The 114,214-nt window shown below is 67.0% G+C and carries 104 protein-coding genes (2 of these 104 only partly in view); 44 read left to right on the plus strand and 60 right to left on the minus strand.

Going from position 1 to position 114,214, the window contains the following annotated elements:
- Together ispF and ispD are read right to left on the minus strand one after the other, a co-directional pair.
- Positions 1–483, minus strand: partial view of a 2-C-methyl-D-erythritol 2,4-cyclodiphosphate synthase gene (gene ispF, locus HWX76_RS15190; protein ID WP_176016009.1) — the 5' portion only. Its footprint begins 3 nt before the window's first position; 483 of the gene's 486 nt are visible here — the first part of the coding sequence; the start codon lies at positions 481–483; its stop codon lies off the left edge, out of view.
- 28 nt (positions 484–511) lie between these two features.
- Positions 512–1,222 (minus strand): 2-C-methyl-D-erythritol 4-phosphate cytidylyltransferase, encoded by a 711-nt coding sequence (gene ispD, locus HWX76_RS15195; protein ID WP_050013299.1) that lies wholly within the window; start codon positions 1,220–1,222, stop codon positions 512–514.
- A gap of 19 nt (positions 1,223–1,241) precedes the next feature.
- On the opposite strand from ispD, the gene mfd reads away from it, so the two are divergent.
- The 4 genes from mfd (at position 1,242) to HWX76_RS15215 (ending at position 7,784) form a co-directional block, all read left to right on the plus strand.
- On the plus strand, positions 1,242–4,799 hold the full coding sequence (gene mfd, locus HWX76_RS15200) for a transcription-repair coupling factor (RefSeq protein WP_089488554.1): 3,558 nt from the start codon (positions 1,242–1,244) through the stop codon (positions 4,797–4,799).
- A 104-nt stretch (positions 4,800–4,903) separates the two neighbouring features.
- Positions 4,904–6,124 (plus strand): acetylornithine deacetylase, encoded by a 1,221-nt coding sequence (gene argE, locus HWX76_RS15205; protein WP_089488555.1) that lies wholly within the window; start codon positions 4,904–4,906, stop codon positions 6,122–6,124.
- A gap of 60 nt (positions 6,125–6,184) precedes the next feature.
- The gene (locus HWX76_RS15210; RefSeq protein WP_050013302.1) at positions 6,185–7,204 is read left to right on the plus strand and encodes a threonine/serine dehydratase; all 1,020 of its coding nucleotides are present in this window, start codon (positions 6,185–6,187) and stop codon (positions 7,202–7,204) included.
- A gap of 145 nt (positions 7,205–7,349) precedes the next feature.
- Positions 7,350–7,784 (plus strand): DUF3574 domain-containing protein, encoded by a 435-nt coding sequence (locus tag HWX76_RS15215; protein ID WP_050013303.1) that lies wholly within the window; start codon positions 7,350–7,352, stop codon positions 7,782–7,784.
- An 83-nt stretch (positions 7,785–7,867) separates the two neighbouring features.
- On the opposite strand, the gene HWX76_RS15220 is transcribed toward HWX76_RS15215, so the two are convergent.
- Complete coding sequence (locus tag HWX76_RS15220; protein ID WP_176016010.1) at positions 7,868–10,390, minus strand: penicillin-binding protein 1A; 2,523 nt, start codon at positions 10,388–10,390, stop codon at positions 7,868–7,870.
- Positions 10,391–10,843: 453 nt separating this feature from the next.
- Here HWX76_RS15220 and HWX76_RS15225 point away from each other — a divergent pair, with 453 nt between their 5' ends.
- From HWX76_RS15225 to HWX76_RS15240, 4 genes are all read left to right on the plus strand, one after another.
- A complete protein-coding gene (locus HWX76_RS15225) occupies positions 10,844–11,524 on the plus strand; it encodes a PspA/IM30 family protein (RefSeq protein WP_050013305.1) in 681 nt (226 codons plus the stop codon).
- Positions 11,525–11,614: 90 nt separating this feature from the next.
- Positions 11,615–12,796, plus strand: coding sequence for a tetratricopeptide repeat protein (locus tag HWX76_RS15230; RefSeq protein WP_050013306.1), 1,182 nt, complete (start codon positions 11,615–11,617; stop codon positions 12,794–12,796).
- Between the two features lie 241 nt (positions 12,797–13,037).
- The gene (gene mscL, locus HWX76_RS15235; RefSeq protein WP_050013307.1) at positions 13,038–13,469 is read left to right on the plus strand and encodes a large conductance mechanosensitive channel protein MscL; all 432 of its coding nucleotides are present in this window, start codon (positions 13,038–13,040) and stop codon (positions 13,467–13,469) included.
- A 333-nt stretch (positions 13,470–13,802) separates the two neighbouring features.
- On the plus strand, positions 13,803–14,249 hold the full coding sequence (locus HWX76_RS15240; protein ID WP_006488003.1) for a hypothetical protein: 447 nt from the start codon (positions 13,803–13,805) through the stop codon (positions 14,247–14,249).
- A gap of 66 nt (positions 14,250–14,315) precedes the next feature.
- Here HWX76_RS15240 and HWX76_RS15245 read toward each other — a convergent pair whose 3' ends face one another.
- Positions 14,316–15,209, minus strand: coding sequence for an NAD(P)-dependent oxidoreductase (locus HWX76_RS15245; protein ID WP_176016011.1), 894 nt, complete (start codon positions 15,207–15,209; stop codon positions 14,316–14,318).
- Between the two features lie 168 nt (positions 15,210–15,377).
- On the opposite strand from HWX76_RS15245, the gene HWX76_RS15250 reads away from it, so the two are divergent.
- Positions 15,378–15,587 carry a dodecin gene (locus tag HWX76_RS15250; protein WP_011549586.1) on the plus strand — a complete coding sequence of 70 codons (210 nt, stop codon included), beginning with the start codon at positions 15,378–15,380 and terminating at the stop codon, positions 15,585–15,587.
- 221 nt (positions 15,588–15,808) lie between these two features.
- Positions 15,809–16,738, plus strand: a complete 930-nt coding sequence (locus HWX76_RS15255; protein ID WP_006478550.1) for a LysR substrate-binding domain-containing protein — start codon at positions 15,809–15,811, stop codon at positions 16,736–16,738.
- A gap of 101 nt (positions 16,739–16,839) precedes the next feature.
- Here HWX76_RS15255 and HWX76_RS15260 read toward each other — a convergent pair whose 3' ends face one another.
- A complete protein-coding gene (locus HWX76_RS15260; protein WP_089488557.1) occupies positions 16,840–18,252 on the minus strand; it encodes an 8-oxoguanine deaminase in 1,413 nt (470 codons plus the stop codon).
- 505 nt (positions 18,253–18,757) lie between these two features.
- On the opposite strand from HWX76_RS15260, the gene uraH reads away from it, so the two are divergent.
- Both uraH and HWX76_RS15270 read left to right on the plus strand, forming a co-directional pair.
- Entirely contained in the window at positions 18,758–19,111 is a 354-nt protein-coding gene (gene uraH / locus HWX76_RS15265) for a hydroxyisourate hydrolase (protein WP_089435183.1), read from the plus strand.
- Positions 19,112–19,164: 53 nt separating this feature from the next.
- Positions 19,165–20,358: a urate hydroxylase PuuD gene (locus HWX76_RS15270; protein ID WP_050013310.1), complete on the plus strand. Its 1,194-nt coding sequence runs from the start codon at positions 19,165–19,167 to the stop codon at positions 20,356–20,358.
- Between the two features lie 108 nt (positions 20,359–20,466).
- On the opposite strand, the gene HWX76_RS15275 is transcribed toward HWX76_RS15270, so the two are convergent.
- Both HWX76_RS15275 and HWX76_RS15280 read right to left on the minus strand, forming a co-directional pair.
- A complete protein-coding gene (locus HWX76_RS15275; RefSeq protein ID WP_050013311.1) occupies positions 20,467–20,877 on the minus strand; it encodes an ACT domain-containing protein in 411 nt (136 codons plus the stop codon).
- 150 nt (positions 20,878–21,027) lie between these two features.
- On the minus strand, positions 21,028–21,432 hold the full coding sequence (locus tag HWX76_RS15280; RefSeq protein WP_050013312.1) for a RidA family protein: 405 nt from the start codon (positions 21,430–21,432) through the stop codon (positions 21,028–21,030).
- Positions 21,433–21,583: 151 nt separating this feature from the next.
- Between HWX76_RS15280 and HWX76_RS15285 the strand changes: the two genes are divergently transcribed.
- A complete protein-coding gene (locus tag HWX76_RS15285; protein WP_050013313.1) occupies positions 21,584–22,549 on the plus strand; it encodes a LysR family transcriptional regulator in 966 nt (321 codons plus the stop codon).
- Positions 22,550–22,628: 79 nt separating this feature from the next.
- Here the strand turns inward: HWX76_RS15285 and HWX76_RS15290 are convergent, their stop codons facing one another.
- From HWX76_RS15290 to HWX76_RS15340, 11 genes are all read right to left on the minus strand, one after another.
- Entirely contained in the window at positions 22,629–23,141 is a 513-nt protein-coding gene (locus HWX76_RS15290; RefSeq protein WP_124630795.1) for an ureidoglycolate lyase, read from the minus strand.
- The gene (gene alc, locus HWX76_RS15295) at positions 23,138–24,151 is read right to left on the minus strand and encodes an allantoicase (RefSeq protein ID WP_089467694.1); all 1,014 of its coding nucleotides are present in this window, start codon (positions 24,149–24,151) and stop codon (positions 23,138–23,140) included. Before alc ends, HWX76_RS15290 begins: the two co-directional genes overlap by 4 nt.
- Positions 24,152–24,226: 75 nt before the next feature.
- Positions 24,227–24,748 (minus strand): 2-oxo-4-hydroxy-4-carboxy-5-ureidoimidazoline decarboxylase, encoded by a 522-nt coding sequence (gene uraD, locus HWX76_RS15300; RefSeq protein WP_050013316.1) that lies wholly within the window; start codon positions 24,746–24,748, stop codon positions 24,227–24,229.
- Positions 24,745–25,698 (minus strand): allantoinase PuuE, encoded by a 954-nt coding sequence (gene puuE, locus HWX76_RS15305; RefSeq protein ID WP_050013317.1) that lies wholly within the window; start codon positions 25,696–25,698, stop codon positions 24,745–24,747. The genes uraD and puuE overlap by 4 nt, the downstream gene beginning before the upstream one ends.
- Positions 25,699–25,845: 147 nt before the next feature.
- Complete coding sequence (locus tag HWX76_RS15310; RefSeq protein WP_176016012.1) at positions 25,846–26,637, minus strand: aspartate/glutamate racemase family protein; 792 nt, start codon at positions 26,635–26,637, stop codon at positions 25,846–25,848.
- A gap of 10 nt (positions 26,638–26,647) precedes the next feature.
- Complete coding sequence (locus HWX76_RS15315) at positions 26,648–28,132, minus strand: NCS1 family nucleobase:cation symporter-1 (protein WP_027809652.1); 1,485 nt, start codon at positions 28,130–28,132, stop codon at positions 26,648–26,650.
- A gap of 149 nt (positions 28,133–28,281) precedes the next feature.
- Positions 28,282–28,986 carry a GntR family transcriptional regulator gene (locus tag HWX76_RS15320; RefSeq protein WP_050013319.1) on the minus strand — a complete coding sequence of 235 codons (705 nt, stop codon included), beginning with the start codon at positions 28,984–28,986 and terminating at the stop codon, positions 28,282–28,284.
- Positions 28,987–29,293: 307 nt separating this feature from the next.
- The gene (ldcA, locus tag HWX76_RS15325) at positions 29,294–30,232 is read right to left on the minus strand and encodes a muramoyltetrapeptide carboxypeptidase (RefSeq protein ID WP_124554628.1); all 939 of its coding nucleotides are present in this window, start codon (positions 30,230–30,232) and stop codon (positions 29,294–29,296) included.
- Between the two features lie 110 nt (positions 30,233–30,342).
- Entirely contained in the window at positions 30,343–30,939 is a 597-nt protein-coding gene (tadA, locus tag HWX76_RS15330) for a tRNA adenosine(34) deaminase TadA (RefSeq protein ID WP_050013321.1), read from the minus strand.
- The gene (locus HWX76_RS15335; RefSeq protein ID WP_027784729.1) at positions 30,936–31,337 is read right to left on the minus strand and encodes a DnaJ family domain-containing protein; all 402 of its coding nucleotides are present in this window, start codon (positions 31,335–31,337) and stop codon (positions 30,936–30,938) included. The genes tadA and HWX76_RS15335 overlap by 4 nt, the downstream gene beginning before the upstream one ends.
- A gap of 279 nt (positions 31,338–31,616) precedes the next feature.
- Positions 31,617–32,840 (minus strand): MFS transporter, encoded by a 1,224-nt coding sequence (locus tag HWX76_RS15340; protein ID WP_050013322.1) that lies wholly within the window; start codon positions 32,838–32,840, stop codon positions 31,617–31,619.
- A 297-nt stretch (positions 32,841–33,137) separates the two neighbouring features.
- On the opposite strand from HWX76_RS15340, the gene HWX76_RS15345 reads away from it, so the two are divergent.
- From HWX76_RS15345 to HWX76_RS15380, 8 genes are all read left to right on the plus strand, one after another.
- Positions 33,138–33,908 (plus strand): GntR family transcriptional regulator, encoded by a 771-nt coding sequence (locus HWX76_RS15345; protein ID WP_124630796.1) that lies wholly within the window; start codon positions 33,138–33,140, stop codon positions 33,906–33,908.
- Entirely contained in the window at positions 33,905–35,644 is a 1,740-nt protein-coding gene (locus HWX76_RS15350; RefSeq protein WP_176016013.1) for a fumarate reductase/succinate dehydrogenase flavoprotein subunit, read from the plus strand. The genes HWX76_RS15345 and HWX76_RS15350 overlap by 4 nt, the downstream gene beginning before the upstream one ends.
- 11 nt (positions 35,645–35,655) lie before the next feature.
- Positions 35,656–35,901, plus strand: a complete 246-nt coding sequence (locus HWX76_RS15355) for a ferredoxin family protein (RefSeq protein ID WP_050013325.1) — start codon at positions 35,656–35,658, stop codon at positions 35,899–35,901.
- Positions 35,902–36,033: 132 nt separating this feature from the next.
- The gene (locus HWX76_RS15360; RefSeq protein ID WP_124630798.1) at positions 36,034–37,038 is read left to right on the plus strand and encodes a HEAT repeat domain-containing protein; all 1,005 of its coding nucleotides are present in this window, start codon (positions 36,034–36,036) and stop codon (positions 37,036–37,038) included.
- Positions 37,035–37,313 (plus strand): gamma-butyrobetaine hydroxylase-like domain-containing protein, encoded by a 279-nt coding sequence (locus tag HWX76_RS15365; protein WP_124630799.1) that lies wholly within the window; start codon positions 37,035–37,037, stop codon positions 37,311–37,313. Before HWX76_RS15360 ends, HWX76_RS15365 begins: the two co-directional genes overlap by 4 nt.
- A 72-nt stretch (positions 37,314–37,385) precedes the next feature.
- Complete coding sequence (locus HWX76_RS15370; protein WP_347880195.1) at positions 37,386–38,303, plus strand: NAD(P)-dependent oxidoreductase; 918 nt, start codon at positions 37,386–37,388, stop codon at positions 38,301–38,303.
- A gap of 49 nt (positions 38,304–38,352) precedes the next feature.
- On the plus strand, positions 38,353–38,826 hold the full coding sequence (locus HWX76_RS15375) for an NUDIX hydrolase (RefSeq protein ID WP_080334221.1): 474 nt from the start codon (positions 38,353–38,355) through the stop codon (positions 38,824–38,826).
- Between the two features lie 92 nt (positions 38,827–38,918).
- Positions 38,919–39,368: an acetyltransferase gene (locus HWX76_RS15380; protein WP_176016015.1), complete on the plus strand. Its 450-nt coding sequence runs from the start codon at positions 38,919–38,921 to the stop codon at positions 39,366–39,368.
- 3 nt (positions 39,369–39,371) lie between these two features.
- Here HWX76_RS15380 and HWX76_RS15385 read toward each other — a convergent pair whose 3' ends face one another.
- Positions 39,372–39,959 (minus strand): 2'-5' RNA ligase family protein, encoded by a 588-nt coding sequence (locus HWX76_RS15385; protein ID WP_244137974.1) that lies wholly within the window; start codon positions 39,957–39,959, stop codon positions 39,372–39,374.
- A 152-nt stretch (positions 39,960–40,111) separates the two neighbouring features.
- On the opposite strand from HWX76_RS15385, the gene HWX76_RS15390 reads away from it, so the two are divergent.
- Entirely contained in the window at positions 40,112–40,729 is a 618-nt protein-coding gene (locus tag HWX76_RS15390; protein WP_124637773.1) for a 3'-5' exonuclease, read from the plus strand.
- Between the two features lie 468 nt (positions 40,730–41,197).
- Here the strand turns inward: HWX76_RS15390 and HWX76_RS15395 are convergent, their stop codons facing one another.
- Together HWX76_RS15395 and HWX76_RS15400 are read right to left on the minus strand one after the other, a co-directional pair.
- On the minus strand, positions 41,198–42,445 hold the full coding sequence (locus tag HWX76_RS15395; protein ID WP_124554634.1) for a type II toxin-antitoxin system HipA family toxin: 1,248 nt from the start codon (positions 42,443–42,445) through the stop codon (positions 41,198–41,200).
- Complete coding sequence (locus HWX76_RS15400; RefSeq protein ID WP_124554635.1) at positions 42,438–42,773, minus strand: helix-turn-helix transcriptional regulator; 336 nt, start codon at positions 42,771–42,773, stop codon at positions 42,438–42,440. The genes HWX76_RS15395 and HWX76_RS15400 overlap by 8 nt, the downstream gene beginning before the upstream one ends.
- 256 nt (positions 42,774–43,029) lie before the next feature.
- Between HWX76_RS15400 and HWX76_RS15405 the strand changes: the two genes are divergently transcribed.
- From HWX76_RS15405 to HWX76_RS15415, 3 genes are all read left to right on the plus strand, one after another.
- Entirely contained in the window at positions 43,030–43,383 is a 354-nt protein-coding gene (locus HWX76_RS15405) for a hypothetical protein (protein ID WP_176016016.1), read from the plus strand.
- 187 nt (positions 43,384–43,570) lie between these two features.
- Positions 43,571–47,686 carry a hypothetical protein gene (locus HWX76_RS15410; protein WP_176016017.1) on the plus strand — a complete coding sequence of 1,372 codons (4,116 nt, stop codon included), beginning with the start codon at positions 43,571–43,573 and terminating at the stop codon, positions 47,684–47,686.
- Entirely contained in the window at positions 47,683–48,774 is a 1,092-nt protein-coding gene (locus HWX76_RS15415) for a Wadjet anti-phage system protein JetD domain-containing protein (RefSeq protein ID WP_176016018.1), read from the plus strand. The genes HWX76_RS15410 and HWX76_RS15415 overlap by 4 nt, the downstream gene beginning before the upstream one ends.
- A gap of 267 nt (positions 48,775–49,041) precedes the next feature.
- Here the strand turns inward: HWX76_RS15415 and guaA are convergent, their stop codons facing one another.
- From guaA to HWX76_RS15440, 5 genes are all read right to left on the minus strand, one after another.
- Positions 49,042–50,661, minus strand: a complete 1,620-nt coding sequence (gene guaA / locus HWX76_RS15420; protein ID WP_050012880.1) for a glutamine-hydrolyzing GMP synthase — start codon at positions 50,659–50,661, stop codon at positions 49,042–49,044.
- Between the two features lie 107 nt (positions 50,662–50,768).
- Positions 50,769–51,368: a hypothetical protein gene (locus tag HWX76_RS15425; protein ID WP_089488562.1), complete on the minus strand. Its 600-nt coding sequence runs from the start codon at positions 51,366–51,368 to the stop codon at positions 50,769–50,771.
- Positions 51,369–51,374: 6 nt separating this feature from the next.
- Positions 51,375–52,835 carry an IMP dehydrogenase gene (guaB, locus tag HWX76_RS15430; protein WP_050012882.1) on the minus strand — a complete coding sequence of 487 codons (1,461 nt, stop codon included), beginning with the start codon at positions 52,833–52,835 and terminating at the stop codon, positions 51,375–51,377.
- Between the two features lie 279 nt (positions 52,836–53,114).
- Positions 53,115–53,936 carry a DUF2182 domain-containing protein gene (locus HWX76_RS15435; protein ID WP_124630803.1) on the minus strand — a complete coding sequence of 274 codons (822 nt, stop codon included), beginning with the start codon at positions 53,934–53,936 and terminating at the stop codon, positions 53,115–53,117.
- Positions 53,937–53,964: 28 nt separating this feature from the next.
- Positions 53,965–54,729 (minus strand): DUF899 domain-containing protein, encoded by a 765-nt coding sequence (locus tag HWX76_RS15440; protein WP_050012884.1) that lies wholly within the window; start codon positions 54,727–54,729, stop codon positions 53,965–53,967.
- A 114-nt stretch (positions 54,730–54,843) separates the two neighbouring features.
- Here HWX76_RS15440 and HWX76_RS15445 point away from each other — a divergent pair, with 114 nt between their 5' ends.
- The 3 genes from HWX76_RS15445 to HWX76_RS15455 all read left to right on the plus strand — a co-directional run bounded on the left by HWX76_RS15445 (position 54,844) and on the right by HWX76_RS15455 (position 57,860).
- On the plus strand, positions 54,844–56,064 hold the full coding sequence (locus HWX76_RS15445; RefSeq protein WP_089488564.1) for an HTH domain-containing protein: 1,221 nt from the start codon (positions 54,844–54,846) through the stop codon (positions 56,062–56,064).
- A gap of 31 nt (positions 56,065–56,095) precedes the next feature.
- Positions 56,096–56,782, plus strand: a complete 687-nt coding sequence (locus HWX76_RS15450; RefSeq protein ID WP_050013032.1) for a glutamine cyclotransferase — start codon at positions 56,096–56,098, stop codon at positions 56,780–56,782.
- Positions 56,783–56,894: 112 nt separating this feature from the next.
- On the plus strand, positions 56,895–57,860 hold the full coding sequence (locus tag HWX76_RS15455) for a DMT family transporter (protein ID WP_050012886.1): 966 nt from the start codon (positions 56,895–56,897) through the stop codon (positions 57,858–57,860).
- A gap of 42 nt (positions 57,861–57,902) precedes the next feature.
- Here the strand turns inward: HWX76_RS15455 and HWX76_RS15460 are convergent, their stop codons facing one another.
- Together HWX76_RS15460 and HWX76_RS15465 are read right to left on the minus strand one after the other, a co-directional pair.
- Positions 57,903–58,226, minus strand: a complete 324-nt coding sequence (locus HWX76_RS15460; RefSeq protein ID WP_050012887.1) for an RnfH family protein — start codon at positions 58,224–58,226, stop codon at positions 57,903–57,905.
- 4 nt (positions 58,227–58,230) lie between these two features.
- Positions 58,231–58,668 (minus strand): type II toxin-antitoxin system RatA family toxin, encoded by a 438-nt coding sequence (locus tag HWX76_RS15465; protein ID WP_176016019.1) that lies wholly within the window; start codon positions 58,666–58,668, stop codon positions 58,231–58,233.
- A gap of 99 nt (positions 58,669–58,767) precedes the next feature.
- Between HWX76_RS15465 and smpB the strand changes: the two genes are divergently transcribed.
- Complete coding sequence (gene smpB, locus HWX76_RS15470; protein ID WP_050012888.1) at positions 58,768–59,214, plus strand: SsrA-binding protein SmpB; 447 nt, start codon at positions 58,768–58,770, stop codon at positions 59,212–59,214.
- A gap of 152 nt (positions 59,215–59,366) precedes the next feature.
- Here smpB and HWX76_RS15475 read toward each other — a convergent pair whose 3' ends face one another.
- The 3 genes from HWX76_RS15475 to ppsA form a co-directional block, all read right to left on the minus strand.
- On the minus strand, positions 59,367–60,302 hold the full coding sequence (locus HWX76_RS15475; RefSeq protein WP_050012889.1) for an SPFH domain-containing protein: 936 nt from the start codon (positions 60,300–60,302) through the stop codon (positions 59,367–59,369).
- A gap of 33 nt (positions 60,303–60,335) precedes the next feature.
- Positions 60,336–60,770: an NfeD family protein gene (locus HWX76_RS15480; protein ID WP_176016020.1), complete on the minus strand. Its 435-nt coding sequence runs from the start codon at positions 60,768–60,770 to the stop codon at positions 60,336–60,338.
- 207 nt (positions 60,771–60,977) lie between these two features.
- The gene (gene ppsA / locus HWX76_RS15485) at positions 60,978–63,377 is read right to left on the minus strand and encodes a phosphoenolpyruvate synthase (RefSeq protein ID WP_050012891.1); all 2,400 of its coding nucleotides are present in this window, start codon (positions 63,375–63,377) and stop codon (positions 60,978–60,980) included.
- Between the two features lie 375 nt (positions 63,378–63,752).
- Here ppsA and HWX76_RS15490 point away from each other — a divergent pair, with 375 nt between their 5' ends.
- A complete protein-coding gene (locus HWX76_RS15490; protein ID WP_006483812.1) occupies positions 63,753–64,568 on the plus strand; it encodes a pyruvate, water dikinase regulatory protein in 816 nt (271 codons plus the stop codon).
- Positions 64,569–64,668: 100 nt separating this feature from the next.
- On the opposite strand, the gene HWX76_RS15495 is transcribed toward HWX76_RS15490, so the two are convergent.
- From HWX76_RS15495 to rpsB, 16 genes are all read right to left on the minus strand, one after another.
- Positions 64,669–65,454 carry an RNA methyltransferase gene (locus tag HWX76_RS15495; protein WP_050012892.1) on the minus strand — a complete coding sequence of 262 codons (786 nt, stop codon included), beginning with the start codon at positions 65,452–65,454 and terminating at the stop codon, positions 64,669–64,671.
- 274 nt (positions 65,455–65,728) lie between these two features.
- Entirely contained in the window at positions 65,729–66,382 is a 654-nt protein-coding gene (gene rnhB, locus HWX76_RS15500; RefSeq protein ID WP_050012893.1) for a ribonuclease HII, read from the minus strand.
- The gene (lpxB, locus tag HWX76_RS15505; RefSeq protein ID WP_050012894.1) at positions 66,379–67,548 is read right to left on the minus strand and encodes a lipid-A-disaccharide synthase; all 1,170 of its coding nucleotides are present in this window, start codon (positions 67,546–67,548) and stop codon (positions 66,379–66,381) included. The genes rnhB and lpxB overlap by 4 nt, the downstream gene beginning before the upstream one ends.
- A gap of 3 nt (positions 67,549–67,551) precedes the next feature.
- Entirely contained in the window at positions 67,552–68,340 is a 789-nt protein-coding gene (lpxA, locus tag HWX76_RS15510; protein WP_050012895.1) for an acyl-ACP--UDP-N-acetylglucosamine O-acyltransferase, read from the minus strand.
- A 67-nt stretch (positions 68,341–68,407) separates the two neighbouring features.
- Complete coding sequence (fabZ, locus tag HWX76_RS15515) at positions 68,408–68,875, minus strand: 3-hydroxyacyl-ACP dehydratase FabZ (protein ID WP_006495559.1); 468 nt, start codon at positions 68,873–68,875, stop codon at positions 68,408–68,410.
- A gap of 129 nt (positions 68,876–69,004) precedes the next feature.
- On the minus strand, positions 69,005–70,084 hold the full coding sequence (lpxD, locus tag HWX76_RS15520) for a UDP-3-O-(3-hydroxymyristoyl)glucosamine N-acyltransferase (RefSeq protein WP_176016021.1): 1,080 nt from the start codon (positions 70,082–70,084) through the stop codon (positions 69,005–69,007).
- A 16-nt stretch (positions 70,085–70,100) separates the two neighbouring features.
- A complete protein-coding gene (locus HWX76_RS15525) occupies positions 70,101–70,598 on the minus strand; it encodes an OmpH family outer membrane protein (protein WP_048248617.1) in 498 nt (165 codons plus the stop codon).
- Between the two features lie 64 nt (positions 70,599–70,662).
- On the minus strand, positions 70,663–72,972 hold the full coding sequence (bamA, locus tag HWX76_RS15530) for an outer membrane protein assembly factor BamA (protein WP_050012897.1): 2,310 nt from the start codon (positions 72,970–72,972) through the stop codon (positions 70,663–70,665).
- 61 nt (positions 72,973–73,033) lie between these two features.
- Positions 73,034–74,422: an RIP metalloprotease RseP gene (gene rseP, locus HWX76_RS15535; RefSeq protein WP_050012898.1), complete on the minus strand. Its 1,389-nt coding sequence runs from the start codon at positions 74,420–74,422 to the stop codon at positions 73,034–73,036.
- 11 nt (positions 74,423–74,433) lie between these two features.
- On the minus strand, positions 74,434–75,630 hold the full coding sequence (locus HWX76_RS15540) for a 1-deoxy-D-xylulose-5-phosphate reductoisomerase (RefSeq protein ID WP_050012899.1): 1,197 nt from the start codon (positions 75,628–75,630) through the stop codon (positions 74,434–74,436).
- A gap of 15 nt (positions 75,631–75,645) precedes the next feature.
- Positions 75,646–76,467 (minus strand): phosphatidate cytidylyltransferase, encoded by an 822-nt coding sequence (locus HWX76_RS15545; RefSeq protein ID WP_050012900.1) that lies wholly within the window; start codon positions 76,465–76,467, stop codon positions 75,646–75,648.
- Entirely contained in the window at positions 76,461–77,243 is a 783-nt protein-coding gene (gene uppS / locus HWX76_RS15550; RefSeq protein ID WP_034188847.1) for a polyprenyl diphosphate synthase, read from the minus strand. Before uppS ends, HWX76_RS15545 begins: the two co-directional genes overlap by 7 nt.
- A 49-nt stretch (positions 77,244–77,292) precedes the next feature.
- The gene (gene frr, locus HWX76_RS15555; protein ID WP_006752152.1) at positions 77,293–77,853 is read right to left on the minus strand and encodes a ribosome recycling factor; all 561 of its coding nucleotides are present in this window, start codon (positions 77,851–77,853) and stop codon (positions 77,293–77,295) included.
- Positions 77,854–77,957: 104 nt separating this feature from the next.
- Positions 77,958–78,671: a UMP kinase gene (gene pyrH / locus HWX76_RS15560; protein WP_006402648.1), complete on the minus strand. Its 714-nt coding sequence runs from the start codon at positions 78,669–78,671 to the stop codon at positions 77,958–77,960.
- Between the two features lie 155 nt (positions 78,672–78,826).
- Positions 78,827–79,708, minus strand: coding sequence for a translation elongation factor Ts (tsf, locus tag HWX76_RS15565; RefSeq protein WP_050012901.1), 882 nt, complete (start codon positions 79,706–79,708; stop codon positions 78,827–78,829).
- 162 nt (positions 79,709–79,870) lie between these two features.
- On the minus strand, positions 79,871–80,611 hold the full coding sequence (gene rpsB / locus HWX76_RS15570; protein ID WP_006758564.1) for a 30S ribosomal protein S2: 741 nt from the start codon (positions 80,609–80,611) through the stop codon (positions 79,871–79,873).
- A 379-nt stretch (positions 80,612–80,990) separates the two neighbouring features.
- Here rpsB and map point away from each other — a divergent pair, with 379 nt between their 5' ends.
- From map to HWX76_RS15585, 3 genes are read left to right on the plus strand one after another with little or no spacing between them, the layout of a single operon-like run.
- Positions 80,991–81,806 carry a type I methionyl aminopeptidase gene (gene map / locus HWX76_RS15575; protein WP_050012902.1) on the plus strand — a complete coding sequence of 272 codons (816 nt, stop codon included), beginning with the start codon at positions 80,991–80,993 and terminating at the stop codon, positions 81,804–81,806.
- A 46-nt stretch (positions 81,807–81,852) separates the two neighbouring features.
- Complete coding sequence (locus HWX76_RS15580; RefSeq protein WP_050012903.1) at positions 81,853–84,429, plus strand: [protein-PII] uridylyltransferase; 2,577 nt, start codon at positions 81,853–81,855, stop codon at positions 84,427–84,429.
- A gap of 16 nt (positions 84,430–84,445) precedes the next feature.
- Positions 84,446–86,311: a pseudouridine synthase gene (locus HWX76_RS15585; protein ID WP_089488568.1), complete on the plus strand. Its 1,866-nt coding sequence runs from the start codon at positions 84,446–84,448 to the stop codon at positions 86,309–86,311.
- Positions 86,312–86,391: 80 nt separating this feature from the next.
- Here HWX76_RS15585 and def read toward each other — a convergent pair whose 3' ends face one another.
- The 5 genes from def to HWX76_RS15610 form a co-directional block, all read right to left on the minus strand.
- Positions 86,392–86,925, minus strand: a complete 534-nt coding sequence (gene def, locus HWX76_RS15590; RefSeq protein WP_050012904.1) for a peptide deformylase — start codon at positions 86,923–86,925, stop codon at positions 86,392–86,394.
- A complete protein-coding gene (gene ligA, locus HWX76_RS15595; RefSeq protein ID WP_050012905.1) occupies positions 86,922–88,997 on the minus strand; it encodes an NAD-dependent DNA ligase LigA in 2,076 nt (691 codons plus the stop codon). The genes def and ligA overlap by 4 nt, the downstream gene beginning before the upstream one ends.
- Positions 88,998–89,163: 166 nt before the next feature.
- Positions 89,164–90,450: a cell division protein ZipA C-terminal FtsZ-binding domain-containing protein gene (locus tag HWX76_RS15600; protein ID WP_050012906.1), complete on the minus strand. Its 1,287-nt coding sequence runs from the start codon at positions 90,448–90,450 to the stop codon at positions 89,164–89,166.
- A gap of 85 nt (positions 90,451–90,535) precedes the next feature.
- Positions 90,536–94,048: a chromosome segregation protein SMC gene (gene smc / locus HWX76_RS15605; RefSeq protein ID WP_176016022.1), complete on the minus strand. Its 3,513-nt coding sequence runs from the start codon at positions 94,046–94,048 to the stop codon at positions 90,536–90,538.
- 139 nt (positions 94,049–94,187) lie between these two features.
- Positions 94,188–95,129: a DMT family transporter gene (locus HWX76_RS15610; protein WP_050012908.1), complete on the minus strand. Its 942-nt coding sequence runs from the start codon at positions 95,127–95,129 to the stop codon at positions 94,188–94,190.
- Between the two features lie 159 nt (positions 95,130–95,288).
- Between HWX76_RS15610 and dapC the strand changes: the two genes are divergently transcribed.
- The 6 genes from dapC (at position 95,289) to cls (ending at position 101,530) form a co-directional block, all read left to right on the plus strand.
- A complete protein-coding gene (gene dapC / locus HWX76_RS15615) occupies positions 95,289–96,536 on the plus strand; it encodes a succinyldiaminopimelate transaminase (protein ID WP_176016057.1) in 1,248 nt (415 codons plus the stop codon).
- 45 nt (positions 96,537–96,581) lie between these two features.
- Positions 96,582–97,409, plus strand: coding sequence for a 2,3,4,5-tetrahydropyridine-2,6-dicarboxylate N-succinyltransferase (gene dapD, locus HWX76_RS15620; RefSeq protein WP_050012910.1), 828 nt, complete (start codon positions 96,582–96,584; stop codon positions 97,407–97,409).
- Complete coding sequence (locus HWX76_RS15625) at positions 97,409–97,777, plus strand: ArsC family reductase (RefSeq protein WP_050012911.1); 369 nt, start codon at positions 97,409–97,411, stop codon at positions 97,775–97,777. The genes dapD and HWX76_RS15625 overlap by 1 nt, the downstream gene beginning before the upstream one ends.
- Positions 97,778–97,900: 123 nt before the next feature.
- The gene (gene dapE, locus HWX76_RS15630; protein ID WP_050012912.1) at positions 97,901–99,040 is read left to right on the plus strand and encodes a succinyl-diaminopimelate desuccinylase; all 1,140 of its coding nucleotides are present in this window, start codon (positions 97,901–97,903) and stop codon (positions 99,038–99,040) included.
- Positions 99,041–99,051: 11 nt separating this feature from the next.
- Positions 99,052–99,960: a 50S ribosomal protein L3 N(5)-glutamine methyltransferase gene (prmB, locus tag HWX76_RS15635; protein ID WP_050012913.1), complete on the plus strand. Its 909-nt coding sequence runs from the start codon at positions 99,052–99,054 to the stop codon at positions 99,958–99,960.
- Between the two features lie 130 nt (positions 99,961–100,090).
- Positions 100,091–101,530, plus strand: coding sequence for a cardiolipin synthase (gene cls, locus HWX76_RS15640; protein ID WP_050012914.1), 1,440 nt, complete (start codon positions 100,091–100,093; stop codon positions 101,528–101,530).
- Between the two features lie 65 nt (positions 101,531–101,595).
- On the opposite strand, the gene HWX76_RS15645 is transcribed toward cls, so the two are convergent.
- Positions 101,596–102,075 carry a glutathione peroxidase gene (locus tag HWX76_RS15645; protein ID WP_050012915.1) on the minus strand — a complete coding sequence of 160 codons (480 nt, stop codon included), beginning with the start codon at positions 102,073–102,075 and terminating at the stop codon, positions 101,596–101,598.
- A gap of 136 nt (positions 102,076–102,211) precedes the next feature.
- Here HWX76_RS15645 and HWX76_RS15650 point away from each other — a divergent pair, with 136 nt between their 5' ends.
- Positions 102,212–104,143 carry an ATP-binding cassette domain-containing protein gene (locus HWX76_RS15650; RefSeq protein WP_124593998.1) on the plus strand — a complete coding sequence of 644 codons (1,932 nt, stop codon included), beginning with the start codon at positions 102,212–102,214 and terminating at the stop codon, positions 104,141–104,143.
- 217 nt (positions 104,144–104,360) lie between these two features.
- On the opposite strand, the gene HWX76_RS15655 is transcribed toward HWX76_RS15650, so the two are convergent.
- The 3 genes from HWX76_RS15655 to alr form a co-directional block, all read right to left on the minus strand.
- Positions 104,361–104,627 carry a DUF2866 domain-containing protein gene (locus HWX76_RS15655; RefSeq protein WP_050012917.1) on the minus strand — a complete coding sequence of 89 codons (267 nt, stop codon included), beginning with the start codon at positions 104,625–104,627 and terminating at the stop codon, positions 104,361–104,363.
- A gap of 148 nt (positions 104,628–104,775) precedes the next feature.
- Positions 104,776–106,152: a DNA repair protein RadA gene (gene radA, locus HWX76_RS15660; RefSeq protein WP_050012918.1), complete on the minus strand. Its 1,377-nt coding sequence runs from the start codon at positions 106,150–106,152 to the stop codon at positions 104,776–104,778.
- A gap of 11 nt (positions 106,153–106,163) precedes the next feature.
- On the minus strand, positions 106,164–107,234 hold the full coding sequence (alr, locus tag HWX76_RS15665; RefSeq protein ID WP_050012919.1) for an alanine racemase: 1,071 nt from the start codon (positions 107,232–107,234) through the stop codon (positions 106,164–106,166).
- 218 nt (positions 107,235–107,452) lie between these two features.
- Between alr and lplT the strand changes: the two genes are divergently transcribed.
- Together lplT and thiD are read left to right on the plus strand one after the other, a co-directional pair.
- Positions 107,453–108,760 (plus strand): lysophospholipid transporter LplT, encoded by a 1,308-nt coding sequence (gene lplT / locus HWX76_RS15670; RefSeq protein WP_050012920.1) that lies wholly within the window; start codon positions 107,453–107,455, stop codon positions 108,758–108,760.
- Between the two features lie 58 nt (positions 108,761–108,818).
- Positions 108,819–109,628, plus strand: coding sequence for a bifunctional hydroxymethylpyrimidine kinase/phosphomethylpyrimidine kinase (gene thiD / locus HWX76_RS15675; protein ID WP_089488574.1), 810 nt, complete (start codon positions 108,819–108,821; stop codon positions 109,626–109,628).
- An 18-nt stretch (positions 109,629–109,646) separates the two neighbouring features.
- Here thiD and HWX76_RS15680 read toward each other — a convergent pair whose 3' ends face one another.
- The 4 genes from HWX76_RS15680 to tsaB are packed head-to-tail and all read right to left on the minus strand — an operon-like array spanning position 109,647 to position 112,891.
- Positions 109,647–110,612 (minus strand): DUF1853 family protein, encoded by a 966-nt coding sequence (locus tag HWX76_RS15680; RefSeq protein ID WP_050012922.1) that lies wholly within the window; start codon positions 110,610–110,612, stop codon positions 109,647–109,649.
- Positions 110,609–111,640, minus strand: a complete 1,032-nt coding sequence (locus HWX76_RS15685) for a uracil-DNA glycosylase (RefSeq protein ID WP_050012923.1) — start codon at positions 111,638–111,640, stop codon at positions 110,609–110,611. Before HWX76_RS15685 ends, HWX76_RS15680 begins: the two co-directional genes overlap by 4 nt.
- On the minus strand, positions 111,627–112,127 hold the full coding sequence (rimI, locus tag HWX76_RS15690) for a ribosomal protein S18-alanine N-acetyltransferase (RefSeq protein WP_050012924.1): 501 nt from the start codon (positions 112,125–112,127) through the stop codon (positions 111,627–111,629). Before rimI ends, HWX76_RS15685 begins: the two co-directional genes overlap by 14 nt.
- Complete coding sequence (tsaB, locus tag HWX76_RS15695; protein ID WP_050012925.1) at positions 112,124–112,891, minus strand: tRNA (adenosine(37)-N6)-threonylcarbamoyltransferase complex dimerization subunit type 1 TsaB; 768 nt, start codon at positions 112,889–112,891, stop codon at positions 112,124–112,126. Before tsaB ends, rimI begins: the two co-directional genes overlap by 4 nt.
- 147 nt (positions 112,892–113,038) lie before the next feature.
- On the opposite strand from tsaB, the gene HWX76_RS15700 reads away from it, so the two are divergent.
- Both HWX76_RS15700 and HWX76_RS15705 read left to right on the plus strand, forming a co-directional pair.
- The gene (locus HWX76_RS15700; protein WP_050012926.1) at positions 113,039–113,308 is read left to right on the plus strand and encodes an acyl-CoA-binding protein; all 270 of its coding nucleotides are present in this window, start codon (positions 113,039–113,041) and stop codon (positions 113,306–113,308) included.
- A gap of 356 nt (positions 113,309–113,664) precedes the next feature.
- A protein-coding gene (locus HWX76_RS15705) for a DEAD/DEAH box helicase (RefSeq protein WP_050012927.1) crosses the window boundary here: on the plus strand, positions 113,665–114,214 show its 5' portion. The gene runs 1,007 nt beyond the window's last position; 550 of the gene's 1,557 nt are visible here — the first part of the coding sequence; its start codon is at positions 113,665–113,667; its stop codon lies off the right edge, out of view.

Consider the following 114,214-nt stretch of genomic DNA (forward strand, 5'->3'; position numbering starts at 1 on the left):
GCCGCCCTGCTTCACCAGCAACGTGGCAGCCTGCGCCTCGATCCCCTCGCCGCGGCCGAGATAGCCGAGCTTCTCGTTGGTCTTCGCCTTCACGTTCACGCGATCGAGCGGCAGCCCGAGATCGGCCGCGATGTTCGCGCGCATCCCTTCGATATGCGGTGCCAGCTTCGGCGCCTGGGCGATCACGGTGGTGTCCACGTTCTGGATCATGAAGCCGGCCGCCTTGATGCGTGCGGCGCACTCGCGCAGCAGCACGCGGCTGTCGGCGCCCTTGAATGCCGCGTCCGTGTCGGAAAAATGGCGGCCGATGTCGCCGAGCGCCGCCGCGCCGAACAGCGCGTCGGTGATCGCGTGCAGCAGCACGTCCGCGTCCGAGTGGCCGAGCAGGCCGCGTTCGTACGGAATCGTCACGCCGCCGATGATGAGGGGGCGCCCCTCGACGAGCTGGTGCACGTCGTAGCCTTGTCCGATTCTGAAATCCATGCGTGTTCCGATTGAGAGGGGGTGAATGTCAGGAAGCGTTCGCGGGGCGCGCGAGGATCGCTTCCGCGAGCGCGAAGTCTTCCGGATACGTGACCTTGAAATTGCGCAGGCTGCCCTGCACGACGCGCGGCGTATGACCAGCCCATTCGATCGCGCTGGCCTCGTCGGTCAGGTCGTGCCCTTCACGCTGCGCCTGCAGGATCGCGTCGCGCAGCATGCCGATGCGGAACATCTGCGGCGTCTGCGCCTGCCACAGCGCGTCGCGCGACTCGGTGCGCGCGATCGCGTCGCCGCCGGCCGGCACGCGCTTGAGCGTATCGGCCACCGGCAGCGCGACGATCCCGCCGACCGGGTCGTCCTTCAGCGTCGCGACCAGCGTGCGGATCAGCGCCGGCGTGATGCCCGGGCGCGCGGCGTCGTGCACGAGCACCCAGTCGTGGTCGGTCGCGCCGAATTCGGCCAGCTCCAGCAGCCCGTTCAGCACCGACGCCTGCCGCGAGCCGCCGCCGCAGCGGCGCACCGCGAAGCGCAGGCCCGCGAAGCGGCGCGCGTCGAAATGGGAATCGTCGGGCGCGAGCACGACGAGCGTCTGCGCGAACTCGCTGCATGCGTCGAACGCAGCGAGCGTGTAGTGCAGCAGCGCGCGGCCGGCCAGCGTGCGGTATTGCTTCGGCACGGCCGAACCGGAACGGCTGCCCGTGCCGGCGCAAGGAATCAGGGCGAAAAGTCGGGGAGTCACGAAGGGAAACGCCGGAAAGGTGAAATCGAGAAGCGGATTTTATAATAGGTCTTTCGTCTCGACCGGCGCACGCGATGCGCCCGTGCACGCCACCCCTGTCGTCCCTATGCCAGATAACGCTTCCACCCCGTCCGCTTCACCCGTTGCCCGCGTCAAGCCCGGCCAGCGTTTTGCCTTCGACGGCGCGCACGGCTCCGCCGACGCGCTCGCCATCGCCCGTTATCTCGCCGACAACCGCCAGGACGTGCCGCTCCTCGCGGTGATCTGCGCGAACGCGGTCGACGCGCAGCGGCTGTCGCAGGAAATCCGCTACTTTTCGCCCGATGCGCGCGTGCGCCTGCTGCCCGACTGGGAAACGCTGCCGTACGACACCTTCTCGCCGCACCAGGACCTCGTGTCCGAGCGCCTCGCCACGCTGCACGACCTCGGCGAGGGCCGCTGCGACATCCTGCTCGTGCCCGCGACCACCGCACTGTACCGGATGCCGCCCGCGTCGTTCATGGCCGCGTACACGTTCGCGTTCGCGCAGGGCGAGCGGCTCGACGAGGCGAAGCTGAAGGCGCAGCTCACGCTGGCCGGCTACGAGCACGTGAGCCAGGTCGTGCGGCCCGGCGAATACTGCGTGCGCGGCTCGCTGATCGACCTGTACCCGATGGGTTCGCCGCTGCCGTACCGGATCGACCTGTTCGACGACCAGGTCGATTCGATTCGCGCGTTCGATCCCGACACGCAGCGCAGCCTCTATCCGGTGCGCGACGTGCGCCTGCTGCCCGGCCGCGAGTTCCCGTTCGACGAAGCGGCGCGCACGGCCTTCCGCAGCCGCTGGCGCGAAACCTTCGAAGGCGATCCGAGTCGCGCGCCGATCTACAAGGACATCGGCAACGGCGTGCCGTCGGCCGGCATCGAGTACTACCTGCCGCTGTTCTTCGACGAGACGGCCACGCTGTTCCACTACCTGCCGCAGGACGCGCACCTCGTGTTCACCGGCGATCTCGACGCGTCGATCCGCCGCTTCACGGCCGATACGAAGCAGCGTCACGCGTTCCTCGCACACGATCGCGAGCGGCCGATCCTCGAGCCGCAGCGGCTGTTCCTGTCCGACGAGGATTTCTTCGCGTTCGCGAAGCCGTTCGCGCGCGTCGTGCTGCCCGCGCAGCCGGCCGGCGGCTGGGCGACCGCGCTGCCCGAACTGACCGTCGACCGCCATGCGGACGATCCGCTCGCGTCGCTGCGCACGTTCGTCGAATCGTCGGGCAAGCGCGTGCTGCTGACGGTCGAATCGGCCGGCCGCCGCGAGACGATCCTGCAACTGCTGGCCGAACACCACCTGCGCCCCGCGTCGAACGACGACTTCGCGGGCTGGCTCGCGAGCGACGAACGCTTCGCGCTCGGCGTCGCGCCGCTCGCGAACGGCTTCGCGGTGCCGGGCGAAGGCTATGCGATCGTCACCGAAACCGAGCTGTACGGCGCGCTCGGCCGCCGCGCGGGCCGCCGCCGGCAGGAACAGGCGAGCAACGTCGACGCGATGGTGCGCGACCTGTCGGAGCTGAAGGTCGGCGATCCGGTCGTCCACGCGCAGCACGGCATCGGCCGCTACATGGGCCTCGTGTCGATGGATCTCGGCGAGGGCGAAACCGAATTCCTGCATCTCGAATACTCGGGCGACAGCAAGCTCTACGTGCCCGTCGCGCAACTGCACGTGATCTCGCGCTACAGCGGCGCCGACCCCGACAGCGCGCCGCTGCACGCGCTCGGCTCCGGCCAGTGGGAGCGCGCGAAGCGCAAGGCCGCGCAGCAGATCCGCGATACGGCCGCCGAGTTGCTGAACCTGTACGCACGCCGCGCGGCCCGCGAAGGCCATGCGTTCTCGCTCGACCCGCGCGACTACGTGAAATTCGCGGAAAGCTTCGGCTTCGAGGAAACGCCCGACCAGGCCGCGGCGATCGCGGCCGTGATCGGCGACATGACGAGCGGCAAGCCGATGGACCGCCTCGTGTGCGGCGACGTCGGCTTCGGCAAGACCGAGGTCGCGCTGCGCGCGGCATTCATCGCGGTGCTCGGCGGCAAGCAAGTCGCGCTGCTGTCGCCGACCACGCTGCTCGCCGAGCAGCACACGCAGACCTTCGCCGACCGCTTCGCGGACTGGCCGGTGCGGATCGTCGAGCTGTCGCGCTTCAAGACCGCGAAGGAAGTGAACGCGGCGATCGCGCAGATCAACGAAGGCAGCGTCGACATCGTGATCGGCACGCACAAGCTGCTGTCGTCGGACGTGCAGTTCAAGCGCCTCGGCCTCGTGATCATCGACGAGGAACACCGCTTCGGCGTGCGCCAGAAGGAAGCGCTGAAGGCGCTGCGCGCGGAAGTCGACGTGCTGACGCTCACCGCGACGCCGATCCCGCGGACGCTCGGGATGGCGCTCGAAGGGCTGCGCGATTTCTCGGTGATCGCGACCGCGCCGCAGAAGCGGCTCGCGATCAAGACCTTCGTGCGCCGCGAGGAGGAAAGCGTGATCCGCGAGGCGATGCTGCGCGAGCTGAAGCGCGGCGGCCAGGTGTACTTCCTGCACAACGAGGTCGAGACGATCGAGAACCGCAAGGCGATGCTCGAGGCGCTCGTGCCCGAAGCGCGCATCGTGATCGCGCACGGCCAGATGCACGAGCGCGAACTCGAACGCGTGATGCGCGATTTCGTCGCGCAGCGCGCGAACGTGCTGCTGTGCACGACCATCATCGAGACCGGCATCGACGTGCCGAGCGCGAACACGATCATCATGCACCGCGCGGACAAGTTCGGCCTCGCGCAGCTTCACCAGTTGCGCGGCCGCGTTGGCCGCTCGCACCACCAGGCGTACGCGTACCTGCTGGTGCACGATCCGCAGTCGCTGACCAAGCAGGCGCAGCGCCGGCTGGAAGCGATCCAGCAAATGGAGGAACTGGGCTCGGGCTTCTATCTCGCGATGCACGACCTCGAGATCCGCGGCACCGGCGAGGTGCTCGGCGACAAGCAGTCGGGCGAAATCCACGAGATCGGCTTCCAGCTCTATACGGACATGCTGAACGACGCGGTGAAGGCGCTGAAGAACGGCAAGGAGCCCGACCTCACCGCCCCGCTCGCCGCGACGACCGAAATCAACCTGCATGCGCCCGCGATCCTGCCGGCCGACTACTGCGCGGACGTGCAGGAGCGGCTGTCGCTGTACAAGCGGCTCGCGAACTGCGAGCACGGCGACGCGATCGACGGCATCCAGGAGGAATTGATCGACCGCTTCGGCAAGCTGCCGCCGCAGGCGCACGCGCTCGTCGAGACGCACCGGCTGCGGATCGCCGCGAAGCCGCTCGGCATCGTGAAGATCGATGCGAGCGAAGTCGCGATCGGCCTGCAGTTCGAGCCGAATCCGCCGATCGACCCGATGCGGATCATCGAGATGGTGCAGAAGCATCGCCACATCAAGCTCGCGGGCCAGGACAAGCTGCGCATCGAGACGCGCTCGCCCGATCTCGCGATCCGCGTATCGACGATCAAGGAAACGCTGCGCGCGCTCGGCCCGAAACAGGGGGCGGCCGTCGCGGCCCGCTGATGCCATCCTGACGGGCGCGACGTTGCTGCACCGCATCGCGCCCGACGAAGGCGGGCCGGCGCGTTTTTGAGTATGATTTCCCATTCATCAGACGGAGTTTTGCCATGTCCACTCTCGACGCGACGGCGCCGTCCGCCGCCACCGAAGGCGACGCATCGCTCGTCAGCCTGCCCTGGGTCAAGCAACTCGTGTCGATGGACACGACGAGCCGCGTGCCGAACCTCGGCCTGATCGAAACGGTGCGCGACGCGCTCGCCGCGAAAGGCATCGCATCGACGATCACGCACGATCCGCGCGAGGGCTGGGCGAACCTGTTTGCCACCGTGCCCGCGCACGACGGTTCGACGAACGGCGGCATCGTGCTGTCGGGCCACACCGACGTCGTGCCGGTCGACGGCCAGCAATGGGACAGCAACCCGTTCGCGCCGGAAATCCGCGACGGCCGCCTGTACGGCCGCGGCACCTGCGACATGAAGGGCTTCATCGGCGCGGCGCTCGCGCTGCTGCCCGAGATGCAGGCAACCAAGCTCGCGAAGCCGATCCATTTCGCGCTGTCCTACGACGAGGAAATCGGCTGCGCCGGCGCGCCGCTGATGATCGCCGATCTCGTGAAGCGCGGCGTGCAGCCGTCGGGCTGCATCGTCGGCGAGCCGACCAGCATGCGGCCGATCATCGCGCACAAGGGCATCAACGCGTACCGCTGCTGCGTGCGCGGCCACGCCGCGCATTCGTCGCTGACCCCGAAGGGGCTCAACGCGATCGAGTATGCGGCGCGCCTCATCTGCCACATCCGCGACATCGCCGACCGTTTCCGCGCCGAAGGCCCGTTCGACGAGCTGTACGACGTGCCGTTCACGACCGCGCAGACGAGTACGATCCAGGGCGGCAACGCGATCAACACGGTGCCGGCCGAGTGCCGCTTCGACTTCGAATTCCGCAACCTGCCGACGCTCGATCCCGAGCAGATCTTTACGCGCATCGAAGCGTATGCGCAGCAAACGCTGCTGCCGCAGATGCGGCGCGAGCATCCGAACGCCGCGATCGAGTTCTCGAAGATCGCCGCGGCGCCCGGCCTCGACGCAACCGAACAGGCGGCGATCACGCAGCTCGTGCGCGCGCTGACGGCCGACCAGGACAAGCGCAAGGTCGCGTACGGCACCGAGGCCGGGCTGTTCGAACGCGCGGGCATCCCGAGCGTCGTGTGCGGGCCCGGCAACATCGAGCAGGCGCACAAGCCGAACGAATATGTCGAGCTCGCGCAGCTCGCCGGCTGCGAGCAGTTCCTGCGCAAGTTCATCCGCAGCATGTCGGTCGACGCGCACTGACTGCCTCCCGCCACGCCGGCCCGCGTGTGCGGGCCGGCCCACTCCGCTACCCGCCACGTCATGTCGACTGAACAACAGGGCACTGCCCATACGACGATCGACGGCGAGCCGATTCCGACGCTCGACGAAATCGCCGCACAGCATTTCGCGTTGTCGCCGTGGGTCGCGCGCACGCCCGTGTTCGAACGCGCCGACCTGCCCTCCCTCGAAGGCACGCACGTCAACTTCAAGTTCGAGCTGCTGCAGGCAAGCGGCAGCTTCAAGGCGCGCGGCGCGTTCACGCATCTGCTCGCGCTCGACGAAGCCCGCAAGAACGCCGGCGTCACCTGCGTGTCGGCCGGCAATCATGCGGCGGCCGTCGCGTATGCGGCGATGCGGCTCGGCAGCAGCGCGAAGGTCGTGATGTTCCATACCGCGAGTCCGACGCGCATCGCGCAGTGCAAGCAGTACCGCGCGGAAGTCGTGCTGGCCGGCAGCGCGTCGCAGGCGTTCGATCTCGTGCGGCGCATCGAGGCCGAGGAAGGCCGCTTCTTCATTCATCCGTTCAACGGCTATCACACGATCCTCGGCACCGCGACGCTCGGCTACGAATGGGCGACGCAGACGCCGGACCTCGACGCGGTGATCGTGCCGATCGGCGGCGGCGGGCTCGCGGCCGGCATGGCGACCGCGCTGCGGCTCGCGAACCCGCGCGTGCACGTGTACGGCGTCGAGCCGGAAGGCGCCGACGCGATGAGCCGCAGCTTCGCGGCCAATCACACGATCAAGATGAGCGCGATGCAGACCATCGCCGATTCGCTGATGGCGCCGCACACCGAGGAATACAGCTACCAGCTGTGCCGGCGCCACCTCGACCGCATCGTCACCGTCTCCGACGACGCGCTGCGCGCCGCGATGCTGTTCCTGTTCTCGCACCTGAAACTGTCGGTCGAGCCGGCCTGCGCGGCCGCGCTCGCCGCGCTGCTCGGCCCGCTGCGCGAAACGCTGCAGGGCAAGCGCGTCGGCGTGCTGCTGTCGGGCACGAATACCGACCCCGCCACACTCGGCATGCATCTCGCGCACGCGCAACTGCGGCACTGACGCCGCATCCCGCGTGCGCCGGCCATCCTAGGGTTATCCCCAGATTATGTTGACAGCCCTGTTGATAACCCGCCGGACCCGCTCGCAAGTGATTGAGCGCGCAGCGTTTTGCGCGCGCGAAGGTCGATCGTCACGAAATGGGCAGATGCGGCGGCTGGCCGCATGCTCGATTGCATTCGCGCTGCTCGCCGGTTGCGCGGCACCGCCCTCGCCCACCTCCCACGCGCAACCTGCGGCCTGCACGCAACCGGGCGAAAGCCGCATGCTGCAGGCCGACCTGCTGTTCGGGCGCGACGTCGCCGGCCGCGGCCCCGTCACCGATGCCGAACGCGCGGCCTTCCTCGCCGACACGGTCACGCCGCGCTTCCCCGACGGCCTCACCTACTGGGACACGCACGGCCAGTGGCGCGACCGCTCGAGCGGCGCGATCACGCGCGAAGACAGCTTCGTGCTCCGTATCATCGCCGACGATACGCGCGACACGCGCACGCGGCTCGCCGCGATCCGGCAAGCGTACGTCGAGCGATTTCACCAGCAATCGGTCGGCATGACCGTCGTGCCGGCCTGCGCGTCGTTCTGATTCACCGTCTTCCGCTGGCGGCCGCGCGCAAAAAAACGGGCACCCGAAGGCGCCCGTCGCATGGCTGAAGCCCAGCGTCCCGCTTATTTGCTCTCGAACATGTCCATGATCTGCTGCTTCTCCTGCGGCGTGACGGGCGGCGGCGCCAGCCCGGCCGCGCCGGCCGAACCGAGTGCGTCGTTCGCGCTGATCGCGTTCTCGGCCGGGTTGATGTCGACGTTCGCGACGAAGCCGTTGTCCGGCGTGCGATCGGCGTAGTACAGCTCGCCGTCGATCGTCGTCAGGCCGTCCGGCATCGGCATCTGCTGCTCGGGCACGCCGTTCAGCGCGGTGCGCATGTAGTTCACCCAGATCGGCAACGCGAGCTGTGCGCCGAATTCGCGGCTGCCGAGGCTCTTCGGCTGGTCGAAGCCCATCCACGCGACCGCGACGAGCGATTGCTGATAGCCGGCGAACCAGCCGTCCTTCGCGTCGTTCGTGGTACCCGTCTTGCCCTGCAGGTCGTTGCGGCCCAGCGCGTTGGTGCCCGCGCCCGTGCCGCCCGTCGCGACCGAGTGCAGCAGGCTGTTCATCACGTATGCGTTGCGGCCTTCGATCGTGCGCGGCGCCGTGCCGCCCGCGACCACCGGCTGCGACTTCTGCAGCGGCTGGCCGCGCGCGTCGTCGACTTCGGCGATCAGGTACGGATCGACCTTGTAACCGCCGTTCGCGAACACCGCGTAGCCGGTCGCGAGCTGCAGCGGCGTCACGAGGCCCGCGCCGAGCGCCATCGGCAGGTACGGCGGCGTCTTCGCCGGATCGAAGCCGAAGCGCTGCGTCACGTACTGCTGCGCATACTGCGTGCCGATCGACGCGAGGATCCGGATCGACACCAGGTTCTTCGACCGCTGCAGGCCGGTGCGCATCGTCATCGGGCCGTCCGGCTGGTCGTCGTCCTTCGGCTCCCACGCGGTGCCGCCCGGCACGCTCGGCGGGAAGTACAGCGGCGCGTCGTTGATCATCGTCGCCGGTCCGAGCCCCTTGTCGAGCGACGCCGAGTAGATGAACGGCTTGAACGACGAGCCCGGCTGCCGCCACGCCTGCGTCACGTGGTTGAACTTGCTCTTGTTGAAGTCGAAGCCGCCGACGAGCGAGCGGATCGCACCGTCCTGCGGCGCGATCGCGACGAGCGCGCCCTCGACCTGCGGCAGTTGCACGACCTGCCAGCCCGTCTTGCCGTCCTTCAGCACGCGCACGACCGAGCCCGGCTTGATCCGCAGCGCGTTGTTCGCGCGCGGGCTCAGCGCGGCCGACACGAAGCGCAGCCCGGCCGGGCCGATCGTCGTGGTCGCGCCGCCGACGAACTGCACCTCGACCGCGTTCGGCGATGCCGACAGCACGACCGCCGATTGCAGGTCGCCGTTGTCCGGGTGGTCGGCGAGCGCGTCGTCGATCGCCTCGTCGCGCTCGTCGCCGGCCGCGGGCAAGTTGATCGACGCTTCGGGGCCGCGATAGCCGTGACGGCGCTCGTAGTCGAGAATGCCGCGACGCACGGCCTGATACGCGGCTTCCTGGTCGGCCGAATTGATCGTCGTCGTAACGGTCAGCCCGCGCGTATAGGTTTCGTCCTTGTATTGCTCGTACATCATCTGCCGCACCATCTCGGCGACGTACTCGCCGTGCACCGCGTACTGGTTGCCCGGCGTGCGCACGTGAATCTCTTCCTTGATCGCCTGGTCGTACTGCGGCTGCGTGATGTAGCCGATGTCGAGCATGCGCTTCAGGATGTATTCCTGACGCACCTTCGCGCGCTTCGGATTGACGACCGGGTTGTACGCGGACGGCGCCTTCGGCAGCCCCGCGAGCATCGCCGCTTCGGCGACCGTGATGTCCTTCAGGTCCTTGCCGAAGTACACGCGCGCCGCGGCCGCGAAGCCGTACGAGCGCTGGCCGAGATAGATCTGGTTCATGTACAGCTCGAGGATCTGGTCCTTCGTCAGGGCCTTCTCGATCTTGTACGCGAGCAGCATCTCGTAGATCTTGCGCGTGTAGGTCTTCTCGCTCGACAGGAAGAAGTTGCGCGCGACCTGCATCGTGATCGTGCTCGCACCCTGGCGCGCGCCGCCGTGCATCAGGTCGGCCACGCCCGCGCGCAGAATGCCGAGGAAATCGACGCCGCCGTGCTCGTAGAAGCGGTAGTCCTCGATCGCGAGCACGGCCTTCTTCATCACGTCGGGAATGTCCTGGAAGCGCACGAGGCTGCGGCGCTCCTCGCCGAACTCGCCGATCAGCACGTGATCGGCGGTGAAGACGCGCAGCGGCACCTTCGGCTGGTAATGGGTCAGCGCATCGAGCGACGGCAGTTGCGGCGCCATCACGACCAGCGCGTAGCCGACGATCAGCGCGCCGACGACGGCCAGCGTCGCGAACAAGCCGACGAACCACAGCGCGACGCGCGAGCCGAACGTGCGGCGGCGCCCTCCGCCACCGCCACCGCGCTGCTGCGCGCGGCGGCCGTCGTCGCGATCGTCGTCATCGGGGTAATAGGCCCCGGACGGCGAACGGCGCAGCGTGTAGTGGGGTTCGTTCCTGTCGGAAGAAGAAGGCGGTCGTTTGATAATTGGCATGTCGGAATGGCGGGCGTACGTGGCGCCCTCGGACGCATGCGGAAATGCAAGCGGATGAATCAGAGTGGGTGCATCGAGATGCGGCTGTCACGTCGACAGACCCCGCCGCGCGGCGATCCGTTCCCGCGACGTGACAGCGCATTTTAATGAAATCGACCGGGTGCCTTCGCGATTTTTTGTAAAAATTCCCGCAATGCCGTGATTTGCGGCACGTATTGTCGGCATCCTCGGCCTATGATGGACACGCAATACGGCGCACGCAGGCGATTTTCTTTCAGTCGCGAAAGGTTGGCGTCCCGATGCGCGAGCCGCTTGAACTCGCGCGTTTAAGCCGTATTTAAGTGAACCGGTGGTGTAATATCCGCCGGCTCACGCGGGCCGGAACCGAAGCGGGACCGGCTCGCGACGGGCATTGCCGCGGTCACGCGGCGCCTTTCAACCACGGAGGATTTCATGTCGCTTTTCGACTCTATTTCGCGCACGATCAAAGGCCTGCTGAACGATGCGGCCGATTCGGTACAGGATCCGTCGCGCGACGCACGGCAGATCGTGCGGGAGCTCGACGACAGCATCGGCCGTGCCGAGAATTCGCTGATCGAGATCGAGGCACAGGTCGCAACCCAGCGCAGCAAGCGCGATGCGGCCGACGACAAGGTGAAGAAGTACGAGGACGGCGCGAAGCGCGCGCTGCAAGGCGGCGACGAAGCGCTCGCCCGCGAGGCGCTCGCGGCCCAGTCGAACGCGGAAGCCGAGCGCGATGCGCTCGCGGCCGAGCTGGCGACGCTCGAGCCGTCGGTCGACAAGCTGAAGGGGCAGATCGCCGACATGCGTCAGCGCCGCAACGACCTGAATGCGCGCTCGAACATCCTGCAGGCGAAGCAGGAAATCGCGCAGGCGAAGGACGTGGCCGCCAGCGCGCTGGGCGGCATCGGCGGCAAGAACCTGTCCGAGGATTTCCAGAAGCTCGAGGACAAGGTCGCGCTGCAGAACGCCCGCTCGGACGCGCGTCTCAATTCGGCCGACACGTCGAGCGGCAAGGCGCTCGACGACAAGCTCGCCGCGCTGAACAAGGGCCCGTCGGTGGAAGATCGCCTCGCCGCGCTGAAGAAGCAGCTCGATACGCCCGCGCAGTAACCGCCGCCGCGGGCCACCGCGCCGCGCCCCGGCCCGGGCGCGCGGCGCGAACCGATCGTCAGGAGACGGGCGCATGCGCCCGGTTCGACCATGAAGAAATCTCTCGCCGCACTCGGCCTGTCGCTGATGTTGCTGTCGTCCGCCGCGTTTGCGGTCCCGTCGCTTCAGCAGGTCGAGCAGTCGATCGCGCAGCGCAACTGGCAGCAAGCCGACACGCAGCTGTCGCAAGTCATCGACGCCCATCCGAACAACGCGCATGCGCGCTATCTGTACGCGCAGGTGCTGGACCGCGAAGGCCGCGCGTCCGACGCGCTCGCGCAACTGCAGCGCGCGAAATCGCTCGATCCGCAATTGAAGTTCACCGACGCGTCGCGCTTCGCGCAGACGGAGTCGCGCATTCGCGCCGACGCCGCGCGCGTGAGCGGCAACACGCCGTCGGCCACGCAGGCCGGCACGCTGCAGCCGGGGCTCGCCCCCGCCGTCGCGCCGGCCGAAAAACACGGCCCGTCGACCGGCATGTGGATCGGCCTCGGGCTGATCGTCGCCGTGATCGCGCTGGTGCTGCGCTGGACGCTGCGGCGCGCGCGCACGGCCGACAACGGCCGTGCCGACGACGAACGCCGCACGCAGCTCAAGCGCGCGACCGACGTGCTGAACGACATCCGGCCGCTGAAGCTCGATGCGAAACTGTCGACGGCGCCCGGCGCCGCGGCGCTGACCGGCGAACTCGAAGCGATCGAGAACGACGCGCGCACGCTCGTCGAGACGCTGTCGAACGGCAAGAATCCGGTGCCGCCGTATCGCGTCGATGAACTCGAACAGCGCCACGCGAGCGTGAAGGCGCGCGTCGAAGGCCGCCCCGACCCGGCCGCGCAGCCCACGGCGCCAGCGAACGGCAGCGGCTCGGTGTACGCGCAGGAAGCCGACCGCATGACGGGCGCCCAGGGTCAGCCGTATCAGCAGCAGCCCTACCCGCCGCAACCACCGTATCCGCAACAGCAGCCGCCCGTCGTGATCCAGCAAGGTGGCGGTTTCGGCGGCGGAATGGGCGGGCTCCTGACCGGCGTGCTGCTCGGCGAAGCGATGTCCGGTGGCCGCGAGCGCGTGGTCGAACGCGACGTGATCGTCGACGGCGAAAACCGTCGGCAGGACACCGATCCGGGCTTCGACCTCGGCCGCGGCGACGATTCGAGCTGGAGCGACGGCAACAGCGGCGGCAGCGGGATGGATCTCGGCAGCAACGACGACGGCTGGACCGACGACAACACCTGAGTGAGTACGGGTGCACCGGGTGTCGACCTGCATGTCGACGCTCGGCCACGCACGCCACGCGCTGCGGCATGACCGGCCGCGCCGACGCGCGGATTTGTCAATCATTTCAAGATGGGCTACCGGCAATAGGGCACGTTCGCTATCATGCGGCCATCGGCGTGCCACCGACCTTCATTCGACGCAAAGCAATCCTGCGCGTCGCGGCACGCCTCCCCCCGCCCCAACCAGGAGAAAGCCGCTCATGAGCATCATCAAGGAATTCAAGGAGTTCGCCGTCAAGGGCAACGTGATGGATCTCGCCGTCGGCGTGATCATCGGTGGCGCGTTCTCGAAGATCGTCGACTCGGTCGTGAAGGACCTCATCATGCCGGTCATCGGCGTGCTGACCGGCGGCCTGGATTTCTCGAACAAGTTCGTTCTGCTCGGCACCATCCCGCCGTCGTTCAAGGGTAATCCCGATTCGTTCAAGGACCTGCAGGCCGCGGGCGTCGCCGCATTCGGCTACGGCTCGTTCATCACCGTGGCGATCAATTTCGTGATCCTTGCGTTCATCATTTTCCTGATGGTGAAATTCATCAACAAGCTGCGCAAGCCGGACGAAGCCGCGCCGGCCGCGACGCCGGAAGACATCGTGCTGCTGCGCGAGATCCGCGATTCGCTCAAGCAGCGCTGACCGCGACACGCTCCGCCAGCCAGGCCCGCCCCGCGCGGGCCTTTTTATTGCGCATGCGATGCACCGCCGCATGCGGCGTATCTCACTTTTTTGTGACGAGCGAATGCACGCGCGGGAAAAGCAGGTCTATGATGGAGACTAAACGACAGTACGGGCGCCAAGACGCTGGCTGTGTCGATCATGGCGAGCAGGTCGACGGGAGACATTGATCGTCGTACTGCACGAATGCAGCATTTTCGTGTGCTATAAAGGATCGACATGCGGCGTACATAGCCGGGAGTGGGTCGCATGAAAGTGCCGCATTTCTTGCAATTGTTTTTGAGGCGAGTGTTTATGTCCTTCCCGAAAAAACGTCGGCGTGCGCCGCAGGATGGCCAGGAGTCGTTCCTCGCGGTCTTGCGCCACTCGAAGCCGTTTGCCCAGCTCGACACCAAGATTGCCCGCGCTCGCGCGCAGGACGAACCCGTCCTCTATGCGCACGTGCTGCCGGGCCTCGACGTGCTTCTGTGCAGCGTGCGCGGCGCGCAGCCGCCCTATCCGGCCATCGCCGAGCTGCGCAAGCGCTGCATCGAATCGATCGCGAATGCGCTCGAGCAGCCGCTCGACGGCCTCGAGAACGGCGGATACTGGTACGAAGCGAACGGCTTCGGCTTCCTCGTGTTCGCCAGCCGGGCGCGGGCGCGCATCCTGCCCGAGTTTGGTGCAGGCACGAAGGCGAGCCTGCGCGGCGGCCTCGGCCGTCAGAACGCGGGCGACACGACACCCCGCTCGCTCGGCTGATCCGCCAGTCATTCGATGGGCCGCCTCCGGGCGGCCCATCTGCCATTCACACGCCCCGCTTGCCCGTCACGACGCCTGCTGGCGGCCGTTGCCCGGCCGCACGATGTCGATGAACGCGGCGAAATCTGCGCCGGCGAGTCCCTGCGCGGCGCCGAGCCTGAGCACCTGCTGCACGGTGGCCGACACGGGCATCACCGCGCCGGTGTCGCGCGCGGCGTCGGCGATGGCATCGACATCCTTCTGGAACGTACTGAGCGCGCCGATCGGCGGATGACCGCCCGACGTCATGCGCGGCACGAACGTCTGCAGCAGCACCGAATCGGCCCAGCCGCCGGCCAGCGCCTCGGCCAGACGCGCGGCGTCGATGCCGCTCGCCTGCGCGAGGCCGACCGCCTCGGCGATCGCGGTGACCGTCGCGGTGACGATCGCCTGGTTGCACAGCTTCGCCGTCTGGCCCGCGCCGGCATCGCCCATGTGCGTGATGCGCGACGCGTACGTGTCGATCAGCGCGCGCACCGCGTCGAGATCGGCCGCGCGGCCGCCGGCCATCACCGCGAGCGTGCCGGCCTGCGCGCCCGGCACGCCGCCGGACACCGGCGCATCGACCCAGCCGACCCCGAGCGCGGCCGCGCGCGCCGCGTAGTCGCGCGTGGCGGCGGGCGGAATGCTCGAATGATCGACGATGCGTCGCAGGCGGCGCGCGTTCGCGTCGCCGGAAAGCAGCCCGTGCTCGCCGAACACGACGTCGCCGACCGCCCGGCCGTCGAGCACGCACACGAACACCGTCTCGACGCGCTCGGCCAGCTCGTGCGGCATGCCCGCCACCTGCGCGCCGTCCTTCACCAGCGCGTCGGCCTTGTCGCGCGAGCGATTCCATACGCTCACGCGATGCCCGGCCGCCAGCAAATGCCGAATCATCGGCGCGCCCATCAATCCTGGTCCGCAAAATCCGACCTCCACGATGCGCCTCATCTCCGATATGGGTTGCAGTTGCCGCCCATCATACCTATCACTCAAGAAGCCGGGCATGCACGGGACCGTAGCGGGACCGTAGCGGAACCGTAGCGGAACCGCTTCGGGACCGCGCGTTGCCCCGGCAATACAGACCGATATCCCAGGGAGCGCATCATGAGCGACCACGTGTACAAGCTGATCGAACTGACCGGTTCGTCGCAGCAATCGAGCGACGACGCGATCCGCAACGCGATCTCGAAAGCCGGCAAGACGCTGCACAACCTGCACTGGTTCCAGGTGACCGAAACGCGCGGCCACATCGAAGGCGACCAGGTCGTGCACTGGCAGGTCACGCTGAAGGTCGGCATGCGTATCGACGACTGACGCGCCGCACGCGCCACGCGACGCCCCACCACCGGATGCGTGCAATGCGCATCCGTGCGGCGCTGCGCTCGCCTGCATTTCGCCCCGTTCCGGCCCCTTGTCGAGGCCCGGCCGGCGGGTAGCCGCGGGTATCCATCTCTTGACGCTGATTTTCGTTCATATTAAAAACGATATACCCACCCCATTCCTCGATCAGCCCAGCCATATAAACCGGAGATAACATGAGTCAGCAACGCGAGGCGATCGACACGTACCTCTTGCGCGTCTTGCACACCTTGTTGATGGAGCGCAGCGTCACGCGCGCGGCCGTCAAACTGAACCAATCGCAACCGGCGATCAGCGCCGCGCTGCGCCGCCTGCGCGACATCACCGGCGATCCGCTGCTGGTGCGCGGCAAATCCGGCATGGTGCCGACCGAATACGGGCTGCGCCTGCTCGAGCCCGTGCAGAACGCGCTGCGCGAAATCGAGCGCATCAAGTTTCAGCAGCACAACTTCGACCCGGCCACGTCGATCCGCTGCTACCGGATCGGCTGCCCCGATTACCTGAACGTGCTGTTCGTACCGACCGTCGTCGAACGCTTCCGCCTGGCCGCGCCGAATGCGACGCTCGAGTTCCATTCGCTCGGCCCCGCGTTCGACTACGAGCTCGCGCTGGAAGACGGCAAGCTCGACATCGTCGTCGGCAACTGGCCCGAACCGCCCGAGCAGCTGCACCTGTCGAACCTGTTCGTCGACGAAATCGTCTGCCTGATGAGCAACACGCATCCGTTCGCGAAGCGCGGCGGGCTCACGCTCGACCAGTACCTGAACGCGCCGCATCTCGCGCCGACGCCGTACTCGGTCGGCCAGCGCGGCGCGATCGATGTGCATCTCGCGCGCGAACGGCTCAAGCGCCACGTGGTCGTCACGCTGCCGTACTTCAACCTCGCGCCTTACGTGCTCGTGAAGTCGGACCTGATCTTCACGACCACGCGGCTGTTCGCCGATCACTACGCGAAGTTCCTGCCGCTGTCCGTCGTGCCGGCGCCGCTCGACTTCCCGCCGATGCAGTACTACCAGCTGTGGCACGAGCGCTGCCATTACTCCGACGAAGTGCGCTGGCTGCGCAGCCTCGTCGCCGAGGCCACCCGCACGCTGATCGAGGCGTAATCGCATACGGCGCGCGCCACGCGCCCGCCGGGCACGCCGTTGCGCGGCGGGTGTGACGGCAACGGCCGCGCGACGTGCGGCGCGACCTCCCCGCCGACGCGTCAGCGCGACGCTTCCACGAGTGCTTGCGCCAGCGCGTTGTGACGCTCGATCACCGGCGGCAGATCGAGCGTCGCAAGGCGCCCTTCCCGCACCACCAGCTTCCCGTTCACCACCGTGTACGCCGTCTGCGACGGCGCGCAGAACACGAGCGCCGCGACCGGATCGTGCAGCGCGCCCGCGAACAGCGGCTGACGCAGGTCGAACGCGGCGAAATCCGCGGCCATGCCCGGCTTCAACGCGCCGATGTCGTCGCGGTTCAGCACCTTCGCACCGCCGAGCGTCGCGATCTCGAGCGCTTCGCGCGCGGTCATCGCGTCGGGCCCGAAACCGACCCGTTGCAGCAGCAGCGCCTGACGTACCTCGGCCACCATCTGCGCGCCGTCGTTCGACGCGGAACCGTCCACGCCAAGCCCGACCGGCACGCCCGCGAGCCGCATCTTCTTCACCGGCGCGATGCCGGACGCCAATCGCATGTTCGAGCACGGGCAATGCGCGACCCCCGTGCCGGTGCGCGCGAACAGGCCGATGCCCGCATCGTCGAGCTGCACGCAGTGCGCATGCCACACGTCGTGGCCGACCCAGCCGAGATCTTCCGCATATTCGGCGGGCGTCATCCCGAACTTCTCGCGGCTGTACGCGATGTCGTTGACGTTCTCCGCGAGGTGCGTGTGCAGCGACACGCCGTATTCGCGCGCGAGCACGGCCGCGTCGCGCATCAGCTCGCGGCTCACCGAGAACGGCGAGCACGGCGCGACCACCACACGCAGCATCGCGTAGCGGCCGTCGTCGTGATAGGTCTCGATCAGGCGCTGCGCGTCGCGCAGGATGTCGGGCTCGCGCTCGACGACCGAATCGGGCGGCAGCCCGCCGTCGCGCTGGCCGACGCTCATCGCGCCGCGGCTCGCATGAAAGCGCATGCCGATCCGCTGCGCGGCGCCGATGCTGTCGTCGAGCCGGCTGCCGTTCGGGTAGATGTACAGATGGTCGCTCGACGTCGTGCAGCCCGACTGCAGCAGCTCGGCCATCGCGGTGAGCGTCGACACCTCGATCATCTCGGGCGTCAGGTGCGCCCAGATCCGGTACAGGTTCGTCAGCCAGCCGAACAGTTCGGCGTTCTGCGCGGCCGGCACCGCGCGCGTGAGGCTCTGGTACATGTGATGGTGCGTGTTCACGAGCCCCGGGATCACGAGGTGGCCGCGCAGGTCGAGCACTTCGTCGGCCGTGTCGGGCAGCTCGGCGCTCGGGCCGACCGCGACGATCCGGTTGTCTTCGATGTAGAGCCCCGCGTCGCGCAGTTCGCGGCGCGTGTCGTCCATGGTCACGAGCACGTCGGCGTGCTTGACCAGCAGGGTCCTCGGGCGGGATGAGGAAGGGGTCGGCGCGCGTGCGCCGGCGTGCTGCTCGAGATTCATGCGTTCTCCGCGTCGGTCTGGCTCCAGGGGCTGTCCTGGAAGCGGTCACACAGCCGTTCGAACGCTGAATCGCGGCACGCCCCGGTGCCTGCGTCCGTTCGAACGCCCTGGCCCGGTTACCCGGCGTGCTCGCCGTCTTCGGGGTACGCGCGGCCACCGGCCGACGCGCACGGCGGGAGGATCGCCCAAGCGCGCGCCGCACACAATACACGATCGCGAATACCGTGCTTCAGGGATTCGGTATGGTACGCCGCCCGACGCCCCGCGCGTGCCCGGCATCGGTGCGCTCGGCCCTGTCCGGCGGGCCGTCGACAGCCGCTCATGCGCGGCGCATTATCTTCGATATCGCGCACGTATTTGCACGGGGAACCTTTTTACAATGCCTGCACGGCGCTCGCTTCACGCTCGCCGACGGGTATGTAGCCACGTGACGTGGAGCCTCGATCCGCCGCACAGTCATGGATCGAGTCGCCGCCGAACCTCGCATTCACACAAGGAACAACGAATGGGAAAGCTCACTACCCACGTACTCGATACGGCGCACGGTCGCCCCGGCGCCGCCATCAAGGTGGACCTCTACGCGCTGGACGGCGAATCGCGCCGCGCGATCAAGACCGTGCTGACCAATAGCGACGGCCGCTGCGACGAACCGCTGCTCGAAGGCGCGGCACTCGCCGCCGGCGAATACGAACTCGTGTTCCATGCCGGCGACTACTTCGCGGCGCTCGGCGTGAAGGTGCCCGAACCCCGCTTCGTCGACCGCGTCGTGCTGCGCTTCGGCATCGCCGACGTCGGCTCGCACTACCACGTGCCGCTGCTCGTGTCGCCGTGGTCGTACAGCACTTATCGCGGCAGCTGACATTCGAATCAGCACCTGCATCAAGACAAACGATCTGAGTCTGGAGGAGTTTCATGGAAGGCTTCATCACCGACTGGCTGAACCTCGCACTGCGATGGCTGCACGTCATCGTCGCCATTGCGTGGATCGGCGAGTCGTTCTATTTCGTCGCGCTCGACAACAGCCTGAAACCGCCGACCGACCCGAACCAGCGCAAGCGCGGGGTGTTCGGCGAGCTGTGGCACGTCCACGGCGGCGGTTTCTACAACATGCAGAAATACACGGTCGCGCCACCGGAAATGCCCGATGACCTGCACTGGTCGAAGTGGCCGTCGTACACGACGTGGCTGTCGGGCTTCACGCTGTTCTTCGTGCTGTACCTGCTTGCGCCGAACACGTACCTGATCGACAAGAACGTGCTCGACATGGGCCCGGTCGTCGCCGTCGCGTCCGCACTCGGCTTCCTCGCGGCCGGCTGGATCGTGTACGACTCGTTGTGTCGCCTGCTCGGCACCAACGACCGCGTGCTCGGCATCTGCGTCGGCCTGTACGTCGTCGCCGCCGCGTACCTCGCGTGCCACATCTTCTCGGGCCGAGCCGCCTACCTGATCGTCGGCGCGATGCTCGCGACGATCATGTCGGCGAACGTGTTCTTCGTGATCATCCCGGGCCAGCGCAAGATGGTCGACAAGATGCTCAAGGGCGAAGAACCGAACCCGATCTACGGCAAGCGCGGCAAGCAGCGTTCGGTGCACAACACGTACTTCACGCTGCCGGTCGTGTTCGCGATGCTGTCGAACCACTATGCGATGACGTACACGAACAAGTTCAACTGGGTCGTGCTCGTGCTGATCATGCTGGCCGGCGCGCTGATTCGCCAGTTCTTCGTGATGCGTCACCGCGGCAAGCAGCTGTGGTACCTGCCGATCGGCGGCGTCGCGCTGCTGTCGGGCGCGCTGGTGTGGACGATGCCAAAACCGGTCGCGCCGGAAGCGCAAGCGGCCAACGCACCGAAGATCGCGATCAACGACATCATGCCGATCCTGCAGCAGCGCTGCGTCGAGTGTCACTCGGCCAAGCCGACGCTGATGGGCAGCGCACCGGCGGGCGTGATGTTCGATACGCCGGACGAAGTGTCGAAGAACGCGCAGCGCATCTACGACCAGGCCGTGCGCCTGAAGGCGATGCCGATCGGCAACGTCACGCACATGACCGACGACGAGCGGACGAAGCTCGCCGCCTGGTTCGAGGGCGGCGCGGTCAAGTAAGCCGCCCGCCGGGCGCCGGAAGTCATTCGCCGGCGCCATTCTCTCCGTTCGCGGGCCCGGTCACACGGGCCCGTTTTTTTGCCCACGCGGAGGAATGCCTTTCGCGTGTCAGCCGCGCATCGCGTCGCGCTGCAGTGCGACGAGTACATCGCGTGCACGCGGGCCGTCGACGAACGGCACGAAGATGTGATCGTGGTAAGCGGCGGCCATCACGTTGCAGCTGATGCCGGCCGCGCCGAGCGCCCGCGCGAACGCGGCCGTGAGGCCGACGGCCGCGAGGTCGGAATGCACGGTCAGCGTGATCCACGCGGCGCGGAACAGCACCGGCCAGCCGCGGCGCGCGGCCGTCTCCTCGTCGACCACGACCGTCACCCCCTCCGCTTCGCGGAACGTCGCAATCACTTCGGATAACGATACGTCTGCGGCGTGCGGTAGCGCGATGAATGCGAATGCACCCGGATGCAGTTCGGGCTGCATCGTGCGCAGCAGGACCGCGAGGTCGTTTTCAGGCTGGCTCATCGGAAGATCGCGCCGGGAACCGGACGTCATGTGGTGGCGATGCGGGCACGATAGCACGCGCTACACGTGCACCATCGCGACTTCGTCCGCGGGCGCGGGCGCGGGCGCCACGTCGACGCTCACGTCGAACGGTCGCACGAGGCGCCCCGCTCACCCGTCGACCGTCTCCGGCAACCGCGCGATCGCCTTGATCTCGAACTGAAACCCGTACAGCCAGGTCACGCCGACGGCGGTCAGCGTCGGATGCGGTGCGTCGCCCCAGTATTCGGGGACGATCTCCCAGACCCGCTCGAACGTCGCTTCGGGGTCGACGAGGAACACCGTCACGTCGATGACATCGTCGAACGTGCAGCCGGCCGCGCGCAGCACCGCATTCAGGTTGTCGAACGCGCGACGAACCTGCGCGCCCAGTTCCGGCTCGGGCGAGCCGTCCTCGCGGCTGCCGACCTGCCCGGATACGAACAGGAAGCCGTTCGAGCGCAGCCCCGGCGAATAACGGTTGCGGTCATACAGCGCCTGGCGACCCGGCGGAAAAACTACGCTACGCTTTGCCATTCGACACCTCCATCGGTCTTGTCGGGCGACATGCCCTTGCATCAACGATGGAGGCACTTTAAGAACCGTTGCGCGGCGGATAAACCGGCAACTCTGTCCAACACTGTTTGCGCGTTCCAAACAATCTGCGACCGACGCGGAGCTCCGACCGATGGATCGATTCGACGCAATGCAGGCGTTCGCCCGCGTGGTGGAAGCCGGCAGCTTCACGAAGGCAGCCGACACGCTGCACATGAGCCGCACCACCGTCACGCAACTGGTGCAGCAGCTCGAAGCGCGGCTGCGCGTGAAGCTGTTCAACCGCACGACGCGCAAGGTCGTCGTCACCGCCGACGGCGCCGCGTACTACGAGCGCGTCGTGCGGCTGCTGGCCGACATGGACGATGCCGAAACGAGCCTGTCCGCGGCGTCGGCGTCGCCGCGCGGGCGGCTGCGCGTGGACGTGCCGACTCCGTTCGCGCGCCTGATCCTGATCCCCGCGCTGCCCGCGTTCCATGCGCGCTATCCGGACATCCAGCTCGACATGGGCGTGAGCGACCGCGTGGTCGACGTGATCGGCGAGAACGTCGATTGCGTCGTGCGCGGCGGCGAACCGACCGACCGCGCGCTGGTCGCGCGCCGCATCGGCGACCTGCGGCTCGGCGTGTACGCGTCGCCCGCCTATCTCGCGCGCGCCGGCACGCCGTCGCATCCGGCCGAACTCGAAGATACGCATCATCGGGTCGTCGGCTTTCTGTGGGCGCGCACCGGCAAGACGCTGCCGTTCGCGATGGAGCGCGACGGCGAGCAGGTCAATGTGCGCGGGCGCTACGTGCTCGCGGTCGACGACGGCAATGCGTACCTCGAAGCCGGCCTCGCGGGGCTCGGCATCCTGTGGCTGCCCGACTACATGGCCGCCGCGTATCGCGCGAGCGGCGAACTGGTGCCGCTGTTCGAACCATGGCAACTCGAACCGATGCCGATGTATGTCGCGTTCCCGCCGAACCGGCACGTCAGCGCGAAGCTGCGCGTGTTCGTCGACTGGGTCGCCGAGCTGATGGCGCAGCATGCGCCGGTCGCGAATCGGCAGCGCGGCGGCAACGGTTCGCGCAATATGCGCAAGGCCGCGGCAACCTGATTCGCGAGCGAGCCAACGAGTGCATATAAAAAACCCGCGCAGGCCGCGCGGGTTTCGACAGACGGACGATCAGCCTGACTCAGGCCGTCACCGCATCGAGCGCATCCTCGGTGAGCCACAGCGACTCCTGCAGATCCTGCTCGTTCAGGTTCAGCCCGTCCCCGCCGCGATCGACGACGATGAAATCGCTGACGCCACCCAACGCGATCAGCGGGTGATGCCACACGCCCTTCGCATAGTTCACGCCCTGCCAGCCGCTCGTCACGAACGCGCGGATCTTCGCCGGATCGAGCTCGCCCGCGGGCGCGACGACGACGAGATACGGCCGGTCGTTCAGCGGCACGAACGCCTGGCTGCCGAGCGGATGCCGCTCCAGCATCTTCACTTCGAACGGCAGCGTGCGCGGCTGGCCGCGGAACAGGTTGACGAGCGGGCGGCCGCCCTCATCGGTCACGTCGACTTTCGCGAGATCGTGAAAGCGGATCGTCGTGCCAAGGTTGATCGGGATCTGCTTCGCCCCTGCCGTTTCGATCACGTCGCCGAACGGCGCAAACGCTTCCCTGGTCAGCGGTTCGATGACAAGCGTCTTCATTTGTCGAGCGTCCCCCACAGACGCAGGCGCGACACGCCGCCGTCCGGAATGATGTTCAGTCGCACGTGCGTGACGGGACCGAGCGACGCGATCTCCTGTTCGAAGTAGTGCTGCTTGTCCATCTGCAGCTTCTGTTCGCCGAGCAGCACCGGCCAGAACATCGACTGCGTGATCAGCGAGCTGTCGGTGCCGCCCGATACATACGCGGCCTGGATCGAGCAGCGATCCGGGTAGTTGCCCTTGAAGAACGCGGTATCGACTTCGATCTTGCGGATCACGCCCGGCTGCGCGAGCGCGATGATCGCCCAGTCGTTGCCCGGCTCGCGGCGGCGGCGGGTTTCCCAGCCGTCGCCCATGTTCACGCCGCGGCCCGGCAGCAGCAGGTTCGACGCGACGCCGAAGTGCTGGTTGTTCGCCGCCACCACGTAACCGCCGTTTTCCATCGCCGCGAGGTCGAACTGCTCGGTCGCGCTCGCGCCGGCCCAATCGAGCTGCGGCTGGCCGTACACGCGCAGGCGCGCGATGCCGCCGTCCGGATAGATGTTCACGCGCAGATGCGTGAACGCGCGCGCGTCGCTCGCTTCGACGTAGTGATGGCTGTTGCCTTGCAGCGTCGTCGACGGGACGATTTCGACCCACTCGGTCGCGTGCGTCGGCGCGCCGTCGGCCACGAACGCGGCCTCGATCGATGCGGCCGGCGGGAAGTTGCCGGTGAAGTGGCTCGTGTCGATGTCGAAGCCCTTGATCACGCCCGGGCGCGCAAGCTTGACGATGCACCAGTCATAGCCGGTCGTGCGCTTGCGGCGCGTTTCCCAGCCGTCCATCCACTTGCCGTGGTCGTCATACTTGCCGGGGATGAAGACGGCCGGCTCGGGGTTCAGCATCCGGTCCTTCGGCGCGAAGAAATCGTCGCTGGCCTCGAGCGCCTGCGCACCGAGACGCGGGTCGGCAAGATTCACGTAGCGCCGCGTGAAATCGGGTGCGTTCGGATCGAGAAGCGGAACAGCCATGATGTTTCCTTGTTTCAGTGAGACGATCGGACCGCCGCGACGCAGCGGGCCGTATTGCGGTGTCAGGCGGCGGTGTCAGGCGTCGATCAGGTCGTCGAGGCGAAAGCGCGCGATCCGGTAGATCTGGTCAAGGCTCGCACGCAGCTCGTCGTCGCGCGAATGATTCACGCGCGACTCGAAGTTCGCGATGATGCCGTGGCGGTCATAGCCGCGCACCGCGAGGATGAACGGGAAGCCGAATTTCTCGCGATACGTGCGGTTCAGCGTCAGCAGCTTGTCGAATTCTTCCTGCGTGCACTGGTCGAGGCCCGCGCCGCTCTGCTCGCGGGTCGATTCGGCCGTCAGCTCGCCGCGCACGGCGGCCTTGCCGGCCAGCTCCGGGTGGGCGTTGATCAGCGCGAGCTGGCGCGCTTCGCCGCCGGTTTCCACCGCGTCCGACATCGTCTCGTGCAGCGCGTCGATGCTCGCGAACGGCCGCTTGCCCGCGGCGACCTCGGCCACCCACGGCGAATGTTCGAAGATCCCCGACAGCGCCGCGACGAATGCGCTCGGCGCCATCGTATTCAGTTGTTCCAACGTGTAGCGCATCGCCTTCATGCTTTCCCTTCGTTTCGATGATTGGGCTGATACGGATGATGTTCACGCCAGTGACGCGCGATATCGACACGGCGCGTCACCCATACGCGATCGTGCTGCTCGATGTGATCGAGGAACCGCTGCAGCCCGCGGAACCGGCCCGGCCGGCCGAGCAGCCGGCAATGCATGCCGATCGACAGCATCTTCGGCGCTTCGTCGCCCTCCGCGTACAGCACGTCGAACGCGTCGCGCAGGTACTGGAAGAAGTGGTCGCCGGTGTTGAAGCCCTGCGGCGTCGCGAAGCGCATGTCGTTCGTGTCGAGCGTGTACGGCACGATCAGTTGCGGCGACGTGCGGCCGCCCGACACCTCGACGTCCATCCAGAACGGCAGGTCGTCGCCGTAGTTGTCCGAGTCGTACAGGAAGCCGCCGTATTCGGCGACGAGGCGATGCGTGTTGGGGCTGTCGCGGCCCGTGTACCAGCCGAGCGGACGCTCGCCCGTCACGCGCTCGATCGCTTCCATCCCGAGGCGCATGTGCTCGGCTTCGAGTTCCGGCGTCATGCTCTGGTAGTGAATCCAGCGCCAGCCGTGGCACGCGATTTCATGGCCGAGCTCGACGAATGCCCGCGCGAGCTCCGGATGACGCTCGATCGCCATGCCGACGCCGAATACCGTCAGCGGCAGCCCGCGCTTCTCGAATTCGCGCAGGATGCGCCACACGCCGGCCCGCGACCCGTATTCGTAGATCGACTCCATGCTCATGTGGCGGTCCGGATACGCGGCCGCGCCGACGATTTCGGACAGGAACTGCTCGGAGCCCGGATCGCCGTGCAGCACGCAGTTCTCGCCGCCCTCCTCGTAGTTCAGCACGAATTGCACGGCGACGCGGGCGCGCCCCGGCCAGTTCGCCTGCACGGGATGGCGGCCGTAGCCGATCAGGTCGCGAGGATAGTTGGGATCGAGTGACATGGTTCGGAATGCAACGAGAGCGGGCTGGAATAATGGGTTCGCATCGACCGCGCGGTGCCGTGGGCCGGCCGCGCGAGCCGATGCGATGACGGCCCAGTGTAGCGAAAACGTTGATACGCGCCCATACAGCGGCGCAGATAGTGCATGTCAGACGGTGTGTATGTGCGGTTGCGGCAAATTCGGCGGAGGCTCCGCCGCATCCCCGCCCGGCGGGCTGAAGCGTGCGAATTCGCCGTCGTAGCGCTTCGGCAGCGGCCGCGCATAATCGCCGCGCTTCGCGGTTGCGAGTCGCAGCGCAACGAGCGCCTCGGCCCACTTCACGGCCGCCGTGACGCCCTCGACCACCGGCGCGCCGATCTGCTGCTCGATCTCGTGCGCGAATTCGGCCATCCCCGCGCAGCCGAGCACGATCGCGTCGGCGCCGTCCTCGTCGAGCGCGCGCCGGCATTCGTCGACGATGATCCGGCGCGCGGCCGAGCCGGGCCGGTCGAGTTCGAGCACCGCGACGTCGGTCGCGCGCACGTTGCGGCAGAACCGCTTCATCCCGTAGCGCTCCGCGAGGTGCCATGCCATCCCGCAGGTGCGCGCGAGCGTCGTGACGACCGAGAAGCCCGGCGAGAGCACGCTCGCCGCATGCATCGCGGCCTCGGCGATGCCGATCACCGGCCCGCGCGCAAGCTCGCGCGCCGCGTAGAGGCCCGGATCGCCGAAACACGCGATCACGTACGCGTCGCAGCCGTCGCGCTCGCCACGCGCGACCTCGGCGAGCAGGCCAGGCGTCGCGAGCGCCTCGTCGTAATAGCCTTCGATCGACGGCGGCCCCATCGGCGGACTCACGGCCACGATCTCCGTGCCGACAGCCGCGACCTCGCGTGCGCAGCGGCCCATCGCATCGGTCATCCGCTGCGTCGTATTCGGATTGATCAGTCGGATCTTCATCGCATGCTCCTCACGCCTTCGCGCTCGCGAGTAGCCGATAGAACACGAAGCCGAGCCCCGCGCCGATGAACCACGAGAAATTCGCGAGGGCCTGCCAGCCCGGCACCATCACGCAGACAACCGCGATCACCGCGGCCGGCAGCAGCGCGGCCAGCGCACGGCGGTTCACGCCGCCGGTGTACCAGTAGGCGCCGCTTTCCGACATCGTGTACAGGTCGTCGCGCACGAGGCGGCCGCGCTTGACGAGGTAGAAATCGGCGATCAGCACGCCGTACAGCGGGCCGATGAACGCGCCGAGCACGTCGAGCGTGTAGTGGATCACGGCCGGGTTGTTGAACAGATTCCACGGCGTGATGAAGATCGATGCGACCGCCGCGAGCATCCCGCCCGCGCGCCAGCTGATCAGGCGCGGCGCGACGTTCGAGAAGTCGAACGCCGGCGACACGAAGTTCGCGACGATGTTGATGCCGATCGTCGCGATCGTGAAGGTCAGCGCACCGAGGATCACCGCGGTCGGATGGTCGATGCGGCCGACCGTCGCGACCGGGTCGGTGATCAGTTCGCCGAACACCGGCAGCGTCGCGGCGGTAGTGATCACCGTGACGAGCGAGAACGCGAGAAAGTTGACGGGCAGCCCCCAGAAATTGCCGCGCTTCACGTCGCCGAACGAGCGGCAGTAGCGCGAGAAATCGCCGAAGTTCAGCATCGGCCCGGAGAAGTACGACACGACGAGCGACACGGCGGTGATCATCACCGGAATCACTTCCGCGCCGTGATACTTGACGCCGCCGAGATTGATGCCGATGTTGCGCCAGCCCGCGCGCCATACCATGTATCCGGCGAGGATGAACATCACGACATAGACGGCCGGGCCCGCGAAGTCGATGAACTTCTTGATCGTCTCCATCCCGTTCCAGAACACGAACGCCTGCAGCACCCACAGCAGCATGAAGCCGGCCCAGCCGACCGCCGACAGCCCGAGGAAGCCGTAGCGATGAACGTCCGCATACGGCAGCCATTGCGGGAAGAATTTCAGCACGACGATCACGAGCGCGCTCGACGCGAGATAGGTCTGGATGCCGTACCACGCGATCGCGATCAGCCCGCGGATCACGGCCGGCACGTTCGCGCCGAGCACGCCGAAGGTCGCGCGGCACGCGACCGGATACGGCACGCCGATCTGCTGGCTCGGCCGCGCGATCAGGTTGCACAGCGCGTTCACGAGGCCGATGCCGACGATCAGCGCGATCAGCACCTGCCAGCTTGTCAGCCCGAGCGCGAACAGGCTGCCCGCGAACACGTAGCCGCCGACGCTGTGCACGTCCGACATCCAGAACGCGAAGATGTTGTAAGAGCCCCATGTCTGATTCTTCAGGGGTGCCAAATCTTCGTTGTACAAACGTTCGCTGTAACCGTCCGGCAGTGCCGGACCGCCGCCCTCGCCGCCTTCTTCCGCCGGATAGGCGCTGTCGTGCGCCACACTGAACTGAGCCATGACTTCTCCTTGACGCGGCCGCAAGGCCGCTCCACCGTCATCGATATCGCTCCGGATCGTCGCCCGGAGTCGGACCCGCGGCCCGCGGCAAACACCGCGGGCCTGCATTTCGCTCGTTCTGTGGCGCGCGGCCGGGTTCGCGTCGCCGCTCAGGCGCCGCCGAACACTTCGCGCAAATCGACCTGCCCTTGCGCGGGCCGGTCCAGCATCTTCAGTTCGACATGCTGCAGGTGGCGCGCCATCAGCGTCACCGCCTGCTTCGGATCGCCCGCCTCCAGCGCGGCGAGGATCTCGTCGTGGTCGTCGCACGAGCACGGGCTGCGCCCGTGCGATTCGTACAGCGCCGACATCAGCGTCGAGCGTGCGACGAGCCCTTCGAGGCACTCGCTGAGCGTCGCATTGCCCATCAGCGTCGCGAGCGCCGTATGGAATTCGCCCGACAACCGGATCCATGCCGCGAAGTCGTGCCGCTCGAACGCCTTGCGTTCCTTGTCGATCAGCGCCGCGACGCCCTTCAGCCGCCTGGCGCCGGGGCCGGTCGCGAGCCGCTCGACCACGGCCAGCTCGATGATCCGGCGCATCTCGAACACTTCGTGCACGTCCTGCAGCGTCGGGCTCGCGACGAATGCGCCGCGGTTCGGCTCCAGATCGACCAGCTTGTCGGTCGCGAGCTGCGCGAGCGCCTGGCGGATCGTCCCGCGCTTCACGCCGAACACGTCGCAGAGCTGCGCCTCCGTCAGCTTCGCGCCGGGCGCGAGCCGATGCTCGAGGATCGCGGTGCGGATCCGCTCGGCGATCGCTTCGGGGCTGGCCGCACCGGACGGAGAGGAATCGGGCTCGTTCATGATCTGCATCGTGTGATGGTCCTCATCCTAGGGTGGACATAAAGATTGTCAACAATTCTTTTTCAGGATTTCGCACAATCGGCGTGCGCCGGGGTGTCTCCATTCGGTGCGGCGCGCACGAAATCCATGCATGACAGTCCTGATAGGCAAGACGGGGGCCGTTCTCGTCGTATACCCGCCCGGTCATTTTGTTGACAAAAATGGTGCAAAAACGCGTGACGATCGTGTTGGTGTCGACGAAAAACGCGGACCGTTAGTTGCGCATCTACATAAAGAAAAAGGCGGGAAACCCGCCTTTCGATCGATCGCGCCGGCATCAGCCGAGATGCGGATAGTCGGACAACGTGAGCCGGAACCCGTGCGCATTCGCGACCAGTTGCGCCTGTGCCCCGAACGGCAGCGTCAACAGGTCGGGCACGTGACCGAACTGGAGCCCCGTGATGACCGGGATGCCCACCACCGCGCGCACCTGATCGATCATCGCCTGCATGTCGTAGCCGTTGTCGTACTCGAACGGCCGCGCGCCGGTGAACTGGCCGAGCACGAGCGCCTGCTGCCGCGCGAGCAGCCCCGACAGGTGCAGTTGATAGATCATCCGCTCGATCCGGAACGGCTGCTCGTTGACGTCTTCGATGAACAGGATGCCGCCTTCGATGTCGGGCATGTACGGCGTGCCGACCAGCGACGTGAGGATCGCGAGGTTGCCGCCCCACAGCGTGCCCGTCACGTTCACCGTCTGCACCTGCGGTGCGTCGGCGACGATCGTCGTGCTCGACTGCGTCAGCGTCTGCCAGAAATGCTGCATCGTGAAGTCGCTGGGCGTTTCCGCGCCGAAGTCGGCCGACAGCATCGGGCCGCCGAACGTCTTGATGCGCGCCTTCGCGTACAGCGCCAGTTGAATCGCCGTGAAGTCGCTGTGACCGACGAGCGCGACCGGCTGGTCGCGCAACCGGCGTTCGAGCCCGCGATAGTCGAGCCCGTGCAGGATGCGCGCGGCGCCGTAGCCGCCGCGCACCGCGAGCGCGATGTCCGGCAGCGGCCGTTCCGGATCGGCGAGGCGGTTCAGGTCGCCTGCCCGCTCGCCGTCGGTGCCGCCGAAACGCTGGAAGCGCCGCTGCGTCGCCTCGATGTTCTCGATGCGCTGCTGCGCGGTGCTGAGGCGCTCGAGCGCGCGGTTGATCGCGTCGGGGTCGTGCGGATAGCCGGACGGCGCCAGCAGGCGGATGGTGTAGGACGCGGCGGGCTGGAAGGACATGGCGAAAGGTGTCGGGATCGTCAAACCTGCTTAGAGGGACCGAACCGTGTCCGGTTCACGAAAACCGTGCACGCCCGCGACGCCGGGCGCAGCGAGCGGCGAGCGGCGGCCTATGACGCGCCGGATTCGGCGTCGCGGGCAAGCCGCGCTTCGCGCAGCGCGCGACGGCGCTCGGCGAAGAACGACTTCAGCGCGGCGCCGCACTCGTCGGCGAGCACGCCGCCGGTCACTTCGGTGTGGTGATTCAGTTGCGGATTCGCGAAGGCATCGATCACGCTGCCGCACGCGCCCGTCTTCGGGTCGGCCGCGCCGTAGACGACCCGCGCGATGCGCGCGTGCATGATCGCGCCTGCGCACATCAGGCACGGCTCGAGCGTCACGTACAGCTCGCAGCCGGGCATCCGGTAATTCTGCAGCTGCTGCGCGGCCATGCGCAGCGCGGCCATTTCGGCATGCGCGGACGGGTCGTGCCCGCCGATCGGATGGTTGAAGCCGCGGGCGATCACTTCGTCGCCGCGCACGAGCACCGCGCCGACCGGCACTTCGCCGGCCGCGCGCGCCTCTTCGGCGGCAGCCTGCGCAAGACGCATGAAATGGAGGTCGCGCGCCGCGACGGGCGCGGTTTCGTGAACGGGAGAATCGGCGGCGGGGTCAGCGGCCGCGGCGGCTGCAGAGCGTGCTGCGTCGTGCAGCGCGTCGGACGTCACATCGTCCCCGCTTCGGCGGGCGCGTCGTCGAGCCCGCGCTCGCACAGGCGTTCCGCGATGCGCCGGCAGTAGTCGCGCGGCATCACCATCGGGCCGCCGCGCAGCGATTCGAGCGCCATGTCGAGCGCGAGGATCTTCGCCTGCAGCCGGCAACGCGCGGCACGGTCGCTGACCGCCTGCACTTCGTCGTGCAGGTTGCGCAGCGCGCGCAGTTGCTCGACGGCCGGCGGCACGAAGCCCGCGTTCTTCAGGATACGGTTGGCCACCCGCACCTCCTCGGGCACGAGCAGGTCGTCATCCAGCGCCTGCGGCGCGCCGGTACCCGGCAAATCGTCGAACTCTCCCCGCGCGGCGGCGGCGGCAATACGTTGTTCGACCAGGGCGTCAAGCAGTCTCATCAGTCAATCGGAACAATGCGGCAGGGCGAATTCTAGCAGGGTGACGCCGGTATGACAGGCCCTTCGAATACATGCTCGATATTGTGGTTTTAGGGGCCGAATCGGCGCGCATGCGTACCGATCGCCGTCAGTTGCCGCTCTGCTGCGCAGCAGCAGGCTGAGCGCGGTTTGGACGCGTGCAAATGGAACGCGTATCCGGGCCCATTTTTTATCCACGTCGATGCGGCCGGCCGCCGTCGATCGCGTGAAAATGCGACGCGCGTCGCTTCCGCTGCCCGATTACGCAGCCACGGTTTCCGGCCGCGCCTTCGCGAACGGGCGGAACATCGTCGCGATCAGGAACGCGCCGATCCCGATCGCGAACGAGCCGAGGTACAGCCGGCCATAGCTGCCGAACGCATCGACGATCAGGCCGCCGGCGACCGGGCCCGCGGCCATCCCGAGGCTGCCGGCCATCGCGCAGCCGCCGATCACGGTGCCCATCATCCGCAGCGGGAAATTCTCGCGCGCGAGCACGGAATACAGCGGCATCACGCCCGCATAGATGAAACCGAACAGCGTCGCGACCGCGTAGAAGCCGTCGAGCGTGCGCACGAAGTAGTAGCCGAGCGCGCCGAGCGCCTGCGCGAGCAGCCCCGCCACCAGCATGCGCTTCGCGCCGAGCCGGTCGCCGAGGATCCCGAACGCGATCCGGCCGCCCATGCCCGCGAGTCCTTCGACGCTGTAGATCGACACCGCGACGATCAGCGGAATCCCGCAGGTCACCGCGTAGCTGACCGTATGGAAGATCGGGCCCGAATGCGTCGCGCAGCAGAAGAAGTTGGTCAGCACGAGCACCATGAACTGCGGCGAGCGCAGCGCATCCGCGACCGACATCGCGGCGGGCGCGCCGGCGGACGCCGGCGCAGCCGCCGCGTGCGCGGATTCGGGATCGAGCGCGGGCGCCCGGCGCACCAGCAGCGACACCGGAATCATCACGACGGCCGCCAGCGCGGCGATCAGCAGCATCGACGTGCGCCAGTCGCGCACCGACACGAGCCACGCAGCGAGCGGCGCCATCGTCATCGGCGCCATCCCCATGCCGGCCGACACGAGCGAGACCGCGAGGCTGCGGTGCGTGTCGAACCAGCCGGTCACGCACGCCATCATCGGCGCGAATATCGCGGCCGTCGCACCGCCGACGGCCAGGCCGAAGGTCAGCTGGAACGCGAGCAGCGACGGCGCGCGGCTCGCCAGCGCGAGGCTCGCCGACAGCAGCACGGCGCCCGCGATGACGACCGGCCGCGTGCCGACGCGGTCCGACAGGCTGCCCCACGCCAGGCTCGCGAAGGCCATCGCGATGAAGCCGAGCGTCATCGCGGCGGAGATGCCGGTCATCGACCAGCCTGTATCGCGCGCGATAGCCCGCAGGAACACCGGCAACGAAAACATCGCGCCGATCGCGACGCAGCCCATCAGGCCGCCCGCGGCGACGATCACCCAGCGGTATCGGGAATCCGGCATGTGGCGTGTCATGTGGCTTCTCCTCGTTCGTTGCGCCATTCGCGGCAACCGGCTGCCGGCCGCATGGTGCGGCGCACTGCCCGGTCGATATCGATACGACGGGCGGCACATCGGGAAATCGACATGCGCGCCGCATGGGTCGCGAATTTTTTATTTTGGGCGAATCCGCTCGGCTCGCAAGGGTCGGATCGCGCGCCCCACTTTTCCTCAACGGGAAATTCGAAATCAGAAATCGTTGGTTGGGGCACGCACTCGCGCTGGCTACACTCGCCCCATCTTGTCATAACAAGTTGACCGATGCCCCCACCCAACGTCGTGCCGCTGTCCGCGGCCCCGCTCTACGTGCAGATCAAGGACACGCTGCGCGCGCGCATTCTCGACGGCACCTACGCGCCGCACAGCCGGATGCCGTCCGAGCACGCGCTCTGCGCGATGTTCGACGTCAGCCGCATCACGGTGCGCCAGGCGCTCGGCGACCTGCAGAAGGAAGGCCTGCTGTTCAAGCTGCACGGCAAGGGCACGTTCGTGTCGAAGCCGAAGGCGTTCCAGAACGTGACGTCGCTGCAGGGCTTCGCGGAGGCGATGTCGTCGATGGGCTACGAGATCGTCAACCAGTTGCGCAGCCTGCGCACGGTGAAGGCCGATCGCCATCTCGCGACGAAGCTGAACGTGCCCGAAGGCGCGCCGCTCGTCGAGATCCATCGCGTGCGGCTGCTGAACCGCGAACCCGTGTCGCTCGAACAGACCTGGGTGCCGGAAGCGCTCGGCAAGCGTCTCGCCGGCACCGATCTCGCGACCCGCGACATCTTCCTGATCCTGGAGAACGACTGCGGCATCCCGCTCGGCCATGCCGACGTGTCGATCGACGCGATCCTCGCGGACGACGACATCGTCGACGCGCTGCACGTCGAGGAAAGCAGCCCGGTGCTGCGTATCGAACGCCTCACGCACGACGCGTCGGGCGCGCCGCTCGACTACGAATACCTCTACTTCCGCGGCGACGCCTTCCAGTACCGGTTGCGCGTCGACCGGCAGAAGGCGCGCAAACCTGCAAGGAACCCGCGATGAATACCCATGTGCATGAATACGACATCGTCGTGGTCGGCGGCGGCACGGCCGGCCCGATGGCGGCCATCAAGGCGAAGGAGCACGATCCGTCGCTGCGCGTGCTGCTGCTCGAGAAGGCCAACGTGAAACGCAGCGGCGCGATCTCGATGGGGATGGACGGCCTGAACAACGCGGTGATTCCCGGCCATGCGACGCCCGAGCAGTACACGCGCGAGATCACGATCGCCAACGACGGGATCGTCGACCAGGAAGCCGTGTACGCGTACGCGACGCACAGCTTCGCGACGATCGAGCAGCTCGACCGCTGGGGCGTGAAGTTCGAGAAGGACGGCACCGGCGACTACGCGGTGAAGAAGGTCCACCACATGGGCTCGTACGTGCTGCCGATGCCGGAAGGCCACGACATCAAGAAGGTGCTGTACAGGCAACTGAAGCGCGCTCGCATCGCGATCACGAACCGGATCGTCGCGACGCGCGTGCTGACCGACGCGCAGGGTCGCGCGAGCGGCGTGCTCGGCTTCGACTGCCGCACCGCCGATTTCCACGTGATCCGCGCGAAGGCCGTGATTCTCTGCTGCGGCGCGGCCGGCCGCCTCGGCCTGCCGGCGTCGGGCTACCTGATGGGCACGTACGAGAACCCGACCAACGCGGGCGACGGCTACGCGATGGCCTATCACGCGGGCGCCGCGCTCGCGAACCTCGAATGCTTCCAGATCAATCCGCTGATCAAGGATTACAACGGCCCGGCGTGCGCGTACGTGACGGGCCCCTTGGGCGGCTTCACCGCGAACGGCAAGGGCGAACGCTTCATCGAATGCGACTACTGGAGCGGCCAGATGATGTGGGAGTTCTACCAGGAACTGCAGAGCGGCAACGGTCCCGTGTTCCTGAAGCTCGACCATCTCGCGGAGGAAACGATCCGGACCATCGAGCAGATCCTGCATACCAACGAGCGGCCGAGCCGCGGCCGCTTCCATGCGGGGCGCGGCACCGACTACCGCAGCCAGATGGTCGAGATGCACATCTCCGAGATCGGCTTCTGCAGCGGCCACAGCGCATCGGGCGTGTACGTGAATGCGCGCGCGGAGACGACCGTGCTGGGGCTGTACGCGGCCGGCGACATGGCGGCCGTCCCGCACAACTACATGCTCGGCGCGTTTACGTACGGCTGGTTCGCCGGGCAACACGCGGCCGACTACGTGGCCGGCCGCGAACACGCGCCGGTGGACGACGAACAGGTCGATGCCGAGCGCACCCGCGCGCTCGCGCCGCTGCTGCGCGAGCGCGGCCTGGCGCCGGCGCAGGTCGAGTACAAGCTGCGCCGCATGGTGAACGACTACCTGCAACCGCCGAAGGTGACGCGCAAGATGGAAATCGGGTTGCAACGTTTTGACGAAATCACTGAGGATATCGAAGAAATCAAGGCGAACAACCCGCACGAACTGATGCGCGCGGCCGAAGTGCGCGCGATCCGCGATTGCGCGGAAATGGCCGCGCGCGCATCGCTGTTCCGCACCGAGAGCCGCTGGGGGCTGTACCACCATCGCGTCGATTTTCCGCACCGCGACGATGCCGAATGGTTCTGCCACACGTGGCTGCGCAAGGACGCCGCCGGCGCGATGCGCAGCGAGAAGCGGTCGGTCGAACCGTACGTCGTGCCGCTTGCCGACGACGAACGGGGCGCCTACGCGCAGTTGCGCATCCGCGAACCGGCCGCGCCCGCGGTCGCCCTGTGAGGAACCTTGCCATGCCCCATACCCCGCACGACACCTTCCAGCGCAGCAGCGCGCCCGTGACGATCGACGAGTCGCTGTGCATCGCCGACAAGGGCTGCACCGTCTGCGTCGACGTGTGCCCGCTCGACCTGCTCGCGATCGACGTCTCCAAGGGCAAGGCGTACATGCAGTTCGACGAATGCTGGTACTGCATGCCGTGCGAACGCGACTGCCCGACCGGCGCGGTCAAGGTCGACATCCCTTACCTGCTGCGCTGACACGGCGCGCCACCTGCGCACCGACGACAGCACGACCGAGCCCGTGTTTATCGACATCAAGCGCCGCTGTCTCGCGCTGCTGCGCGACGCGGCCTGAGCGCAATTGCCCATTCACCGCACCGACTTTTCTCCATGACCGCTTCTTCCTCCGCTTTCCCGCTGCCCGGCGTGCCAACCGTCGATCACGCCGATCATGCCGCGCTCGTCGCGCGCCTCGCCGCAGCCGATGCGTCGGTGCGTCGCATCGCGCTGCTCGAACTCGCCGATCTCGAAGCGCCCGAACTCGTGCCGTCGTTCGTCGCGGCGCTGCGCAGCGACCCGTCGGCCGACGTGCGCGGCGAGGCCGCGCGCGTGCTCGACGCGTGGGAGCAGCCCGATGTCGTCGACGCGCTATGCCACGCGCTGCTCGATCCGGACGACGGCGTGCGCGCGACCGCCGCGCAAAGCCTGTCCGAACTGAAGGACGCGGCATCGGGCGCCGTGCTGTGCCGGTGGGCCGACCGGCCCGAGCCGTTCGTGCGCGCCGCCGCGCTGCGCGGCTTGCGCGAGTTGCGCGACCCCGACGCGTTCGCGCCCGCGCTGCGCGCGCTCGACGCGAGCGCCGCTGCCGTACGCGCCGAGGCGGTCGTCGTGCTCGGCTGGCTCAAGGACGGCCGCGCGCTGTCGCCGCTCGCGCGCATCGCGACCACAGACACGGATGCGGACGTGCGGCGCGCCGCGGTCAGCGCGATCGGGTTTGCGGCGGCCGACGATACCGCGGTCGTCACCGCGTTGCTCGCGGCGCTGCGTGACACTGAATGGCAGGTGCGCGAGGAAGCGGCGGCCACGCTCGGCAAGCTGCGCGCCGCCGTTGCGCGCGACCCGCTCGTCGCCGTGCTCGACGACGATTACTGGCAAGTGCGCGTGCGCGCCGTGCGTGCGCTCGGGCAATTGCGCGATGCGGCCGCGGCATCGGCCGTCGTCGCGCTGCTCCCGCATGCGATCAGCAACCTGCGCAAGGAAGCCGCGCTCGCGCTCGGCGAATTGCGCGACCGTGCGACGCTGCCCGCGCTGCACCATGCACTCGACGATCGCGACCCCGAAGTCCGCAAGGCCGTGCGGATCGCGATCGGCCAGATCGACGAAGCGTCGCGATGATCGCGCCTACCGAAATCGCACTCGACCACCCGGCGCGCGCCCTGACGCTGCGCTGGCCCGACGGCGCGTCGCAACGTATCGGCTTTGCGCAATTGCGCGGCGATTGCCCATGCGCGGAATGCCGAAAGATCCGGCTCGACGGCGGCCACGTCGACGCGCGGCCCGACCTGACGCTCGACGGCGTGGAAGCGCTCGGCTATGGTGTCCGCTTCCTGTTCGGCGACGGCCATGCACGTGGCATTTATCCGTGGCCGTACCTGGCGGACCTCGCGTAGCGACGACGACGCGCTTCCGTGGTCGCGCGGGCCGGATGGCAGGCGCGCGAAAACGCTGCGATACTGACGCCCATGATCGTCGCCACCTACCGTGGGAGCCGCACCATGCAAACCGCAGTCGGATTCATCGGCCTTGGCGTGATGGGTACGCCGATGGCGCTCAATCTCGCGCGGGCCGGCACGCCGCTCGTCGTGTGGAGCCGTTCGCACGACAACGACGATGCGCTGCGCGCCGCCGGCGCACGCGTGGCCGAGGACATCGACAGCGTATTCGCGTCCTGCCGCACCGTGATCCTGATGCTCGCGAACGACGCGGCAATCGACGCCACCCTCGCGCGCGGCACGCCCGGTTTTGCCGCCCGGGTCGGCGCACACACGATCGTCAACATGGGCACGAATGCGCCCGACTATTCTCGCGTGCTCGCCGATGAAATCGCCGCCGCGTCCGGCCGCTACGTCGAGGCGCCGGTATCGGGCTCGCGCAAGCCGGCCGAAGCCGGGCAGCTCGTCGTGATGCTGGCCGGCGCGCCGACCGACGTCGATGCCGTCCGCGCGCTCGTGAAGCCGCTGTGCCGCGACAGCTTCGTGTGCGGCGACGTGCCGTCGGCGCTGACGATGAAGCTCGCCGTCAACCTGTTCCTGATCACGATGGTCACCGGTCTCGCCGAGGCCACGCATTTCGCGCAACGTCACGGTATCGACCTCGCGCGCTTCGCCGACGTGCTGAATGCCGGCCCAATGGCCAGCGACGTGTCGCGCGTGAAGCTCGGCAAGCTCGTCGCGGGTGATTTCTCGGTGCAGGCCGCGATCACCGACGTGCTGAAGAATGCGCGCCTCGTCGCCGAATCCGCGCGCGGCATCGGCATCGCGTCGCCGCTGCTCGACATCTGCCATGCGCTGTATGGCGAAACCGAGCAGGCCGGACATGGCGCGGCCGACATGGTCGCCGTGATCCGTGCGATCGAACGGCGTACCGGGGACGCGCGATGAGCGGTGTGTACGTGCACGCGTTCGTTCCCATCGACGGGTAGGAGCGACCATGTCCGCAACCGACAACGCTGCTTGCTTGCGCCCCGTTCCCGCCGTGATCGGCATCGTGCTGCGCGAACGCGATGTGTTGCTCGTGCGCCGCGCGAATCCGCCCGACGCAGGTTGCTGGGGCTTTCCCGGCGGCAAGATCGAGTCGGGCGAGCCGCTCGCGGACGCGGTCGTGCGCGAGATCGCGGAAGAAACGATGATCGACGTCGAAGCGCTCGACGCCTTTACCGCGCTGGATGCGTTCGATTACGATGCGCACGGCGCCGTGCGCCAGCATTTCGTCATGATCGCGGTGCTGTGCAGATGGCTGCGCGGCACGCCGGCCGCCGGCGACGATGCACTCGACGCGCGCTGGTTCGGCATCGACGAACTCGACCGCGACGATTTGCCGATGAGCGCGGGCGTGCGGGACGTCGCGCGACGGGCGATGGAGCGGGCGGCGATGCTGGGCCGCGCGCGTCCGCCATTCGCCTGACACTTCCGCTGTCGCTTGCGCATCGGCGCGACGCGTTCGCTCCGTCATGGAGCCGGCTAGCCTCCGAGCGCCGAATCATCACACATCAAACCATGCTCAGAATTCGACAATCCACCGAGGCCGACGGCACACGTGTGCTGGATATCTGGCGCCATGCCGTCGACGCCACGCATCACTTCCTGAGCGACGACGATCGTCGTTCAATCGAGTCCGAAGTCATCGCATTTCTGCCGGGCGCACCGCTCGATCTGGCCGTCGACGAGCGCGATCGCGCGATCGGCTTCATGCTGCTCGACGGCAGCCACATGGAAGCGCTGTTCGTCGATCCCGCGCACCATCGCGCGGGAGTCGGGCGGTTGCTCGTCGAAGAGGCGCTCAAACGCCATCCCGACCTGTCGACCGACGTCAACGAACAGAACGAAGCGGCGGCGGGATTCTATGAACGGCTCGGATTCGAGCGCTGCGGGCGATCGGAGCTGGATGGACAGGGGCGGCCGTATCCGCTGATTCACCTTCGTTATCGCGGTGGCGATCGGGACTGAAGATCATCCCGGCGGGCTACCGGTCGTCAGCGGCCAGCGCCCCAAAACGTCGTAGTGCGACTTGCCGAGCCAGCTATCGATCAGGGCGAAGTCGAATACGGTCCAGGTAATCGGCTCGATCCGGTACTCATCGGGCCTCTGTGCACCATACAGCAGCGTCACGTGCGGGGTAAAACTCGACGGAAAAACAGGCACACCCGCCCGTTTCAACGCGTCTCGCAACTGCCGTCGAAAATCGATCAAGTCCTCCAGACCGGCCTTCCCCGTCAGCACCAGCGGCAGACGACCGGACCGCCGGTTGAAACTGATGATCTTGTCGAACGTCACGGAGAAAGATGGCACGTCGATGCGGTCCGCCACCGCACGTGCCCGTACAAGGGTAGCGCCCGGCACATAGGCGAAGTCGCCCAGAGAACCCAGCGTAATGTGCAGACGCTCGATGCCCACCATGCTGTCCTTCTCCAGCCGCATGCTTTCGACAAGGCCAGTAATGCGCGCCGCCGTGGCCAGGTCCGGCATCACGGCGAAAAAGAAGCGGTGCACGGGAACCGGCGGCGGCGCATCGAATCCGGGTAGCGTCAGTTGAGTCACGGCAGCATCTCCATCTAGCCTGGAGCGAGATTTGATTATCGTCAATCGGTAGCCTGCTCGCTCCCGCTCGACGAATCCGCCGTTCGCGCGCCCGAAGATGCTACCCTCTTGGCCACACTCGACACCCTCTGATGACGCACCTGAATTCAACCATGCAAACCGTCGCGGTACTGGATTTCGAAACCACAGGGCTATCGCCGAATCTGGGCGACCGCGCAACCGAAATTGCCGTCATCCTGCTGCGCGACGGGCAGGTCGTCGACCGTTTCCAGAGCTTGATGAATGCCGGCCGACGCATCCCGTCCGATGTCGTTGCGCTCACCGGCATCACGAACGACATGATCGCGGCGGCGCCGCCCGCGTCCGCAGTCATGAAGGAAGCGGCGGCGTTCGTCGGCAAGCATGCGGTCGTCGCCCACAACGCCGGCTTCGACAAGCGCTTCTGGCAGTCGGAACTGGGGATGCTCGGCATGTCGGCCGACCATCCGTTTGCGTGCACGATGCTGGTGGCGAGGCGGATCTATCCCGACGCCCGGAGTCACCGCCTGTCGAGCCTGGCCGAGATGCTGCGGCTGCCGCAAACGGGCCGTGCGCACCGGGCGATGGTCGATGCCGAGATGGCCGGGCATCTTTGGTGCCGGTTGCAGCAGGAAATTTCGCGGACTTATGGACTGGATCGGATCGATCACGCGTTGATGTCGCGGGTGCAGGCGACGACCAAGGCGAAGGTGCCGATGTATTTGCGGTCGCTCGGGCGGGCGTGTACGTGACGCATCCGATGCCGGAACGGAAAACACCTCGCTCGCTGGCTGACTGCACGCGTTAACGCAAAACGACCTGGCAATTGAATTGCCAGGCCGCTTCTTGCTCCTCGTGAGCCGGGGCAGCACGCCAACCGAACCAGCCCTCCCGCTTGCAAACTATCGCGACATCAAACGATGCGCAACGACACAAGCGGAATCGAACGCCGATTCAGTCGGAATGCTCACTCCCACTCGATTGTCAATCTGGGGCTGGAGCCTTTTGGGGACGGCGTTTCCGCCTGGTCACGCGGCGTCGATACCGTCAACGATACCGAAAATCATGCTCGGCAGTTGATGGCTGTTATCGGAACGCCCCGGAGCATCAATGCTCGTTTTGTTTGAAAGATCACGAACATTGGCCGTCCCAAGGCGATTTGCGGCTGCAATACCGTCGCTGATACCGTCAGCATCTTTAGAGCACGGTCCTCGATACCGTCACAGCCGCAATGCGGCGCTAAGATCGTCGTGCTCGAAGGCACTGGCCATACGTGCCATCTCTGCGCGTGTGCAACCAACTTCCTGGGCAACCGCTTGCCATGTCCGGGTAACGTCGGCTACCTCCCGGATCGTGGCCCGAGCCTGTTTCAGCGTCAGGCCAAAAAACTCCGCCGCATTTTCCAAGAGCCCCACCGAGCACGTTCCCTCGTCGAGATCGATATTCGTCGTCAGGATACGCGCCTTCAGATCGGTTGGCGTGGGATTGAGGTCATAGGCTGGTGACAATACCCACCCATCGCGCCCCGCCCATAGAAAGCCGTGGTTGCGCAAGTGGTCGTCCACATTGGAAACCAAAACATTGAACGTCACGCGGCGATACAGCTGCGCGGCGTCGGCCCGCGCCTTCGCCCCGTGTTGCGTCAGTGCGTCAACTAGTTCGGGATAACTGCCGCGTTGACCGTCCCGCGATCCCGTCATCGACATAGCCGAGAGAAAGGGAACGCGAATATTACCCGCGCGATCGAAACGACGGGACAGCAGCACCGGCTTGCCTGCTACGCGGAGCAGTTCGTGGTGCGGAGTGGATATGCCGGCGCGTTCCGCCAATAGCAGTGCGATTTCCTCCCAGGTCTCGATGCTGTAGTCATCGGTCTCCTTCGGGAATTTGGCGATCGACAAATGACCGTACTGGTCGATGACCGAGGCCTTGGGACGTGCGCCGCCGAGCGACGACCCGGGCGCAAAGATAAGTTGCAGATCCTCATCGGTTTCCTCGTCCCGCAGGATGCGCTCGGTGATTTGTAGCAGCCGCCCCAATTCAATGAGCGCGGGAACCCCGGCGGGCACCGGCGCTTGGAACTCGTCCTCTCCGCTCCAGCGAAACCGCAAGGCTCCCAGACGCGTTTCATCGGCTACGCCCAGCAAATAGTCCAGTTCGCTGAGTGTACGGACGCGCCGTCCTTCTCGTTCAGCTTGGCGACGCTCGGCGCGCTGCATGAGACGGCGCCCCCAGGTATCCGGCGCCGAATCGCCTATCGAACCGAAGATCGGTTGATCAGGCAGCGGTGGAAACACGCCTCGCGTCAATGCCAGTGCTGGTTCGATAGAAAAACACTCGTCGTCGGCCAGCCAGGTCTCGTCATATTCGAACGTGACCGTTGCTTCCCGACGCGACGCATGGCGTCTGAGCAGCCCCACTGGTCGCGGCGCGCCATCGAGATCAATGTAGACGTCAACATCAGCCATGGTCACCCTTCCCGCCGCTACGAGGGAGCCGGATGCGCTGCGGCAATGCCGCGGTTGCCAACGACTGCCCAACCGTATCTCGGGCCACATCGGCGATCTCCGACAGCCCGCCCAGAAGACCAAGCGCCTGCAACACGGCCGCATAGATGCCGATGCTCACGCCCGGATCACCCGCTTCGACGCGCTGCAGAGTCGCTCTGGACGTAAAAGCCCGTTCGGCAATCACCGCCATGGTCAACCGGCGGCGACGACGCGCGTCGTGAATATCGGCGCCCAATTTCCGCAACGCCCGCCGGACGCCGGCAGAAGGAGCGTGAGGAGTCGGCATTTTACCACCTTCGTAAGTCTTTATATCCGATAATGTATCACGAAGATAACACTAACCGCCAATGATATGACTACGGAGGACGATCACGGGCCAAGCCATTTCATAAGCCTCGAAGAGCCGACATTCCGGATAATTCGTGAGAGATGCGGTAATCGGTACCGTCATACTCGTCGCTAAACTCGGCAAAGTCTGGTAACAATTGCGGTAGTATGATGATCTTTCAAATTCCTTTCATTAAAAATACGGATAGGTCTTGATGGATGGCCAAGCGACAACCACCGCCCTTGCAGACACGCTGACAACGTTGGGCAGCTTTGGCCTGCTCGACCTGTCCCGGCAACAGCGCAACCTCCTGCTACTTCGTCCGGTATTCCAGCTTGAGCGCTATAAGATGATGCTCGGGGACGAAAGCAGTTCAGACCGCAGCCTCTTCCAGGGTGTCGACACGCATTACCTTGCATTGTCAGCACTCGATCAGATGATGGAAGCCACCACGGTCTCCAGTGGAAGTACCTCGACAGAAATCATGACGCATCTTGCCGACGTCGCAATACGGATGAAACCGACACTCTCGGCGCCTCAGGCTCGGCGCGTATCCGCAGCAGCATGACACCAGACCAGAAGGCTGCGCTCGTGCTTGCCCACATCGCCATCGCGGCGGCCTTCTTCCCGACGACTGATGGATTGGACGATGACAACTACTCCCCGCCCCCGGCGTCTGTGGCCACCTGCCGCGACACACTCTATGCACTGGCGCGGCGCCTGGCGTACCTGGTTTCATCATCGTTGAATGGCTCATGCCGTCCAGAATGGCAGGAGGCAAGCCCTACCGTCTGGTGACCGGTCAGGCGGTCGCGGTAAGGTCGCACACCGAGCCACCGGAAGTCGACCGCATGTTCTTCTCATTCGAGGAGCACGCCGACCTCGGCCTGGTAGACATCCCGGCCCCAGGTCTGGCGCAGCCCACGTCGTCCTCCATGCAGGAGTTTTCTCGCTGGCTGCACGCACAGCAAAAAAAATACTCGGGTGACGTTTTCATCAGTCACAATCGCCAAGCGGAGTGGCAGCGGCATCTGAAAGACGAGCGTCTCATTGACCTGGACATGTTGCGCATGCAGGTCAACTTCTCGGCACAGGAAGGCGGTTTCGACACGGGTTTCCTCGACTTCAAGACGGAAGGCGAGTTCCTGCGCAAATTCCTGAATCTGACCAGCGACGCCACGAAGGCCGACGAGGCACGGAAGCTAGTGGTTGCGGTATGCGAGAAGCATCGCCGTAAGCCTCAGTTCCAAAAGCGTCGTGACGAGCTAACCAAGTTCAGGGCATCACTGAACGCTTTCGCCGAGTCTGCTCATCTGTATCTTGAGACGCTTGCCGCGCAGCGCTCTATGCTAATTCGGGGCGCTCAGATGGTCCAGGCCTTGCAGGCCCGGGCCGTCTCCTTGTGTCTTGACCACGACCGAGAAGTGAAGTTTGAGCAGACCCAGCGAGGACTGGCCTCTGCTGCGCTCGCGGACTCGACGTCGTACACAAAGGAGCACGCGACGGTCACCTGGGCCTGGCACCAGAAGCGCAGCGCTCAGGCGAAGGCTCGCAAGGAGGCTGCCGATGGCCAGGTAAAGAACTTGGAGCGGGACGAACGACTCATTCGAGCGGCGCGGCTGCAGAAGGAAATCGTCGGCGTCGACGAAGAGCTCAAGGAGCTTGACGCGCTGACCGAAGCCGAGCGCGCGAATCTCAAACCGACGAAGGACCACGTCGAAATTCAGGGGGCGCTGCTGCGCCGAGCACTGTTCAACGAAGAGCAGCGACTGAAGGTAGCGCTCCAATTGCTCAATGAGCGAGCTACCGCACGGGAGGAAGAACGAACGACCCTCCGCAAGCAACGAACTCAAGCCGAAGCTGACGAGCTCCGCCAGGTAGGGGAACGCTCGAAGCTTCAAGCGGCCGAGGAGTCCTACACGCGTCGTAGGCAAGCTCTTGAAGCGGATGGTGCCTTTCTCGGACCCGATGAAACGACTGCGGAGGCGCTTGAACGACTGAATACCAACGCTGCAACTGCGGCTTCCGAGCGTGACCTGCATCGAGCATCGCAGCAACGCTGCGCCAAGGAGACACGAGAGCATCGACAGTCCTCCGCAGCGGAGAACGTCCGCGCGGCCGAGTTGGCCGCCAAGGCACGGGCACTCGGCGAGTTCATCACACGAGGAGAAGCCGAACTCGAACGCCTGGCACAGCTACCGGCTCTTCTGAATGCCGTCGAATCCGACCGCGTCGACCCGTTGTCCACGGCCTTGCCTGCCCGCCTGCGCGAGGTCGTCTCTGAGTCGGCACGACAAGTGTCTGTGGGAGACGTTCGCTTGGCGGAACTACGCGCCACCAAGCAGGCTATTGATGAGACCGGGGTTGCTGGCTACAGCATCGACGTTGCACTCGTCGTCGAGACACTTCTACAGGCAGGAGTGCGCTCGGCGAAAGCCTATAACGAATACATCTCACGCGCCTTACCGGACGCCTCCAAGGCGCAGGCGCTCGTCGCCAGCGACCCCGCCCGCTTCCTCGGCGTCTCCGTGGCGTCCACGGAACTTGATAGGGCCAGGGCCATCTCCTGGGAGGCACGGCGGCCTACGCGTCCTGTAGTGATATCAGCGACAACCCTTGAGCCTGCAGCGCAACTGGCGGAGCGCTTGGTCGTCCCTGCCGAGGACGATTCGGCCTTTAACGTCGAGGCTGCCGCCAAGCTGGGCTCGAACCTCGAGATCCTGGTCTCCGATGAAAACGAGCGTCGGTCCGCGTATCAGGAGCGCCACGACCAAACGCTGAAGATTATCCACGAGCTGGATACGTATGCGAAGGAATTCGGCGACGGAAAACTTGGACGGGCACGAGCCGACAAGGTGGCCCTCGAAGAAGACGCTGCCGCTGCGACAGCACGCGCGGAGTCCCTCGAATCGCTCTCGCTTGAGTTGGATGAGAAGGCTCAAGGGCTGGAGCTGCAAGCCCAAGCCGCCGATGCGAGACGCCAGGCTGCACTTTTATCTTCCGAAGCAGTTCGCACGTTCCAGAACGAACACGAAGCCGGCCATTCGGAGCGCGTCCACCGACTGGCGGACGTCGCACAAGGCATCAACGCAGCACAGGAGAGCAAGTCCGCAGCCGATGAGGGCCTTGAGCGACTGCAGCGTGAACACGACCGCGACCACGGTTTGCGCGTGAGCACTGACCATGAACTCAAGGTCGCAGGCGAAGAGCGTGCGGGCGTTGCGCACTACGACAAGGACTATCCGGCTCACGAACAGCTGTTACAGAACCCGCGACCGGTAGAGACGTTGCGCCGCATTTACAGCGATGCGGAAGCGGCCTATCTGGTCGAAGAAAGGGAGCGACTCGGGCTGTTGGCACACAAGCTGGAAGATGCTCGAAAGCGCCGTGAAGACAAGGCCAAGGAGTTCACCCGAGAATACAAGGGCGTTCAGATGGCGGACCTTGCTGCCTTCCTGAACGTAAACCATGAAGATGCGTTAGCCAACGTCGAGACCGCACTGGAGGCGGCCAAGCCAGAGCAGGTGAGCGCTGCTTCAAATCTGCAGGTCGTGAACGGCGAGTCAAGAAAGTGGTTGGACTCAAACAAGACGAACCTCGGCCCCGCGGTACCTGCTCACGAGGCTTTAGACCTGGATGCTCTGGCCGCTCTCATGGCTGAGGCCGAGAACCGCGTGAACGCGGCGTTGGAAAGGATGCGTGCGGCCAACGAAGCCGCGAACCAAGCTGCGGACAGAGCCAATCGGAAGCGCACAGCCGCGGAGGCGGACAGGAAGGTTGAGGCGCTGCTGCGCAGCAGCATGGGGTTTGAAGACAAGCCCGATCCAGTGCTCATTGCAGCGGAAATCGGCGCCCAAGTGGGAATGACCTTAGAAGTGCCGGACCCCGACAGTCTGGTTCTCGAGGCCGACGCCAGCAACCAAGTCAACGCGCTGCTAAAGGACTACACGGGGAAGAACCAAGGCGTCAGCAAACTGCAAACCAAGGCTCGCGCTGCCTTCGACCTCGTCAAGGCGGCTGCGTCGGAGCAATCGTTCCGCGAGGTCGACCCCGATGTTGCGCAGCAGATGGTCGCCAACGAGTTCGGTGCCGCGTGTACGGACGCGAAACGGCTCCTAGAGCATCTGGACGACCGCATCGCAACGACCGAGGCAACGCTGCGGTCGATGCAAGCTGACTTCGATGCCTGCGTCGAGGAGGTTCTCGCCGTCGTCCGCTCGGCCATCACGACGCTGAATCGCGCGACGAGCAAGGACAAGTCAGTGCCGGTGGGTGCCCCATACGTCGGTGGCAAGCAAGTCCTGAAGATGCGGGCAAACTTCGGCTCAGTGCCAGTTGAGACGCGACGCCAGACTCTCAGCGCCTACCTCGACACGTTGGTTGATACAAATGTGTTCCCTCCGCGCGGTACAGACTTCATCGCCGACGCTGTGGCGCGCGTTTATGGGCGTCCGCTAGGACTGCAAGTCCTGAAGATGTCCATCGAGGAGACAGAGCAGTACGTACCGGTTGAGCGGGTTTCGAACTCCGGTGGCGAAGGCGTCGTCATGGCGATGTTCCTGTACTTGGTCATCAACCAGTTGCGGGCTGAGAACCACGCACAGGTATATCGCATTGCCGGTGGGCCACTCATCCTCGACAACCCGTTCGCGAAGGCCACCAGCCCCACCATGTGGCGGGCCCAACGGCTGCTCGCCGAGGCCATGAACGTCCAATTGATATTCGCCACGGCACTTCAGGACTTCAACGCTCTCGGCGAGTTCCAGCGATTCATCCGCCTGCGCCGCGCCGGACAGAACAGCAAGACAAGACGCTGGCACCTTGAGTTCGCTAACCTGAAGCTCAACAACGTACCCGAGGAGTTGGCTTGAGCGAGTTCCTTGAAGCGCTGCTATCATCGCCGCGCAAGCGTGTGCCGCTCGACGAGCTGCGCCGGCACTACTTCTCGCTGTATCCAGATGTCCAGAACAACCCAGACCGTGGTGTGCTGCTGCTGAGGGCGCTGAAAGAGCTAGAAGCTGACGGTGCAATCTCGCTGCCGGCTACCAGAAGTTGGGAACAGGTCGGCTCGCCCGCTCTCCCACTTTGGGTCACGTTGAAGAGCTCACCTCGCTCCAAGGCTTCTGTCAATTATGCCGACGTGATCTGGGCGCCGGAGCTGGGGTTCTGGCCAGAGTTGAGGCCATCGCAGTTGCCATCGCTACGCCCCATCAATGACTTCCTACTCCGACGCCGAGGGGCTTTCTCCTCGGTTCCAATCAAGGAACGTTCCTTGGAAATCTTCGGCGACGAGAAGCGGCTCGACAACATGTGTGTCGGAGACTTCCTCTTTGGTGGGCGACTTCCAATTTCCGTCATCGGTTGCTTCCGAGTGCCCCAGCCGCTGCCGTATCGCAAGGTTGATGCGCCTGGCAAGTCCGTACTCGTTGTCGAAAACCACAACACGTACTGGAGCTTCGCCGAATGGAATGAGGCCACGCGACGATACGCGGCGGTCATCTACGGCGGAGGTGAAAACTTCAGGCTCACTGGGCGAGCGTTGCGCCAAGCGATACAAGAAACAGGAGCTTCTTCAGCGGAGTACTTTGGCGACCTGGACCCGAAGGGCCTGTCAATTCCCGTGGACTTCAACCGTTCCGTCGAACCAGGCTATCCGACCGTTTCTGCAGCGCTCCCGTTGTACCGCTGGTTGCTTGCGAACGGAGTGCGGCGTGAAAAACCCGAGTGCGCAACCTATGTAGCAGGACTGGCGGCTGCCTGGCTCGGCGCAGACCTCGCCGCAAAACTAGAAGCAGTTTGGTCTGCAGGCATGTGGCTGCCTCAGGAGGCGCTGGGCACTGAACAACTCCGTGCTGATGCCATTGGCGTGTCAGCGTCGGATAGATACTCCCCACTTGGGGAAATTACGTCCGACGTTGACATTGGCGTCAGGGCCGCCCCCAGCGGCTTGGACGGCTGAGCGTCAAAGCGCATGGCTTTAACAGGTCAAGGATACCGTCGGCACCGCTGACGGAATCAAGCAAGCCCATCCACATGTTGCCCGCATATATCGTCAGAAATACCGTCAAATGACGGTTGCTCGGTTTCCGCGCAGGGCGCAGGCGCAGGTTGACAATTCCTCTAGCGATCAAGGACTTACGGACCTGCGCTCGGCAATTTAGAATCGGGCACGCGTGATTTATCAATCAACACAACCCATTGATTCAAAAGGGAATTTCACGAACCTCTATTCCCACTCAATCGTCGCCGGCGGCTTCCCCGAGATGTCGTACACCACCCGATTGATCCCGCGCACCTCGTTGATGATCCGGTTCGACGCACGGCCGAGCAACGCATACGGCAGATGCGCCCAATGCGCGGTCATGAAGTCGGTCGTCTGCACCGCGCGCAGCGACGTCACATAGTCGTATGTGCGCCCATCGCCCATCACGCCCACCGACTTGACCGGCAGGAACACCGCGAACGCCTGGCTCGTCAGGTCGTACCAGCTCTTGCCGACATCGCCCTCGCCGCACAGGCCCGCAGCCGCATCCTGCGCGGTCGCGGTCGTGCCACGCAGCTCCTCGATGAAGATCGCGTCCGCACGGCGCAGCAGGTCCGCATACTCGCGCTTCACTTCGCCGAGAATCCGCACGCCGAGGCCCGGGCCCGGGAACGGATGGCGGTACACCATCTCCGGCGGCAGGCCGAGCGCGACACCCAGCTCGCGCACTTCGTCCTTGAACAGGTCGCGCAGCGGCTCGAGCAGCTTCAGGCCTAGCGTTTCCGGCAGGCCGCCGACGTTGTGGTGGCTCTTGATCGTCGTCGCCTTCTTCGTCTTCGTGCCGCCCGATTCGACCACGTCCGGGTAGATCGTGCCCTGCGCGAGCCACTTCGCCTTCGACAGCTTCTGCGCTTCAGCCTGGAACACCTCGACGAACTCGCGGCCGATGATCTTGCGCTTCGCTTCCGGATCGGTCACGCCGGCCAGGTGGCCGAGGAACTGGTCGGACGCGTCGACGTGCACGACCTTCGCATGCAGCCGGCCCTCGAACATGTCGAGCACCATCTTGCCTTCGTTCAGGCGCAGCAGGCCGTGATCGACGAACACGCAGGTCAGCTGATCGCCGATCGCGCGATGGATCAGCGCGGCCGCGACGCTCGAATCGACACCGCCCGACAGGCCGAGAATCACTTCCTCGTCACCGACCTGCTCGCGGATCTTCGCGACGGCTTCCTCGATGTGGTTCTTCATGATCCAGTCGGGCTTCGCGCCGGCGATTTGCAGCACGAAGCGTTCGATGATCTGGCGGCCCTTCACCGTGTGCGTGACTTCCGGATGGAACTGCACCGCGTAGTAGCCGCGCGCCTCGTCGGCCATGCCGGCGATCGGGCAGCTCGGCGTCGACGCCATCAGCGCGAAGCCCGGCGGCAGCTCGGCCACCTTGTCGCCGTGGCTCATCCAGACCTTCAGCATCCCGTGGCCTTCGGCCGTCGTGAAATCCTCGATGCCGTCGAGCAGGCGCGTATGGCCGTGCGCACGCATTTCCGCGTAGCCGAATTCGCGATGGTCGCTCCACTCGACCTTGCCGCCGAGCTGCACGGCCATCGTCTGCATGCCGTAGCAGATGCCGAGCACCGGCACGCCGAGATCCCACACGGCCTGCGGCGCGCGCAGTTGATGGTCTTCGTACGTGCTCGCGTGGCTGCCCGACAGGATCACCGCCTTCGGCGCGAACTCGCGGACGAATTCGTCGGACACATCGTTCGGATGGATTTCGCAGTAGACGTGCGCTTCACGCACGCGGCGCGCGATCAGTTGGGTGACTTGCGAACCGAAGTCGAGAATCAGGATTTTGTCGTGCATGGCTGCGGACGGGATGAAGAGAATAAGAAAAGCAGCGCACGAAGCGCTGCGTCAAAAGCATGGATAGCGGCGTCGGGCGGCAGGCGGCTCGCGCGACGCATCGCCGGTCAATCCTGCGACGGCGGGCGCGCGTCGAACGCGACGCTGCCTGACGCGCGCTCGGAGGCGGCCGATGGGGCTGCCGCGGCCGGCGCCGAAGGCGCCACCGGACGGCTGACGACCGGCTCGACCCGCGGCTGCACGGCGGAAGCCCGCGCCGGTTCGACCGGACGCTGCGCGTCCCGGCCCTCGAGCGCCTGCGCTTTCTCGCGCCGGCGCACGGCCGATGCGAGGCGCACGCCGCCGAGGCCGAGCAGGATCAACGCGACTCCGGCCACCGCCGACAACACCCGGCCGGCGGCCGCGAGCGCGGGGCCGCTGCCGGTGCCGAGCGACCACACGACCGTCAGCACGCCGGTCAGCCAGTTGACATGGCCGACCGCGCGCGCGACGGGCGCCGTGAGGTCGCCGTTGAACGCCGCATGAAACGCGAGCCACGCGAGCCCGAGCAGCGCGATGCCGAACGCCTGGCCGAGCATCGCCGGCTGGATGTTCGCCAGTTGCAGCGCGTTGAACAGCGCCTGCCAGGGCGTCAGCACGAACAGCACGCCGAACGCCAGCAGTAGCACGGCATCGACGATCAGCACGGCTCGCAGCAGCGGTTTCATCGGCGATCAGTCCACGTGGTAGTTCGGCGCTTCCTTCGTGATCTGCACGTCGTGCACGTGCGACTCGCGCATGCCCGCCGCGGTGATCTGGACGAATTCGGCCTTCTCGTGCAGCTCGTCGATCGTCTTGCAGCCGCAGTAGCCCATGCTCGCGCGCACGCCGCCGACCAGCTGGAACAGGATCGCGTTGACCGAACCCTTGTACGCGACGCGCCCTTCGATGCCTTCCGGCACGAGCTTGTCGATGTTCGCCGAGTTGTCCTGGAAGTAGCGGTCCGCCGCGCCGTCCTTCATCGCACCGACCGAGCCCATGCCGCGATACGACTTGTACTGGCGGCCCTGGTACAGGAACACGTCGCCCGGCGCCTCTTCGGTGCCCGCGAGCATGCTGCCCATCATCACGGCGTTCGCGCCGGCCGCGAGGGCCTTCGACACGTCGCCCGAGAAGCGCACGCCGCCGTCGGCGATGCACGGCACGCCGGTGCCCTTCAGTGCTTCCGCGACGTTCGCGATCGCGCTGATCTGCGGCACGCCGACACCCGCGACGATCCGCGTCGTGCAGATCGAGCCCGGGCCGATGCCGACCTTGACCGCGTCCGCGCCGTATTCGACGAGCGCCTTCGCGGCGGCGGCCGTCGCGATGTTGCCGCCGATCACCTCGACGTGCGGGAAGTTCTGCTTGACCCAGCGCACACGCTCGAGCACGCCCTTGCTGTGACCGTGCGCGGTATCGACGACGATCACGTCGACGCCGGCCTGCACCAGCAGCTCGACGCGTTCTTCGTTGTCCGGACCGACGCCGACCGCCGCGCCTGCGCGCAGCTTGCCGTGTTCGTCCTTGCACGCGTCCGGGTGCTCGGTCTGCTTGGTGATGTCCTTGACGGTCATCAGGCCGCGCAGTTCGAACGCGTCGTTGACGACCAGCACGCGCTCGAGGCGGTGGCTGTGCATCAGCGCCTTCGCCTCGGCAAGCGGCGTGCCTTCCTTGACCGTGACGAGGCGCTCGCGCGGCGTCATGATCGACTTGACCGGCTCGTCGAGGCGCGTTTCGAAACGCAGGTCGCGGTTCGTGACGATGCCGACGAGCTGCGGGCCTTCGACGACCGGGAAGCCCGAGATGCCATGCTGGCGCGACAGCGCGATCACGTCGCGCACCTTCATTTGCGGCGGCACCGTGATCGGGTCGCGGACGACGCCCGACTCGAAACGCTTGACCTTGGCGACTTCGCGGGCCTGTTCGGCCGGCGTCAGGTTCTTGTGGACGATACCGACGCCCCCCTGCTGCGCCATCGCGATCGCGAGGCGACCTTCGGTGACCGTGTCCATCGCGGCGGACACGAGCGGCATGTTCAGGGAGATGTTGCGGGTCAGCTTGGTCTTGAGGCTGGTGTCGCGCGGGAGAACGTCGGAGAAGGCGGGAACGAGGAGCACGTCATCGAAAGTGAGTGCTTTTTGGATCAGACGCATGGCAAATCCTATGGGCGCAAAAGCGAATTATACGCGAAGCGCCGCGAATTTTCACAACACGAACAACGGCTTAGCCGGTTTCGGCCGCTCGGGGGCCGAATCGTTCGGATCGCCGTTCGGTTCGTTTTCGATCGCTTTTCGTTTTACAGGCGCGTCGAACCATTCGCGCAATCAGGCCGGGCGGCAGGTGCGCGTGTTGCGGCGGGGCTACACGGGCGCGACGACAGCGTCCGCGCACGGCCCGGCGACACACCCGCCGAAGCGGCTTGCCTGCCCGCCTCACGCCAGCCCGGCCGCGCGCGCGACCATCGCGATGCCGGCCGCCACCACTACGTACCCGACGATTCGCGCGACGCACCCGCCGGCCGGCGCCACGCGTTCGGCGGCGATCGCCACCGCGACGGCAGCCATCACGTGCAGTTCCATCATGCCGGCCGCCAACGCGACCGCCATCAGGTTCCCGCAACACGCGCCGCATCGGATCGCGGCGTGCAGGCCGTACCGCCATGCCGTGACGACCGCAGCCCGCGGCACATGCCCATCGTGCGCCGCCGCGTGCCGGCAGCACGCGAGCCGGCGCGCCTTCCACCCGGAGAATTGCAACGCGCCCGCGGCCAGCACGACGGCGCCGGCCGCGAACGGGATCGCCCGGGCGAACGCCGGCAGCCGGGCGGCGGCCATCGTCAGTGCGGCGCCAATCGGAAACACGAGCGCGCCGAGCGCGATCCAGACCGAGAAATATCCGGCCCCCGCGACGACGACGAGCCAGGCCGACCGCACCGCCGCATGCGGGCCGATGCGCTGCCGGTAACCCCAGAGCATCGGCGCGAGCACGGGCAGCATCATCGTCACCGTCATCGCGCCCCACATTTCAACGAACGCCACGAACGCGCGCCCGGCGCCCTGCCCGCACGGCCGCAGCCAGGCGGCCGACGCCATCCAGCCGCCGGGCATCGGTTCGCCGCCCATCGCCGCCATCGACGCGTGCTGCGCCAGCAACGCCATCGCGACGACCGCGAACACGGCCGCGACCGCCACGCAGAACGCCCGGGGATCGGGGGCCGTCTCGCCGGCTTTCGGCCCGGTCGTCATTCGTGTCATCACGCGCTCCCGCCCGTGGCCACCCCGCTCAACCGCGCGCGTACTCGTCGTGACGGCGCCACCATGGGCCGGCCTCGTTGCGACCGAGCGGCGCGCGATCGAGCCACTGGTACATCCCCCACAACCCGTCGAGGCCGCGCGCGTAAGTCGAATACGTGTGATAGACGGCGCCGTCCTCGCGCACGAATGCGCTCATTCCCGGCCGGTCGAGCGAATACCTGCGTGCGTCGGTGCCGCACGTGGCCGCGAACTGTACGACGGGTGCCGGCGGCGGATCCATGTCCATCGCATGGCCGGCCCGCGCATAGTTGTATTCGACGTCGCCCGCGCGCTGCTGCGTTTCGGTGAACGACACGTTGAAGTCGAAGTTGAAATCGCTGCCGACCGACGACGCCCACGGGAACGTCCAGCCCATCCGCTGCCGGTATGCGAGCAGTTTCGCGAGCGGCGCGCGCGACACGGCCGCGAGCGTCACGTCGTGGTGCGCCAGATGCACGGCGAAGCCGTCGAAGCCGTCGGCAAGCGCCGAGCACGACGGGCAGCCCGCCTTGTAGTCGGGGCCGAACATGAAGTGATAGACGAGCAATTGCGAACGGCCGTGAAACAGGTCGTCGAGCGTCGCCTGCCCGTCCTCGGTATCGAACCGGTAAGTCTTGTCGACGCGCACCCACGGCAGCGCCTGGCGCCGCCGCGCGAGTTCGTCGCTTTGCCGCGTCAGCGCCTTTTCCGCGTCGAGCAGCGCGCGACGTTCGGCCAGCCATTCGTCGCGGGTTCCGGTGAGATGGGTCGTCATTGCAGGTTCCTCCTTCCGATGGGTATCCGGGCACGGCATCCGGAGCCGTGTGCGTGGTGCTAGATTAGTGGCCGGCATCGGGCCAGAGGGAGTGACAAGTGTGTCGGGATTCGGATGGATTCGCTGATCACGGCGGCCGCGCGCGCGCTCGCGGCCGGTGACGCGCTCGGCGCACTGAACCGCGTCGCGCTGCGCGACGATGCGCCGGCGCTCGCGCTGCGCGGGATCGCGCTCGCGCAGCTCGGCGATTTCGACCGTGCACGCGCGCTCGTGCGCGGCGCCGCACGCGCATTCGGCGCGAAAGAAGCGGTCGCGCGGGCGCGCTGCGTCGTCGCGGAAGCCGAGATCGCGCTCGCGTCGCGCGACCTGCACTGGCCGACGCGCGCGCTCGATGCGGCCTGCGCGACGCTCGACGCGCACGGCGACCACGCGAACGTCGCGCATGCCCGCTATCTCGGCGTGCGCCGCTTGCTGCTGATCGGCCATCTCGACGAGGCCGAGCAGTTGCTTGCGCATCTCGATCCCGCTCCGCTGCCGCCCGCATCGCGCGCCGCCCACGAATTGATCGCAGCCGGCATCGCGATGCGCCGCATCCGCACGCATGCGGCCCGTGCGGCGCTCGACCGTGCGCGGACAGCCGCGCGCGCCGCCGGCATCGCGGCGCTGACGGCCGAGGTCGACACCGCGGCGCTCGCACTCGACGCACCGGCCGCGCGGCTCATCGCGCGCGGCACGTCGCGGCTCGTGTCGCTCGACGAAGTCGAGACGCTGTTCGAGTCGAATTCGCTGGTCGTCGACGCATGCCGCCACACGGTGCGCGATGCGCGCACGACCGTGTCGCTCGCGCGGCGTCCGGTGCTGTTCGTACTCGCCCGCGCGCTTGGCGAAGCGTGGCCGGCCGACGTGTCGAGAAACGCGCTCGTCGCCGCCGCGTTCCGCGCGAAACAGGCCGACGAATCGCATCGTGCGCGGCTGCGTGTCGAAATCGGCCGGCTGCGCGCGGTGCTGCGCCCGCTCGCGAACGTCGTCGCGACACCGCGCGGCTTCGCGCTCGAACCGCTCGGCGTGCGCGACACCGTCGTCCTCGCGCGCCCGGTCGACGATCGGCACGCGGCCGTGCTCGCGCTCCTCGCCGACGGCGAAGCGTGGTCGAGCTCCGCGCTGGCGCTCGCGCTCGGCACCAGCCAGCGCACCGTGCAGCGCGCGCTCGATGCGCTCGCGGAAACCGGCAAGGTGCAGGCGCTCGGCCGCGCACGCGCGCGCCGCTGGATGACGCCACCGCTGCCCGGATTCGCGACGACCTTGTTACTCCCGGTTGCGCTGCCGGGCGATTAGGATGGCCTCATCGAACCACGAGGTGACGAACATGAAACGCTCCACTGCAGACATCCTTCACGAATACGGCCCGTTTCCGGGCGTCGACGGCGTGCACGGCGTCACGTTCGACGGGCAGCACGTGTGGTACGCGTCCGGCGACAAGCTGAATGCGCTCGACCCCGAGCGCGGCACGATCGTCCGTTCGCTCGACGTCGCCGCGCACGCGGGCACCGCATTCGACGGCCGCCACCTGTTCCAGATCGTCGAGGACCGCATCGAGAAGATCGACCCCGAATCGGGCCGCGTGCTCGCGACGATCCCGGCGCCCGGCGGCGGCGCCGATTCGGGGCTCGCGTGGGCGGAAGGCACGCTGTGGGTCGGCCAGTACAGCGAACGCAAGATTCATCAGGTGGATCCGCAGTCGGGCGCCGTGCTGCGCACGATCGAATCGAACCGCTTCGTCACCGGCGTGACGTGGGTCGACGGCGAGCTGTGGCACGGCACGTGGGAGGCCGACCGGAGCGACCTGCGGCGCATCGATCCGCGCACGGGCGAAGTGCTCGAGCAGATCGACATGCCGGCCGGCGTCGGCGTGTCGGGGCTCGAATCCGACGGTCACGACCGCTTCTACTGCGGCGGCGGCAACAGCGGCAAGCTGCGTGCCGTGCGGCGCCCGGCGCGCGCGCGTGTCGCCGGCGACGGCGCGGCGGCGACGCCCGATTCGACAGAGGATTGATTCGCCGCCCTGTCGAAACCACTCCATGCCCCGAGTGCAGGAATGAACAAGACGCCGCCGCGACGGCATCGCTAAGATGCGCGCACCTCGGTCATTTTGTTCGGAGCGGTCGATGCAGCGCGGCGTGGTGTACGGTGTCCTGGCGGGCGCCATGTGGGGCATGGTGTTTCTGGTTCCGCGGCTGCTGACCGATTTCTCGCCGCTGCTGCTGAGCGCCGGCCGCTACACGATGTACGGCCTCGTGTCGCTCGTGGCCGCGCTGTCGGCCGCGCGCGCGCTGCTGGCCCGGCTGACCCGCGAGGATCTCGTCGCCCTCGTGAGGCTCGCCGTCATCGGCAACGTCGCGTACTACATGCTGCTGTCCGGCGCCGTGCACCTGATCGGCATCGCGCCGAGTTCGCTGATCGTCGGCGTGCTGCCCGTGACCGTCACGCTCGCGGGCCTCGGCGACCAAGGCGCGATGCCGCTGCGGCGGCTTGCCGCCCCGCTCGCGCTGGTGATCGCGGGCATCGTCTGCATCAACGTCGATCTGTTTACGTCCGAAGCCGCGCACGCGACGACGCTCGCCCAGAAGCTCGCGGGCATCGCCTGCGCGGCGGGCGCGCTCGCGAGCTGGACCTGGTATGCGGTGGCAAATACGCGATACCTGCAGCGCCATCACCATTTCGGCGGCAACGAATGGTCGGTGCTGTGGGGTGTCGTGACGGGTCTGATCGGCGCGCTCTGCTGGGTGGCGATCCTCGCGCTGCCGGCCGGCGCCGTGCAGGCGGCCGTGCCCGCATCGCGCTGGCAGTTGTTCTGGCTGCTGAACCTCGTGCTCGCGATCGGCGCGTCGTGGCTCGGCAACGGGCTGTGGAACGCCGCGTCGAAGCGGCTGCCGCTGACGCTGTCGGGTCAGCTGATCGTGTTCGAAACCGTGTTCGCGATGCTGTACGCGTTCGTGTACGACCGGCGAATGCCGCATGTGCTGGAGATCGCCGCGCTCGTGCTGCTGCTCGCCGGTGTATACGGCTCGGTACGAAAGCATGGCGACACGCCGGGCGGCGCGCCGACAAACGCAAACGCCGCGGCCCACTGAGCGCCGCGGCGTTTGATCGGACCCATCAGCGCGAACGACGCGTCAGCGCGCGTCCTTGTGCATCCACTTGCGGCCCTCGATCGAGCCGTCGCGGCGGGACTTGTCGACGCGCCGCTGGCGCGCGAGCTTCGGATCGACGATCAGCGGACGGTAGATCTCGACGCGATCGTGGTCGACGAGCGGCGCATCGAGCGGCGCGAGCTTGCCGTAGACGCCCGTCTTCGCGTGCGCGAGATCGATCTCCGGGTGCAGCGCGAGCACGCCGCTCGCGTCGATCGCCGAGCGCACGGTCGCGCCTTCGGGCAGCGACAGCGGAATCAGCGTCTGGCGGTCCGGCAGTGCATAGCAGACTTCGATCGACAGCATCGCGTCACCCCTTTCCGTAGCGCTGGTCCGCGCGCTTCACGAACGAATCGACGAACGTGTTCGCGATGTGGCTGAACACCGGCCCGATGATCTTCTCGAGCAGGATGCTCGAAAACTCGTAGTGCAGCGCGAATTCGATCTTGCACGCGTCGGCGCGCAGCGGGATGAAGCGCCACGAACCCGTGAACTTCTTGAACGGCCCGTCCGCGAACTCCATGTCGATCCGTGTCGGACGCTGCTGCCTGTTGCGCGTCGCGAAATGCTGCTTGATACCCTTGAAGTTGATGTCGATGCGCGCTTCCATTCCGCTCTCGTCCTGACGGCGAACCTCGACACCGCCGCACCAGGGCAGGAAATTGGGGTAGTCGGCCACGTCGGTGACGAGGTCGAACATCTGTTCCGCCGAGTGACGGATCAATACGGTTTTCTGGACATCTGCCATAAATCGCGCGGCATCGCTTAAAGTGGGAACGCCAAGCCGGGCGATTCCCGCCCCGCTTTGCTAAAATCGTGATTTTAAACGAGTTGGCCCGATCCTTTCATGAGCATCATCGACAACAGGAAAGCGCACTTCGATTATCACATCGAGGAACGCTACGAGGCGGGGCTCGTGCTGGAGGGCTGGGAAGTCAAGGCGCTGCGCGCCGGACGCGGCCAGATCAAGGAAGGCTACGTCGTGGTGAAGAACGCCGAGATCTTCCTGATCGGGACCCATATCAGCCCGCTGCCCGAGGCCTCGACGCACATCAAGCCCGACCCGGTCCGCACGCGCAAGCTGCTGCTGCACCGCGACGAAATCAAGAAGCTGATCGGCAAGGTCGAGCAGCGCGGCTATACGCTCGTGCCGCTGAACTTCCACTACAAGGGCGGCCGCGTGAAATGCGACATCGCGCTCGCGAAGGGCAAGAAGCTGCACGACAAGCGCGAAACCGAGAAGAAACGCGACTGGGAACGCGAGAAGGCGCGCATCATGCGCGCCGGCACCTGACGCACACGGCGTTCATCGCAAACGACACGGCCCGCTCGAAGCGGGCCGTGTCGCTTTTGACTACCTGAATCGCGCGTCCGGTTTGCCCGACTGCGCGACGATTCGTCGCATGACGATGCGCACGCGGCAGCCGCGCGCGCATCGCATCGGGCTCAGCCCTTCGCGCCGGACGCCGCCCCCGCGTTCTTGACGATCGTCAGCGCCGACGAGATCGCGGTGCCGAGATCCGACAGGTTCGACGGCACGATCAGCGTGTTGCCCTGCTTCGCGAGATTCGCGAACGCGCCGACATACTGCTCGGCGACCTTCAGATTCACCGCGTCCATCCCGCCTTGCGACTGGATCGCGCTCGCGATCTTCTGGATCGCCTGCGCGTTCGCCTCGGCCACCGCCAGAATCGCGGCGGCTTCGCCCTGCGCCTGGTTGATCGCGGCCTGCCGTTCGCCTTCGGACTTCTGGATCGCGGCTTCACGCGCACCCGACGCGAGGTTGATCTGTTCCTGCTTGCGGCCTTCGGATGCGGCGATCAGCGCGCGTTTTTCACGCTCCGCGGTGATCTGCGCCTGCATCGCGTGCAGGATTTCCTTCGGCGGCGTCAGGTCCTTGATCTCGTAGCGCAGCACTTTCACGCCCCAGTTCGCCGCTGCCTGATCGAGCGCCGACACGATGTTGTGGTTGATGAAATCGCGTTCCTCGAACGTCTTGTCGAGTTCGAGCTTGCCGACCACCGAGCGCAGCGTCGTTTGCGCGAGCTGCGTGATCGCCAGCACGAAGTTGCTCGATCCGTAGGACGCCTTCATCGGATCGGTTACCTGGAAGTACAGCACGCCGTCGACCTGCAACTGCGTGTTGTCGCGCGTGATACAGACCTGGCTCGGCACGTCGAGCGGAATTTCCTTCAGCACGTGCCGGTATGCGATGCGATCGACGAACGGCAGCACGATATTGAGACCGGGCGACAGCGTCGCGTGGTAGCGCCCGAAGCGCTCGAGCACCCATGCATGCTGCTGCGGCACGATCTTCACCGTCTTCGACACGATCACGATCGCGATGACGAGCAGGACAACCCAGATGATCAGCGAATCCATGAAATATTCTCTCCTTGTTGTATCAGCGGACGATCAGCCCGCGGGTTTCGCCACGACCACGAGGCAATTGCCGCGCACGGCGCTGACCTGGTACACGTGCGCATCGTCGCGCTCGCCGTGCGCGAGCTCGACGTCCCAGTCGGCGCCGCGATACTGCACGCGCGCGCGGCCGTCACGCCACGCGTCGACCGTGACGGTCGAGCCGATATCGAGATTGACGTCGGGATTCGTCGACGTATCGCGCTTCTGCTTGCGGCCGAGCCCCGAGCGGCGCAGCGCGATCATCGCGACGATCGCGACCGCGGCCGCCGCGCCGAACTGCACGTGCGGCGCGAAACCGGCCAGTTGCAACACACCGCCCGCGAGAAAGCCGAGCGCGATCATCAGCAGATAGAACGTGCCCGTCAGCAACTCCACGACGACCAGCACGCCGACCCCGACCCACCAGAACAGATGCCCCGACATCATTGTGGTCTCCAGAAAAACGCCCCGATGCTCACTCTATTCGCTGCGTGCGCAACTGCACGCAGCGCTCGGCACACGCGAGATCGCCGCGCGTACCGACGAAAAAAAACACCCCGGTGCTTACCGGGGTGTTTATAGCACGAACCTTGCATTTTGCCTTCAACGAAAGCGCGGCGGACCGCCCTTTCGCCGAAGTTGCATGCCCGATCGTTACTTGCGGTTGGCGAGCGCCTGCCACGTATCGATGATCGTGTCGGGGTTCAGCGAGATCGACACGATGCCTTCGTCGGTCAGCCATTGCGCGAAGTCCGGGTGATCGGACGGGCCCTGGCCGCAGATCCCGACGTACTTGCCCATCTTGCGGCAGGTATCGATCGCGCGCTTCAACAGGAACTTGACGGCCGGGTCGCGTTCGTCGAAGTCGACGGCCAGCAGTTCCATGCCCGAATCGCGGTCGAGGCCGAGCGTGAGCTGCGTGAGGTCGTTCGAGCCGATCGAGAAACCGTCGAAGTGCTCCAGGAACTCTTCGGCGAGGATCGCGTTGGTCGGGACTTCGCACATCATCACGAGGCGCAGGCCGTTTTCGCCGCGCTTCAGGCCGAACTTCTCGAGCAGGCCGACGACGCGCTCCGCCTGCTTCACGGTCCGCACGAACGGCACCATGATCTCGACGTTGGTCAGGCCCATCTCGTCACGCACGCGCTTCAGTGCACGGCATTCCATCTCGAACGCCTGCGCGAAGTCCTCGGCGATGTAGCGCGATGCGCCGCGGAAGCCCAGCATCGGGTTTTCCTCGTCCGGCTCGTAACGCGAACCGCCGATCAACTTCTTGTACTCGTTCGACTTGAAGTCGGACAGACGCACGATCACGGGCTTCGGATAGAACGCCGCCGCGATCGTCGCGACGCCTTCCGTCAGCTTGTCGACGTAGAACTGACGCGGCGACGCGTGACCGCGCGCGACGCTCTCGACCGCCTTCTTCAGGTCCTGGTCGATGTTCGGGTACTCGAGAATCGCCTTCGGGTGAACGCCGATGTTGTTGTTGATGATGAACTCGAGACGCGCGAGACCCACACCGCCGTTCGGCAGTTGCGAGAAGTCGAACGCGAGCTGCGGGTTGCCGACGTTCATCATGATCTTGACCGGGATTTCCGGCAGTTCGCCGCGCTGCACTTCCGTGACTTCCGTCTCGAGCAGCCCGTCGTAGATCTTGCCTTCGTCGCCTTCCGCGCACGACACGGTGACGAGCGCGCCGTCCTTCAGCACGTCCGTTGCATCGCCGCAGCCGACGACTGCCGGCACGCCGAGCTCACGCGCGATGATCGCCGCATGGCAGGTACGGCCGCCACGGTTCGTGACGATCGCCGCCGCCCGCTTCATCACCGGCTCCCAGTTCGGGTCGGTCATGTCGGCCACCAGCACGTCGCCCGGCTGCACGCGTTCCATTTCCGACGGATCCTGGATCACGCGCACGGGGCCCGCGCCGATCTTCTGGCCGATCGCACGACCCGTCGCGAGCACCTGCGACTGGCCCTTCAGCTTGAAGCGCTGCTCGGCCTTGCCGCTCGCCTGGCTCTTCACCGTTTCCGGACGCGCCTGCAGGATGAAGATCTTGCCGTCGCGGCCGTCCTTGCCCCACTCGATGTCCATCGGACGCTGGTAGTGCTTCTCGATGATGACCGCGTACTTCGCCAGCTCGATCACGTCTTCATCGGTGATCGAGTAGCGGTTGCGCTGCTCGTGCGGCACGTCGACCGTCTTCACGCGGCCCGGCTCGCCCGGCTGCGTGAATTCCATCTTGATCAGCTTCGAGCCGATCGAGCGGCGGATGATCGGGTACTTGTCCTGCGCGAGCGTCGTCTTGAACACGTAGAACTCGTCCGGGTTCACCGCGCCCTGCACGACGGTTTCGCCCAGGCCGTAGCTCGACGTGATGAACACGGCGTCCTTGAAGCCCGATTCGGTATCGATCGTGAACATCACGCCGGCCGCGCCGACGTCCGAGCGGACCATGCGCTGCACACCGGCCGACAGCGCGACTTCGGCGTGCGTGAAGCCCTTGTGCACGCGGTACGAGATCGCGCGGTCGTTGTACAGCGACGCGAACACGTGCTTCATGCGGTCGAGCACGTCGTCGATGCCGACGACGTTCAGATACGACTCCTGCTGGCCGGCGAACGATGCGTCGGGCAGGTCTTCCGCGGTCGCGGACGAGCGCACGGCGAACGACAGTTCGGCCGGCGAGCCGTTCTTCAGCACTTCGAACTGCGCGCGGATTTCCTGCTCGAGGCGTTCCTGCAGCGGCGCGTCGACGATCCACTTGCGGATTTCGGCACCGGCTTCGGCGAGCGCCTTCACGTCGTCGATGTCGAGCGACTCGAGACGCTTGGCGATGCGATCGGTGAGGTCGTTGTGCTTGAGGAAATCGCGGAATGCGAGCGCGGTCGTGGCGAAACCGGTGGGTACGCGAACGCCTGCTTCGGAAAGCTGGCTGATCATCTCGCCGAGCGACGCATTCTTGCCGCCCACGATCTCCACATCGGTCATCCGCAACTGCTCGAACGGAATTACATACGCCTGGTCCTTTGCGACGTTTGCTGCGTTAGTCATACAAGCCCCTAAGTGTGAAAAAAATGCTCGATCGCGCAAGTGGGCTCGGACGCGGGCGCTTGCAAAAAGGCGCGGCGCGTCTTGCGCAACCTGTTAGATAAACACTCGCAGCGGCGAAAATTTTCCGACCCGATTTGCAAAAATCCCGGCAGAAGGGCGATATTTGCAGACAAATCGCCAGACTTGCCGGGAATTCTTGAATCTCGCGGCCAAGTCGCGGACGCCGTTCGCGCCCCGCCCCCGCAATTGCTTATCCAACAGGTTGCCGCTATTCTACCGTGCCGGCTGCCGGATGTGGCGCGACCTTGTCACTGGGTCTGGAGGCACGCCTCCAGCCGCCCGCGCAACTGCCCTTCACGCTCGACGTCCAGATTCATGCTGCCTACCGTATTCATTGTCTCCGACGGCACCGGGATCACTGCCGAAACCTTCGCGCACTCGATCCTCTCCCAGTTCGACCAGAAATTCCGCCTCGTGCGCGTGCCGTTCGTCGACTCGCTCGACAAGGCCTATGCGACCGTCGAGAAGATCAACGAAGCCGCCGTGCACGACGGCCGCCGCGCGATCGTGTTCACGACGCTCGTCGACAGCGAGTCGAACGACATCGTCAAGCGCTCGAACGCGCTCGTGCTCGACATGTTCCAGCGCTTCGTCGAACCGCTCGAGCAGGAACTGGAGCTCAAGTCGAGCCACGCGATGGGCCGCGGCCACCAGAACGCTGACACCGAGGAATACAAGACGCGGATCGAGGCGATCAACTTCTCGCTCGCGCACGACGACGGCCAGTCGAATCGCAACCTGTCGGAAGCCGACGTGATCCTCGTCGGCGTGTCGCGCAGCGGCAAGACGCCGACGAGCCTGTACCTCGCGATGCAGTACGGCGTGAAGGCGGCCAACTATCCGCTGATTCCGGAGGATTTCGAACGCGGCAAGCTGCCGTCGGCGCTGTCGCCGTACAGTGAGAAGCTGTTCGGGCTGTCGATCGACCCGCAGCGCCTGTCGGAGATCCGCAACGAGCGCCGGCCGGGCAGCAAGTACGCGGCGCCCGAGAACTGCCGCTACGAGATCAACGAGGCCGAGGCGATGATGCGCCGCGAAGGGATCAAGTGGCTGTCGTCGACGCACAAGTCGATCGAGGAAATCGCGACGACGATCCTGCAGGAAATCCGCCTCGACCGGCAATCGTACTGAGCGCGAGAGCGCAGGCCGCCGTCGGGCCGTCGCCGAAAACAACAAGGCCGCGTCGAACGCGGCCTTGTTTCGTTTTACCGCACATGCAACGCGTGCGGCGTCACGCAGGCCGCCGCTGCTGCCGTACCTGCTCGAACAGGCACACCGCTGTCGCAGCAGCAACGTTCAGCGACTCCATTCCGCCCGGCTGCGGAATCGTCACCCGATGCGTGGCCGCGTCGCGCCAGAACGCCGACACGCCGGCGCCTTCGTTACCGAACACCCAGGCGACGGGCCCCGACAGGTCGCAGTCGTAGACCGCCTGCGCGCCGTGCGAGTCGGTCAGCGCGACCGGTACGCCGAGGCGTTCGGCCAGCGCCGCCGCTTCGACGTCCTCATGGATCGACAACAAGAAATGCGCGCCCATGCCCGAGCGCAGCACCTTCGACGACCACGCGTAGGCCGTCCCCGGCGCGCAGAACACGTGACGCACGCCGGCCGCCGCCGCGCTGCGCAGGATCGAGCCGACGTTGCCGGCATCCTGCACGCCGTCGAGCACGACCGACGTGTGCGTCACGCGTTCGGGCAGCGGTTGCGCCGGCCGGTCGACCAGCAGCAGGAAGCCGACGCCGTTGACGACATTCGACAACTGCCCGAACAACGCGTCCGGCAGCGTGACGATCCGCTGCGCGTCGATGCGCGCGACGATCGCCTGCGCCTCGGCATGGCCGAGCGCGCCTTCGGTCGTCACGCACAGTTCGGGCGTCGCGCCCGTATCGAGGTACGCGCTCGCGAGGTGGAAACCTTCGAGCAGCGCCTGGCCGCTGCGGCGCTGCTGGGGCGTCGAACCCGCGAGCGCCTTCAGGCGCTTGTACAGCGGGTTGTCGCGGGAAGTAATGCTTTTCATCAAAGGGCCTGTTCCCGCTAATAACGGGCTTGCGAACGTGCCTTGCCGGTCGCAGTGCAAGAAGCAAGGAGCGCCGTTTGGCCGAGCCAAACAAGTGACGCGCGACGCCGCAATGCGGCCGGCAAGACACGTTCCCGAAACTAAAAAATCCCTTTCCAGGGGCTGGTCGCCAGAAGGGCCGATCGCGGCGTCATGCTCCTTGCGAATACGCCAGGTATTCGCCGCGGCCCATTCCTTGCGCTCGGCCCTTCTGGCGGCCAGCGCAAGCCCGTTATTAGCGGGAACAGGCCCTCAGGTCGAGCGCCTCGCGCACGGGGGCAAACGAGCGCCGATGCACTTCGCACGGGCCGTGCTCGCGCAGCGCGGCAAGATGTTTCGGCGTGCCGTACCCGGCATGCACGTTGAAGCCATACACGGGAAAGCGCTCATGCAGGTCGACCAGCATCCGGTCGCGCGTGACCTTCGCGAGGATCGACGCGGCCGAGATGCTCGGCACGAGCGCGTCGCCGCTGACGATCGCCTCGGCACGCACCATCAACGTCGGGCAACGGTTGCCGTCGATCTGCGCAAGCGTCGGCAGCACCGACAGCCCTTCGACCGCCCGTTTCATCGCGAGCATCGTCGCATGCAGGATGTTCAGCGTATCGATCTCGTCGACGCTCGCCGACGCGACGCAGTACGCGCGCGAACGCGCGACGATCAGGTCGTACAGCATGTCGCGCTTTTTCGCGGACAGCGCTTTCGAATCGTCGAGCCCGTCGATCGGCTGCGCCGGATCGAGAATCACCGCGGCGGCCACCACCGGCCCCGCGAGCGGGCCGCGGCCGGCTTCGTCGACGCCGCAGACGATCTCGTCCGGGCGGCTGAAATCGAAACCGCCCTGCACGTCGCTGGTCGCGCGGCGACGCGGTGCACGGACTGCCGTCATGCGCGCCCCTTGCGTTGTTCGAGCACGCGCACGACGGCCTCGGCCGCCTTCGCGGCCGTGTTCTGCCGCAGCGACAGATGCATTTCGGTAAACACTTCGGTCAGCGTACGGCGGTTCGCGTCGTCGCGCAGTTGCGTGAGCGTCGCATCGGCGAGCGCCTCGGGCGTCGCGAAATGCTGCAGCAGCTCCGGCACGACGAAGCGCCCCGCCAGGATGTTCGGCAGGCCGACATACGGGAGGTAGCCCTGCCGGCGCATGATCTGCCCGGTCAGCCAGGGCACCTTGTACGAGATCACCATCGGCTTCTTCAGCAGCGCGGCTTCCAGCGTGACGGTGCCGCTCTTCACGAGGATCGCGTCGGCGGCCGTCATCGCGACCTGCGAACGGCCGTCGGTGATCGTCAGCGCGAGCTGCGGATGGGCGTCGACGAGCGGCTGCAGCAGTTCGCGCAGCGCGGGCGTCGCGGCCGGCATCACGAATCGCACGCCGGGCTCGCGCTGCTGCATCAGCGCCATCGCCGCGAAGAACGTCGGGCCGATCAGCGCGATCTCCGAGCGCCGGCTGCCCGGCAGCACCGCGATCACGGGGCCGTCGGCCGGCAGACCCAGCGCGATGCGCGCGCCGTGCGTGTCGGGTTCGAGCGGAATGTCGTCGGCCAGCGGATGACCGACGTAGGTCGATGCGACGCCGGCCTTGTCGAGGATCGCCGGTTCGAACGGGAACAGGCACAGCATGTGATCGACGGACTTCGCGATCTTCTTGATCCGGCCGCCGCGCCACGCCCAGATCGACGGGCATACGAAGTGGATCGACGGAATGCCCGCGTCGCGCGCCGCCTGTTCGACGCTGAAGTTGAAATCGGGTGCATCGACGCCGATGAACGCGTCCGGCCGCTCGACGAGCAGCTGGCGCTTCAGTTCGCCGCGAATCCGCAGGATCTCGGGAATCTGGCCCAGCGCCTCGACATAGCCGCGCACGGTCAGCTTGTCCATCTGCCAGTGCGAGTCGAAGCCCTGCGCGATCATGCGCGGGCCGCCGATCCCGTAATACTGGGCCGCGTCGGGCAGCCGCTCGCGCAGCCCGCCGAGCAGCGACGCCGCGAGCAGGTCGCCCGACGGCTCGCCGGCCACCATCGCGAGCCGGAGCTGATGGGTGGTGAGCGGCATCGCTTAGCGGATGATGCCGCGTTGCGACGCGTCGATGAACTCGACGAGCGCCTTCACCGGTGCATCGCCGTCACCGCCCGCTTCCGCGAGCTCGCGCAGTTGCACCTTCGCTTCCTCGAGCGACAGGCCGTTCTTGTACAGCAAGCGGTACGCGCTGCGCAGCGCCGAGATCGCGTCGGCCGAGAAGCCGCGCCGGCGCAGCCCTTCGACGTTGATCCCGTGCGGCTCGGCCTTGTTGCCCGCCGCGATCACGAACGGCGGGATGTCCTGCACGAGCGCCGACGCGCCGCCCAGCATCGAATGCGCGCCGATGCGCACGAACTGGTGCACGCCCGACATGCCGCCGACGATCGCGAAATCGCCGATCTCGACGTGGCCGGCCATCTGCGCGTTGCTCGACAGAATCACGTTGTTGCCGACGCGGCAGTCATGACCGATGTGCACGTAGGCCATGATCCAGTTGTCGTCGCCGAGCGTCGTCACGCCGACGTCCTGCACGGTGCCCGTGTGGATCGTCGTGAATTCGCGGATCGTGTTGCGGTTACCGATCACGAGCTTCGTCGGCTCGTCCTTGTACTTCATGTCCTGCGGACGGCCGCCGACCGACGCGTAATGGCCGATGCGGTTGTCCTCGCCGAGCGTCGTATGGCCCTCGATCACGCTGTGCGAGCCGATCGTCGTGCGCGCGCCAATCGTGACGTGCGGGCCGACGATCGCGTACGGGCCGATCTCGACCGATTCGTCGATCTGCGCGCCCGGCTCGACGATCGCGGTAGGATGAATCCTGGTCATGCGCCGTTGCCTCTCGATATGATGTGTCGCGTTGCTCGCGTTATGTTATCCATGCGTGCCGCGTCGCTCAGGGCGCCGCGTCGGCCGTCTTGACCGTGCACATCAGTTCGGCTTCCGCCGCCACCTTGCCGTCCACTTCCGCCACCGCCTTGAACTTCCAGATGCCGCGGATGTAGCGCTCGAACGTCACGTTCAGGATCAGCTGGTCGCCCGGCTCGACCACCCGCTTGAAGCGCGCGCCGTCGATCCCGACGAAGTAATACAGCGTGTTCTCCGGATCCTTCGGCTGCTCTTCCGCGAACGTCAGCAGCGCCGCGGCCTGGGCGAGCGCCTCGAGAATCAGCACGCCCGGCATCACCGGCCGCTTCGGGAAATGCCCCTGGAAGAACGGCTCGTTGATCGACACGTTCTTCAGCGCTTTGATCCCTTTGTGCGGCTCGAGTTCGAGCACGCGGTCGACGAGCAGAATCGGGTAGCGATGCGGCAGCAGCGTGAGGATCTTGTGGATGTCGAGATTGATTTTTTCAGTGCTCATGATGGTTCGTCTCACGCAGAGGCTGCGCGGTGGTGATGCAAAGGCTGAAGCGGGCCGCCGCGCGGCCCAGTCTGGCAAACCGGGCCGGTTGCGCTGGCCGTGCCCGGTTCGTGGTCTCGCATGACGCGCTCAGGCGCCCGCGCCGCCCTGGGCGGCGAGCGCGGCTTCGAGCGCCTTGATGCGCTCGCGCAGCTTGTCGAGGTTGCGCACGAGCGCGGCGCTCTTGTTCCATTCGCCGTGGTCGACGGCCGGGAACGCGCTGGTATAGATGCCGGCCTTCGGCAGCGACTTCGATACGCCCGACTTCGCGGTGATGATCACATAGTCGCCGAGCGTCACGTGGCCGGCGATCCCGGCCGCGCCGCCGATCATGCAGTGGCGGCCGATCGTCGTGCTGCCGGCGATGCCGGCGCTGCCGGCGATCACCGTGTACGCGCCGATCCGGCAGTTGTGGCCGATCTGCACCTGGTTGTCGATCTTCACGCATTCCTCGATGACGGTATCCGCCATCGCGCCGCGATCGATCGTCGTGTTCGCGCCGATTTCGACGTCCGGGCCGATCGTCACGCCGCCGACCTGCGGGATCTTGACCCAGCTGCCGGTGCGTGCGTCGCCGTCGCCGACGAAATCCGGTGCGAAGCCGAAGCCGTCGGAGCCGATCACGGCGCCCGCATGGACGATCGCGCGCGGGCCGATCTTGCAGCCGTGGTACACCGATGCGTTCGGATAGAAATGCGAGCCGGCGCCGATCGTCGTGCCGCGGCCGACGAAGACGTTCGCGTCGAGCTGCACGCCGTCCTCGATCACCGCGCCGGCCTCGACCGTCACGTGCGGGCCGATCACCGCGGTCGCGGCGACCTGCGCGGCCGGATCGATCGTCGCTCTCGGATGCACGCCGGCCGCGCGCGGCGGCGTGGCGAGATCGATGAACATCTGCGCAACGCGCGCGAAGTACGCGTACGGATTCGGCGTCACGATGAAGTTGCGACCACCGGCGGCCGCGCCCAGCTTTTCCAGATCCTTCGGCGCGATCAGCACCGCGCCGGCGCCGGTCGTCTCGACCTGCGACAGGTACTTCGGGTTCGCGAGGAACGCGAGCTGCTGAGGGCCGGCCTGGTCGAGCGGCGCGAGGCCGCTGACCGTGCACTGGGCGTCGCCGGCGATCTCGCCGCCGAACCGCTTTACGAGTGCCTCAAGCGTCAATGCCATTCGTCGTCTGCTCCGTTCAGTTCGTCGAGCCGGACGCGAGCGCCTTGAGCACCTTGTCGGTGATGTCGATGCGCGGGCTGACGTACACGGCTTCCTGCACGATCAGGTCGTAATTCTGCTGCTCGGCGATCTGCTTGATGACCTTGTTCGCCCGTTCCAGCACAGCCGCCAGCTCTTCGTTGCGACGCTGGTTCAGGTCTTCGCGGAACTCGCGCTGCTTGCGCTGGAAGTCGGTGTCGAGCTGCGCGAGATCGCGCTGCTTCTGCGCACGATCGGCCGCCGACAGCGACGTGCCGTTCTTGTCGAGCGAATCGGACATCGACTTCAGGCGCGCCGCGAGGTCCTGCAGATCCTTGTCACGCTTCGCGAACTCGGCTTCGAGCTTCGTCTGCGCCGCCTTCGCGGGCGCCGACTCGCGCAGGATCCGATCCGAATTGACCGCCGCGATGCGGGCGACGTCCTGTGCGTGCACCGTTGCCGCGCCCAAGGCCAGCGCAACGGTCAGCGCGCACATCACTCGTTTCGAAAACTTACCGGTTAGCAAAATTACCCTCTCGTTGCTGTTGTCATGCGTTCGGTCAGAACGCCGTCCCGATCTGGAACTGGAATTTCTGGTACTGGTCGCCTTCATGCTTCTGCAGCGGGAAGCCGAGGCTCAGCTTCAGCGGGCCGATCGGCGAGATCCACGCGAGACCCACGCCGTAGCCGTAGCGCAGGCCGTTGGCGCCCGTACTCGTGCCGCCCGGCGCGTTGCCCCATACGTTACCGCCGTCGAGGAACGTGAACACGCGCAGCGTGCGGTCGTAGCCGGTGCCCGGCAGCGGGAACGTCAGCTCGATGTTGCCGACCAGCATCTTCGAGCCGCCGATCGGGTCGTTCGTCTTCGTGTCGCGCGGGCCCAGCGAGCTCGGCTCGTAGCCCCGCACGGAGCCGATACCGCCCGCGTAGTAGTTCTTGAAGATCGGGTACGGGTTGCCGATACCGTTACCGTAGCCGCCTTGCAGGTTCAGGCCCAGGATGAAGCCGCGCGAGAACGAATAGTAGTACTGCGCCTGCAGGTCGGCCTTGTAGTACTGGATCTTGCCTACCGGCACGCCGTACTCCATGTTCGCCTGCGTGAAGTAGCCGCGGCTCGGAATCAGCGCGCTGTCACGCGCGTCGCGCGACCATGCGACCGTCAGCGGCACCGTGTTCGATACGCGGCCGAACTCGTTCACGTAATCCTGGTAGCTCTGCGGCGTGTTCGAATCGACGTCGAGGCGGTTCTGCTCGAAGCCCGCGCCGAAGTAGACGGTGTCGACTTCCGAGAACGGAATGCCGAACTTCAGGTTGCCGCCCGCGCTGATGATCCGGAAGCTCGAACTCGTCGAATAGTAGAGCGGCTGGTACGTGCGGTAGAAGACGTCCGTGATCCGCTTGATGCCGTCGACCGTGAAGTACGGGTCGACCTGCGTGACGGTCAGCGTGCGGTAGCTCTTCGCGGTGTTGACGTTCACCGACAGGCTCGTGCCGGAGCCGAACACGTTGTCCTGCGACACGCCGGCCGACAGCACGACCTTGTCCGTCGACGAGAAGCCGGCACCCAGCGTGATCGCGCCGGTCGGCTTTTCGTCGACCTTCACGTTCACGTCGACCTGGTCGTTCGTGCCTTCGACCGGCACCGTCGTCACGTCGACGTTGGTGAAGTAGCCGAGGCGGTTCACGCGGTCCTTCGACAGCGCGAGGCGGTTCGAGTCGAACCACGAGCTTTCGAGCTGGCGCATTTCGCGGCGCACCACTTCGTCGCGCGTGCGCGTGTTGCCGACCACGTTGATGCGGCGCACGTACACGCGGCGGCTCGGATCGACGACGAGGTTCAGGTTCACCTTGTGGTTCGCCTGGTCGATGTCCGGCTGCGCGTTGACGGTCGCGAATGCGTAGCCGTATTCGCCGAGCTTGTCGACGATCGACTTGGTGGTCTGCTGCAGCTTTTCGGCCGAGAAGCGGTCGCCCGGCTTGATCTTGATCAGCTTGTTGAGTTCGGCCTCGCGATCGAGCAGGTTGCCCGACAGCTTGATGCCCGACACCGTGTACGGCTCGCCTTCGTGCAGCGTGACCGTCAGGTACATGTCCTTCTTGTCCGGCGAGATCGACACCTGGGTCGACTCGATGTTGAACTCGAGGTAGCCGCGGTTCAGGTAGTACGAGCGCACGGCCTCGAGGTCGCCGGTGAGCTTTTCCTTCGAGTACAGGTCGTTCTTCGTGTACCAGGAGAACCAGTTCGGCGTCGACAGCTGCATCTCGTCGCGCAGCGTGCTGGTGCTGAACGCCTTGTTGCCGATGAAGTTGATCTGGCGGATCTTCGCGCTCGGGCCTTCGGCCACCGCGAACAGGATCGACACGCGGTTCGCGTCGACCGGCGTGACCGTCGTCTTGACCTCGGCCGCATAGAAGCCGCGCGTCAGGTACTGGCGCTTGAGCTCCTGCTCCGCCTTGTCGACGAGCGCCTTGTCGTAGTAGCGGCCGTCGGCCAGGCCGACCGCGCGCAGCGCCTTCGTCAGGTTGTCCTTGTCGAATTCCTTCGTGCCGGTGAAGTCGATCGACGCGATGGCCGGACGCTCCTGCACCTGCACGATCACGACGTTGCCCTGCGTGGCGATGCGCACGTCGTTGAAAAAGCCCGTCGCGTACAACGCGCGGATTGCTTCGGATGCCTTGTCGTCCGTGAAGGTATCGCCCTGCTTGATCGGCAGATAGGCGAACACCGAACCCGCTTCGACGCGCTGCAGCCCCTCGATCTTGATGTCTTGCACCACGAACGGTGCCGCTGCATGCGCCGCGAGGCCGTGCGCGGCGAGCGCGGCCGCTGCAACTGTCTTAGGTACAAAGCGATGAGGTTTGAACAACATGCATCCCCAATATTTAGCTGCATCAAATCAGGCGGCTGACCCGCGGCCGCCGCCTGACGCTTCAGAAATGGATTAACCGAGCCAGATCGTTGAACAGCGCGATCGCCGACAACGCGACGATGCAGATCAACCCGGCTCTTTGCAGAATCAGCTGCCAGCGCTCCGAGACGGCTTTCCCGGTCGCGGCTTCAACCGCATAATATAACAGATGCCCCCCGTCCAAAACGGGAATCGGCAACAAGTTCAGGACGCCAAGGCTAATGCTGACAAGGGCGAGGAACGACAGGAACGCCGACGGACCGAGCCGCGCGCTCTTGCCTGCGTAGTCGGCGATCGTCACCGGGCCGGACAGGTTCTTCAGCGACGCGTTGCCCGTGATCATCCGCCCGAACATCTTCAGCGAATACACGGAAATATCCCACGTGCGGTGCGCGCCGAGCCGCAGGCTCTCGATCGGCCCGTAACGCACGTCCACCGACGGCGCGTGCATCGACAGCGCCGCGCCGATCCGGCCGACCTGCTGCCCCGATTCGTCGTCGCGCTGCATCTGCGGCACGATCGACACCGTCTGCGCGGCGCCGCTGCGCTCGATCCGCAGCGCGAGCGGCTGGCCCGCATGGTGCTTCACCGCGTCGATGAAGCGCGACGCGCCGCCGATCGGCTTGCCGTCGAGCGCGACCAGCTTGTCGCCGACCTTCAGGCCGGCCTGCTCCGCCGCGCTGCCCGGCTGCACCGACGCGACCGACAACGTGCCGCCGCCGGCCTCGAAGCCCAGATGGGCCATGAAGTCGTCGTCGAGCTGGCTGTCGGGGACGTTGCGGAGATCGACGCGGAAATCGAACGTCGCATTGCCGTCGCGCGCGCCGAGCACGACCTCGCGATGGTCGAACGCGGCCGACAGCAGCTTCCAGCGCAGGTCCGACCACGATCGCACCGGCTCGGACTCGCCGCCCTGCGCATCGCCTACGCGCACGTTGCGGATCGACACGACCGTCTCGCTGCCGTCGAAGCCTGCACGGGCGGCCGCCGTGCCGGCGGCCGGCGACGCGACGATCGCGGCCGGCTCGGTCACGCCGGTCGCGAATACGACGGAAAACAGTGCGATTGCCAGCAGAAAGTTCGCAATCGGCCCGGCCGCGACGATCGCGATGCGCTTGTAGACCGACTGGCGGTTGAATGCCTGGCCGAGCTCGTCGGTCGGAATGCCGCCCGGGCCCGGATCGCGCTCGTCGAGCATCTTCACGTAGCCGCCGAGCGGCAGCGCGGACAGCGTCCACTCGGTGCCCGTCCTGCGGCTGACCCAGCGCGCGACGGGCTGGCCGAAGCCGATCGAGAAACGCAGCACCTTCACGCCGCACCAGCGCGCGACGCGATAGTGTCCGTACTCATGCACGACGACCAGTACGCCGATCGCCACCGCAAACGCGACCAGTTCGACCAGCACGTTCATGAGCACCTCATTCAGACCGTACGCTCCACGCGTGGCGCAGGCGCTTTTGCAATGATCGCGGCGGCGAGGCGGCGCGCCTCGGCATCCGCCGCGAGGACGTCGTCGAGCCCGTCGGGCGCGCGGTTCGGCAGCGCGTTGAGCACCGCGTCGACCGTCGCCGCGATCGCCATGAAGCCGATCCGGCGCTCGAGAAAGGCTTCGACCGCCACTTCGTTCGCCGCGTTCAATGCGGCGCTCGCGATACCGCCTTCCTCGAGCGCCTTCAGCGCGAGCGCGAGGCACGGGAAGCGCGCGTAATCGGGCTTCTCGAACGATAGCTGGGCGATCTGCGCGAGGTCGAGCTGGTCGACACCCGCGTCGACGCGCTCGGGGAACGCGAGCGCGTGGGCGATCGGCGTGCGCATGTCGGGGTTGCCGAGCTGCGCGAGCACCGAGCCGTCACGGTACGACACGAGCGAATGGATCACGCTCTGCGGATGGATCAGCACGTCGATCCGGTCGCCCGGCAGCCCGAAGATCCAGTGCGCCTCGATCACCTCGAGGCCCTTGTTCATCATCGTCGCGGAATCGACCGAGATCTTGCGGCCCATCACCCAGTTCGGGTGCTTGCACGCCTCGTCCGGCGTCACGTCGACGAGCGTCGCCGGCTCGCGCGTGCGGAACGGGCCGCCTGATGCGGTCAGGATGATCTTCGAGATCCCGCCGTGCTCGGCCGCGTCGCGCGGCATGCACTGGAAGATCGCGTTGTGTTCGCTGTCGACCGGCAGCAGGATCGCGCCATGGTCGCGCACGGCGTCCATGAAGATCGCGCCCGACATCACGAGCGCTTCCTTGTTCGCGAGCAGGATCCGCTTGCCGGCGCGTGCAGCCGCCAGGCTCGGCGCAAGGCCGGCCGCGCCGACGATCGCCGCGACCACCGTGTCGCAGCCGTCGCTCTTCGACACGTCGACGAGCGCCTGCGGCCCGTGCAGCACGACCGTCTTGCTGCCCGCCGCGCGCAGTTTCGCGTCGACGTGAGCGGCCGTCGCGGCATCGCCGACCACCGCCACTTCGGGCGCGAAGCGCAGACACTGCTCGACGAGCTTGTCGCCGTTGCGGTGCGCGGTCAGCGCGTAGACCGAGAAGCGCTCGGGATGGCGCGCGACCACGTCGAGCGTGCTGTCTCCGATCGAGCCCGTGGAACCGAGCAATGTCAGACGTTTTTGCATAACAGAAATAATGGTTTAACCAAGCAGCAGCATCGCGAGCGGCAGCACCGGCAGCAGCGCGTCGACACGATCGAGCACGCCGCCGTGGCCCGGCAGCAGTCCGCTCGAATCCTTCACGCCCGCCTGCCGCTTCAGCAGCGACTCGAACAGGTCGCCGATCACGCTGTACGCGACGAGCAGCGTCAGCGCGGCCCACGCGCCGGGCATCCCGTAGCGCGCGGCGAATGCAGAAAACAGGGTCGGTTCGAATGCGTGCACGGCCATCGCGACGCCGCCGACGACCATCACCGCGAACCAGCCGCCGATCGCGCCTTCCCAGCTCTTGCCGGGGCTGATCGTGATGGCCAGTTTACGCTTTCCGAAGGCCTTGCCCGCGAAGTATGCGCCGATATCGGCCAGCCAGACGACCAGAAGCAGCGACAGCACGAACGGCACACCCTGCGCGCGGGCGGCGACGAGCGCGTGCCAGCAGGCGGCGAACACGACGAGGCCGGCGGCCAGCAGGAACGGCCGCCAGATGCCGCCCGCGAGCGTGGGCTTGCGCCGCAGCGCGAACGGGCCGACCAGCAGCCAGAACACGCCAGCCGCCATGAAAAGGGGACGGGACGAAGCCGCATCGACGCCGAGCGGCGCGGTGGCCGCGAGCGCGAGCGCCGCGACGCCCGCATAGACGATCGGCGCGGCGCCCCCGAGCTTCAGCAGGCGCGCCCACTCCCACGCGGCGAACACGAGCACGACGCCGATCAGTGCACCGAACCCGGCGAGCGGCGCGAACAGCGTCACCGGCAGCAGCACCGCCAGCATCACGATCGCCGTGATCACACGGGTTTTCAGCATGAAAGGGAGTCGGCGTTCTGCGATTGCGGTTCGAGCTGCGCACTCGTGCGCCCGAAACGGCGCTCGCGCTCGGTATACGACGCCAGCGCGTCGGCCAGTGCCGCGCCGTCGAAATCCGGCCAGTACTTGTCGGTGAAATAGAATTCGGCGTACGCGAGCTGCCACAGCAGGAAGTTGCTGACGCGCTGCTCGCCGCCGGTGCGGATGAAGAGATCGGGCTCCGGCGCGTACGCCATTGCCAGGTGCGGCGCGAATGCGTCCTCGGTCACTTCGACCTCGCGACCTTCGCGCACGGCCTGCTCGACGAGTTTCTTCGTCGCCTGCAGGATGTCCCACCGGCCGCCGTAGTTGGCCGCGATGGTGAGCGTCAGACGGGTATTGCGCGCAGTCTTGGTTTCGGCGCGGCGAATCAGCTCGCGGATGCGCGGCTCGAAACGGTCGAGATCGCCGACGACGCGCAGGCGGATCCCGTTCGCATGCAGCTTGCCCACTTCGCGCTCGAGCGCGGTGATGAACAGCCGCATCAGGAACGACACTTCGTCGTTCGGCCGGCGCCAGTTTTCCGAACTGAACGCAAACAGCGTCAGGTATTCGACGCCGGCGCGCGCGCAGCCTTCGACCACCGCCCGCACGGCATCGACGCCGCGGGTATGCCCCGCGACGCGCGGCAAGCGGCGTTCGGTCGCCCAACGGCCGTTGCCGTCCATGATGATCGCGATGTGACGCGGCACGACGCCGACGTCAGGCACGCGAACGGTAGAGCTGGTATAGGTCATGGCCGTTGAGACAGTAATGCGGGAAGAAGGCGGCGCGCGAGGACGGTCGTCAGACCGTCATGATCTCGGCTTCCTTGCTCTGCACGAGCTTGTCGACTTCGGCGACGTGCTTGTCGGTCAGCTTCTGCACGTCGTCGCTCGCACGGCGCTCGTCGTCTTCCGAGATTTCCTTGTCCTTCACGAGCTTCTTCAGCGCTTCGTTCGCGTCGCGGCGCAGGTTGCGGATCGCGACCTTGGCCGTTTCGCCTTCGCTCTTCACGACCTTGGTCAGCTCGCGGCGGCGCTCTTCCGTCAGCGCGGGCATCGGCACGCGGATCAGGTCGCCGGCCGTCGCCGGGTTCAGGCCCAGATCGGCTTCGCGGATGGCCTTCTCGACCTTCGCGACCATGTTCTTTTCCCACGGCTGCACGCCGATCGTGCGCGCGTCGACGAGCGTCAGGTTCGCGACCTGCGAGATCGGCACCATCGAGCCGTAGTAGTCGACCTGCACGTGATCGAGCAGACCGGTGTGTGCACGGCCCGTACGGATCTTGGCCAGATCGTTCTTGAACGCTTCGATCGAGCGCTGCATCTTTTGCTCGACGCCCTTCTTCACATCAGCGACACTCATTTCAACCTCCGAACCTTCAAACCTTCAAAGAACGCGAGCCCCACCCGGCGCATGTCGCGCGCCGCGGCCGGCAACCCGCGCCGTTCGCCCGCATCCGCGGGAGTTTACACGTGGACGAGCGTACCTTCGTCCTCGCCCAGCACGATGCGCTTGAGCGCGCCCGGCTTGTTGATCGAAAACACGCGAATCGGCAGCTTCTGGTCGCGGCACAGCGCAAACGCCGTCGCGTCCATCACCTGCAGGTTGCGGCTGATCGCCTCGTCGAAGCTGATCGTCGTGTAGCGCGTGGCCGACGGATCCTTCTTCGGATCGGCAGAATATACGCCATCGACCTTGGTCGCCTTCAGCACGACTTCCGCGCCCACTTCCGAGCCGCGCAGCGCGGCGGCCGTATCCGTCGTGAAGAACGGGTTGCCGGTGCCGGCCGCGAAGATCACGACGCGGCCTTCCTCGAGCTGGCGGATCGCGCGGGGCCGGATGTACGGCTCGACGACCTGGTCCATGCGCAGCGCGGACTGCACGCGCGCCTCGATGCCGGCGTGGCGCATCGCGTCCTGCAGCGCCAGCGCGTTCATCATCGTCGCCAGCATCCCCATGTAGTCGGCCGTCGCGCGGTCCATGCCGGCCGCGCCGCCCGCGACGCCGCGGAAAATGTTACCGCCACCGATCACGACCGCGAGCTGCGTCCCGAGACGCACGACTTCGGCGATATCGGCCACCATCCGTTCGATCGTCGCGCGATTGATGCCGAAGGCATCGTCGCCCATCAGCGCTTCGCCGGAGAGTTTGAGGAGGACGCGTTTATAGGCATTGGACATAGGGGCTTCCGAGCGACGAGAGGATGACAACCACGAACTGTAGGGGCGAAATACTGATTCGGGCAAGCGCCGACGACCGGACCGGGGTTCCCGGCCGGCCGGCGGCGCCGCCGGCCGCGGCGGAGCGGACGCCCGCCGCGGGTACTGCTGACTGCTTACTGCTGCTTGGCTGCTGCGACTTGCGCGGCCACTTCGGCGGCGAAGTCGTCCTGGCGCTTCTCGATGCCTTCACCGACGACGAACAGCGCGAACTTCTGCACTGCCGCATTCGCCGCCTTCAGCATCTGCTCGATCGTCTGCTTGTCGTTCTTCACGAACGTCTGGTTCAGCAGCGACACTTCCTTCAGGTACTTCTGGACGCTGCCGTCGACCATCTTCGCGACGATTTCAGCCGGCTTGCCCGATTCGGCAGCCTTCTGCTCGGCGACGCGGCGTTCCGTGTCGATCAGTTCCGCCGGCACGTCGGCCGACGACAGCGCGACCGGCTTCATCGCGGCGATGTGCATCGCGACGTCCTTGCCGACCTGCTCTTCCGCGCCCGTGTACTCGACGATCACGCCGATACGCGCGCCGTGCAGGTAGGTTGCGATCTTGTTCGCGGTTTCGAAACGGACGAAACGGCGGATCGACACGTTCTCGCCGATCTTGCCGATCAGCGCGAGACGCACTGCGTCGACCGTCGAGCCTTCGAGCGGCAGCGCCGACAGTGCGGCCACGTCGGCCGGGTTCTGCGTCGCGACGAGTTCCGCGACCGTCTTCGAGAACGCGAGGAAGTCGTCGTTCTTCGCGACGAAGTCGGTTTCGCAGTTCAGTTCGACCAGCGCGCCTGCGTTGCCGCCGACGAACGATGCGACGACGCCTTCCGCCGTCACGCGCGATGCGGCCTTGCTCGCCTTGTTGCCGAGTTTGACGCGCAGCAGTTCTTCAGCCTTGGCCAGATCGCCGTCGGCTTCCGTCAGCGCCTTCTTGCATTCCATCATCGGTGCGTCGGTCTTCGCGCGCAGTTCTGCCACCATGCTTGCGGTAATTGCCGCCATCATTCGCTCCTTGAGTCTGTATTCACAACGCCGCCCGCTTGGACGCGAACGGCCGAGATTCGCTTCCGGACCCGCGCCGATTCGGCGCGATCAGGTCCGGCGCACAAGCTTAAAAAAAGGGGGCCTGTTGAGAGCCCCCTTTTTGCGCCGGCTCGGGGCCAGTTACGCGTTTTCCTCGACGTATTCGTCGTCGCCGCGTGCGGCCTGGACCACTTCGTTGACCGCGTTCGCACGGCCTTCGAGGATCGCGTCGGCCACGCCTTCGGCGTACAGCGCGACTGCCTTGCTCGAGTCGTCGTTACCCGGGATCACGTAATCCACACCTTCCGGCGAGTGGTTCGTATCGACCACGGCGATGACCGGCACGCCCAGCTTGTTCGCTTCCGTGACGGCAATCTTGTGGTAGCCGACGTCGATGACGAAGATCGCGTCCGGAATGCCGCCCATGTCCTTCACGCCGCCGATCGACTTCTGCAGCTTGGCGATTTCGCGTTCGAACAGCAGCGCTTCCTTCTTGCTCATCTTCTCGGTTTCGCCCGATTCGACGGCCGCTTCCATGTCCTTCAGGCGCTTGATCGATACCTTCAGCGTCTTGAAGTTGGTCATCATGCCGCCGAGCCAGCGCGCGTTGACGTACGGCATGCCCGCACGTTGCGCTTCCTGGGCGATCGTGTCACGCGACTGGCGCTTCGTGCCGACGAACAGGATCGTGCCGCGGTTCGCTGCCAGCTGGCGCACGTACTTCTGTGCGTCCGTGAACATCGGCAGCGTCTTTTCGAGGTTGATGATGTGAATCTTGTTGCGGTGACCGAAAATGAACGGAGCCATCTTCGGGTTCCAGAAGCGCGTCTGGTGACCGAAGTGGACACCCGCTTCCAGCATTTGGCGCATCGTAACTGCCATGTAAATTCTCCACGAGGGTTGGGTCTTAAGCCGGCTGCCGTACCGCCGCGCGAACCCGCCTCGAAGGACGGGGATTCCGCACGGACGGCACCCTGGTTGCGCCGGCTTGCGATTCGGCACGTGCAAAACGCCCGTGCCGTAAGCCTTTCTCCGCGATGCCACCCCAAAACGGGGCACGACGGCAAATTTGGATGTCGACTTAGCCAAAGAGTATAGCACGCGGATTTGTCGGCTCTCAAGTCGCGCGGCACTTTCGCTTGCCGCGCGGCAGCGGGCCGGACAATCCTCGAAAACCCGCATCCGCGCGGCCCGCAGGGGCTGCGAGGCCCGCCATAAGGTGCGATAATCCGTCAATTCACCGCATTCCAGGCATACCTCGATGGCTATTACGCTCAAAAACGAACACGATATCGCTCAGATGCGCGTCGCCTGCCGTCTCGCCAGCGAAGTGCTCGACTTCATCACGCCGCACGTCGTCGCGGGCGTCACGACCGCCGAACTCGACCGCCTCTGCCACGAGTTCATGCTCAACGAGCAAGGCACGATCCCCGCGCCGCTGAACTATCAGCCGCCCGGCTATCCGCCGTACCCGAAGGCCACCTGCATTTCGGTCAACGACGTGATCTGTCACGGCATTCCCGGCGAGAAGGTGATCAAGAACGGCGACGCGCTGAACATCGACATCACCGTGATCAAGAACGGCTATTTCGGCGACACCAGCCGAATGTTCATCGTCGGCGAGGGCTCGATCCTCGCGAAGCGCCTCGTGCAGACCACCTACGAATGCATGTGGCTCGGCATCGACCAGGTCAAGCCCGGCGCGCACCTCGGCGACATCGGCTACGCGATCCAGAAGCACGCGGAAGCGCAGGGCTACAGCGTCGTGCGCGAATACTGCGGCCACGGCATCGGCACGGTGTTCCACGAGGATCCGCAGGTCGTCCACTACGGCCGCCCGGGCACCGGCATCGAGCTGAAGGCCGGGATGATCTTCACGATCGAGCCGATGATCAACGCCGGCAAGCGCGACATCCGCACGATGCCCGACCAGTGGACGGTCAAGACGCGCGACCGCAGCCTGTCCGCGCAGTGGGAGCACACGGTGCTCGTCACCGAAACCGGCTACGAAGTGCTGACCGTATCGGCCGGCACGCCCGCGCGCCCGGTGTTCGCGCAACCGGCCGCCGCCGTCTGAGCGCCGTCGCGCCAGCCCGCCCCACCCCGCACCTGATCGGTCGCCCATGAGCGCTCACGCTGCCCCCTCGCCCGAAGCGCTGTCGCGGCGCGCCGAATTCAAGGCCGCCAAGACGGCGATGCTCGAGCGCTTTCGCCGCGCGGCGAACGTCGCGTCGCTGATGCACGCGCTGTCGAAACTCACCGACGACGCGTTGAAGCGCGTGTGGGACGATTGCGGGCTGCCCGCGACGCTCGCGCTCGTCGCCGTCGGCGGCTACGGGCGCGGCGAGCTCGCGCCCTATTCCGACGTCGACATCCTCGTGCTGCTGCCCGATGCGCACGACGCGGCGCTCGATGCGCGCATCGAGCGCTTCATCGGCATGGCCTGGGATCTCGGCCTCGAGATCGGCAGCAGCGTGCGCACGGTCGCGCAGTGCATCGAGGAGGCGTCGCAGGACGTGACGGTGCAGACCTCGCTGCTGGAAGCGCGCCGCATCGTCGGCAGCACCGCGCTGTTCGAGCGCTTCACCGTGCGCTATCACGAAGCGCTCGACGCCCGCGCATTCTTCACCGCGAAGGTGCTCGAGATGCGCCAGCGCCACGCGAAGTGCCAGGACACGCCGTACAGCCTCGAACCGAACGTGAAGGAAAGCCCGGGCGGGCTGCGCGACCTGCAGACGATCCTGTGGATCGCGCGCGCGGCCGGCTTCGGCAGCAGCTGGCGCGAACTCGACACGCGCGGCCTCATCACCGACCGCGAAGCGCGCGAGCTGCGCCGCAACGAAGGCTTCCTGAAGACGCTGCGCGCGCGGCTGCACGTGATCGCCGGGCGCCGCCAGGACATGCTCGTGTTCGACCTGCAGACGCAGGCCGCCGAGAGCTTCGGCTACCAGCCGACGCAGGCCAAGCGCGCGAGCGAGCAACTGATGCGCCGCTACTACTGGGCCGCGAAAGCCGTCACGCAGCTCGCGACGATCCTGATCCAGAACATCGAGGCGCAGTTGTTCCCCGCGACGAGCGGCATCACGCGCGTGCTGTCGGCCGATCGCTTCGTCGAGAAACAGGGGATGCTCGAGATCGTCGACGACGGCGTGTTCGAACGCCATCCCGACGCGATCCTCGAAGCGTTCCTGCTGTACGAAACGACGCGCGGCGTGAAGGGCCTGTCCGCCCGCACGCTGCGTGCGCTGTACAACTCGCGCGAAATCATGAACAACGCGTGGCGCCGCGATCCGCAGAACCGCGCCACGTTCATGCGGATCCTGCAGCAGCCCGAAGGCATCACGCACGCGTTCCGGCTGATGAACCAGACGAGCGTGCTCGGCCGCTACCTGCTGAACTTCCGTCGCATCGTCGGCCAGATGCAGCACGACCTGTACCACGTGTACACGGTCGACCAGCACATCCTGATGGTGCTGCGCAACCTCCGCCGCTTCGCGGTGGCCGAGCATGCGCACGAGTATCCGTTCTGCAGCCAGCTGATCGGCAACTTCGAGCGCCCGTGGGTGCTGTATGTCGCGGCGTTGTTCCACGACATCGCGAAGGGCCGCGGCGGCGATCACTCGACGCTCGGGATGGCCGACGCGCGGCGCTTCTGCCGCGAGCACGGGATCGACGCCGAAGACGCCGCGCTGATCGTGTGGCTCGTCCAGCATCACCTGACGATGAGCCAGGTCGCGCAGAAGCAGGACACGAGCGACCCCGAAGTCATCAAGCGCTTCGCCGAAGTCGTCGGCAACGAACGGTACCTGACCGCGCTCTACCTGCTGACCGTCGCCGATATCCGCGGCACGAGCCCGAAGGTGTGGAACACGTGGAAGGGCAAGCTGCTCGAGGATCTGTACCGCATCACGCTCGCGGTGCTCGGCGGCGCGAACCCCGACGCGCATTCGGAACTGAAATCGCGGCAGGAGCAGGCGCTCGCGCTGCTGCGCCTCGAAACCGTGCCCGAGGATGCGCACCGCGCGTTGTGGGATCAGCTCGACGTCGGCTTCTTCCTGCGTCACGACGCGGCCGACATCGCGTGGCAGACGCGCGTGCTGTACCGGCACGTGAACGCCGAAACCGCGATCGTCCGCGCGCGGCCGTCGCCGATCGGCGACGCGCTGCAGGTGCTCGTGTACGTGAAGGACCGCCCCGACCTGTTCGCGGGCATCTGCGCGTATTTCGACCGCAACGGGCTGTCGGTGCTCGATGCGCGCGTCAGCACGACGCGGCACGGCTATGCGCTCGACAACTTCATCGTCACGCAGACCGAACGCGACGTGCGCTACCGCGACATCGCGAATCTCGTCGAGCAGCAGCTCGCGACGCGGCTCGCCGAAACCGCCACGCTGCCGGAGCCGTCGAAGGGCCGCCTGTCCAGGCTGTCCCGGACGTTTCCGATCACGCCGCGCGTCGACCTGCGGGCCGACGAGCGCGGTCAGTACTACATCCTGTCCGTGTCGGCCAACGACCGGCCGGGCCTTCTCTATTCGATCGCGCGCGTACTCGCCGAGCATCGGATCGGCGTCCACGCGGCGCGGATCAATACGCTCGGCGAGCGCGTCGAAGACATCTTCCTGCTCGCGGGTGCCGGCCTGTCCGACAACCGCCTGCAGATCCAGCTCGAAACCGAATTGCTGCGTGCGATCGCAGTCTGAATGAATCCCAGCGTTTATGCGCACCAAATTAACCGTCAAGAATCCGAAGCCGGCGTCGCCGACCCGCGCCCCTGTCCGCTCCGGCAGCCTCGTCGCCCGCAAGGCGGTGCGCCCCGCCGCGCCGCCCGCGGGGGATAAACCGGCCCGCCCGAAAAAGGCGCCTGCGGCCGCCGCTAGCGGCGAGCGCTCGTTCAAGCCGCGCGGCGCCGCCGGCGCAGAACGCGCGGGCGCGGATCGCGCGCCGGCCAAGCGTGCGCCGCGTGACGGCGGCGCCGAACGCGGCACGCGCGCGCCGTATCGCGACAATGCAGCCGGCGAAGGTGCGAAACGCAGTTTCGGCGACCGCCGTCCGTCGTCGGATCGGCCGCCGCGCCGTAGCGATGACGATGCGCGGCCGCGTCGCGCAGGCGCCGACGACAAGCGTCCGTCCTATCGCGACAACGCAGCTGGCGAGGGTGCGAAGCGCAGTTTCGGCGATCGACGCACGTCGTCGGATCGGCCGCCGCGCCGTAGCGATGACGATGCGCGGCCGCGTCGCGCAGGCACCGACGACAAGCGCCCGTCCTATCGTGACAACGCATCCGGCGAAGGCGCAAAACGCAGCTTCGGCGACCGCCGTCCGTCGTCCGATCGTCCGCCGCGCCGTGATGACGATGCACGTCCGCGTCGCGCAGGCGCCGACGACAAGCGCCCGTCCTATCGTGACAACGCATCCGGCGAAGGCGCAAAACGCAGCTTCGGCGACCGCCGTCCGTCGTCCGATCGTCCGCCGCGCCGTGATGACGATGCACGTCCGCGCCGCACAGGCGCCGACGACAAGCGCCCGTCCTATCGTGACAACGCATCCGGCGAAGGCACAAAACGCAGCTTCAGCGACCGCCGCACGTCATCCGATCGCCCTGCCCGCCGCAACGACGACGATGCACGTCCGCGTCGCGCAGCAGGTGGCGACGAAGGCAAACGCCCGTCCTACCGCGACAAGCCCGCCGGCGAAGGCGCGAAGCGCAGCTTCGGCGACCGCCCGGCCCGCCCCGCGCGCGACGGCGAGCGCCGTTCGTTCGGCGCGGTGAAGACCGCGCAACCCGTCAAGCGCGCGGCAGCCGACGTCGACTACGGCGACGAAACCGGCCTGATGCGCCTGTCGAAGCGGATGTCCGAGCTCGGGATGTGCTCGCGCCGCGAAGCCGACGAATGGATCGAAAAGGGCTGGGTGCTCGTCGACGGCGAACGCATCGACACGCTCGGCACCAAGGTGCGCGCCGACCAGAAGATCGAGATCGACGAGCGCGCGAGCGCCGCGCAGGCCGCGCAAGTGACGATCCTGCTGCACAAGCCGGTCGGCTATGTGTCGGGTCAGGCGGAAGACGGCTACGAGCCGGCGGCCGTGCTGATCACGCGCGCGAACCGCTGGAGCGGCGATCATTCGCCGGTACGGTTCTCGCCGCAGCACCTGCATGCGCTCGCACCGGCCGGCCGTCTCGACATCGACTCCACCGGCCTGCTTGTGCTCACGCAGAACGGCGTGATCGCGAAGCAGCTGATCGGCGAACAATCGGACATCGACAAGGAATACCTGGTGCGCGTGCGCTTCGGCGAACGACTGATCGACATCGACCAGCACTTCCCGGCGGAATCGCTCGCGAAGCTGCGCCACGGCCTCGAGCTCGACGGCGTGCCGCTCAAGCCCGCGCTGGTGAGCTGGCAGAACGGCGAACAGTTGCGCTTCGTGCTGCGCGAAGGCAAGAAGCGGCAGATCCGCCGCATGTGCGAACTGGTCGGCCTCGACGTGATCGGCCTGAAGCGCGTGCGGATGGGCCGCGTGATGCTCGGCGCGCTGCCGCAGGGCCAATGGCGCTACCTGTCCGCCGACGAGACGTTCTGACCGCAAGCGCATCCAGTGCGCGATGCAATGGAAAAGCCCGCTTCAAGCGGGCTTTTTCTTTTCTGTGCGAGCGCGACCGATCAATCGTCGTCGGCCGGGTCGAGCCCCGGGAACAGCACCTCGGTGAAACCGAAGCGCGTGAAGTCGGTGATCCGCATCGGATACAGCTTGCCGATCAGGTGATCGTACTCATGCTGGACCACGCGCGCATGGAACCCTTCGGCGATACGATCGATCTTCTGGCCGAACTGGTCGAAGCCGCTGTAGCGCACCTTCGCGTAGCGGCTGACGACGCCGCGCATGCCCGGCACCGACAGGCAGCCTTCCCAGCCCTCTTCCATGTCCGGCGGCAGGTACTCGACCTTCGGGTTGATCAGCACGGTCTCCGGCACCGGCGGCGCATCCGGGTAGCGGTTGTTGTTGCCGAAGCCGAAGATGATGATCTGCAGCCCGATGCCGATCTGCGGCGCGGCGAGCCCCGCGCCGTTCGCGTGATGCATCGTCTCGAACATGTCCGCGACGATCTCGTGCAGCTCGGGTGTATCGAACCGCTCGACCGGCTGGGCGATTTCGAGCAGGCGCGGATCGCCCATCTTCAGGATCTCGCGAATCATGGCGTATTGCCCTCCAGGAGTTGGTGCAGACCATCTTCGTCCAGCACGGGGATGCCGAGTTCCTCGGCCTTCGCGAGCTTGCTGCCGGCTTCGGCGCCCGCGACCACGTAATCCGTCTTCTTCGATACCGAACCGGCCACCTTGGCGCCCGCCGCTTCGAGCATCTCCTTCGCCGCATCGCGCGTGAGATTCGGCAGCGTGCCCGTCAGCACGACCGTCTTGCCGGCCAGCACGCCCTGCGGCGCCTTCGGCGCGGGCGGCCCTTCCGGCCACGTGACCTTGCCGGGCGCGCGCAACTGCTCGATCACCGTGCGGTTGTGCTCTTCCGCGAAGAACTGGTGAATCGACTCGGCGACGATCGGCCCGACGTCGTTCACTTCGAGCAGTTCCTCGATCGACGCGTCCATGATCGGCGTCAGCGAGCCGAAATGCTTCGCGAGATCCTTCGCGGTCGATTCGCCGACATGACGGATGCCGAGCCCGTAGATGAAGCGCGCGAGCGTCGTATGCTTCGCCTTCTCGAGCGAATCGAGCAGATTCTGCGCGGACTTCTCCGCGAACCGGTCGAGCTCGGCCAGCGTCGCGAAACCGAGATTGAACAGGTCGGCCGGCGTACGCACGAGATTCAGCTCGACGAGCTGGTCGATGATCTTCTCGCCGAGGCCGTCGATGTCGAGCGCGCGGCGCTGCGCGAAATGCCACAGCGCCTGCTTGCGCTGCGCCGGGCAGAACAGCCCGCCCGTGCAGCGCGCGATCGCCTCGTCCGGCAGGCGCTCGATCTTCGAGCCGCACACCGGGCATTCGGTCGGCATCACGAATTCGGCCGCGTCCGCCGGGCGCCGGTCGAGCAGCGCGCCGACGACTTCCGGAATCACGTCGCCCGCGCGGCGCACGATCACGGTGTCGCCGATCCGGATGTCCTTGCGGCGCACTTCGTCCTCGTTGTGCAGCGTCGCATTGGTCACGGTCGCGCCGCCGACGAACACCGGCTCGAGACGCGCGACCGGCGTGATCGCGCCGGTGCGGCCGACCTGCACGTCGATCGCGACGAGCTTCGTCAGCGCTTCCTGCGCGGGGAACTTGTGCGCGAGCGCGAAGCGCGGCGCACGCGACACGAAGCCGAGCCGCTCCTGCTCGTCGCGCCGGTTGACCTTGTAGACGACGCCATCGATGTCGTACGGCAGCGACTCGCGCTTCTCGCCGACCTTGCGGAAGAAGTCGAGCAAGCCTTCGGCGCCGTGCACGACCGCACGCTCGCGGTTCACCGGCAGGCCGAACGCCTCGTACCAGTCGAGCAGCGCGCTGTGCGTGTCGGGCATCGGCATCCCGTCGAGCACGCCGATCCCGTACGCGAAGAACGACAGCGGCCGCTGCGCGGTGATCTTCGAGTCGAGCTGGCGCAGGCTGCCGGCCGCCGCGTTGCGCGGGTTCGCGAATTCGCGCTGCTCGGCCGCGCGCTGGCGTTCGTTCAGGCGTGCGAAATCGCGCTTGAACATCAGCACCTCGCCGCGCACGTCGAGCACGGCCGGCACGTGCTTGCCCTTCAGCTTCAGCGGAATCGAGCGGATCGTGCGCACGTTCTCGGTCACGTCCTCGCCCGTCGTCCCGTCGCCGCGCGTCGCGGCCTGCACGAACACGCCTTGCTCGTAGCGCAGCGAAATCGCGAGGCCGTCGAACTTCAGTTCGCACGCGTATTCGACGGGGTCCGTCACCGAGCCGGCGAGATCGGTCGTCTTCGCGAGCGCGTCGGCGACGCGCTTGTCGAACGCGACGATGTCCTCGTCGGCGAAGCCGTTGTTCAGCGACAGCATCGGCGCATCGTGGACGACGGGCGTGAAGCCGTCGGCCGCTTCGCCGCCGACGCGCTGCGTCGGCGAATCGGGCGTCACGAGTTCGGGATGGTCGGTTTCGAGCTGCTGCAGCTCACGGAACAGCCGGTCGTATTCGGCGTCGGGCAGATCCGGCTGGTCGAGCACGTAATAGGCGTGGTTCGCCCGCTCGAGTTGGTCGCGCAGCCATGCGGCGCGCGCGTCGGGCTGGCTGGCTGGCGGTTCGGCTTGGGTTCGGGCCATGCTGGCGGCAGAGTCGTTCTGAAAAAAATCGGATGCCCGATTATCTCAGTTTGACGCCGCGGCGGGGCACGCAATGCGGGCCCGATGACGTGCTGCAGCGCACACCGGGCGGTGTGCGCCGCGGCGACGGACGACGGCACCCACGCGCGCCGTCCGCGCGATCGCGTTACTGGCTGAACAGGCGGCGCGTGACTGGCGAACCGGCCGGGATGCCGGCTTCCTCGAGCTTCGCGTACAGCTTCATCAGCTGCTGCTCGATCGCGAGCAGCGTCGACTCCGGCAGCGGCCGGCGCGAATCGTCGACGACGCGTGCGCCGATCCGCTCGGACAGCGACTTCGCGTAATCGCACATCAGCCGGAACGGCAGGATGTCCTCTTCGGCCACCGGCACGTCGAGCACCAGCGTGATCATGTTGCCGCCCTTGTACGTCAGGTCGTCGCGCAGGAAGTTCGTATCGCCGAACTGCAGCATGAACACCGGATTCTGCTTCGCGTCGAGCTTCACGAAGCGCGTGCCGTCGCGCGACAGCAGCAGCCCGTCCTGCGACGCGACCGCCTGCACGTAGTTCGCGGACCACGGCGCGCCGTCCGACATCACGTTGATCGACAGTTGCGCGTCGCACTGCGCGGCAAACGCGTCGAGCTCGCGCGCCATCGCGACCGTTTCCATCATGTCGGGGAATTCCGGCGCGCCGTCGATCGCGTCGGCGAACTGCTGGACGCCCGTCACGAACTCGGAGAATTCGAGCTCGTTCAGCGCGCCGCTGCGGTTCGCGAGCTGCGCGGCCGCGCGCAGCTCATCGTAGCGCACGCCGTTCTGCAACAGCTCCCACTGGCCGCCTTCCGGCTTGCCTTCGATGTGCACGGGCTTGCTGCCCGCGCGGCGCAGCCGCTGCGCGACCGGTAGGATCTTGTCGCCCGGCAGCGGCCCGGTGAGGCGGATCGGCACGATGCAGTCGATCCGGCGATCGACGATCGCCGGCGGCGCCGACGAGACCGTCGTCGCGGCCGGCATCACCGGTTCGGTTGGGCCGGCCGGTTCGGCCGCCGCTTCGTGCGCGGCGGCGGGCACGGCTGCTTCGCCGACAGCCGGTTCGCTCGATTCGGACGACGTATCGGCCCCCGTCGCCTCGGCCTGCAGGTCGGCCGGCGTATCGGCCGGCGCCGCGCCGCCGGCGGCCCCGCCGAACGTCGGCTCGACACGCGCCGCTTCGGTCGCAGCAGCAGCGGCCGCGACAGGTGCCGCAGGCTCGCGGCGCACCGGCTGACGCACCGGTTCGATGAACGGCAACTCTTCGTCACGCTCGGGGCGGTTCATCGCCTCGGCTGCTTCCTCCGGCATCGGGCGCGGCATCCTGCGCCGCACTTTCGCGCCCTGCCATGCGTTGTAGACCACGACGCCGCCTACCACGACGGCGCCCGCGCCGATCAAACCGAGTGTCAACTCGTCCATGCACGCTCCATCAGCAATTCTTTTTCGTCGGGACCGCGAACGGGCGCCCATGCGCCGCGCGAACGCGGTCCGGTTTCGTCAAACGTCAATTCTGGGCAAAACCCGCGGCGGTTTCCATGTCCACCGCGACGATCCGCGACACGCCCTGCTCCTGCATCGTCACGCCGATCAGCTGCTGCGCCATTTCCATCGCGATCTTGTTGTGCGAGATGAACAGGAACTGCGTCTTGTCGGACATCGCGCGGACCAGATTCGCGAAACGCTCGGTGTTCGCGTCGTCCAGCGGCGCGTCGACCTCGTCGAGCAGACAGAACGGCGCCGGGTTCAGCTGGAACATCGCGAACACCAGCGCGGTCGCGGTCAGCGCTTTCTCGCCGCCCGACAGCAGGTGAATCGTCGCGTTCTTCTTGCCGGGCGGCTGCGCCATCACCTGCACGCCGGCGTCGAGAATCTCGTCGCCCGTCATGATCAGCTTCGCCTGGCCGCCGCCGAACAGGCGCGGGAACAGATCGCTGAAATGACGATTGACCTCGTCGAAGGTGCCCTGCAGCAGCGTGCGGGTTTCCTGGTCGATCTTGTGGATCGCGTCCTCGAGCGTCGTGATCGCGTCGATCAGGTCGGCCGATTGCGCGTCGAGGAACACCTTGCGCTCGCTCGCGGCCTTCAGCTCGTCGAGCGCGGCCATGTTCACGGGGCCGAGCGCGTTGATTGCGTTGTTCAGGCGCGTGACTTCGCCCTGCAGGTACGACGGCTTGAGATCCGGCGTCAGCTTCGCGGCCAGCGCGACCTCGTCGACCTCGGCGGTCGCGAGCTGCTCGGCGAACTGCTCGACGGACAGGCGCGCGGCCTGCTCCTTCAGCTGCAGCTCGGTGATGCGGTCGCGCAGCGGCTGCAGCGAACGTTCGGCCACGAGCCGCTGCTCGTCCGACGCACGCAGCTTTGCGGTGAGATCGTCGAGCTCGATCCGCGCGGCCTGCAGCGCTTCTTCCTTCACCGCGCGAATCTCGAGCGCGTCCTGCAGGCCCGTGTGCGCGGTCTGCTCGTTGATCGTCTCGAGTTCGGCGCGCGCGTCTTCGAGCGACGCGGCGACGCGCTCGCTCTGCTCGTGCGCGACCTGGATCGTGCGCTTGAGCTCGTCGATCCGCGTCACCGCGTTGCGTGCGGCGAAGCGCGCATCGTTCGCGCCGCGCTCCAGGTCGCGCGCTTCCTGACGCGCCTGCGTCAGCGATTCGTCGAGCGACTCGAACGCGAGCTGGTTGTCCTCGAAGCGCGCCTGCAGTTCCGCGAGCTCGCCGTCGAAGCGCTCGAAATTCGCTTCCGACTCCGCGCGCAAGGCACGCTGCTCCTCGATCTGCGCGCCGATTTCCTCGAGTTCCTCGCGGATCTGCGTGCTGCGCTGCGTATAGCGTTCGTGCGCCTGCGCGAGCTTCAGCACATCCATCTGCAGCGCATGCACGCGCTGCGTCGCGCGTTCGGCCTGCGCGCGCACGTCGCCGAGCGCCTGCGTGGCCTGCGTGTGCGCGGCTTCCGCCCGCACAGCGGCCGTGCGCGCCTCGTCGGCGAGCAGCGCCTGCGCGCGCACCTGGCGCGTCAGGTTTTCGATTTCCTGCTGACGGGCCAGCATCCCGGCCTGCTCCGAATCGGCCGCGTACAGCTGCACGCCGACCCGCGTGACGATATGGCCGGCCTTGACGACGAACGCGCCACCCGCCGGCAGTTGCGCGCGCGTCGCGAGCGCCTGCGCGACGTCGTCGGCCACGTACACGTTGCCGAGCCAGTCGTTCAGCACCGCGCGGATGCCCGCGTCGTCGATGCGCACGAGCGACAGCACCGGCCGCAGCCCGGCCACCGCGGCGGGCGGCTCGCCGGCCGCGGGCGGCGCGTAGAACGCGAGCTTCGCGGGCGGCGCATCGGTCGCGAATGCCTTCACCCAGTCGAGATTCGACACTTCGAGCGCGGCGAGACGCTCGCGCAGCACGGCCTCGAGCGCCGCTTCCCAGCCGGCCTCGACGTGCAGCTTCTTCCACAGACGCGGCAACGCGCCGAGCTCGTGCTTGTCGAGCCACGGCTGGATCTTGCCTTCGGTCTGCACGTTGTCCTGCAGCTGCTTCAGCGCGGCGAGGCGCGCTTCGAGCTGGTGGATCTGCGCGGCTTCGGCCTGCACGCGCTCCTGCGCGGCGCGGCGTTCGCCGTCGAGACGCGGCACCGTTTCCTGCGCGTCGGCAAGACGCGCCTGCGCTTCCGCGAGAATCTCTTCCTGCTCGGCCAACTGCATGCGCAGTTCTTCGAGCTGCGTCTCGTCCGGCGCGTCGAGCCCGCCCGCTTCGCTCTTCAGGCGCTCGTGGCGCTGCTGAAGCTGCTGGAGCTGCTGGTCGGCGTTGCGCTGGTGCGCGGCTTCGAGCTTCAGCGACTGCTCGGTCTGCGCGATCCGCGCGCGCTCATCGTTGAGCTGCGCCTGCGCGTCGCGCCACTTCGCTTCGAGCGCCGGCAGCGCATCGTGCTTCGCGGCCGCGTTGTCTTCGGCGAGCGCGGCCTTCTCGTCGGCCATCGCGCGCGCCTCTTCGGCTTCCTCGAGCTCGTCCTGCGACTTCTCGGCCTGCGCGCGCCACTGCTCGCGCTGCGCGTTCAGCGCGGCGATCTGCGCCTGCACGCGATTGCGCGATTCGACGATGAACTTGATCTCGGCTTCGAGGCGGCTCACCTCGGCGTTCGCCTCGTAGAGCGCGCCCTGCGCGCCCTGCATCGCGTCGCTCGCCGAGTAGTGCGCGACGCGCAGCGTCTCGAGCTGCGCCTCGACTTCGCGCAGCTTCGCCGTCTGCGCCTCGAGGTCGATCTGCGCCTGTTCGATCGCACGCTGCTGCTTCTGCTGCTCGCCCGCGGCCTCGTTCTTGCGCAGCAGCCACAGCAGGCGCTGCTTCTCCTCGCCGTCGGCGACGAGTTCCTTGTACTTGGTCGCGACCACCGCCTGCGCCTCGAGCTTTTCGAGGTTCGCGCCGAGTTCGCGGACGATGTCCTCGACGCGCGTCAGGTTCTCGCGCGTGTCGTGCAGGCGGTTCTCGGTTTCGCGACGGCGTTCCTTGTACTTCGACACGCCGGCGGCTTCCTCGAGGAACACGCGCAGCTCTTCCGGCTTCGCCTCGATGATCCGCGCGATCATGCCCTGCCCGATGATCGCGTACGCACGCGGCCCGAGGCCGGTGCCGAGGAAGATGTCCTGGATGTCGCGGCGGCGCGCCGGCAGGTTGTTGATGTAGTAGCTCGACGTGCCGTCGCGCGTCAGCACGCGCTTCACGGCGATTTCGCCGTACTGGCCCCACTGCCCGGCCGCGCGGCCGTCGGAGTTGTCGAAGATCAGTTCGACGCTGGCCCGGCTGCCGGGCTTGCGGGCGGTCGAACCGTTGAAGATCACGTCCTGCATCGATTCGCCGCGCAGCTCGGACGCGCGCGACTCGCCGAGCACCCAGCGCACGGCATCGATGATGTTGGACTTGCCGCATCCGTTCGGGCCGACCACGCCGACAAGCTGGCCCGGAACCTGGAAATGCGTGGGATCGACGAAGGATTTGAAGCCAGCGAGTTTGATCGAGCTCAGACGCACGGCGGTATCGGATGTGAAGAAGGTGTGAAACGGACGGGGCCGCACGGCGCGGGGCCGGAGAGCCCCTGCGCACCACACGCCCCGGAATTCAAAAACGGGGCCGCGCGCATCCAGCGTTGGGCCCCGCAAACGGCTTCCATCATACCATCGCGCGTGAGCCGTCCCGCCCGTCGCCGGGTTTGTCCGGTGCCGGCGCGGCGCGATGGACCCGGCTCGACAGCAGCGTCGCCAGCACGATGCACGCGCCGCCCGCCCACTCGCGCGCGCTCGGCAGCTCGTTCGCGAACACCCACGCGGACAGCGCGGTGATCACGATCTCGAACAGCATGATGATCGACGCGCGGTTCGCCGGCACGCGCGCGAGGCCGTACTGGACGAGCAGGTTGTTCGACGCCATCGTCACGCCGATCGCGGCGATGATCAGCGCGGCCACGCCCAACTGGTCGCTCGCCGGCGCGGCCGGCAGCCCTTCGAACAGCGACGCGATCGCGCCGAACACGGCCGCGCCGCCGAACAGCGTCGCGGTGCGCATCTCCGCGCGCATGTCGGGCAGCTCGCGGCTCGCCTTGATCACCAGCACGTTGCTCATCGCGAAGCTGAGCCCGGCCGCGAGGCCGGCCCATTCGGCCGGGTTGGCCGGCAGCGGCAAGCCGAGCGCCGGCGACCACAGCATCAGCATCGCGCCGCCGATCGACAGCGCCGCGAGCCCGGCGCCGGCCCAGGTCAGCCGTTCGCGCAGCAGGAAATGCGCGTAGATCGCGGTCCAGGCCGGCGTCAGGTAGAACAGCAGCATCACGCGCAGCACCTCGCCGTGGATCGTGCCCCAGACGAACCCGAGATTCGTCACGCCGGCCGTCACCGCGATGCCCGGCAGCACCCAGTGCCAGCGCAGCGTCGCGATCGTGCGGTGCCGCGCGACGATCACGAACAGGAACGCAACGAGGCTCGTCAGCGCGCTGGCCAGCGTGCCCGTCACGCCGAGCGACGCGAGGATCCGCAGCGGATACCAGATCAGGCCCCATACCGACGCGCCAATCAGGATGGCCAGCGTCGGCAGGCTGCCGCGTACCGCGTTGTTCATTTGGTTCGATACCCTTTATTCGACCGCCCCGGGCCGCCGTTCCGGCAGGCCGTGACCGCATTCCGTCACGCTATAATCGTCCGTTGCGAACCGCGCGCCCCGGCGCCCGTTCGCAGCCGCGCGGCGCGCCCGCCGCTTCTTTCGCTCCAACCGGCCGCGATGGCCGCTTCGCCCGTGAACCCTCGACTCGACTCGCTCCAGCCCTATCCCTTCGAAAAGCTGCGCGCCCTGTTCAAGGACGTGACGCCCGGTGCCGGTACGCCTTCCGGCAACCTGAAACCGATCAGCTTCGGCATCGGCGAGCCCAAGCACGCGACGCCGGCGCTGATCCGCGACGCCGTGGTGGCCGCGCTCGACGGCCTCGCGTCGTACCCGGCCACCGCCGGCTCGGATGCGCTGCGCACGTCGATCGCGCGCTGGCTCGAACGCCGCTACGGACTGCCGGCGATCGATGCGGCCACGCAGGTGCTGCCGGTGTCGGGTTCGCGCGAGGCGCTGTTCTCGCTCGCGCAGACCGTGATCGACGCGCGGCCGCGCGCGGACGGCAAGAAGGCGATCGTACTCTGTCCGAATCCCTTCTATCAAATTTACGAAGGCGCGGCGCTGCTGGCCGGTGCCGAACCCTATTTCGCGAACAGCGACCCGGCCCGCAACTTCGCGTGCGACTACGCGGCCGTGCCCGAGGAAGTGTGGGCGCGCACGCAGCTGCTGTACGTGTGCTCGCCGGGCAACCCGACCGGCGCCGTGCTGACGCTCGACGACTGGCGCGAGCTGTTCGTGCTGTCCGACCGCCACGGCTTCGTGATCGCGTCCGACGAGTGCTATTCGGAAATCTATTTCGACGAAGCGGCGCCGCCGCTCGGCGGTCTTGAAGCCGCGCACCGCCTCGGCCATGGCTTCGAACGACTCGTGATGCTGTCGAGCCTGTCGAAGCGCTCGAACGTGCCGGGCATGCGCTCGGGCTTCGTCGCCGGCGACGCCGCGCTGCTCAAGAAATTCCTGCTGTACCGCACGTACCACGGCGCCGCGCTGTCGCCGGTCTGGCAGCACGCGAGCATCGCCGCGTGGAACGACGAGACGCACGTGCGCGAGAACCGCGCGCTGTACGTGCAGAAGTTCAATACGGTCACGCCGATGCTCGCCGATGTGATCGACGTGAAGCTGCCCGACGCCGCGTTCTACCTGTGGGCCAACGTCGCGCGCACCGGCCTGTCGGACACCGAGTTCGCCCGTCGCCTGTACGCCGACTATAATGTGACGGTTCTGCCCGGCTCGTACCTGGCGCGCGATGCGCACGGCACGAACCCGGGCCGCGATTTCATCCGGATCGCGCTCGTCGCGGGCACCCCCGAATGCGTCGAGGGCGCGCAACGCATCGTCGATTTCTGCCGCGCTCTCGCGCGGTAAGACGTCCATCCCGATCAATTCCATCCATCTCCTGCGAAAACGAACATGTCGCAACAACTTCAGCAAATCATCGACACCGCCTGGGAAAACCGCGCCGAGCTGTCGCCGAAGGCCGCGCCCGCCGACGTCCGCGAGGCCGTCGCTCACGCGATCGAGCAACTCGACAAGGGTGCGCTGCGCGTCGCCGAGAAAATCGACGGCCACTGGACGGTCCACCAGTGGCTGAAGAAGGCCGTGCTGCTGTCGTTCCGCCTGGAGGACAACGCGCCGATGCCGGCCGGCGGCTACTCGCAGTTCTACGACAAGGTGCCGTCGAAGTTCGCGAACTACACGGCCGAAGACTTCGCCGCGGGCGGCTTCCGCGTCGTGCCGCCGGCCATCGCGCGCCGCGGCTCGTTCATCGCGAAGAACGTCGTGCTGATGCCGTCGTACACCAACATCGGCGCGTACGTCGACGAAGGCACGATGGTCGACACGTGGGCGACGGTCGGTTCGTGCGCGCAGATCGGCAAGAACGTGCACCTGTCGGGCGGCGTCGGCATCGGCGGCGTGCTCGAGCCGCTGCAGGCGAACCCGGTCATCATCGAAGACAACTGCTTCATTGGCGCGCGCTCGGAAGTCGTCGAAGGCGTGATCGTCGAGGAGAACTCGGTGATCTCGATGGGCGTGTACCTCGGCCAGAGCACCAAGATCTACGACCGCGAGACGGGCGAAGTCAGCTACGGCCGCATCCCGGCCGGCTCGGTCGTCGTCGCCGGCAACCTGCCGTCGAAGGACGGCTCGCACAGCCTGTACTGCGCGGTGATCGTCAAGAAGGTCGACGCGAAGACGCGTGCGAAGGTCGGCCTGAACGAGCTGCTGCGAGGCGACTGATGGCGAAGCCGCACACCGTGGTCGTCTACGGCATTCCGAACTGCGACACCGTGAAGAAGGCCCGCGTGTGGCTCGACGATCACGGCGTCGAGTTCGAGTTCCACGATTTCAAGAAGCTCGGCGTCAGCGCGCCGCTGATCGAAGACTGGCTGAAGGACGTGTCGCTCGACGCGCTCGTGAACAAGCGCGGCACCACGTGGCGCGGCCTGGACGACGGGATGAAGGCGGCCGCCGAAACGAAGACCGGCGCGGTCGCGCTGATGATCCACAAGCCATCGGTCATCAAGCGTCCCGTGCTCGTCGTCAACGGCCGCGTGAAATCGCTCGGGTTCGTGGCCGATCAATACGCGGCGCTGTTTGCCGCATAAGGCCGCCCGCGCCGCGCCTGCGGGCGTAGGGCCTGTTCACGCTAATAACGGGCTTGCGCTGGCCCGACGCCCTGTCGCTGCCGGCCGCCGCGCCGGCATTTTTTATCGAAAGTGGTCCGAACCATGTCCGCCACCCTAGCCCTTACCGAACAGCTGATCGCCCGCGCGTCCGTGACGCCCGACGACCAGCACTGCCAGCAGATCATGACCGAGCGCCTCGCCGCGCTCGGCTTCGAATGCGAGACCATCGCGTCGCACGGCGTGACCAACCTGTGGGCTGTCAAGCGCGGCACCGGCGGCCGCGACGGCAAGCTGCTCGCGTTCGCGGGCCACACCGACGTCGTGCCGACCGGCCCGCTCGAACAGTGGACGTCGCCGCCGTTCATTCCCGCCCATCGCGACGGCAAGCTGTACGGCCGCGGCGCGGCCGACATGAAGACGTCGCTCGCGGCGTTCGTCGTCGCGTCCGAGGAATTCGTCGCGGCCCATCCCGACCACCGCGGCGCGATCGCGTTCCTGATCACGAGCGACGAGGAAGGCCCGGCCACCGACGGCACCGTGAAGGTCGTCGAACTGCTGCAGGCACGCGGCGAGCGGCTCGACTACTGCATCGTCGGCGAGCCGACGTCGAGCGCCGAGCTCGGCGACGTCGTCAAGAACGGCCGCCGCGGGTCGATGTCCGGCGAACTGGTCGTCAAGGGCGTGCAGGGCCACATCGCGTATCCGCACCTCGCGAAGAACCCGATCCACCTGCTCGCGCCGGCGCTCGCCGAGCTCGCCGCCGAGCAATGGGACGAAGGCAACGAATACTTCCCGCCGACCACCTGGCAGGTGTCGAACCTGCACGCCGGCACCGGTGCGACCAACGTGATCCCCGGCCACGCCGACCTGATGTTCAACTTCCGCTTCTCGACCGCGAGCACCGTCGAAGGCCTGCAGGCCCGCGTGCATGCGATCCTCGACAAGCATGGCCTCGAATACACGCTGAAGTGGTCGGTGAGCGGCCTGCCGTTCCTCACGCCGCGCGGCGAACTGTCGGGCGCGCTGGAAAACGCAATTCGCACCGAGACCGGCATCACGACCGAGCTATCGACGACGGGCGGCACGTCGGACGGCCGCTTCATCGCGCGCATCTGCCCGCAGGTGATCGAATTCGGCCCGCCGAACGGCAGCATCCACAAGATCGACGAGCACATCGAAGTGCGCTTCGTCGACCCGCTGAAGAACGTGTACCGACGCGTGCTCGAACAACTGATCGCCTGACGGAGCCTCGCATGACGACACCTTTTGCCACAGTTCGCGACCTGCTGCGCTACGCGGTCACGCGCTTCTCGAAAGCAAAGCTCGCGTTCGGCCACGGTTCCGACAACGCGTACGACGAAGCGGCCTACCTCGTGCTGCATACGCTCGACCTGCCGCTCGACACGCTCGAGCCGTTCCTCGACGCGCGCCTCTTGCCCGACGAAATCGCGGCCGTGCTCGCGGTGATCGAACGACGTGCGGCCGACCGCGTGCCGGCCGCGTACCTCACGCATGAAGCGTGGATGCATGGCCACCGTTTCTACGTCGACGAACGCGTGATCGTGCCGCGCTCATTCATCGGCGAATTGCTCGACGACGGGCTGCAGCCGTATGTCGCCGATCCCGAGCAGGTCGGCGCGGTGCTCGAACTGTGCACCGGCTCCGGCTGCCTCGCGATCCTCGCGGCGAGCGCGTTCCCGAACGCCGAGATCGACGCGGTCGACCTGTCGGACAAGGCGCTCGAAGTCGCGGAAATCAACGTGCGCGACTACGGCCTCGAAGACCGCATCGGGCTGCACCGCGGCGACCTTTACGCCCCGCTGCCCGCGTTCCGCACCGATCCCGACTCGCGCTACGACGTGATCCTGACGAACCCGCCGTACGTGAACGCCGCGTCGATGGCCGCGCTGCCGCCCGAATACCGGCACGAGCCGGAGATGGCGCTCGCCGGCGGCGACGACGGGATGGACATCGTGCGACGCATCGTCGCCGACGCGCACCGCTGGCTGCATGACGACGGCGTGCTCGTCGTCGAGATCGGCAACGAGCGCGAGCACGTCGAAGCGGCGTTCGGCGGCCTCGAGCTCACGTGGCTGCCCACCAGCGCGGGCGACGACGCCGTGTTCCTGATCCAGGCGTCGGACCTGCCCCGCAAGGGCTGAGCGTTCCGCCGGGACCGCCGTGCGGCGCACCATTGCGCCGCACGGTTGGGTAAGATGCGCGTAGGCGGCCGCCCGGCCGCACGACTTCGGGAGTCCCCTCGGGCGTCCCGCGGGAGTCCTTCAAGCGCCCATGACCCTCGACTGGCTACATCTCGGCACCCTGATCCTGACCATCCACGTGCTCGGGATCGTCGCGGCATGCCATGCAATCATGAACACGCGCACGTCGCAAGGCGCGATCGCGTGGGCCGTCTCGCTCACGGCCATGCCGTACCTGACGCTCGTTCCCTACCTGTTCCTCGGCCGCAGCAAATTCTCCGGCTACGTCGACGCCCGGCGCCACGAACTCGAAATGTTGCGCACGCACACACCGCGTTCGCCGTGGCGCGCGACCGACGCAACCGACGGGCCGGCCGCCGACGCGCTGGGGCAGGCTGCCGTGCTCGCGCTCACGCGGCTCGGCGGCATGCCGTTCCTCGGCGGCAATTCGGTGCGCACGCTCGTCAACGGCGACGCGACGTTCTCGGCCATCCTGTCGGCGATCGACGCCGCGCGCGACTACGTGCTCGTCCAGTTCTTCATCGTGCGCGACGATGCGCTCGGCCGGATGCTGCGCGACTCGCTGCTCGCGCGCGTGGCCGCCGGCGTACGCTGCTGCGTGCTGTACGACAGCATCGGCTGCTTCGACCTGCCGCACAGCTACGTCGACGCATTGCGCCGCGGCGGCGTCGAGGTCCATCCGTTCGCGACCAACCGGAAATTCGTCAACCGCTTCCAGTTGAACTTCCGCAACCATCGCAAGATCGTCGTCGTCGACGGCAATTGCGCGTTCGTCGGCGGCCACAACGTCGGCGTCGAATATCTCGGCGCGAATCCGCGCCTGTCGCCGTGGCGCGACACCCACATCGAGATACGCGGCCCCGTGGTGGCGAGCATCCAGTACGTGTTCGCCGAAGACTGGCACTGGGCGACGCAGAAGCTGCCGCCGATCGCGCTGCCGCCGCCCGCGCAGCCCGGCGACGGCATGCATTGCCTCGCGGTGCCGATGGGGCCCGCCGACAAGCAGGAAACCGGCTCGCTGTTCTTCGCCGAATCGATCAATGCCGCCCGCGAGCGGGTGTGGATCACCACGCCGTACCTCGTTCCCGACGAAGCCGTGGTGTCCGCGCTGAAGCTCGCCGTGATGCGCGGCGTCGACGTGCGCATCCTGATCCCGAGCCGGCGCGATCACTACGTCGTGTTCGAGGCGTCGAAGCTTTACGCGCGCGACCTCGTCGATGCGGGCGTGAAAGTGTTCCGCTACCGGCCCGGTTTCCTGCACCAGAAGGTCGTGCTGATCGACCGCATCGCGGCAGCAATCGGCAGCGCGAATCTCGACAACCGTTCGTTCCGCCTCAATTTCGAGGTCATGGTGCTGACCGTCGACCCGGCCTTCGCCGAGGAGGTCGAAACGATGCTCGACGCCGACTTCGCTCAGGCGTACGAGGTCGACGCGGACGAATACCGGCAGTCGCCCGCCTGGCGGCGCATCGCGATGCACGTCGCGCGGCTGTTCGCACCGATCCTGTAACGGCGCCGCGACGACCGCCGCCCCCGCACGATCCGCACCGGCGCCGCGCACGCGGCGCTGCGCCGTCACAGCAGCTTGTCGATGTCCGCGGCGATTTCGTCGGGCTTGGTGGACGGCGCGTAGCGCTTGACGATGCGCCCTTCGCGGTCGATCAGGAATTTCGTGAAATTCCACTTGATCGCCTTGAGGCCGAGAATGCCGGGCGCCTCGTCGGTCAGGTAGCGATACAGCGGATGCGCGTGGTCGCCCTTCACGTCGATCTTCGCGAACATCGGGAACGTGACGCCGTAGTTGCGTTCGCAGAACGCACCGATCTGCTCGGCGTCGCCCGGCTCCTGCTTGCCGAACTGGTTGCACGGGAAGCCGAGTACGAAGAAGCCGCGCGCCGCGTACTGGTCGTACAGCTTCTGCAGCCCCGCGTATTGCGGCGTGAAACCGCACTCGCTCGCGGTATTGACGATCAGCAGCACCTTGCCGCGATACGCGTCGAGCGACACCGGCGCACCGGCCAGCGTCTCCGCGTTGAACGAATACAGGGTGGACATCGGGCACTCCTTTTACGAAACCGGATCGACGTGGAGTCTAGGCGAAATCGCGCCGTTGCGGCATCCGCCGAACGGCCGATGCCCGGCGCGACCGGCGCGCGGTCTAGAATAGCGGTTTTGGCCAGTCATTTCCGCCGTGATCCGTTTCAATCAGTTCAGCCTTGCGCGCGGCACCAAGCCGCTGTTCGAGTCGACCTCGTTCGTGCTCAATCCCGGCGAGAAAGCCGGCCTGATCGGCGCGAACGGCGCCGGCAAGTCGACGCTGTTTTCCGTCCTGCGCGGCGAGCTGCATTCCGACGGAGGCGATTTCTCGATGCCGCCGTCGTGGCGGATCGCCCACGTGTCGCAGGAAACGCCCGCGGTCGATCGTTCCGCGCTCGACTACACGCTCGACGGCGATACCGCGCTGCGCGAGATCGAGGCCCGCATCGCCGCCGCGTCGGCCGCGCATGACGGCGCCGCCGAAGGCGACGCGCACGCGGCGTTCGCCGACGCCGACGGCTACACCGCGCCGGCCCGCGCCGAAGCGCTGCTGCTCGGCCTCGGCTTCACGCTCGCGCAAACGCGCGAATCCGTCGCGAGCTTCTCCGGCGGCTGGCGCATGCGCCTGAACCTCGCGCAGGCGCTGATGTGCCGCTCCGACCTGCTGCTGCTCGACGAACCGACGAACCACCTCGACCTCGACGCGATCGTGTGGCTCGAAGACTGGCTGCACCGCTACCCCGGCACGCTCGTCGTGATTTCGCACGACCGCGAATTCCTCGATTCGATCTGCAACGTCACGCTGCATCTGGAAAACCGCCAGGTGAAGCGCTACGGCGGCAACTACTCGCAGTTCGAAGTGCTGCGCGCACAGCAACTGGCGCTGCAGCAAAGCGCGTACGAAAAGCAGCAGAAGACGATCGAGCACCTGCAGAGCTTCGTCGACCGCTTCAAGGCCAAGGCGACCAAGGCCAAGCAGGCGCAAAGCCGGATGAAGGCGCTCGAGAAGATGGAGCTGATCGCGCCCGCGCACATCGCGTCGCCGTTCACGTTCGAATTCCGCACGCCCGATGCCGCGCCGAACCCGATGATGGTGATGGAAGACGTCCGCTGCGGCTACCATGCCGACGACGGAACGGATATCCCGATCGTCGAGCGCGTCGCGCTGTCGATCCAGAACGGCCAGCGCATCGGCCTGCTCGGCGCCAACGGCCAGGGCAAGTCGACGCTGATCAAGACGCTGGCCGGCACGCTCGCGCCGCTGTCCGGGCAGGTCCGCGACGGCAAGGGGCTGACGATCGGTTATTTCGCGCAGCACCAGCTCGAAACGCTGCGCGAAGACGATTCGCCGCTCGCGCATCTGGCGCGGCTCGCGCCCGACACGCGCGAGCAGGAATTGCGCGACTTCCTCGGCGGCTTCAATTTCTCGGGCGACATGGCGACCAGCCCGGTCGGGCCGTTCTCGGGCGGCGAAAAAGCGCGCCTCGCGCTGGCGCTGATCATCTGGCAGAAGCCGAACCTGCTGCTGCTCGACGAACCGACGAACCACCTCGACCTCGAAACGCGCCACGCGCTGACGATGGCGCTCGCGCAGTTCGAAGGCACGCTGATCCTCGTGTCGCACGATCGTCACCTGCTGCGCGCGACGACTGACCAGTTCATGCTGGTCGCGAAGCACCGGCTGCAGCCGTTCGACGGCGACCTCGACGACTACCGCGACTGGCTGCTGCAGCACGCGGCCGAGCAACGCGCGGCCGCGAAGGCCGACAGCGCGGCCGCCGCAGGCGCCGATCCGGGCGTCAACCGCAAGGACCAGAAGCGCCAGGCGGCCGAGGAACGCCAGCGGCTGTCGCAGCTGAAGAAACCGCTGCAGAACCGCATCACGAAGCTCGAAAAGGAAATGGAAGCACTGCACGCGGAGAAGGCGCGCCTCGACGCGTTCGTCGCCGATCCGGCGAGCTACGAAGCCGCGCGCAAGACGGAACTGACCGACGCGATCCGTACGCTCGGTGAAGTCACGACCCGGCTCGAGACGGTCGAGGCCGACTGGCTCGCCGTGCAGGAAGAACTCGAGCAGATCGGCTGAACGCGGCCATCGGCGCCGGCAGGCGACGAGCGTGTCGGCGGCGGCATAGCGCGGCGGGGCGCCGGGGCGTCGACACCCCATGAATCCGCCGGGCCGGGCCGCGCCCCGGGCCGGCCCGGAAACGACAAGGCCGGGCGCCCTGGCCCGGCCTCGTTGTCATTGCTGCGTTCGACGCGGTTGCGTCGGCTGGCGCCCGTATGCCCGCCGCACCATCCGCTCAGCGGCGCGGCAGCGTATCGCGCGGCATCTGCTCGTCGTCGTCCATCAGGTACCGGCGCCCTTCGGTTGGCCGGCGGATCGCCGCGGCGACTTCCGCTTCCGTCACATCCTCGGACACGACCTTGCGCGCCAGACGCCCTTCTTCGTCGATCCACTCGACGATCCGGCATCCGCCGCCCCACGGCTGGCGAATCGGCTCCGACACGCGGCAGCCGCGCAGGTTGTAAAGGCGTCCGCCAGGCGCTTCCCCATAGGATTTCAACATAGGTTCCCTTCGCATTGCGCGGTTCGACAATCCGGCAAAGGATAGGGAAAAGCGATGTCCGGCGGGTTACAGCAGCCTACATATTCTTTACAGCGAATTACGCGACAGATCGCCCGGCGACGCACGAGCCGTGCGCGCGCCGGGCCGCTCATTCAAGATCGCGCACGCGGTCGATCGCCTGCTCGAGCCGCTCGACGGCCATCACGTTGAGCCCTTCGATCGGCTGTTTCGGCGCATTCGCCTTCGGGATCAGCGCGGACGTGAAGCCGAGCTTCGCCGCCTCGCGCAGCCGTTCCTGCCCGCGCGGGGACGGCCGGATCTCGCCGGCCAGCCCCACCTCGCCGAACACGATCAGCCCTTTCGGCAGCGCCTTGTTGCGCATCGACGAGTGAATGGCGAGCAGCACCGCGAGGTCGGCGGCCGGCTCGGTGATCTTCACGCCGCCCACCGCGTTCAGGAACACGTCCTGATCGAAGGCCGCGATGCCCGCGTGGCGGTGCAGCACCGCAAGCAGCATCGCGAGCCGGTTCTGCTCGAGGCCGACCGCGAGCCGGCGCGGGTTCGGCACGTGCGCCGTATCGACGAGCGCCTGGATTTCGACGAGCAGCGGGCGCGTGCCCTCCTGCGTGACGAGCACGCACGAACCGGGCACGACCTGCTCGTGCTGCGACAGGAACAGCGCGGACGGGTTGGCCACGCCGCGCAGCCCGCGCTCGGTCATCGCGAACACGCCGAGTTCGTTGACCGCGCCGAAGCGGTTCTTGAACGCGCGCACGAGCCGGAACGACGAATGCGTGTCGCCCTCGAAGTACAGCACCGTGTCGACGATGTGCTCGAGCACGCGCGGGCCGGCGAGGTTGCCCTCCTTCGTCACGTGCCCGACCATGATGATCGCGGTGCCCGACTGTTTCGCGATGCGCGTGAGCTGCGCCGCGCACTCGCGCACCTGCGCGACCGAGCCCGGCGCCGACGTCAGCGCCTCGGAATAGACGGTCTGGATCGAGTCGATGACGGCCACGTCCGGCCGCTCCGCGTCGATCGCGGCCTGGATCTTCTCGAGCTGGATCTCGGCGAGCAGCTTCAGTTCGGCCGCCGGCGCGCCGCCGTCGAGCAGCGCGAGCCGTTGCGCGCGCAACGCGATCTGCGCGGCCGATTCCTCGCCACTGATATAGAGCGCGCGCCGCTCGTTCGCGATATCCGCGAGCGACTGCAGCAGCAGCGTCGACTTGCCGATGCCCGGATCGCCACCGATCAGCACGACGCCGCCGGGCACCAGCCCGCCGCCCAGCACGCGGTCGAATTCGCCGATGCCGGTCGAGAAGCGCGGGACGTCGGCAGCCTCGATGTCGGCGAGACGCTGGACCGGCGCCCGCTTCGCGAGCGACTGGAACCGATGGGCGGCCGGCGACTCGGCGACCGATTCGACGAGCGTGTTCCACGCCTGGCACGACGGGCACTGGCCCTGCCACTTCGGGGTCTGTCCGCCGCACTCGCTGCAGACGTATACGGTTTTCTGTTTGGCCACGCGCGACGCCCTCATTCCGCTCGCACCGGCACGCGGGCCGCGACCGCGCACATCAGCTCGTAGCCGATCGTCCCGCAATGGCGCGCGACGTCGTCGATCGGCAGCGCGTTGCCCCACAGCTCCACGCGCGCGCCGACGCCGGCCTGCGGGCACGGCGTCAGGTCGACGGTGATCATGTCCATCGACACGCGACCGACGATCCGCGTGCGGATGCCGTCGACGATCACCGGCGTGCCTTCCGGCGCCACGCGCGGATAGCCGTCCGCGTAGCCGCACGCGACGACGCCGATCCGCATCTGCGCCTGCGCGGAGAACGTCGAGCCATAGCCGATCGCCTGGCCCTTCGCGATCGTCTGCACCGCGATCAGCTCGGACGAGAGCGTCATCGCGGGCTTCAACCCCGTGTCGGCGATATCGGACGACAGCCCGGACGGCGACGCCCCATACAGCACGATCCCCGGCCGCACCCAGTCGAAGTGCGTGTCCGGATGCCACAGCACGGCCGCCGAATTCGCGAGACTGCGCGCGCCGGCGATGTTTTCCGCGCCGCGCTCGAACGTCGCGAGCTGCTCGGCGACGCCGCGCGCGTTGTCCGCGTCCGAAAAATGGGTCATCAACGTGATCTGGCCGATGCCGGGGCACGCGCGGGCGCGCTCCCACGCGGCACGGTATTTTTCCGGCGTGTAACCGAGCCGGTTCATCCCGCTGTTCATCTTGAGCTGCACGTTGACGGGCTTCGACAGCCGCGCCGTTTCCAGCATCCGCATCTGCTCGTCGTTGTGGACGGTCGTGGTCAGGCTGTAGCGGTCGATCACGTCGATGTCGGTCGAGCGGAAGAAGCCTTCGAGCAGCAGGATCGGGCCGGCCCAGCCGAGCTCGCGCAGCTTCACGGCCTCGTCGAGGTCGAGCAGGCCGAAGCCGTCGGTGCCGCGCAGGCCCGGAAACGCACGGGCGAGACCGTGGCCGTACGCGTTGGCCTTGACGACCGCCCAGACCTTGGACGGGCCGGCAAAGCGGCGGACGACGGAGAGATTGTTCGCGAGAGCGGCGGTGTGGATGGTGGCGGAGATCGGGCGCGGCATGGGAAATTTACGTAAAGACGCTTGCGAATCATCAGCTTACCGCGCCTTTTGAGCACCGAAGCCGACAATTTGCGGAACGATCGGGGAATCTTGCTAGTCCGAATTCGCGTATTTTCATGTTATAAAGCCGTGCGCACAACCCATTTCGAACGGAATAAGCCGATCGCATACCAGGCGGCCTACGCGGCCCTGCCGCAGCGACGAAAGCATCGCATCAGATGAAAAAAGGTTTTTACACCATCATGGCCGCGCAGTTTTTCTCGTCGCTGGCCGACAATGCGCTTCTCATCGCCGCCATCGCCCTGCTGAAAGACCTCCACGCCCCCAACTGGATGACACCGCTGCTGAAGCTGTTCTTCGTGTTGTCGTATGTGGTGTTGGCGGCGTATGTCGGTGCGTTCGCGGATTCGCGTCCGAAGGGCCGCGTGATGTTCATCACCAACTCGATCAAGGTGGTCGGCTGCCTGATCATGCTGTTCGGCGCGCACCCGCTGATCGCGTACGGGATCGTCGGGTTCGGCGCGGCGGCCTACTCGCCCGCCAAATACGGGATTCTCACCGAGCTGCTGCCGGCCGACCGGCTGGTCGCCGCGAACGGCTGGATCGAAGGCACGACCGTCAGCTCGATCATTCTCGGCACCGTGCTCGGCGGCGCGCTGATCAGCCCGCACATCGCGGCGCACGTGATCGCGCACACGCCGGCCTGGATCGGCACGCCCGCCGAAGCCGCGATGGCGATCATCATGGCGATCTACGTGGTCGCCGCGCTGTTCAACCTGCGCATTCCCGACACGGGCGCCCGCTATCCGAAGCAGGAACGCGGCCCGGTCAAGCTGCTCACCGATTTCGCCGACTGCTTCATGGTGCTCTGGCGCGACAAGCTCGGCCAGATCTCGCTCGCGGTCACGACGCTGTTCTGGGGAGCGGGCGCGACGCTGCAGTTCATCGTGCTGAAGTGGGCCGAGGTGTCGCTCAACATGTCGCTGTCCGAAGGCGCGATCCTGCAGGCCGTCGTCGCGGTCGGCGTCGCGGCCGGCGCGATTGCCGCCGCCGCGCGGATTCCGCTGAAGAAGTCGCTGACCGTGCTGCCCGTCGGCATCATCATGGGCATCGCGGTGATGCTGATGGCGTTCTACACGCGCGACCTGTTCCCCTCGCACTGGGCCGTGCATTTCGGCCATCTGCGCCTGCCGTTCTACCTGATCGTCGCGTACATCTTCCTGATCGGCGTCGGCGCGCTGTCCGGCTACTTCGTCGTGCCGATGAACGCGCTGCTGCAGCATCGCGGCCACGTGCTGCTATCGGCCGGCCATTCGATCGCGGTGCAGAACTTCAACGAGAACCTGTCGGTGCTCGTGATGCTGTGCCTGTATGCGGTGCTCGTGTGGCTCGACGTGCCGGTCGGCGTCGTGATCGTGCTGTTCGGTACGTTCGTCTGCCTGACGATGTGGCTCGTGATGCGCCGCCATCAGGCGAACCAGCGTCAGTTCGACTCGGTCGCGCTGATCGGCGAATCGCGGCACTGACGCTACACTTCCGGTTTTCGTCCGCCGGCGCCGGTCCTCGAACCGGCGCGTTGCCCTCATGACGCACCCGATACCCAACCTCCTGACGATCGCCGGCTCCGATTCGGGCGGCGGCGCAGGCATCCAGGCCGACCTGAAGACGTTTTCCGCGCTCGGCGCGTATGGCGCGAGCGTGATCACCGCGCTGACCGCGCAGAACACGCGCGGCGTGACGGGCGTGCATGCGCCGGACGCCGCGTTCGTGACCGCGCAGCTCGACGCGGTGTTCGACGACATCCGCATCGATGCGGTCAAGATCGGGATGCTCGCGAACGCGGCGATCGTGCAGGCGGTGGCCGACGCGCTGCGCCGTTACGCGCCGCGCTTCGTCGTGCTCGACACGGTGATGATCTCGAAGAGTTCGCACGCGCTGCTCGCGCCCGATGCCGTCGCCGCGCTGCGCGACACGCTGCTGCCACTCGCGACGGTCGTCACGCCGAATCTCCCCGAAGCGGCCGCGCTGCTGAACGTTGCGCCCGCCACCACCGAAGACGACATGGTCCGGCAAGGTCAGGCGCTGCTGCAGAGGGGCGCGCGCGCCGTGCTGATGAAGGGCGGCCACCTGCCCGACGCATCCGCGAGCCCCGACTGGCTCGTCGAAGCGACCCGCACGGTGCGGCTCGACGGCGCGCGCGTGCCGGTCAGCAACACGCACGGCACCGGCTGCACGCTGGCGTCGGCGATCGCCGCGCTGCTGCCGCAGCAGCCCGATCTGGAAAGCGCGGTGCGGGAAGCCAAGACCTACCTGACCGGCGCGATCGCCGCGAGCGGCCACCTCGACGTCGGTCACGGCGTCGGCCCGGTCCATCACTTTCACCGCTGGTGGTGAGCGGCCGCTGACGCGGCGTCAGCGATCCTGTGCGGCGAACGCCTGCGCGCGCGCCGGCCAGTCGTCGGGCACGACGAACCCGCGCGCCGTCTCGCGCCACGTGCCGTCACTCCCCTTTTCGTGGATGCCGATCAGGTCGGGCGCCTCGCGCGTCGCCAGCACGGGCGGCAGTTCCGGTGCGCTCGCCAGCGGCTCGGGCTCGACACCCGCGCCGGCGGCGACACGTCGCGGCGCCAACCACGCCAGCCGCGGCAATACGCTCCATGCGGCGCCGTCACGCTGCGCAGCCGCCCACGCCGGCCACTGCGCATGCGTCAGCCAGAAACCGCGCGGGTGATCCGGCGCGATTTCGGCGGATACCGGCGGCACCGGCGCGCCGTGCGGATGGAACAGCCAGCCCTTGATGAACATCTGCGCGTCGGACGGTGCACCGTAGCCGAGCCGGGCGAAGCCGTCGTGTTCGCCGAGCCGCAACTGGTGGTCGAGCAGCCGGCTGCGCTTGCGGTCGAACCGGTCGACGAGATTGGGGCCGACGAAGTCGGCGAGCGACGCGCCGTCGCGGACCGGCGCGCACAGATAGCACTTCACCGCGAGTTCCCAGTGCAGGCGTCGACCGTCCGGCGCATCGACGAGAAAGTCGACTTCGCCGAGCGTGCGGCCGTTGCTGCGCAGCGGCAGATTAGCCGCGACGAGCCGCAGCGACGGCCCGTGCGTCAGGAAGTATTCGAGCAGGCATTCGGCATAGCGGCCGAGCCGGGTGGGCCGAAACCCGTCGAGCGCGCGATGCAGCGGCCCGGGCTGCGCATCGAGCGCGGCGAGCCACGCTTCGACGGCCGCTTGGCCCGCCGCATCCGGCCAGGGGCGCGCGAGCGGCGCGCCCGGCACCGCGGTGAGCAGGCTCGGGCTGGCCAGCAGCCAACCCAGATCGCGTACCGCGGCGTCGAGCAGCGTATCGACGAACGCGCACGCCGCGCCGGTCGTCATGACCCGGCCGGGCCGTTCGCGCCGCCGCCTTGCGCACGCTGGAATGTATCGCGTGCGAGGCACAGGTCGGCCCACGCCTTCGACTTGTCCTGCAGGCTGCGCAACAGGTAGGCCGGGTGGTAGGTAACGATCACCGGCACGCCCTCGTACGCATGCACGCGGCCGCGCAGCGATGCGATGCTGGCGTCCGTCTTCAGCAGCGTCTGCGCGGCAAACCGGCCGAGCGCGACGATCAGCTTCGGCTTCACGAGCGCGACCTGGCGCTGCAGATACGGCTCGCAACTCGCGACCTCGTCCGGCTCCGGGTTGCGGTTGCCGGGCGGCCGGCACTTGATCACGTTCGCGATGTACACGTTGTCGCCGCGCTTGAGCGACAGCGACTGCAGCATGTTGTCGAGCAGCTTGCCGGCCTGGCCGACGAACGGCTCGCCCTGCTTGTCCTCGTTCTCGCCCGGCGCTTCGCCGATCAGCATCCAGTCCGCTTCGCGGTCGCCGACGCCGAACACGGTGTTGGTCCGCTTCTCACACAAGCGGCACAGCGTGCAGTCGGCCACGCGCGCGGCCAGCGCATCCCAGTCGAGCGTGGCGACCGGCGTGCCGGCAGGACGCGATTCGGCGAGCGGCGCGGGCGTGGATTCGCCCGGCGGCGCCGCGTCGAACCAGGCGAAATCGTCGTCCGCTGCCGGCGGCGCATCATCCTTCGGCGCCATCGTATCGGGCGATGCCGCCGATGCAGCTTGCGCAGGCGGGCGATCGCCGTCGTCGACACCGTGCGCCGACACCCGCGATTCGCGAGCCGCAGAGGCGCCGGCCGCGCCACGCGCGACGGCCGTCGGCGCATCGTCCTGCACCGGTGCACGCGCTGCCCGCACCGGCCGATCGGCCGCGACGGCGGAACCGTCGTCGGTCGCCGCGGTCTGCGCGACGGCAGGCGCGTCGGCTGCCGCGCCTTCGTCCGCGCGCTGCCCGCGCCGCACCCAGATCTGCGCGAGGCCCAGTTCCTCGAGCGCCGCTTCACCCCACGCCATGTGCGTCCCCCTCGTCCTTGTTCAGCGTCAGACGCATCACGATCGCGTCCTCCCGGCTCCGATGCTTCGCCGGATAGTAATTCTTGCGCCGGCCGATCGTCACGAAGCCGAAGCGCTCGTACAGATGGATCGCGCGCGGATTCGACGGCCGCACTTCGAGCAGCATGCCGTCGAGCCCTTCCGCGCGCGAAATGCGCACCGCCTCGCGCAGCAGCGCGAGGCCCGCGCCCGCGTGCTGCGCGACCGGCGCGACGCACAGGTTCAGCAGATGCATCTCGTCGACCACGGGCATCAGCACGCAATAGCCGACGAGCGAGCCCGTCACGTGCCTCAGGCACACGCCCAGATAGCCGTTGCGCAGCGAATCCTCGAAGTTGCCGCGGCTCCACGGGAATTCGTACGCGACGTGCTCGATTGCGACGACCTCGTCGAGATCGGCGTCCGTCATCGGCGCCAGATAGCGGTCGCTCAGCAGGACACCCGTCATCCCTTCGCTCCGCCCGTCTGCGCGGCCCGTACAGCGAGGCGCTCGGCCGTCGTCTGCGCGACCTTGTCGCGCACGTATTCGGGCGCGGCCTGTTCGGCCGGCACCGCTCGCCCGGCGCGGAACGCGCGCAGCGCGGCATGCGCGACCGCCAGCGCATGCGGCAGCGCATCGCCGTCGATCACGGCCGCCCGCGCGGCGGCCGGCAATTGCGCGCCGAACGCCGCGGCCGCATTGCCGGCGAGCGTAAACGGCGCGTCGGGCACGCCGACGGTCCCCGGTGCGTCGAGCGACGCCGGATGCAGCGTGCGCCAGTCGCCCGCGCCGTCGTCCCATTCGAAATCCGCCCAGTAGGCTTCGTCCATCCGCGCGTCGAGCGCGGCGAGCACGCGGGTCGTGCCGGGCGCGCGCAGCCGCGCGTGCTCGGCGCATGCGAGCAGCGTGCCGATCGGCACGACCGGCAGCCCGGCGCCGAACGCGAGGCCCTGGGTAATGCCCGTCGCGGTACGCAGGCCCGTGAACGAGCCGGGGCCCGCGCCGAACGCGATCGCGTCGCAGTCGGCGAGCGTCAGCCCGGATTCGGCGAAGAGTTCCTGGATCGCCGGCAGCACGCGCGTGCTCGACACGGCGCCCGTCGGTTCGTGACGGACCCAGGTTTGCGGAGTGGAAACGGCGTCATCGGCCGGGGCCGAGCGCAGCAGCGCGACCGAGCAGTATTCGGTCGACGTATCGATGGCGAGGAGCACTGTTTGCGTCATGGCCGACATTGTAATGCGCCGCCCAGCTCCCACGGGCCATCGGGCCCGATCTGTGCGCACGTGCGGCGCCGGCGGCGGTTTGGAAGGATCGCTCGACCCGGCGCGACGGTCCGCTTGTTAAGATCGGCCGATCTGAAACCCTTACGGAGACACCCGATGAGCGAACTCACCGCCCAATTCGACCAGGCCCAGATCGACGTCAAGCAACTGACGGAACGGCCGGGCAATCTGACCCTGCTGCGCCTGTACGCGCTCTTCAAGCAGGCGACCGACGGCGACGCGCACGGCGACAAGCCCGGCTTCACCGATATCGTCGGCAAGTACAAGTACGATGCCTGGGAAGCGCTGAAGGGCACGTCGCCGGACGCGGCGAAGCAGCAGTACGTCGAACTCGTCGAATCGCTGAAAAACGGCACGGCGTCCTGACCAAACCGCCCCCGCCGCAATAGGCAATCAAATCAGTGGCGCAGCGCAGCAAATTTCTTTATAATGCGGCCTGCGTCACCTCCCGCGCTCGGCTCGAAGCCGTTCCGGCCCGACGCCTCGTAGCGTTAAGCTCCAATCCGGTTTAGAACCTGTCCCCTCCTGCTTCGACCCTTGCGGTCGTCAACTAGGCTGGCGGCCCCGCTCCAGAAGCGCGCCGCACCCAAAACAGCTTCTAATGCCTCATCCGCCGACGGTTCGGCGGATTGCACCCGTTTCCCGATTTGCTCGCTGAATCCGACGACTTGGGTATGCGCGATTGGCGCCGACGTTTCACCCACTGTGTTTCAAGGATTGTTATGACTTCGAGCATCAACTCCAGCCCGCTCAACGCGATCGCCGACCAGGCGCTCGGTCTCGACGCCGCCGCCGCACCGGCCGCGGTCGAACCGGCGTCGGACGAGCCGAGCTTCGCGTCGCTCGGGTTGTCGCCGGAGATCGTCTCCGCGCTGCAGGCCGCCGGCTACGTGAAGCCGACGCCGGTCCAGCAGCGCGCGATTCCGGCCGGCATCGCCGGCCGCGACCTGCTGGTGTCGAGCCCGACCGGTTCGGGCAAGACCGCCGCATTCATGCTGCCCGCGATCGAACGTTTCGCACAGCTCCAGAAGACGCAGGCGCAGCAGCCGCGCGCGCCGCGCGACCCGAACCAGGGCGATCGCCGCGCGCGCCGCCCGCAACCCGTCGCGCGCCCGGGCCTGCTCGTGCTGACGCCGACCCGCGAACTGGCGATGCAGGTCACGACGGCCGCCTCGACGTACGGCAAGCACCTGAAGCGCCTGCGCACGGTCAGCATCCTCGGCGGCGTCGCCTACGGCCAGCAGCTGATGCTGCTCGCGAAGAACCCGGAAA

Origin of the sequence: Burkholderia sp. BCC0398 (assembly GCF_902833245.1) — a bacterium.
In the GTDB taxonomy this organism is placed as follows: Bacteria; Pseudomonadota; Gammaproteobacteria; order Burkholderiales; family Burkholderiaceae; genus Burkholderia; species Burkholderia sola.

Excerpts from the sequence above, each read along its gene's own strand:
- HWX76_RS15340 (WP_050013322.1), bottom strand. The coding sequence starts at position 32,840 with ATGCCGGATTCCCGATACCGCTGGGTGATCGTCGCCGCGGGCGGCCTG.
- HWX76_RS15410 (WP_176016017.1), top strand. The coding sequence starts at position 43,571 with ATGCCGTCCAGAATGGCAGGAGGCAAGCCCTACCGTCTGGTGACCGGT.
- argE (WP_089488555.1), top strand. The coding sequence starts at position 4,904 with ATGTCCACTCTCGACGCGACGGCGCCGTCCGCCGCCACCGAAGGCGAC.
- HWX76_RS15450 (WP_050013032.1), top strand. The coding sequence starts at position 56,096 with ATGAAACGCTCCACTGCAGACATCCTTCACGAATACGGCCCGTTTCCG.
- HWX76_RS15475 (WP_050012889.1), bottom strand. The coding sequence starts at position 60,302 with ATGGATTCGCTGATCATCTGGGTTGTCCTGCTCGTCATCGCGATCGTG.
- HWX76_RS15390 (WP_124637773.1), top strand. The coding sequence starts at position 40,112 with ATGCAAACCGTCGCGGTACTGGATTTCGAAACCACAGGGCTATCGCCG.
- rpsB (WP_006758564.1), bottom strand. The coding sequence starts at position 80,611 with ATGGCAGTTACGATGCGCCAAATGCTGGAAGCGGGTGTCCACTTCGGT.
- HWX76_RS15285 (WP_050013313.1), top strand. The coding sequence starts at position 21,584 with ATGGATCGATTCGACGCAATGCAGGCGTTCGCCCGCGTGGTGGAAGCC.
- alr (WP_050012919.1), bottom strand. The coding sequence starts at position 107,234 with ATGCCGCGCCCGATCTCCGCCACCATCCACACCGCCGCTCTCGCGAAC.
- map (WP_050012902.1), top strand. The coding sequence starts at position 80,991 with ATGGCTATTACGCTCAAAAACGAACACGATATCGCTCAGATGCGCGTC.
- HWX76_RS15240 (WP_006488003.1), top strand. The coding sequence starts at position 13,803 with ATGTCCTTCCCGAAAAAACGTCGGCGTGCGCCGCAGGATGGCCAGGAG.
- HWX76_RS15600 (WP_050012906.1), bottom strand. The coding sequence starts at position 90,450 with ATGGACGAGTTGACACTCGGTTTGATCGGCGCGGGCGCCGTCGTGGTA.
- HWX76_RS15250 (WP_011549586.1), top strand. The coding sequence starts at position 15,378 with ATGAGCGACCACGTGTACAAGCTGATCGAACTGACCGGTTCGTCGCAG.
- HWX76_RS15685 (WP_050012923.1), bottom strand. The coding sequence starts at position 111,640 with ATGGCGTGGGGTGAAGCGGCGCTCGAGGAACTGGGCCTCGCGCAGATC.
- HWX76_RS15460 (WP_050012887.1), bottom strand. The coding sequence starts at position 58,226 with ATGCTGTCGATCGAAGTCTGCTATGCACTGCCGGACCGCCAGACGCTG.
- HWX76_RS15215 (WP_050013303.1), top strand. The coding sequence starts at position 7,350 with ATGCGGCGGCTGGCCGCATGCTCGATTGCATTCGCGCTGCTCGCCGGT.
- HWX76_RS15370 (WP_347880195.1), top strand. The coding sequence starts at position 37,386 with ATGATCGTCGCCACCTACCGTGGGAGCCGCACCATGCAAACCGCAGTC.
- rnhB (WP_050012893.1), bottom strand. The coding sequence starts at position 66,382 with ATGACGGCAGTCCGTGCACCGCGTCGCCGCGCGACCAGCGACGTGCAG.
- HWX76_RS15540 (WP_050012899.1), bottom strand. The coding sequence starts at position 75,630 with ATGCAAAAACGTCTGACATTGCTCGGTTCCACGGGCTCGATCGGAGAC.
- HWX76_RS15355 (WP_050013325.1), top strand. The coding sequence starts at position 35,656 with ATGCCCCATACCCCGCACGACACCTTCCAGCGCAGCAGCGCGCCCGTG.
- HWX76_RS15230 (WP_050013306.1), top strand. The coding sequence starts at position 11,615 with ATGAAGAAATCTCTCGCCGCACTCGGCCTGTCGCTGATGTTGCTGTCG.
- HWX76_RS15545 (WP_050012900.1), bottom strand. The coding sequence starts at position 76,467 with ATGCTGAAAACCCGTGTGATCACGGCGATCGTGATGCTGGCGGTGCTG.
- HWX76_RS15280 (WP_050013312.1), bottom strand. The coding sequence starts at position 21,432 with ATGGCAAAGCGTAGCGTAGTTTTTCCGCCGGGTCGCCAGGCGCTGTAT.
- HWX76_RS15445 (WP_089488564.1), top strand. The coding sequence starts at position 54,844 with ATGGATTCGCTGATCACGGCGGCCGCGCGCGCGCTCGCGGCCGGTGAC.
- HWX76_RS15465 (WP_176016019.1), bottom strand. The coding sequence starts at position 58,668 with ATGGCAGATGTCCAGAAAACCGTATTGATCCGTCACTCGGCGGAACAG.
- HWX76_RS15345 (WP_124630796.1), top strand. The coding sequence starts at position 33,138 with ATGCCCCCACCCAACGTCGTGCCGCTGTCCGCGGCCCCGCTCTACGTG.
- HWX76_RS15625 (WP_050012911.1), top strand. The coding sequence starts at position 97,409 with ATGGCGAAGCCGCACACCGTGGTCGTCTACGGCATTCCGAACTGCGAC.
- ppsA (WP_050012891.1), bottom strand. The coding sequence starts at position 63,377 with ATGACTAACGCAGCAAACGTCGCAAAGGACCAGGCGTATGTAATTCCG.
- HWX76_RS15225 (WP_050013305.1), top strand. The coding sequence starts at position 10,844 with ATGTCGCTTTTCGACTCTATTTCGCGCACGATCAAAGGCCTGCTGAAC.
- HWX76_RS15610 (WP_050012908.1), bottom strand. The coding sequence starts at position 95,129 with ATGAACAACGCGGTACGCGGCAGCCTGCCGACGCTGGCCATCCTGATT.
- ldcA (WP_124554628.1), bottom strand. The coding sequence starts at position 30,232 with ATGTCCTTCCAGCCCGCCGCGTCCTACACCATCCGCCTGCTGGCGCCG.
- lplT (WP_050012920.1), top strand. The coding sequence starts at position 107,453 with ATGAAAAAAGGTTTTTACACCATCATGGCCGCGCAGTTTTTCTCGTCG.
- HWX76_RS15435 (WP_124630803.1), bottom strand. The coding sequence starts at position 53,936 with ATGACACGAATGACGACCGGGCCGAAAGCCGGCGAGACGGCCCCCGAT.
- HWX76_RS15335 (WP_027784729.1), bottom strand. The coding sequence starts at position 31,337 with ATGAGACTGCTTGACGCCCTGGTCGAACAACGTATTGCCGCCGCCGCC.
- tsf (WP_050012901.1), bottom strand. The coding sequence starts at position 79,708 with ATGGCGGCAATTACCGCAAGCATGGTGGCAGAACTGCGCGCGAAGACC.
- HWX76_RS15290 (WP_124630795.1), bottom strand. The coding sequence starts at position 23,141 with ATGAAGACGCTTGTCATCGAACCGCTGACCAGGGAAGCGTTTGCGCCG.
- HWX76_RS15260 (WP_089488557.1), bottom strand. The coding sequence starts at position 18,252 with ATGAATCTCGAGCAGCACGCCGGCGCACGCGCGCCGACCCCTTCCTCA.
- HWX76_RS15700 (WP_050012926.1), top strand. The coding sequence starts at position 113,039 with ATGAGCGAACTCACCGCCCAATTCGACCAGGCCCAGATCGACGTCAAG.
- lpxD (WP_176016021.1), bottom strand. The coding sequence starts at position 70,084 with ATGGCATTGACGCTTGAGGCACTCGTAAAGCGGTTCGGCGGCGAGATC.
- HWX76_RS15310 (WP_176016012.1), bottom strand. The coding sequence starts at position 26,637 with ATGAAGATCCGACTGATCAATCCGAATACGACGCAGCGGATGACCGAT.
- uraD (WP_050013316.1), bottom strand. The coding sequence starts at position 24,748 with ATGAAGGCGATGCGCTACACGTTGGAACAACTGAATACGATGGCGCCG.
- mscL (WP_050013307.1), top strand. The coding sequence starts at position 13,038 with ATGAGCATCATCAAGGAATTCAAGGAGTTCGCCGTCAAGGGCAACGTG.
- HWX76_RS15490 (WP_006483812.1), top strand. The coding sequence starts at position 63,753 with ATGCTGCCTACCGTATTCATTGTCTCCGACGGCACCGGGATCACTGCC.
- HWX76_RS15255 (WP_006478550.1), top strand. The coding sequence starts at position 15,809 with ATGAGTCAGCAACGCGAGGCGATCGACACGTACCTCTTGCGCGTCTTG.
- HWX76_RS15270 (WP_050013310.1), top strand. The coding sequence starts at position 19,165 with ATGGAAGGCTTCATCACCGACTGGCTGAACCTCGCACTGCGATGGCTG.
- HWX76_RS15680 (WP_050012922.1), bottom strand. The coding sequence starts at position 110,612 with ATGACGACCGGCGCGGCGTGCGCGTTCGTCGATACGCTGCTCGACGCC.
- HWX76_RS15580 (WP_050012903.1), top strand. The coding sequence starts at position 81,853 with ATGAGCGCTCACGCTGCCCCCTCGCCCGAAGCGCTGTCGCGGCGCGCC.
- HWX76_RS15380 (WP_176016015.1), top strand. The coding sequence starts at position 38,919 with ATGCTCAGAATTCGACAATCCACCGAGGCCGACGGCACACGTGTGCTG.
- def (WP_050012904.1), bottom strand. The coding sequence starts at position 86,925 with ATGATTCGCGAGATCCTGAAGATGGGCGATCCGCGCCTGCTCGAAATC.
- HWX76_RS15645 (WP_050012915.1), bottom strand. The coding sequence starts at position 102,075 with ATGTCCACCCTGTATTCGTTCAACGCGGAGACGCTGGCCGGTGCGCCG.
- alc (WP_089467694.1), bottom strand. The coding sequence starts at position 24,151 with ATGGCTGTTCCGCTTCTCGATCCGAACGCACCCGATTTCACGCGGCGC.
- frr (WP_006752152.1), bottom strand. The coding sequence starts at position 77,853 with ATGAGTGTCGCTGATGTGAAGAAGGGCGTCGAGCAAAAGATGCAGCGC.
- guaB (WP_050012882.1), bottom strand. The coding sequence starts at position 52,835 with ATGCGTCTGATCCAAAAAGCACTCACTTTCGATGACGTGCTCCTCGTT.
- lpxA (WP_050012895.1), bottom strand. The coding sequence starts at position 68,340 with ATGACCAGGATTCATCCTACCGCGATCGTCGAGCCGGGCGCGCAGATC.
- dapC (WP_176016057.1), top strand. The coding sequence starts at position 95,289 with ATGGCCGCTTCGCCCGTGAACCCTCGACTCGACTCGCTCCAGCCCTAT.
- ligA (WP_050012905.1), bottom strand. The coding sequence starts at position 88,997 with ATGGCCCGAACCCAAGCCGAACCGCCAGCCAGCCAGCCCGACGCGCGC.
- HWX76_RS15655 (WP_050012917.1), bottom strand. The coding sequence starts at position 104,627 with ATGTTGAAATCCTATGGGGAAGCGCCTGGCGGACGCCTTTACAACCTG.
- bamA (WP_050012897.1), bottom strand. The coding sequence starts at position 72,972 with ATGTTGTTCAAACCTCATCGCTTTGTACCTAAGACAGTTGCAGCGGCC.
- HWX76_RS15210 (WP_050013302.1), top strand. The coding sequence starts at position 6,185 with ATGTCGACTGAACAACAGGGCACTGCCCATACGACGATCGACGGCGAG.
- HWX76_RS15315 (WP_027809652.1), bottom strand. The coding sequence starts at position 28,132 with ATGGCTCAGTTCAGTGTGGCGCACGACAGCGCCTATCCGGCGGAAGAA.
- HWX76_RS15375 (WP_080334221.1), top strand. The coding sequence starts at position 38,353 with ATGTCCGCAACCGACAACGCTGCTTGCTTGCGCCCCGTTCCCGCCGTG.
- HWX76_RS15395 (WP_124554634.1), bottom strand. The coding sequence starts at position 42,445 with ATGGCTGATGTTGACGTCTACATTGATCTCGATGGCGCGCCGCGACCA.
- smpB (WP_050012888.1), top strand. The coding sequence starts at position 58,768 with ATGAGCATCATCGACAACAGGAAAGCGCACTTCGATTATCACATCGAG.
- puuE (WP_050013317.1), bottom strand. The coding sequence starts at position 25,698 with ATGTCACTCGATCCCAACTATCCTCGCGACCTGATCGGCTACGGCCGC.
- HWX76_RS15320 (WP_050013319.1), bottom strand. The coding sequence starts at position 28,986 with ATGCAGATCATGAACGAGCCCGATTCCTCTCCGTCCGGTGCGGCCAGC.
- thiD (WP_089488574.1), top strand. The coding sequence starts at position 108,819 with ATGACGCACCCGATACCCAACCTCCTGACGATCGCCGGCTCCGATTCG.
- prmB (WP_050012913.1), top strand. The coding sequence starts at position 99,052 with ATGACGACACCTTTTGCCACAGTTCGCGACCTGCTGCGCTACGCGGTC.
- lpxB (WP_050012894.1), bottom strand. The coding sequence starts at position 67,548 with ATGCCGCTCACCACCCATCAGCTCCGGCTCGCGATGGTGGCCGGCGAG.
- HWX76_RS15275 (WP_050013311.1), bottom strand. The coding sequence starts at position 20,877 with ATGAGCCAGCCTGAAAACGACCTCGCGGTCCTGCTGCGCACGATGCAG.
- guaA (WP_050012880.1), bottom strand. The coding sequence starts at position 50,661 with ATGCACGACAAAATCCTGATTCTCGACTTCGGTTCGCAAGTCACCCAA.
- pyrH (WP_006402648.1), bottom strand. The coding sequence starts at position 78,671 with ATGTCCAATGCCTATAAACGCGTCCTCCTCAAACTCTCCGGCGAAGCG.
- HWX76_RS15350 (WP_176016013.1), top strand. The coding sequence starts at position 33,905 with ATGAATACCCATGTGCATGAATACGACATCGTCGTGGTCGGCGGCGGC.
- HWX76_RS15425 (WP_089488562.1), bottom strand. The coding sequence starts at position 51,368 with ATGAAACCGCTGCTGCGAGCCGTGCTGATCGTCGATGCCGTGCTACTG.
- dapE (WP_050012912.1), top strand. The coding sequence starts at position 97,901 with ATGTCCGCCACCCTAGCCCTTACCGAACAGCTGATCGCCCGCGCGTCC.
- HWX76_RS15585 (WP_089488568.1), top strand. The coding sequence starts at position 84,446 with ATGCGCACCAAATTAACCGTCAAGAATCCGAAGCCGGCGTCGCCGACC.
- uppS (WP_034188847.1), bottom strand. The coding sequence starts at position 77,243 with ATGACCTATACCAGCTCTACCGTTCGCGTGCCTGACGTCGGCGTCGTG.
- HWX76_RS15220 (WP_176016010.1), bottom strand. The coding sequence starts at position 10,390 with ATGCCAATTATCAAACGACCGCCTTCTTCTTCCGACAGGAACGAACCC.
- HWX76_RS15525 (WP_048248617.1), bottom strand. The coding sequence starts at position 70,598 with ATGTGCGCGCTGACCGTTGCGCTGGCCTTGGGCGCGGCAACGGTGCAC.
- HWX76_RS15480 (WP_176016020.1), bottom strand. The coding sequence starts at position 60,770 with ATGATGTCGGGGCATCTGTTCTGGTGGGTCGGGGTCGGCGTGCTGGTC.
- uraH (WP_089435183.1), top strand. The coding sequence starts at position 18,758 with ATGGGAAAGCTCACTACCCACGTACTCGATACGGCGCACGGTCGCCCC.
- HWX76_RS15455 (WP_050012886.1), top strand. The coding sequence starts at position 56,895 with ATGCAGCGCGGCGTGGTGTACGGTGTCCTGGCGGGCGCCATGTGGGGC.
- HWX76_RS15360 (WP_124630798.1), top strand. The coding sequence starts at position 36,034 with ATGACCGCTTCTTCCTCCGCTTTCCCGCTGCCCGGCGTGCCAACCGTC.
- HWX76_RS15495 (WP_050012892.1), bottom strand. The coding sequence starts at position 65,454 with ATGAAAAGCATTACTTCCCGCGACAACCCGCTGTACAAGCGCCTGAAG.
- tsaB (WP_050012925.1), bottom strand. The coding sequence starts at position 112,891 with ATGTCGGCCATGACGCAAACAGTGCTCCTCGCCATCGATACGTCGACC.
- HWX76_RS15365 (WP_124630799.1), top strand. The coding sequence starts at position 37,035 with ATGATCGCGCCTACCGAAATCGCACTCGACCACCCGGCGCGCGCCCTG.
- HWX76_RS15440 (WP_050012884.1), bottom strand. The coding sequence starts at position 54,729 with ATGACGACCCATCTCACCGGAACCCGCGACGAATGGCTGGCCGAACGT.
- cls (WP_050012914.1), top strand. The coding sequence starts at position 100,091 with ATGACCCTCGACTGGCTACATCTCGGCACCCTGATCCTGACCATCCAC.
- HWX76_RS15405 (WP_176016016.1), top strand. The coding sequence starts at position 43,030 with ATGGATGGCCAAGCGACAACCACCGCCCTTGCAGACACGCTGACAACG.
- fabZ (WP_006495559.1), bottom strand. The coding sequence starts at position 68,875 with ATGAGCACTGAAAAAATCAATCTCGACATCCACAAGATCCTCACGCTG.
- HWX76_RS15400 (WP_124554635.1), bottom strand. The coding sequence starts at position 42,773 with ATGCCGACTCCTCACGCTCCTTCTGCCGGCGTCCGGCGGGCGTTGCGG.
- dapD (WP_050012910.1), top strand. The coding sequence starts at position 96,582 with ATGTCGCAACAACTTCAGCAAATCATCGACACCGCCTGGGAAAACCGC.
- rseP (WP_050012898.1), bottom strand. The coding sequence starts at position 74,422 with ATGAACGTGCTGGTCGAACTGGTCGCGTTTGCGGTGGCGATCGGCGTA.
- rimI (WP_050012924.1), bottom strand. The coding sequence starts at position 112,127 with ATGACGGGTGTCCTGCTGAGCGACCGCTATCTGGCGCCGATGACGGAC.